The sequence below is a fragment of the Pseudomonas sp. J380 genome (genome assembly GCF_009827115.1).
Taxonomy (GTDB): Bacteria; Pseudomonadota; Gammaproteobacteria; order Pseudomonadales; family Pseudomonadaceae; genus Aquipseudomonas; species Aquipseudomonas paracarnis.
Genome location: NZ_CP043060.1, coordinates 4,575,291 through 4,685,902 on the forward strand (window position 1 = coordinate 4,575,291; position 110,612 = coordinate 4,685,902).

Sequence of the window (110,612 nt, forward strand, 5' to 3'; positions counted from 1 at the left end):
GCCGTCAATGTAGAGTTTTTGCAGGTCGAAACGGGCCATAAAGTCCTCGCAAGTGCATAAGTGGTTGGCGTTACCCGCCGAACAGTGGGCCATGGGGGTGTGGCAACACTGAGCGGCGGACGTTCAGGGGTTGAGCATTTATAAGGGCTCTAACTCACCTGCTTGGCCAATTGGAAATCCATGTATTCGTAAGCGATCCGTTGCGCCTGCTCCGTGTCGAAAGCGTCTCCCGACAGGGCGCCGCGCAACCACAAACCGTCGATCAAAGCCGCCAGCCCGCGGGCTGCGCTGCGTGCCTCGGGTAACGGCATCGCACGGCGGAACTGGCAACACAGGTTGGAATACAGACGGTGATCGTTGATCCGCTGCAACCTGTGCAATGACGGGTGGTGCATGCTGGTGGCCCAGAAGGCCAGCCAGGTTTTCATTGCCGGGCCGTTGACCTGGCTGGCGTCGAAGTTGCCTTCGATGATCACCTGAAGGTGCGCCCGTGGGCTGTCATCCTTCAAGGCACGCCTGCGCTCTTGCACGTTCTCGATCAGCGCATTCATCAGGTAGCGCATCGTCGCTGCGATCAGGCCGTTCTTGTCCTGAAAGTAGTGGCTGATGATGCCGTTCGAGACGCCGGCCAGACGGGCGATCAGCGCAATGCTGGCATCTCCCATCCCGACCCGATCGATGGCCGTCAACGTGGCTTCGATCAACTGCTGGCGGCGTATGGGTTGCATACCGACCTTGGGCATGTAGCACCTCTCCTTAGGCCTGCCGATGGGCGATCCACGTCCGTCGGCTTGAGGGCCAGTCTATTTTGTTTTGATTGAACGTTCAATCAACAAAGAATAAGATCTGCGACAAATGGTCGCTGCCTACAGATATTTCCTACCTGCGAGCTGCAACCTTCGACACCTGCAAAAACCCTTGAAACAGGCCACTTCAGAGCCTGATCACCGCTTAGGCGGGCTCAAGAATTTTGGGGTGTCTTTATAACACCCGTCCGTCGACTGCCGAAAAATCGATGTCCCGGGATAACCGTTGCCTTGTGTTTCTCTCTCGCACTGCCTGGAGCATCTGCGCCATGAGTTCTGCCTCTCTTATAAAGACCCCACCGGAAAAGGTCCGGGTCAACGGTTGGGTGTTCTACACCTCCACCGCGCTGATTTTATTGTTGACCGCCATTCTGATCGTCGCCCCGCAGGAGGCCGGGCGCCTGCTCGGTGTCGCACAGGCCTGGCTGTCGAAAAGCTTTGGCTGGTACTACATGGTGGTCATCGCTGCCTACCTGGTGTTTGTGGTCGGCCTGGCGTTTTCGTCCTATGGGAAACTTAAGCTGGGTGCGAAGGACGATACCCCAGACTTCAGCTACGGCGCCTGGGCCGGCATGTTGTTCTCGTCGGGTATCGGCATCTCGCTGTTGTATTTCGGTGCGTCCGAGCCGTTGGACCATTACTTCAACCCGCCCGAAGGCGCTGCCGCCAGCAATGGCGCGGCACGCCAGGCGCTGCAGCTGACCTTCCTGCACTGGGGCCTGCACGGCTGGGCGATCTATGCGCTGGTCGGCCTGGCCGTGGCGTACTTTGCGTACCGCCACAACCAACCGCTGGCCCTGCGTTCGGCGCTGTACCCGCTGGTGGGCGAGCGTTGGGTGAAGGGCGCGGCTGGCCATGCGGTAGACGGTTTCGGCATGTTCGTGACCCTGCTGGGCCTGGTGACCAACCTGGGGATCGGCTCGATGCAAGTGTCGTCGGGGCTGGAAAACCTGTTCGGCATGGAGCACAGCAATACCAATTTGCTGATCGTGATCATCGTGATGAGCACCGTGGCGACCATTGCCGCCGTGTCGGGTGTGGAAAACGGTATTCGTCGTCTGTCCAACCTCAACATCGTGCTGTTCAGCGGTTTGCTGATCTTCGTGCTGTTGTTCGGCCCCACCTTGCACCTGCTCAATGGCCTGGTGCAGAACACCGGTGATTACCTCAACGGTATCGTGCTGAAAACCTTCGACCTGTATGTGTACGAAGGCGACGGTGCCAAGACCGAACGCTGGATGGGCCTGTGGACTCTGTTCTACTGGGCCTGGTGGATTTCCTGGGCGCCATTTGTGGGCATGTTCATCGCGCGTATTTCCCGTGGTCGCACCGTGCGCGAACTGGTGGCTGGCGTATTGCTGATCCCGCTGGGCTTTACCCTGGCGTGGCTGTCGATCTTCGGCAACTCGGCCCTGGACCTGGTGTTGAACCATGGGGCGGTGGAGTTGGGCAAGACGGCGCTGGAGCAACCGTCCATGGCCATCTACCAGCTGCTTGAGCATTACCCAGCGTCGAAAGTGGTGATCGGCGTGTCGATCTTCGTGGGCTTCGTGCTGTTCCTGACGCCTGCGGATTCCGGCGCGGTGATGATGGCCAACCTTTCCTGCAAAGGCGGCAATGTGGATGAAGATGCGCCGCACTGGTTGCGTATCTTCTGGTCGGCGGTGATCACCCTGGTGACCATCGGCCTGCTGTTTGCCGGCAACTTCGAAGCCATGCAAACCATGGTGGTGCTGGCGGGGCTGCCGTTCTCTGTGGTGCTGGTGTTCTTTATGTTCGGTTTGCACAAGGCCATGCGCCAGGACGTGGCCACCGAACAGGAGCAAGCGCAATTGGCTGAACGCGGGCGTCGTGGTTTCAGCGAGCGCTTGACGGCGCTGGACCTGCAACCGAGCCAGGCCACCGTGCAGCGCTTTATGGACAAGCACGTAACGCCGGCGTTGGAAGAAGCCGCGAGTGCGTTGCGTGATCAGGGCCTGGAAGTGCAGACCCTGCTGGGCAAATCCAAGCGCTGCATCGGCGTGCGGATCGAGATGGACGAGGGCAACCCGTTTGTCTACGAAGTGAGCCTGGATGGCTACTCGGCGGCACCGGCTGACCTGCCTGAAGAAGAGCGCACCCGTTACTACCGTGCCGAGGTGTACCTGCACAACGGGCCGCAGGAGTATGACCTGATGGGCTTCACCCAGGAGCAGATCACCCGGGATGTGCTCGATCAGTTTGAAAGCCATCGGCAGCTCCTTGGCCGGGTCTATAGCTGATAATTGAAGCCTGGTGGTGTCTTCCCTGACATGATCGTTCCCACGCTCTGCGTGGGAACACCGCCATGGACGCTCCGCGTCCCGCTCTTGAAGTCGTGACGCGGAGCGTCACAGGGTGCATTCCCACGCAGAGCGTGGGAACGATCCACAGGGTTCTAGCCCAGGTTCTTGCCCAGCAGGGCGTGGTAGAGCTCACTGTCTCCCAAAATCCCTACCACCTTGTTGTTGTCATGCAGCACCAGCTTGTTGCCTGTCTGGTAGCGAATCTGCAACGCATCGCGCATGCCGATGTTCGAGTCCACCAACGTCGGTACGCGGCCCAAGCCTTCCACGGCTTGTCCTGGCGCCCAGTTCTGCAGGTTCATCGTCACGCCATTCTGGCGTGCGCCCTGGATGGTGTTGCCTTCAGCCAGGTCCAGCCAAGAGTCGCCACCCGGATCAAGGCACACCGAACCATTCACACGCGTGCAGTTATCCAGGGTGCGCATCAGGCTGCGCCCGCACAGCACGTTCAACGGGTTGGTATGGGCGACGAAGGTGCGCACATAGTCGTCCGCCGGGTTCAGCACGATCTCTTCCGGCACGCTGTACTGGATGATCTTGCCGTCTTTCATGATCGCGATACGGCTGCCGAGTTTGAGTGCTTCATCCAGGTCGTGGCTGACGAACACGATGGTCTTGCTCAATTTGCGTTGCAGTTCCAGCAGCTCATCTTGCAAGCCTTGGCGGATCAGCGGGTCGAGGGCAGAGAAGGGTTCGTCCATCAGCAGGATATCGGCGTCCATCGCCAGGGCGCGAGCCAGGCCGACGCGCTGCTGCATACCGCCGGACAACTCGTCGGGCTTCTTGTTGCGCCATTGGCTCAGGCCCACCAGTTCGAGTTTCTCGTCCACCAGTGTGCGTCGTTCTTTCTCTGGGCGGCCCTGCATCTCCAGGCCGAAGCTGATGTTCTCGCGCACCGTCAGCCAAGGCATCAGGGCGAACTTCTGGAACACCATGGCGATGCGTTTGGTGCGCATCATTTTCAGCTCGGCGGGGGTGCAGGAGGCGATGTCGATCTGACGCCCTTCATGCTCCACAAACAGCTGGCCACGGCTGACGGTATTGAGGCCGTTGATGCAGCGCAGCAAGCTGGATTTGCCTGAGCCCGAGAGGCCCATCAGCACACAGATCTCGCCTTTCTCGATATCCAGGCTGGCGTTCTCGACGCCGACGATCTGCCCGGTCTTCTTCAGGATTTCGTTACGGCTCATGCCCTGGTCCAGCAGCTTGAGCGCTTCGCGTGGGTCTTTGGAAAAGATCACGTCGACTTTGTCGAATCGGATAATGCTCATGCATCACCCCCTGCTTTAGCGTCGGGTTGTTTGCAGATACGGTCGAGCATGATGGCGAGCAACACAATGGCCAGGCCCGCTTCAAAGCCCAGCGCAATATCGGCAGTGTTGAGTGCGTTGACCACTGGCTTGCCGAGGCCGTCGGCGCCTACCAGGGCGGCGATCACCACCATCGACAGCGACAGCATGATGCATTGGGTAATGCCGGCGGCGATGCTCGGCATGGCGTGGGGCAGTTCAATGCGCGAGAGCAACTGGCGGCGCGAGCAGCCAAAGGCCTTGCCGGCGTCCATCAGCTCTTGCGGCACATCGCGGATACCCAGGTAGGTCAGGCGGATCGGCGCGGCAATCGCGAACACCACCGTGGAAATCAGCCCAGGCACCACACCCAGCCCGAAGAGGGTCAGGGTAGGGATGAGGTAGACGAAGGTCGGCACGGTCTGCATCAGATCGAGTACCGGCCGCATCATGGTGTAGAACATCGGCTTATGCGCGGCAACAATGCCCAGCGGCACACCGATGACCACGCAGACCAGGGTGGCGAACAGCACCTGCGCGAGGGTTTCCATGGTTTCCTGCCAGTACCCCAGATTGAGGATCAGCAGGAAGGAGGCGATGACAAAAACAGTCAGTCCCCATTTACGTTGAATAAAGTGAGCCAGCAGCGCAATCAGACCGATCAATGCCAGTGGATTGAACCAGGTCAGCGCAAACGTCACGCCGTGGATCATCGTTTCCAGTGTCGATGCGATTGCGTCGAAGTAGTTGGCACCGTGTTGGGTCAACCAGTCGACGAAGGCAGCGATGTACTGGCCTAGTGGGATTTTCTGTTCAGTCAGCATGGTAGTGAATGTCCACATGCGAAGGGGAAAACATCCCAGGCCAGCGCACCGGCCTGGGGTCAGCGGGTGCTATTTGGCGAGGTAAGCTTTAACGGCATCGAGCCCTGGTTTGCCATCAACGGTGGTGACACCGGCGAGCCAGGTGTCGAGCACTTGCGGGTTCTTCTGCAGCCAGGCCTTGGCGGCAGCATCGGCCTTCATCTTGTCGTCCAGGACGTTACCCATCAGGGTGCTTTCCATGTCGAGCGTGAACACCAGGTTTTTCAGCAACTGGCCAACGTTGCTGCATTCCTGGGTGTAGCCTTTGCGGGTGTTGGTGTAGATGGTGGCCTGGCCGTAGTTGGGGCCGAACGAGTCGTCACCACCGGTCAGGTACTTCATCTTGAAGCGGGTGTTCATCGGGTGTGGTTCCCAGCCGAGAAACACGATGGCCTGGTTGCGCTTGGAGGCGCGTTCGACCTGGGAGAGCATGCCGGCTTCGCTGGATTCGACCACCTTGAAACCGGCGGTTTTCAGGCCGAAGGCATCTTTGTCGATCAGCGTCTGGATGGTGCGGTTGCCATCGTTGCCCGGCTCGATGCCGTAGATCTTGCCGCCCAGCTCATCCTTGAATTTGGCGATGTCGGCGAAGTCTTTCAGGCCCTTCTCATACAGCGCCTCAGGGACCGCCAGGGTGTACTTGGCGTTCTCCAGGTTGGCGCGTACGGTTTCCACGGTGCCGGCATCACGGTACTGCTTGATGTCGTTTTCCATGGTCGGCATCCAGTTGCCGAGGAAGATATCCATGTTCTTGCCGTCGGCCAGGGACTTGTAAGTCACAGGTACCGAAATCATCGTGGTGCGCGGCTTGTAGCCCAGGCCCTTGAGGATCTCGCTGGTGGTCGCGGTGGTGACGGTGATGTCGGTCCAGCCGACATCGGAGAAGTTGACGGTCTTGCACTGTTCCGGTTCTGCGGCGTGTGCCACGACTGGCAGACTCAGCATGGCGGCCAACAACAACGAGGGTGAACCTTTCATGTGGGTAGACTCCTGTGTCTTTTCTGGCGGCATTCGCCGCGCTTTATAAGTGTTGCGGTTGGAGCGTGCGACAACAGCTCTGGCGCGGTGCCTTGCAAACGAGTCGAGACTGATCATGTACCAGTGAAAATCTGACGCCTACAGGGGGCGTCGTATCCAGTACAGGGAGGGTCGCATCCAGTACCGATGACGTCGCTTACAGGTTTTTCCGAAGGTAAAACTGCTGTTTTTACCCTTCTGCACCGCAAAAAACGGCCAAAACTGGCGTTCGCACGCGAGCGCCGCTGGTGAGCATGAGTGCGTCGGTGTGAGACGCCGTGATGACGAATAAAAGCTTGATGATGCCGCCATCTGGGCGATCTGAGCGTAGCACCTCGTTCAAGCCCGGCCCGTGCTTATCGAGGAGTTCCACGTTAATGGCTATCAGCGTTTTCGACCTGTTCAAGATCGGCATCGGGCCTTCGAGTTCCCACACCGTGGGGCCCATGCGCGCCGCGGCGTTGTTCGTTCAAGGGTTGCGTGAGCGTGGGTGGCTGGAACAGGTGCAGCGTGTCGAAGTGCAACTGTACGGCTCGTTGTCGGCCACCGGCATCGGCCACGGCAGCGACACCGCCACCATCATGGGCCTGATGGGCGAGTGGCCAGACGCAATCGACCCCACGCAAATCGGCGCCCGTATCCACACCCTGCGCGAAACCGACACGCTGCTGCTGGACGGGCGTTTGCCGGTGCCCTTTGTATGGGCGCGGGATATGCGCCTGCTCGATGAGAACCTGCCGTTCCATCCCAATGCCATGACCCTGGTGGTGTTTGGCGAAAACGGCGAGTTGCACCGCGACACCTATTACTCGGTGGGCGGCGGTTTTGTGGTGGATGAAGCCCAGGCCCAAAGCGGTGTGGCGGACATGGACCGCACCGAGCTGCCTTATGACTTTTCCAGTGCCGTGGAGCTGTTGCAGTTGTGCAAGACCCACAACCTGCGCGTTGCCGAACTGATGCTGGCGAATGAAAAAACCTGGCGCAGAGAAGAAGAAATCCGCAGCGGCCTGATGAAGCTCTGGCGCGCCATGCAAGATTGCGTGGAGCAGGGCCTCAAGCACGAAGGCATCCTGCCCGGCGGCTTGAACGTGCGCCGTCGCGCTGCCAAGTTGCACCGCAGCTTGCAGGAGCTGAACAAGCCCAATGTGATCGGCTCGACCTTGAGCGCCATGGAATGGGTCAACCTGTTCGCCCTGGCGGTCAACGAAGAAAACGCCGCCGGTGGGCGCATGGTCACGGCGCCCACCAACGGCGCGGCGGGAATCATCCCGGCGGTGTTGCACTACTTCATGAAGTTCAGTGAAGAAGTCACCGAAGCCAACGTGGTTGACTACCTGTTGGGCGCGGCGGCGGTGGGCATCCTGTGTAAAAAGAACGCCTCGATCTCCGGTGCCGAAGTCGGTTGCCAGGGCGAGGTCGGTTCCGCGTGTGCCATGGCCGCAGCCGGGCTGGCGGAGATCCTTGGTGCCACGCCGGAGCAACTGTGCAACGCTGCCGAAATCGGCTTGGAACACAACCTCGGCCTGACCTGCGACCCGGTGGGCGGCCTGGTGCAAGTGCCGTGTATCGAGCGCAATGCAATTGCGGCGGTGAAGGCGATCAACGCGGCGCAAATGGCGTTGCGGGGCGATGGCCAGCACTTCATCTCGTTGGACCGGGTGATCCGCACCATGCGTGATACCGGGGCCGATATGCATGACAAGTACAAAGAGACATCACGCGGTGGGTTGGCGGTGAGTGCGGTTGAATGTTGAGTCAGTGACATGATCGTTCCCGCGCTCCGCGTGGGAATGCCGCCCCGGACGCTCCGCCCATGGGTGACGCAGAGCGTGACAGGATGCATGCCCACGCAGAGCGTGGGAACGAGCTGAACAGAGGGGCATCATTGCTCACAAAGTGAACACCCCAGCCAAAATCGCCACCTTTTAGCGCGTCGCAAATAGATAAGTAGCTTCCGAACGAATTCCTACACGATCACACCCCTGATGTGCTTTGGGTGACAGACTCCTCCTACGCCCGCAAAGCGCCTTCCCACAAGTGCTACCGATCTGCTCACCCCCCTTGAACCCCGCCCGTTATGCGTCATATCCCGCACTTCACGCGTGGGCTCATATAGACGCATAAACAGGTCGTTTTCAGGAGTTCTTGAATAGCCATTCAATTTTAGGCATGGCATTTGCTCTATCAATTACAAAGCCTCTCCTTTCCAGGACGAGCGCAATAACAAGAGCCTCGCCTGAGGCCGCCACCCGCTTTGTGTGATGTGAGGAGATACCGCGATGACGTCGACCAACTCCGGGGCCCAACCCCAGAACCGTGCGCCTCAATCCATCGGCTTTTTGCTGCTGGACAATTTCACGCTGATTTCCCTGGCGTCAGCCGTGGAGCCACTGCGCATGGCCAACCAGCTGTCCGGCCGCGAGCTGTATCGCTGGACAACCCTGAGTGTCGACGGCAACCAGGTGTGGGCCAGCGATGGCCTGCAAATCACACCCGATGCCTCCATGCACAAAGCACCCGTGCTGGACACGGTCATCGTGTGCGGCGGCGTGGGTATCCAGCGCACCGTCACCCGTGAACATGTGTCGTGGCTGCAAAGCCAGGCACGCCAGTCTCGTCGCCTTGGCGCAGTGTGCACCGGCAGCTGGGCCCTGGCCTGCGCCGGCCTGCTCGACGGCTTTGATTGCAGCGTGCACTGGGAATGCCTGGCGTCGATGCAGGAAGCCTTCCCACGGGTGGCCATGAGCACGCGCCTGTTCACCCTTGATCGCAACCGCTTCACCAGCTCCGGTGGTACCGCGCCCCTGGACATGATGTTGCACCTGATCAGCCGCGACCACGGCCGTGAATTGTCGGCCGCCATCTCCGAGATGTTCGTGTACGAACGCATCCGCAACGAACAGGATCACCAGCGTGTGCCGCTCAAGCACATGCTTGGCACCAACCAGCCGAAGCTGCAGGAAATCGTCGCGCTGATGGAAGCCAACCTCGAAGAGCCAATCGACCTGGACGAACTGGCGGTGTATGTCGCCGTGTCGCGCCGGCAGTTGGAGCGGCTGTTCCAGAAATACCTGCACTGCTCGCCGTCGCGCTACTACCTCAAGCTGCGCCTGATTCGTGCGCGGCAACTGCTCAAGCAGACCCCCATGTCGATCATCGAGGTCGCGTCGGTGTGCGGGTTTGTGTCTACGCCGCACTTTTCCAAGTGCTACCGCGAATACTTCGGCATTCCGCCGCGGGATGAACGCGTAGGCTCCAACACCACCCAGCAAGTGGCGATGATGCCGATTCCGCCGGCACTGGTGTTGTCACCGTTGTCGGGGCCGATGTCGGCGTTGAGCCAGGCCAGGAACGAGTCGACGTTTGCCAGTGTAAGGCTCTAAACCGAGTCGTCTGCATCGCAGGCAAGCCAGCTGCCACCTTGGAATGCGTTCTCCTGTGGGAGCTGGCTTGCCTGCGATAGCGGTATTTTCAGGCGCCGGAGTTCTGTTTGAATTGCATCAGCGCCGGCAACAACTGCTTGTCGATCGCCTGGCGCACGGCCGGCAAAATGGTCGCCTTGCCGGTGTACATTTGCTCCACCATTCCCTTGAGCGCCTTGGCCCGCGCTTCGCTCAAACCGCGCACTGCACATTCACACGCCTGCTCGGCGCTGGCGCCGCTGGACACTTCAAAACCCAGTGAGCGCAGTTGGCTCAGCAGGTCATCCTGATCAATCAAATCCGCGTGCATCATGACGTTTATCCTGGTGTAGGGAACAGGGATTGACCTGGATTCTGGTAGGCCCTTGCTGGGTGGGCAAGAGCAGAATCGAGCGATGGCTTGGATGGCTATGAACAGGTCGTTTTCGGGTCACTTGGCAATACGGTTAATAGGCACACTGAACCCAGGCACGCAGCTTGACGGTTTGGTCACCCTCCAGATGCACAGCTCACACAAGGCCCCTCTGCCCCGATCCAGTCACGGCTGGCTCGGGGCTTTTTTTGCCGGTAAACCGATGACACGGCCAAGCAGGGCAGGCCTTGGCAGCTCGGCCTGGGCAGCGCCGATCGCGGCAAGCCGTTGCAGCGTGGCCTCGGTGAACAGCGTGGCCTGCGGCCCGGCCAGGTCGACGTGCAACAGCATCTGTTCATTGCCGGCCAGTTCCTTGTCGTCTCCCACCCGGTGCAGGCTGTGATAAAGGTGCAGGCGCTTGGCGTCATGGGCGATCAGTTGGGTATGCACCTCAACCTCGGCCCCGAGCTTGACCTCATGCAGGTAGTTCAGGTGCAGCTCCAGGGTGAACAGCGAGTGGCCACTGGCTTCGCGGTTTTCGCCGTCCAGCCCCAGGGTGTCCATCAGCGCATCGGTGGCGTAGCTGAAGATCAGCAGATAGAACGCGTCACGCAGATGGCCGTTGTAGTCGACCCAGTCGGGCAGGATTTTGGTGGTGTAGGTGGTCAGTGCGGGCATGGCATGAATCCAATTCAGTGTGCGGTCAAATGTGCTGGCCGGTCTGCGATAGCAATGGTGAGGCCAACACCGCCATCGCAGGCAAGCCAGCTCCCACAGGGTTATTCGGCGAAGTTCATGCCGTGCTTGGCCTTGGTTGTTTTTACGGCTTCCAGCACCGCCAGCAGGCAGTCATCACGATAGCGCTCCAGCGCCGAGATGCTGTGGTTACCCAACTGCTCAGCGGTGCCATCGACCACATCATCAATCAGCTTTTCAGTCAATTCAGGCGCCGGTAGATAAGTCCACGGCAGCTGCAACGCCGGGCCGAACTGTGCCATGAAGTGGCGCATGCCGGCGTCGCCGCCCGCCAGTGTGTAAGTGAGGAAAGTGCCCATGAACGACCAGCGCAACCCGGCACCAAAACGAATGGCGTCGTCGATTTCGCCGGTGGTCGCCACCCCGTCATTGACCAGGTGCAGCGCCTCACGCCACAGCGCTTCCAGTAGGCGGTCGGCAATGAACCCCGGCACTTCCTTGCGCACATGCAAAGGGCGCATGCCGAGGGATTCATACACCTTGATCGCTGCCTGGATCGCCTCTGGCGCGGTGTTTTTGCCGCCCACCACTTCTACCAGTGGCAACAGGTAGACGGGGTTGAAGGGGTGGCCGACCACGCACCGTTCCGGGTGGGTAGAGCTTTCATAGAATTCGCTGGGCAACAGCCCTGAGGTGCTGGAGCCGATCAATGCGTTCGGCTTGGCCGCGGCGCTGATCTGGCTGTGCAATTGCAGCTTCAGCTCCAGGCGTTCCGGGGCGCTTTCCTGGATGAAGTCGGCGTCTTTTACGCAGTCTTCGATGGTAGTGACAAAGCGCAGGCGGTCCTGGGAGGCACCTGCCGCCAGGCCCTGTTGTTCAAGGGCGGGCCAGGCGTTGGCGACGCGTTTGCGCAAGGCCGCCTCGGCACCGGGCGCGGGGTCCCAGGCCACCACATCCAGACCATGGGCAAGGGCACGGGACACCCAACCGCTGCCGATGACACCGCTGCCCAACGCGGCGAAGGTTTTGATTTCGGTGATAAAGCGCATGGCATATTCCTAAAGTGTTCGATGATCCTTTGTGGGAGCCGGGCTTGCCCGCGATGGCGGCATTGCAGGCTACAAAGATGTGGCAGATTTACTGGCCTCATCGCGGGCAAGCCCGGCTCCCACAGGAGTGGTGGTGTCTGTGTTAGCCGCGTTGGGTCAGGCCCATCTTGATGCGGCCTTCGGCTGGGGTCAGGACCCTCGCGCCTAACCGGCTGAGAATTTCACTGGCGCGCTCCACCAACTGCCCATTGGTGGCGAGCACGCCTTTGTCCAGCCACAGGTTGTCTTCCAGGCCCACCCGTACGTTGCCGCCCAGCAGCACCGCCTGCGCGGCCATTGGCATTTGCATGCGGCCAATGCCGAAGCCGGCCCACACCGCGTCGGCGGGCAGGTTATCGACCATGGCTTTCATGGTGGTGGTGTCGGCCGGTGCCCCCCAGGGAATGCCCAGGCACAGTTGGAACAGCGGGTTATCCAGCAGCCCTTCCTTGATCATCTGCTTGGCGAACCACAGGTGGCCGGTGTCGAAAATTTCCAGCTCGGCCTTTACGCCCAATTCCTGGATACGTTTGGCGCCGGCACGCAGTTGCGCCGGGGTGGACACGTAAATGGTGTCGCCATCGCCGAAGTTCAGCGTGCCGCAGTCCAGGGTGCAGATTTCCGGCAGCAGTTCTTCAACATGGGCCAGGCGGGTCAGCGGGCCCACCAGGTCGGTATTGGGCCCGAACTCCATGGGATTCTCGCCGCCACCGATCTCCAGGTCGCCACCCATGCCGGCGGTGAGGTTGACGATGATGTCGATGTCGGCCTCGCGGATGCGCTCCATCACTTCGCGGTACAGCGCGACGTCGCGACTGAACTTGCCGGTCTCGGGGTCGCGTACGTGGCAATGCACGACCGTGGCACCGGCCTTGGCGGCTTCCACGGCAGCGGCGGCGATTTGCTTGGGAGTGACCGGCACGTGGGGGCTTCTGGCGGTCGTGTCGCCAGCGCCGGTGAGTGCGCAGGTGATGATGACGTCGTGGTTCATGGGGCGGTTCCTTACAGGCGGGTGATTTCAAGGCGCAGGGCGCCGTTCGCAACCTTCAGGGGTTGCGAAGCGGTGATCTGGATGGGTTATTTCGTGGTCAATTGCAGGTTGGCGGCAGCCGGTTTGCCGTCGAAGGTGGTCACACCCTCCAGCCAGCGCGCCTGGTCTTGCGGGTGATCCTTGAGCCACTGCTTGGCGGATTCGATGGCATCCTTGTGGTCCAGCAGCGGTTGCATCATGCGGCTCTCGTCGGCGGCGGTGAACGTCAGGTTGGTCAGCAGCTTATGCACGTTGGGGCACTGCTCGGCGTAGGCCGGCGCGGTCACGGTCCACACGGTGGCCATGCCTTCGTTCGGGCCCAGGGCGCCTTCGCTGCCGGTGAGGTAAGTCATCGCCACATTGACGTTCATCGGGTGCGGTGCCCAACCAAAGAACACCACGGCTTCCTTGCGGCGCACGGCACGGTCTACGGCCGCCAACATGCCGGCTTCGCTGGACTCCACCAACTGGAACTTGCCCAGGCCGAACTGGTTTTTGGCGATCATCGCCTTGATCTGCGTATTGGCCCCCGAGCCCGGCTCGATGCCATAAATCTTGCCGCCCAGCTCTTTTTCGAACCTGGCGATGTCAGCAAAGGTTTTCAGGCCCTTGTCGGCCAGATAAGTCGGCACCGCCAGGGTGGCGCGGGCGTCTTCCAGGCTGGGTTTTTCGAGGACCTTGACTTGCTTGGCGTCGACGAACGGCGTGATGGTCTGGGTCATCAGCGGGTTCCAGTAACCCAGAAACAGGTCCAGGCGCTGGTCGCGGATGCCGGCAAAGATGATTTGCTGCGAGGCGCTGGTTTGTTTGGTCTTGTAGCCGAGGCCATCGAGCAGCACCTGGGCCATGGCGCTGGTGGCGATGACGTCGGTCCAGTTGACCACGCCCATGCGTACGTTCTGGCATGAAGCGGCATCCGCTGCCAGGGCGTTAGTGCTCAAAATGGCGCTGGCGCTGAGTGCAAGTACGCAGCGGCTGATCAGTCGGTTCATGGGTGGAGCCCTCGGCAGTCGTTATTGTGGGAGCCGGCGTCTTTGTGCGCCGTGGGATCACGTTACGCAGCTTGGCGCCCCGCAAAGCGCACGGCGGCGACCCACTCTTGCACTGCAGCGACCTGGGCTCTTGAATGGCCGGTTGAACTGGCGTATCACAGTGATCACGCTGCCCGTATGACGAGAGCGCCACCATGTCCCAGGATGTCTATTTCTTGCTGATGCCGGGGTTCTCGGCCCTCGGTTTTATCTCCGCGCTGGAACCGTTGCGCGTGGCCAATCGCTTTCGCGGCGAGCTGTACCGCTGGCACATCTTGAGTGCCGATGGCGGCGCGGTACTGGCGAGCAACGGCATGTCGGTCAACGCCGATGCCGCGCTGGAACCGTTGAAAAAAGGCGCGACCTTACTGGTGGTGGCCGGCTTCGAACCCCTGCAGTTCGCCACGCCCGCCCTGGAGCATTGGCTGCGCCGCCTCGACCATGAGGGTGTGACCGTCGGTGCCATCGACACCGGCGCCTGCGTGCTGGCCGAGGCGGGCCTGCTTGACGGCCACCGCCTGACCTTGCACTGGGAAGCCATCGACGCCTTCAAGGAGGCCTATCCGCACCTGAGCGTGACCCAGGAACTGTTCGAAATCGACCGGCGCCGCATCACCTGTGCCGGCGGCACCGCGTCCATCGACTTGATGCTCGATCTCATCGCTCAGGCCCACGGCCCGGAGCTGGCGATCCAGGTTTCCGAGCAATTCGTACTTGGCCGCATCCGCCCCCGCAAGGACCACCAGCGCATGCAGATCGCCACGCGCTACGGCATCAATAACAAGAAACTGGTGCACGTGATCGGCGAAATGGAACAGCACACCGAACCGCCCCTGAGCACCTTGGCCCTGGCCGAAACGATCAAGGTCACCCGACGCCAACTGGAGCGGCTGTTTCGCCTGCACCTGAACGATACGCCGAGCAATTTCTACCTGGGCCTGCGCCTGGAAAAAGCCCGCAAACTGCTGCGCCAGAGCGACATGAGCGTGCTGGAAGTGAGTATCGCGTGCGGGTTTGAGTCACCGTCGTATTTCACCAGGAGCTATCGCGCAAGGTTTGCCAAATGCCCGCGGGAGGATCGGCGGCGGGAGGTGGTTTGACGGACAATTATAGTCAATTATACTCTTCGCTATAATTTATAGTCCTTTCCATAATTGAGTATAAAACCATGTCCAAGCACAGCGGCTTTGTGTTTCGCCGCCCCACCCTGGCAAGCAGTATTGCCGATGGCCTGGTGGGGGCCGGTATTCAGGATTTCACCTCCGGCCTGTTTCTCGCGGCGCCCCGACGCACGGGCAAAAGCACTTTTTTGCGCGAAGACCTGATTCCGGAATGTCAGCTGCGGGGCTGGCTGGCGGTGTATGTCGACCTGTGGGCCGACAAGGAAAAAGACCCCGCCGAGCTGATCGCAGGTGCCATTGCGGGGGCGTTGGTGCCGTTTGAAAAGGGCATTCGCAAACTGGCAAAGAGCATTGGCATCGAGAAACTAAGCTTTCTGCGTACGCTTTCCTGGGACTTTACCAAGCCACGATTGCCTGTCGGTGCGACGCTGACCCAAGCGTTGGAATTGCTCCATAGGGCTGCAGAAAAACCCGTTGTACTGGTGATTGACGAAGCACAGCACGCATTAACCACCGAGTCAGGTATCAATGCGATGTTCGCGTTGAAGGCTGCCCGGGATCAGCTCAACCAAGGCCGGGACGAGGAGGGCAGCGGTTTGCGCCTGGTGTTTACCGGCTCCAATCGCGACAAACTCGCCCATTTGGTATTGGGTAAAAGCCAGCCATTCTTCGGTTCCAGCATCACGCCGTTTCCGCTGCTGGGCAAAGCGTTCACCCAGGCCTACACCGTGCACCTCAACGCGCACCTGGCCAAGAACAACCAATTCAACGAGGCTGACATTGATGAGGCGTTTGAGCTGGTAGGTCGGCGTCCCGAGATGTTGCGCACGATCATCGGTGAAGTCGCATTGGAGCTGGGCGAGGCGAGCAATCTTGGCCAACTGCTGCACAGTCGCGCAGAACTGCTGCGCGCGGGTGTATGGACCGAGTTCGAAAGCGCCTGGAACGCCTTGACCATCCCGCAGCGTGCGGTGTTGCAGGTGATGGTGGTGCGTTCGCAAAGCAATGAGCCATTTGCGCCGTTTACCGACAGCACGATTACCGCAGTCAGCAAGGCATTGGAGGTTATGCGCAGCGATGTGGTGCCCGGGACCCAGACCATTCAGGCCTGTATCGATGCCCTGCGCGACAAGGAATTGGTATGGAAGTCGAGCCGGGGAGGGTATGCCCTGGAAGACAAGTCGTTCGGGGATTGGCTGCTGCACAAAACCTGCATACCGACTAACGAGTGAAACCCGATGTAGCGCAGTTTATAAGGGAATCATGGAAGGTGTAGGAAGTTTCTTTTTTTCATCGCTAACGGAGACTTATAGCCAAGGACTGCTAACGTCCTATGGGTCTTAGAAGTGGCTCTTGACCAAATGCTTTTGAAATGAAGCACGCAGGCCAGGAAGTCACTACTTAACCAGAAGAGGTTGGCATGCTTAGAAAACTAGTTACTGTCATCGCGTTAGCGACCACCCCGGCGTGGGCAGCCCAGGCGTCTGCACCTTTCACCGGAGCCGACTACAGCGGACGCTATGAATGTACCGGCCAGGATAAACATATAGGCAGCTATAAGGGTGTTGTTGATATGGCACTCGACGCCAAGCAAAGTACTGGCAAGTACGCCGCCTACACCTTCACCTTGACCTTGGAAGACAAGTCCCGTTATGACGGAATGGCCGCCGGGACTTCGGACGCGCTGGGCGTTTATTTTGCTCACACCGACCCTGTCTTGAAAGACTTCGGCGTGGGGGTCGCACAAATGACGTCAACCCCGGAGGGCAAAGTGTCTTTCGTTAAGTACTACTACACGCCTGAATACGAAGGCGGTGGTCACGGCTTGGAACACTGCGTCAAAAGCTGAGGGGTAATTACTTTTTCATCAGGGTTGAGCAGGCTGTTTTATAAGCTTCATGCTGATACTTGTTCAACGTCGTCGGCAGATCAAAGCTGTGCTTCTTGTTTTGCGCATTGATGGTCTGCGGCGACAGCAGCGTCACCTCCACCCCATCCAGCAACTGAAACACCCCTTCGATCTTGAACGTCGTCGGGCCACCGGCGAACTCGCCTTTTTTACTGCGTTTCTTGATGGCAATGCGCGTGATGCCGTTGGCTTGAACGAACGCCTTCACCTGGGCGGCGAAAGCTTTTACGTTGGCCGCTTCGTCGTCATCGTCGAGGGCGATTTTCTTGGTGGCCAGGGCGACGTGGGTCAGCGTCTGGTTGTCCAGGGAGGCGACGGCGATGATGGCTTCGCTGCCTTTGATTTCGATGCCGCAGATGGTCATGAGCGGGTCCTTTGCGAGGGAGAGGCTTCAGGAAAGGGCTTATTGAAATGCAATTCAAAGAGCTGCTCTATTGTCTTGCTCATTGGTTGAAGTTGGGAAATTTCTATCTTAAGTTTCAATAAGCTTGCTTCTTTGATTTTAATATCTAGCTCATTCAGTACTTCGCCGGGCTTTTGTATTTTCTGAAACCAGCGGCTAAAACCTATCACCGTGCACAGTGACGTGAGCGTCGCGTACAGACCGATGAAAATATAAAACTCTTTTTCGTGGACGAGCAGATAGTCCATGAACGTGTCGAGGTTATCTTTCTCTCGTTCTTTGTATGTAGAAAGTTTTCTTTCTTGTATAGCGAGGCTGTTCTTCAGGAAGGTGACGTCGTTGTTGAATGACTCCGGCAGATCTGCGATTTTATGCAGCTCCGGTGTGCCTTTCTCAAGTGCTTCAATGCGTTTAGTGAAGTCGTTTACCATTTGCTCCGTTTGCGAATGGTGGCTTTCCTCGCGTGTTTCTTTTTGGAACCTGTAGTCCAGATAAGAAAAAATAGACACCAGTGTCAGCGCACCTGCAATTAGCCATAAACCAAATACAGCAAGCAACTTATAAATATTGTCGGTGGGTGGGGATGGAAGCCATTGCATGCCGAAAATTCCTTAAATCAGCGTCAGGTAGCGAAAAGCGACAGTGGGACGCTTCTATTGTAGGAATATAGTTACTATTCTTGGCCAATCGACTCCAGAAACTCCGACCGCTCATCACTCATGCGCGCCAGGCAGTCGTTGTGCGCAATCGCATAGGCCTTGGTGCCGGTCACTGCCGGGAAGGTGTCCACTGCACAATCGGCGTCGCGCAGTTTTTCCCACTTCTGCTGCGCATCCTTCAGACGGGCGGTAATGTCCGCCAGTTTGGTCTTGTCGCTGCCGTAGGTCGAACCCATGCGCTCCAGCAACCCCTGATAGTTATCTTTGAGCAATTGCTCGGCGGTGGTCTTGTTGTAGGTGGCGCATTCCAAGGTTTGCTGGTCGTTCTCGATACCGTCGCACGGCGTGCTGTCGGTGTCTTCGGCCGCGTGGGCGGTGGTTGCGATGAGTGCCAAAGCCAGGAAAATCGATTTCATTGCGCCGTCTCATATCACGTGATGCGCAATTCTGGCTCAAGCGTAAGACAAAGAACAGCCGACCGTGGGGCCTGTCTTCGCAGGCTTTGTCGCGGATTGACGCTTTCGGCAATTCCCCTGTCGTTTTTGCACCCGGCTCCGTCGGTCCCTGGGCATATGCTGGCCCCAAAGCGCCGGCAGACGATTCGGCGCATGAATCGCCAATAAGGGGACGCCTGATGAGCCCAGCCGAGTTGCACGCCGACAGCATCGTTATCGACGGTCTGATTATTGCCAAGTGGAACCGCGACCTGTTCGAAGACATGCGCAAAGGTGGCCTCACCGCCGCCAACTGCACGGTGTCGGTGTGGGAAGGCTTCCAGGCCACGATCAATAACATTGTCGCCAGCCAGACCCTGATCCGTGAGAACAGCGACCTGGTGATCCCGGTGAAAACCACCGCCGACATCCGCCGCGCCAAGGAGCAGGGCAAGACCGGCATCATCTTCGGCTTCCAGAATGCCCATGCCTTTGAGGACCAGCTCGGCTATGTCGAGATCTTCAAGCAGCTCGGCGTGGGGGTGGTGCAGATGTGCTACAACACCCAGAACCTGGTGGGCACCGGCTGCTACGAGCGTGATGGCGGCCTGTCGGGTTTCGGGCGTGAGATCGTCGCCGAGATGAACCGCGTCGGCATTATGTGCGACCTGTCCCACGTGGGCTCCAAGACCAGCGAAGAGGTCATCCTCGAATCGAAAAAGCCGGTGTGCTACTCCCACTGCCTGCCGTCCGGGCTTAAAGAGCACCCGCGCAACAAGTCCGATGAAGAGCTGAAGTTCATCGCCGACCATGGCGGTTTTGTCGGCGTGACTATGTTCGCGCCGTTCCTGGCCAAGGGCATCGACTCGACCATCGACGACTACGCCGAAGCCATCGAATACACCATGAACATCGTCGGCGAAGACGCCATCGGCATCGGCACCGACTTCACCCAGGGCCATGGTCAGGATTTCTTCGAAATGCTCACCCATGACAAGGGCTACGCCCGCCGCCTGACCAGCTTCGGCAAGATCATCAACCCGCTGGGCATCCGCACCGTGGGTGAGTTCCCCAACCTCACCGAGACCCTGCTCAAGCGCGGCCACAGCGAGCGCGTGGTGCGCAAGATCATGGGCGAGAACTGGGTCAACGTGCTCAAGGACGTCTGGGGCGAATAAGCCACTGCTCGCTTAATCCTTCACCCGCCGCCATCCGCGCGGCGGGCATCAAAACGAATTTTCTGGAGTTGAGTTTCCATGGCCAAGATCGCCCCGCAATTGCCAATTGAAGTCGACAGCGAAACCGGTGTCTGGACCTCCGACGCCCTGCCGATGCTGTACGTGCCGCGTCATTTCTTCGTCAACAACCACATGGGTATCGAAGAAGTACTGGGGGCCGACGCCTACGCCGAGATCCTCTACAAGGCCGGCTACAAATCCGCCTGGCACTGGTGTGAAAAAGAAGCTGAATGCCACGGCCTGGAAGGCGTCGCGGTGTTCGAGCACTACATGAAGCGCCTGTCGCAACGCGGCTGGGGCCTGTTCAAGATCCAGGACATCGACCTCGATAAAGGCACCGCCAGCGTCAAGCTTGAGCATTCAGCTTTTGTGTATGTCTACGGCAAGGTCGGACGCAAAGTGGACTACATGTTCACCGGCTGGTTTGCCGGCGCCATGGACCAGATCCTTCAAGCGCGTGGCAGCAAGATCCGCACTGTCGCCGAACAAGTCTACGGAGGCTCCGAAGAGGGCCACGATGATGGTTTGTTCACCGTCAAACCGTTGTAAGCCGAGGACCGTGCCATGGCTTTCGAAGCAATGTTCCAGCCGATCCAGATCGGCAAACTGACCATCCGCAACCGGGTGCTCAGCACTGCGCATGCCGAGGTGTATGCCACCGACGGCGGCATGACCACCGACCGCTATGTGAAGTACTACGAAGAGAAAGCCAAGGGCGGTATTGGCCTGGCGATCTGCGGTGGCTCCTCCGTGGTGGCCATCGACAGCCCGCAGGAATGGTGGGCGTCGGTGAACCTGTCCACCGACCGCATCATCCCGCACTTCCAGAATCTGGCCGATGCCATGCACAAGCATGGCGCCAAGATCATGATCCAGATTACCCACATGGGCCGGCGCTCGCGTTGGGACGGCTTCAACTGGCCGACCCTGATGTCGCCGTCCGGCGTGCGTGAGCCGGTGCACCGTGCCACCTGCAAGACCATCGAGCCAGAAGAAATCTGGCGTGTGATCGGCAACTACGCCCAGGCTGCGCGTCGGGCCAAGGCCGGTGGCCTGGACGGGGTGGAATTGTCGGCCGTGCACCAGCACATGATCGACCAGTTCTGGAGCCCGCGGGTCAACAAGCGTACCGACGAGTGGGGCGGCAGCTTCGAGGGCCGCATGAAGTTCGGCCTGGAAGTGTTGAAGGCCGTGCGTGCCGAAGTGGGGGATGACTTCTGTGTGGGCATGCGCCTGTGCGGTGACGAGTTCCACCCGGACGGCTTGTCCCACGAGGACATGAAGCAAATCGCCAAGTACTACGATGACACCGGCATGCTCGATTTCATCGGCGTGGTTGGCTCGGGTTGCGACACCCACAACACCCTGGCCAACGTCATCCCGAACATGAGCTACCCGCCGGAGCCGTTCCTGCACCTGGCGGCCGGCATCAAGGAAGTGGTCAAGGTTCCGGTGCTGCACGCGCAGAACATCAAGGACCCGAACCAGGCCACGCGTATTCTGGAAGGCGGCTATGTGGACATGGTCGGCATGACCCGTGCGCACATCGCCGACCCGCACCTGATCGCCAAGATAAAGATGGGCCAGATCGACCAGATCAAGCAGTGCGTGGGCGCCAACTACTGCATCGACCGCCAGTACCAGGGCCTGGATGTGCTGTGCATCCAGAACGCTGCGACCTCCCGTGAATACCTGGGGGTGCCGCACATCATCGAGAAGTCCACCGGGCCCAAGCGCAAGGTGGTTGTGGTGGGGGCCGGCCCGGCCGGGATGGAAGCCGCGCGCGTGGCGGCTGAACGTGGCCACGACGTGACGCTGTTCGAGAAAAAGGAGTTTATCGGCGGGCAAATCACCACGGCATCGAAAGCGCCGCAACGTGACCAGATCGCCGGTATCACCCGTTGGTATCAACTGGAGCTGGCGCGTTTGAAAGTCGACCTGCGCCTGGGTGTTGCAGCCGATGCCGAGACCATCCTGGACGTGCGTCCGGACGTGGTGGTGCTGGCGGTGGGCGGGCACCCGTTCATCGAGCAGAACGAACACTGGGGCGCTGCCGAAGGCTTGGTAGTGAGCAGTTGGGACGTGCTCGACGGCAAGGTTGCGCCGGGCAAGAACGTGCTGGTGTACGACACCATCTGTGAATTCACCGGGATGTCGGTAGCCGACTTCCTGGCCGACAAAGGCAGCCAGGTGGAGATCGTCACCGACGACATCAAGCCGGGCGTGGCAATCGGCGGTACGTCGTTCCCCACGTACTACCGCAGCATGTACCCCAAGGAAGTGATCATGACCGGCGACATGATGCTGGAAAAGGTCTACCGCGAGGGCGACAAGCTGGTGGCCGTGCTGGAGAACGAATACACCGGCGCCAAAGAGGAGCGGGTGGTCGACCAGGTCGTGGTGGAGAACGGCGTGCGTCCGGACGAGGCCATTTACTACGGGCTCAAGGAAGGTTCGCGCAACAAGGGCCAGATCGACGTTGAAGCGCTGTTTGCGATCAAGCCGCAGCCATGCCTGAGCGAGGCGGGCGAGGGGTACTTGCTGTTCCGCATTGGTGACTGTGTGGCCCAGCGCAATACCCACGCCGCCATCTATGACGCCCTGCGCTTGTGCAAGGATTTCTGACGCACCTGATCGTTCCCACGCTCTGCGTGGGAATGCCGCCCTGGACGCTCCGCGTCTGCTTTTAAGGTCGTGACGCAGAGCGTCACAGGATGCATGCCCACGCAGAGCGTGGGAACGATCTTAGTGGGAGCTTCACCATGCTGAATACCCTTCTTCCCATCCTGCTTTTTGCCGCCCTGGGCCTCGCCGTCCTCGGCGCCTTGCGCCGGGTGAACATGTGGCGCCGTGGCCGTGCGTCCAAAGTCGACCTGCTGGGTGGCCTCTTGGCCATGCCCAAGCGCTACATGGTCGACCTGCACCACGTGGTCGCCCGTGACAAATACATCGCCAACACCCACGTAGCGACGGCGCTGGGCTTTGTGCTGTCGGCGCTGCTGGCGATTGTGGTGCACGGTTTCGGCCTGCAGAGCCGCATTCTTGGTTATGCCCTGCTGCTGGCGTCGACATTGATGTTTGTCGGCGCGATCTTCATGTACCTGCGCCGCCGCAATCCGCCTGCCCGCCTGTCCAAAGGCCCGTGGATGCGCCTGCCGAAAAGCCTGATGGCCTTCTCGGTGAGCTTCTTCCTGGTGACCTTGCCGGTGGCCGGGATTCTGCCCGTCGACTTCGGCGGCTGGCTGCTTGCGGCATTGCTGAGCGTGGGCGTGTTGTGGGGCGTGTCCGAAATGTTCTTCGGCATGACTTGGGGCGGGCCGATGAAACACGCGTTTGCCGGAGCCCTGCACCTGGCCTGGCACCGTCGCGCCGAACGCTTTGGCGGCGGCCGCTCCACCGGTTTGAAACCCTTGGACCTGAGCGATAAAACCGCGCCACTGGGCGTGGAAAAACCCAAGGACTTCACCTGGAACCAACTGCTCGGCTTCGACGCCTGCGTGCAGTGCGGCAAGTGCGAAGCGGCGTGCCCGGCGTTTGCCGCGGGCCAGCCACTGAACCCGAAAAAACTCATTCAGGACATGGTGGTCGGTTTGGCCGGTGGCACCGATGCCAAGTTCGCCGGCAGCCCGTACCCCGGCAAACCGGTGGGCGAACACGGCGGCAACCCGCACCAGCCGATCGTCAACGGCCTGGTGGACGCCGAGACCCTGTGGTCGTGCACCACCTGCCGCGCTTGCGTGGAAGAGTGCCCGATGATGATCGAGCATGTGGACGCTATCGTCGACATGCGTCGCCACCTCACCCTGGAAAAAGGCGCCACGCCGAACAAGGGCGCTGAAGTCCTGGAAAACCTGATCGCTACCGACAACCCCGGCGGGTTTGCCCCCGGTGGGCGCCTGAACTGGGCGGCAGACCTGAACCTGCCGTTGCTCAGCGACAAAGGCAGTTGCGATGTGCTGTTCTGGGTCGGCGATGGCGCCTTCGACATGCGTAACCAGCGTACCCTGCGCGCTTTCGTCAAAGTGCTCAAGGCCGCCAAGGTCGATTTCGCCGTGCTCGGCCTGGAAGAACGCGACAGCGGTGACGTGGCGCGGCGCCTCGGTGACGAAGCGACATTCCAGTTGCTGGCCACGCGCAATATCCAGACCCTGGCCAAGTACAGCTTCAAGCGCATCGTCACCTGCGATCCGCACAGCTTCCATGTGCTGAAAAACGAATACGGCGCCTTCAACGGCAACTACCGCGTGCAGCACCACAGCACCTTCATGGCCGAGCTGATCGGCGAGGGCGCGCTGAATCTGGGCCAGCACAAAGGCAACAGCGTGACCTACCATGACCCTTGCTACCTGGGCCGCTACAACGGTGAATACGAGGCGCCGCGCCAAGTGCTAAAGGCGTTGGGTATCGAGGTCAAGGAAATGCAACGCTCGGGCTTCCGTTCACGCTGTTGCGGTGGCGGTGGCGGTGCGCCGATCACCGACATCCCCGGCAAGCAACGTATCCCCGATATGCGCATGGACGACATCCGCGAGACCGGCGCCGAACTGGTGGCCGTGGGTTGCCCGCAATGCACCGCGATGCTTGAAGGCGTGGTCGAACCGCGCCCGTTGATCAAGGACATCGCCGAACTGGTAGCCGACGCGTTGCTTGAAGACGCCGCGCCGGCCAAAGCCCCCGTCAAGCGTGAACCTGCGGAGGTGCACTGATGAGCGATATTATCCGCCGCGACCCCCGGGCCGAATGGATCGCCCGTAACCGCCTGCACCCGTTGCACGCGGCGATGCAGGCGGCGCAACACAGCTGGATGGGGCCCAACGGCATCATTCGCAAAAACGTGCATGGTGTCGGTTTTATCGGGCCCAACGGCATCAAGCGCATCGACCGCAGCGGTGCCCAGCAGGGCGGCGCGGCCAAGCGCACCGCGGCAGTGGAAGTGCAATTGCCGCTGCATCAAGTGCCGACCCCGGCGTTCTACATCAACGTGGTACCGGACATGGTCGGCGGCCGCCTGAGCAGTCACGACCGCGACCTGCTTGGTCTGGCGCGTCAACTGGCCGGCAGTGACGGCGCCGTGTTGGCGGTGGTATTCGGTGAACACAAGGAAAGCGCCTTTGCCACGGCGGGCGTCGACCGACTGCTGGTGCTGGAGGGGCATGAGTTCGAAGGTTATGCACCGGAGCAACGCGTGCAGGGCCTGCGTGCTGTGGATAACCAATTCAGCCCGCGCCACTGGTTGCTGCCAGACAGCCGCAGCGGTGGTGGTGAGCTGGGGCGACGCTTTGCCGCCAGCCTCAAGGAACGCCCGGCGACGCGGGTGTGGCAGATCAAGGGCGAGGAATGCATCGGCCGTGCCGGTGCCGGCCAGGAAGACCTGGCGCGGCCGTTGCCCCGTCTGATCCTCGCCGCCGCCGAATGTGCCGATCCGGTCAGCGAGACCCGCCACGAAGTCTTGCCCGTGGAGTTATCCACAAGCCTGGCGCGTAGTCTGCCGCGTATCGAAGACCTCGGCGCGGTGGCGGTCGACCCGGCAGCGATTCCGATGGCCGAGGCAGAGTTCATTTTCTCCGGTGGCAACGGCGTGAAGGATTGGGCGCTGTTCCACCAGACCGCCGCGGCCCTGGGCGCCACCGAAGGCGCCTCGCGGGTGGCAGTGGACGATGGCTTCATGGCGCGTGATCGCCAGGTCGGCGCCAGCGGTACCTGGGTCACTGCGCGGGTGTACGTGGCGGTGGGCATTTCCGGGGCGATCCAGCACCTGCAAGGCATCGGTGCCTGCGACAAGGTGGTGGCGATCAACCTCGACCCAGGGTGCGACATGATCAAGCGTGCCGACCTGTCGGTGATCGGCGAAAGCGCCGCGATACTGCACGCCTTGATCGCGGCGGTCGAGATCTACCGCAACGGCGCCAAGCGCGATGCAGCCTGAGGATATGACCATGACGAACACTGTATTCAGCCTGGTGTCCATCGGCGCTCACCCCACCTCCGGGCGTCCACGCCGTGCCGAGCAGGATGCGCGCGCGGTTGAGCTGGGGCTGCAACTGGCTGGGGATAAGTTGCAGGTGCTGCACGCCGGCAACATCGCCGAACCGACCCTGCGCAGCTACCTGGGCATGGGCCTGCCGCAACTGCAGGTACTGGAACAACCGGCCGGCTCGGATGCCTTGCCGGTGCTCTGTGAGTATCTGCGCGACGCCGGTGCTCAAGTGGTACTGACCGGGAGCCAGGCAGAAACCGGCGAAGGTTCGGGAATGCTGCCGTTCCTCTTGGCCGAGCAACTGGGCTGGCCGCTGATTGTGGGGCTGGCCCAGGTGGAGTCCATTGACGCCGGCGTAGCCCTGGTGCTGCAGGCGCTGCCTCGCGGCCAGCGGCGGCGCTTGAAGGTGCGCCTGCCGTTTCTCGCCACTGTGGATAACGCCGCGCCCAAGCCACGCCAGAGCGCCTACGGCCCGGCGCAACGGGGTGAACTGGCCGCCCATGACGTTGAGATTGAACACGACGAGTTATTCACAGGCGCACTGTTGCAACCGGCCAAGCCACGGCCAAAGCGCCTCAAGGTGATCAAGGCCAAGAGTGGTGCCGACCGTATGAAAGCCGCAACGGCCAAGGCCAGTGGCGGCGGTGGGCAGGTGCTCAAGGGCGTGAGCGCTGAAGAGGGCGCGCAAGCGATTCTCAAGCTTCTGGTAGAAGAGGGCGTCGTACGCTGAACCCTGACCACCACCAAACCTTGTGGGAGCTGGCTTGCCTGCGATAGCGGTGGGTCAGCAACCCATGCATCCGTTGACGTATTGCAATCGCGGGCAAGCCCGCTCCCGCACTTCCCTGCTTTATCTTGGGCTTACCCACAATGCCTGTTGATCCGCCTGTGGATAACCTGTTCGCGGGTGTCCACAAGCCCGGTGTATCAAGCTCTGCAGCCCTCTGTACGAAAAACAACCAACCTAACTTGCGGTTTTTACTCGGGTTTTCACCGGGTTGAGGCCTCGACTTGCCCCCAAAGTCTGTTGGCGCTTTTGTGGATAAGATGTTCGCTATCCGCTACAGGCCTTGTAAAGCGTGGTCTTCGAGGGATTGGTCAATAATTGATCAAATCTCGCTTAATCGCCGTTTAAACGGCTCGATATCCCCGATTCATGAGGGTTTCAAGGGCTTTTCCACAACCCGGAAAAAATTGCCCCCAAAGTCTGTTGGTGCATCTGTGGATAAGGTGTTCGCTTACCGCTGGAAGCCACGCTAATCAAGGCTATTGGAGGGTTGATCAATAAATGAGCAGCTCAAGATAAAACCTGCAAGTTTGAATAAGTCACGGATTTTCTTGATTTAATTTGCGTGCGCGGCGCACTTGCCCACAATTGCTGTGGGTGGTTTTGTGGATAAGTTGTTGGGGAAAGGCTGGAGGGCAGGGTGGTAAAGGGTTGCATCGGAGCTGATCGAATTTTGAACAGTTAACCTGTCCAAATGTGGGAGCTGGCTTGCCTGCGATAGCGGTCTGTCAGCCAATACAGGCTTTGACAGACACAATGCCATCGCGGGCAAGCCCGCTCCCACACAAGCGTTATTCGTGAGCAGCTACGCCTTTGAGATAAGGCGCTGGCGCCGCGCCCAGGTTGTTGAGCATCCGCTCGCTGTACCAATCCACAAAATTCACCACGCCAAACTCATAGGTCTTGGAGTAAGGGCCTGGCTGGTAGGCGGTGGAGTTGATGCCGCGCTGGTTCTCTTCGGCCAGGCGGCGATCCTGGTCGTTGGTGGCATCCCACACCTGGCGCATGCGCTCCACGTCGTAGTCCACGCCTTCCACGGCGTCCTTGTGCACGATCCACTTGGTGGTGACCATGGTTTCCTGGGCGCTGATCGGCCACACGGTGAACACAATGATGTGGTCGCCCATGCAGTGGTTCCAGGAGTGCGGCAGGTGCAGGATGCGCATCGAACCCAGGTCCGGGTTCTTGATGCGGCCCATGAGTTTGGCGCAGCCCTGCTTGCCGTCCAGGGTCATCGACACAGTGCCCTTGAGCAGTGGCATGCGCACGATGCGGTTACGCAGGCCGAAGCTGGCGTGGGCGTAAGGGATTTTTTCGGCATCCCAAGCGGCGGCGGACGCGGCTACGTGATCCTTGAACGCCTGGTCGGCGCGCGGGTCGGTAACGTCGTCCCATTCCAGCAGGGTTTTCAGCAGTTCCGGGTGCGAGGCGTTGCAGTGGTAGCACTCGCGGTTGTTTTCCAGCACCAGCTTCCAGTTGGCTTTTTCGAACAAGGTGGTCTGGATCGCCACCTTGGTGTTCTCCATGTCGTAGGGCTCCATGTAATGGCTGAGCGTCGACAGGAAGTCATCAATGGCCGGTGGGTTTTCGGCCAGGCTGATAAAGATGTAGCCGCCAGCAGTCTTCACGTTCACCGGCTTGAGGCCGTACTGCTTCATGTCGAAATCGGCGCCCATCTCGGTGCCGGCGAACAGCAGGCGGCCGTCCAGCTCGTAGGTCCACTGGTGGTAGTGGCACACCAATTTGGCGACCTTGCCCTTGTCGCTGGTGCACAAGCGCGAGCCACGGTGGCGGCAGACGTTGTGGAACGCATGCACCACGCCGTCGGCACCCCGGATCACGATGATTGGGTTCTTGCCCACTTGCAGGGTCAGGTAGTTGCCCTTGGTGGGGATTTCGCAGGTCATACCGGCGATCAACCACTCTTTCTGGAAGATCTCTTGCATGTCGATATCAAACAACCGCTCATCAGAGTAGAACGGCTGCGGCAGCGAAAAAGTGCGCTCGCGCTCTTGCAGCATTTGCGCGGTGGCCTTGCGTGCGGGTTCCAGCGGATCGCCCAAGCTTAAGGTTGCGGTGACGTCCATCGTGTGTGTCCTCATGGCCATTCTGTGTGGCCGGCGAATAGTGGCTACGGTTGGTGCTGTGCAAGGCGTAAAGAACGCGTCTTTGTTGGGAGCGAGTGTGGGCCCGGCGTAACGTCGAACCTTATCCATGGGCGACATGGCCCAATCTGATCCCGACGCGCAAGCCCCTGTCTTTGGGGGCTGGTCGCCGTAAGTATGTGAATGTCGCAGATAGGTAAATGGGTGGTTCTCGCGTTACGCAGAATCGCCACCATAAGGCCGACGTCGGCGGTGGAGAACAACATGTCCAATAATTTCCTGAATCCGGTAACCACCCAGACCTGGGCCAATGGTCGGCACATCGTCCGCTGCGTCAAAGTCATCCAGGAAACCTGGGATGTGCGCACCTTCTGCTTCATGGCCGATCAGCCGATCCTGTTCTTTTTCAAGCCAGGGCAATTCGTCACCCTGGAGCTGGAAATCGAAGGCCAGCCGATCATGCGTTCGTACACGATTTCCAGCTCACCGTCGGTGCCTTACAGTTTTTCGGTGACCATCAAGCGTGTGCCGGGCGGTCGGGTTTCCAATTGGCTGCACGACACTTTGCACGAAGGCCAGGAGCTGGCGGTGCACGGGCCGGTCGGGCTGTTCAATGCCATCGACTTCCCGAGCCCGAAAGTGCTTTACCTCAGCGGCGGCGTTGGGATCACGCCGGTGATGTCCATGGCGCGCTGGTTCTACGACACCAATGCGAACGTCGACATGACCTTTATCCACAGCGCCCGCTCGCCCAAGGACATCATCTATCACCGCGAGCTGGAGCACATGGCGTCGCGGATCGACAACTTCAGCCTGCACCTGATTTGCGAAAAACACGGCCTGGGCGAGCCTTGGGCCGGGTATCGCGGCTATCTGAACCACAAGATGCTGGAGCTGATGGTGCCGGACTTCCTGGAGCGCGAAGTGTTCTGCTGCGGCCCTACGCCGTACATGAACGCGGTGAAGCGTTTGCTGGAAGTTGCCGGTTTCGACATGACGCGTTATCACGAAGAATCCTTTGGCGCGACACCGCCCGAAGCCCGTGCCGATGCGGTGGAGCAGGCCGAGCAAGCGGCGGATGCGCCGGAGATCGACCTGGCAGACCTGCATCAAGTGGAATTTATCGCGTCCGGCAAGAGCATTCGCGTGGCGCCGGGGGAAACGGTGCATGCTGCGGCGGCCAAGCTCGGCCTGCTGATCCCCAAGGCCTGCGGCATGGGCATCTGCGGTACGTGCAAGGTCATGAAGCTGGGCGGCGAAGTAGAGATGGAGCACAACGGCGGGATTACCGAAGAGGACGAAGCCGAAGGCTATATCCTGTCGTGCTGCAGTGTGCCGAAGGGTGATGTACGCATCGAGTTCTGATCTGCTCGTTCCCACGCTCTGCGTGGTAACGCCTCCCAGGACGCTCCGCGTCCCGCCGCAGTTGAGGGGTGACGCGGAGCGTCACGGGCTGCATTCCCACGCAGAGCGCGGGAACGATCTTTCCGGCAGCAGGCACATGCTCGTTCCCACGCTCTGAGTGGTAGCGCCTCCCAGGACGCTCCGCGTCCCGTCGCAGTTGAGGGGTGACGCGGAGCGTCACGGGCTGCATTCCCACGCGGAGCGCGGGAACGATCTTTCCGGCAGAAGGCTGCATGCTCGTTCCCACGCTCTGCGTGGTAACGCCTTCCAGGACGCTCCGCGTCCCGTCGTAAGGGAAGGGGCACGCGGATCTTCAGAGCCAAGGTTGGATGTCGATCAGGCCTGGCATACCTGCATAGTTGCGCGCGCTGGAGTAGCGCCAGTGTTCAGCCAGGTCCACATAGCCCCGCTTTATGGGGTTGTGATGGATGTAATCAAGCTTCTGGCGCATGACTGCCTCGCTGTAAACCAACTCCGCATGTGAACCTTCCTGCCACAGTTGATAAACACGATCTGTCTTGTGTGCACGCTTGCAGAAACGCAGGCGCTGCAATACCCGCTCCGCGCCTTTGCTTTGCAGGTCGTCAATGATGGTGCGGGCGGTGAAGGATTTGAATTGGCTGACGCACTTTCCCAGATCGGGCGCTTGAGCAATAAAGTGCAAGTGATTTTCCAGGATGACGTAACCAAACAAGTTTAAAGCGTGGTTGCTTTGTTGATATCGCCAGCAATCCAGAAGATGGTCCACCAGGTAGTTGCGGGTGAAGAGGGGGAGCCATTCCATGACAGTGCAGGTGAGGAAGTGGGGTTTTTCGGGTTCGGTGATGACATAGCGGCTTCTGCCCACGTGTTCATCCTTGATTTCGGGTGGGCGCGGAGCGTCCGAGGAGGCATTCCCACGCGGAGCGCGGGAACGATCATGATTCAGCGTCGCGTCGCAGGTCGGGAATCTGCGACGCGAGCCTTAGGTGTTAACAGTTATTGGGCATAGATATGGACAACGAAGTGCTGGCCTGAGTTTGTCAATTCGTAGGCTTTGTCGTAGATGGTCAGCGTCCTTGATGGCTCCTGAATGGTGTCCCCGACCTTGGCGTGTTTCCTGAACTCATCCCAGTCAATGACCGTGGTGCTAGTGCTGCCGCCGCTTTGCAGTGTGTTGCTATTGCTTTGATATTCCATGATAAAGCTCTCCATTGATGTGCCTTTGCCGCCGATTATTCGGCTGGCGGTGAAACCCGAAAGGTGGCAGTTATCGCTGCGTTTTCCTTGCGGGTAACAAGAGGCTAGACAATGAATGCGAGCTACGTAGCTGTCAGAAATATCAAAAAACAGTCTCGGCAATCGGCCAGTAAGGACTGGCCGGGGCCCTGCTTTAAGCGTTCATCACTTCCCGAATATCGGCAGCCAATTCCCTTACACGCTCTTCCTCGGTATCCCACGCACACATGAAGCGCGCACCACCTTTGCCGATGAAGGTGTAGAAACGCCAGCCCTTGGCGGTCAGCGCTGCAATCGCGGGTTCGGAGAGTTGCAGGAACACGCCGTTGGCCTGTACCGGGAACATCAATTCCACACCGGGAATATCCGCCACCAGGCTGCTCAACAATTGCGCGCAATGGTTAGCGTGGCGCGCATGCTTGAGCCAGGCGTCATTTTCCAGCAGGCCCACCCATGGCGCAGAAAGGAAGCGCATTTTCGACGCCAACTGACCGGCCTGTTTGCAGCGGTAGTCGAAGTCTTCAGCCAGTTTGTGATTGAAGAACAGGATGGCTTCACCCACCGCCATGCCGTTTTTGGTACCACCAAAGCACAGCACGTCGACGCCGGCTTTCCAGGTCAGGTCGGCCGGTGAGCAACCCAGGAATGCACAGGCATTGGCGAAGCGGGCACCGTCCATGTGCAGGTTCAGTCCCAGTTCCTTGCAGGTGGCGCTGATGGCGCGGATTTCTTCCGGGGTGTACACGCTGCCCACTTCGGTGGCTTGGGTCAGGGTGACTACGCGGGGTTTGGGGTAGTGGATGTCCTGGCGCTTGAGGGCGATCTCACGGATCGACTCCGGGGTCAGCTTGCCGTTTTCGGTGCGGGCAACCAACAATTTGGAGCCGTTGGAGAAAAACTCCGGCGCGCCGCATTCGTCGGTCTCGACGTGGGCAGTTTCCGAGCAAATCACGCTATGGTAGCTCTGGCACAACGAGGACAGCGCCAGGGAGTTGGCAGCCGTACCGTTGAAGGCGAAGAACACCTCGCAGTCGGTCTCGAACAGATTGCGGAAACCGTCGGCGGCGCGGTGGGTCCATTCATCATCGCCGTAGGCACGCTGATGGCCCTGGTTGGCTTGTTCCATGGCGGCCCAGGCTTCCGGGCAGATGCCGGAATAGTTGTCGCTGGCAAATTGTTGGCTCTTGTCGGTCATGGCCCGTTCCTGTGGTCGATGTTGGTGCGCACTTTACCCAAGATTGCCGGGGGCACGCACGCACTGTAAATGCAAAGTCGTTGGGGAATTATGCACGGTACTGAAACCTTGCCTGTCGGACCTGTCCGAGATGGCGCTTTGGATCTGCTCAAGTGGCTGGCGCTGTTGAGTATGGTGCTCGATCATTTGCGCTATGTGGGGCTGAGCCTGGATGGGCTATACGTGCCGGGGCGCCTGGCGTTTCCATGGTTTTGCCTGGCGATTGCGGCCAATTTGCACCGTGTCCGTTACGCCCCAGTGACGGGCCATTGGCGCTACCTGGGTTGGTTGCTGCTGTTCAGCGTGATCAGCGAAGTGCCTTATCGGATGTTCATCGAAGATGCCGATACCTTGAACGTGTTGCCGACCCTGGCGCTGGGCATGCTGGTTGCCCGAGGTTGGCAGCAAAAGGCGTTGGTTGATCGAGGATTGGCGCTGATCGCCGTCACAATGGCGGCCGTGTTTTCACACCAGTTGATGTTCGGTTTCTTTGGTGTATTGCTGCCACTGGCGTTATTGCTGGTGTTTCGCCGGCCCTGGTATTTCAGCGTGCTGCCGGGTTTAGTCTGCGTCGCCGCCAATCAGTGGCAGATTCTGCTCAATAGCGGCACGCTTGTGGCGCTGTCGGGGTTGGCTGCATGTCTGATTGCGCCGCTGGCAGGATTGGTCTTATTGCGACATGGCAAAAACGCCGACCCCCCCGCCATGCGACGCTGGGCCTATGCCCTGTATCCCATGCATTTTCTTCTGTTGCTACTCGTTCGCAAGCTCATTGCCTAGCCCTTGTAGGAGCGAGCTTGCTCGCGAAAAACGTCAACAATAACGCGGGCTGCCTGATTGAACGCGGCGCCCTCAGGTTTTTCGCGAGCAAGCTCGCTCCTACAGTTTGTAGGCACCCAGTTAGCATTTGCTCAGGCCATGTCGTAAACGCACCTTTGCGTGGCGTGCGCAGGCATTTGGCCCGCACGCGCCAGCCCTACCATCGCATCAAAGGGCCCTGCGAGGGCCTCAACAATACGAAAGGCTGGGAGAGACGCGATGTTCAGCAAACAAGACCAGATCCAGGGATATGACGACGCACTGCTGGCGGCGATGAATGCCGAGGAGCAGCGCCAGGAAGATCATATCGAGCTGATCGCGTCGGAGAACTACACCAGCAAGCGCGTGATGGAAGCTCAAGGCAGTGGCCTTACCAACAAATACGCCGAAGGCTACCCGGGCAAGCGCTACTACGGCGGCTGCGAGCATGTGGACAAGGTCGAGGCCCTAGCCATCGAACGCGCCAAGCAGCTGTTCGGCGCCGATTACGCCAACGTGCAACCGCACTCCGGTTCCTCCGCCAACAGCGCCGTGTACCTGGCGCTGATCAATGCCGGCGACACCATTCTGGGCATGAGCCTGGCCCACGGCGGTCACCTGACTCACGGCGCCAAAGTGTCATCCTCGGGCAAGCTGTATAACGCGGTGCAGTACGGCATCAACACCGACACCGGCCTGATCGACTACGACGAAGTCGAGCGCCTGGCGGTCGAGCACAAGCCGAAGATGGTCGTGGCAGGTTTCTCGGCCTACTCCAAGACCCTGGATTTCCCACGCTTTCGTCAGATCGCCGACAAGGTAGGCGCGCTGCTGTTCGTCGACATGGCCCACGTCGCCGGCCTGGTCGCCGCTGGCCTTTACCCGAACCCGCTGCCTTACGCCGACGTGGTCACCACCACCACCCACAAGACCCTGCGCGGTCCACGGGGCGGTTTGATCCTGGCCAAGGCCAACGAAGAAATCGAAAAGAAACTCAACGCTGCGGTATTCCCCGGCGCCCAGGGCGGCCCGCTGATGCACGTGATCGCTGGCAAGGCCGTGTGCTTCAAGGAAGCGCTGGAGCCCGGCTTCAAGGCTTACCAGCAGCAAGTGATCGATAACGCCCAGGCCATGGCCGAAGTGTTCATCAAGCGTGGCTACGATGTGGTCTCCGGTGGCACCGACAACCACCTGTTCCTGGTCAGCCTGATTCGCCAGGGCCTCACCGGCAAAGAGGCGGATGCCGCCCTCGGTCGCGCCCACATCACCGTCAACAAGAACGCCGTGCCGAATGACCCGCAGTCGCCGTTCGTGACCTCGGGCCTGCGCATCGGTACCCCGGCGGTGACCACCCGTGGCTTCAAAGTGTCGCAGTGCGTCGAGCTGGCCGGCTGGATCTGCGACATCCTCGACAACCTCGGCGACGCCGACGTCGAGGCCAACGTGGCCAAGCACGTGTCTGCCCTGTGCGCTGATTTCCCGGTTTATCGCTGAGCGCGGTTTTGGAGTAATGACTATGCAACGCTACTCAGGCTTCGGCCTCTTCAAGCACTCCCTCAGCCATCACGAAAACTGGCAGAAGATGTGGCGCACGCCGACCCCTAAAAAGGTCTACGACGTGGTCATCGTCGGCGGCGGCGGGCATGGTCTGGCGACCGCTTACTACCTGGCCAAGGAACACGGCATCACCAACGTGGCGGTGGTCGAGAAAGGCTGGCTGGGCGGCGGTAACACCGCGCGCAACACCACCATCGTGCGTTCCAACTACCTGTGGGACGAGTCGGCGCACCTGTACGAACACGCTATGAAACTCTGGGAAGGTTTGTCCCAGGACCTGAACTACAACGTGATGTTCTCCCAGCGTGGCGTGTACAACCTGTGCCACACCCTGCAGGACATCCGTGACTCCGAACGCCGCGTGAGCGCCAACCGCCTCAACGGTGTGGACGGCGAGCTGCTGAATGCCCAGCAAGTGGCCGACGAAATCCCGTATCTGGATTGCTCCAAGAACACCCGTTACCCCGTACTCGGTGCCACCGTGCAACGTCGCGGCGGCGTGGCTCGTCACGATGCCGTGGCCTGGGGCTTTGCCCGCGCCGCCGACGCACTCGGCGTGGACCTGATCCAGCAGACCGAAGTGATCGGCTTCCGCAAGGAAAACGGCGTGTGCATCGGTGTGGAAACCAACAAGGGCTTTATCGGCGCCAAGCGCGTCGGTGTGGTCACTGCCGGTAACTCCGGGCACATGGCCTCGCTGGCGGGCTTTCGCCTGCCGATCGAATCCCACCCGCTGCAAGCGTTGGTTTCGGAGCCGATCAAGCCGATTATCGACAGCGTGATCATGTCCAACGCCGTGCATGGCTACATCAGCCAATCCGACAAGGGCGACCTGGTGATCGGCGCCGGTATCGACGGCTACAACGGCTACGGCCAGCGCGGTTCGTACCCGGTGATCGAGCACACCATCCAGGCCATCGTCGAGATGTTCCCGGTGCTGTCACGGGTGCGCATGAACCGCCAGTGGGGCGGCATCGTCGACACCACGCCGGATGCCTGCCCGATCATCTCCAAAACCCCGGTACCGAACATGTTCTTCAACTGCGGTTGGGGTACGGGCGGCTTCAAGGCCACCCCAGGCTCAGGCAACGTGTTTGCCGCCAGCCTGGCCAAGGGTGAAATGCACCCGCTGGCCGCACCTTTTTCCATCGACCGTTTCCACAACGGTGCGCTGATCGACGAACACGGCGCTGCGGCCGTCGCCCACTAACAGGAGAAATCCCCTATGTTGCATATCTTCTGTCCTCACTGTGGCGAACTGCGCTCCGAAGAGGAATTCCACGCGTCCGGCCAAGCGCACATCCCGCGCCCGCTGGACCCGAATGCCTGCACCGACGAGCAGTGGGGCGACTACATGTTCTTTCGCGATAACCCGCGCGGCCTGCACCACGAACTGTGGATCCATGCCGCCGGTTGCCGCCAGTATTTCAACGCCACCCGCGACACTGTGACCTACGAAATTCTTGAAACCTACAAGATCGGTGAGAAGCCTCAGTTCACCGCCAAGGCCTCTGGAGAGAAGGTATGAGCCAGATCAATCGCCTGTCCAACGGTGGCCGCATCGACCGTAATAAAGTCCTGACGTTTACGTTCAACGGTCAGAGCTACAAGGGTTTTGAAGGCGACACCCTGGCCGCAGCCCTGCTGGCCAACGGTGTCGACATCATTGGCCGCAGCTTCAAGTACTCGCGCCCAAGGGGCATCTTTGCCGCGGGCGCCGAAGAGCCGAACGCGGTGCTGCAGATCGGCGCCACCGAAGCCACGCAGATCCCCAACGTGCGCGCCACCCAACAGGCGCTGTACCAAGGCTTGGTTGCTACCAGCACCAACGGCTGGCCGAGCGTGAACAACGACATGATGGGGATTCTCGGCAAGGTCGGCGGCAAGCTGATGCCGCCGGGTTTCTACTACAAAACCTTCATGTACCCGCAATCGTTCTGGATGACCTACGAGAAGTACATCCGCAAGGCGGCAGGCCTTGGCCGGTCGCCCACCGAGAACGACCCGGACAGCTATGACAACTTCAACCGTCATTGCGACGTGCTGGTGGTGGGCGCAGGCCCTGCCGGCCTCGCCGCGGCATTGGCCGCTGCGCGCAGCGGTGCGCGGGTGATCATCGCCGACGAGCAGGAAGAGTTCGGTGGTTCGCTGCTCGATTCCCGCGAAAGCCTCGACGGCAAGCCGGCCACTGAATGGGTTGCCAGCGTCATTGCCGAATTGAAAGCGCTGCCGGACGTGGTGCTGCTGCCCCGCGCCACCGTCAACGGTTACCACGACCATAACTTCCTGACCATTCACGAGCGTCTCACCGACCATCTCGGTGATCGTGCGCCGATTGGCGTGGTGCGTCAGCGTATCCACCGTGTGCGTGCCAAGCGTGTGGTGCTGGCCACCGGTGCGTGCGAGCGTCCGCTGGTGTATGGCAACAACGATGTGCCGGGCAATATGCTCGCGGGTGCGGTGTCTACCTACGTGCGTCGCTACGGCGTGGCACCGGGTAAAAAGCTGCTGCTGTCGACCAACAACGATCATGCCTACCGCGTTGCGCTGGATTGGTTCGATGCGGGCCTCACCGTTGTTGCGGTGGCCGATGCGCGCCACAACCCACGCGGGGCTCTGGTTGAAGAAGCTCGCGCCAAAGGCATTCGCATCCTCACCGGCAGCGCCGTGATCGAGGCCCGTGGCAGTAAGCACGTGACCGGTGCCCGCGTGGCAGCCATCGACGTCAAGGCGCACAAAGTCACCAGCCCCGGCGAGTGGCTGGACTGCGACCTGGTCGCCAGCTCCGGCGGTTACAGCCCGGTGGTGCACCTGGCCTCGCACCTGGGCGGCAAGCCGACCTGGCGTGAAGATATTCTCGGGTTTGTACCCGGCGAAGCACCGCAAAAGCGCGTGTGCGTGGGTGGCATCAACGGTGTCTACGGCCTTGGCGACTCCCTCGCCGATGGCTTTGAAGGCGGCGTGCGTGCGGCCAGCGAAGCCGGTTTTGCCCCGGTTGAAGGCACGCTGCCAAAAGCCTTGAGTCGTCTTGAAGAACCCACCCTGGCGCTGTTCCAGGTACCCCACGAAAAAGCTACCGCACGGGCGCCAAAGCAATTTGTCGACCTGCAAAACGACGTGACCGCCGCCGCCATCGAACTGGCCACCCGCGAAGGTTTCGAGTCGGTGGAGCACGTCAAACGCTACACCGCGCTGGGCTTCGGCACTGACCAGGGCAAGCTGGGTAACGTCAACGGCCTGGCCATCGCCGCCCGTTCGTTGAACGTGACCATCCCGCAGATGGGCACCACCATGTTCCGTCCCAACTACACGCCGGTGACGTTCGGCGCCGTAGCGGGCCGTCACTGTGGGCATATCTTCGAGCCGGTACGCTACACCGCGCTGCAAGCCTGGCACGTTAAGAACGGCGCCGAGTTTGAGGACGTTGGCCAGTGGAAACGCCCCTGGTATTTTCCGCGTAACGGTGAAGACCTGCACGCCGCCGTGAAGCGTGAATGCCTGGCGGTGCGTGACAGCGTCGGCCTGCTGGATGCCTCCACCCTCGGCAAGATCGACATTCAAGGTCCGGATGCCCGTGAGTTCCTTAACCGCATCTACAGCAACGCCTGGACCAAGCTCGATGTGGGCAAGGCGCGCTACGGCCTGATGTGCAAGGAAGATGGCATGGTCTTCGACGACGGCGTGACGGCCTGTCTGGCCGATAACCACTTCCTGATGACCACCACCACCGGCGGCGCCGCCCGCGTGCTGCAGTGGCTGGAAATCTACCAGCAGACCGAATGGCCGGACCTCAAGGTGTACTTCACCTCGGTCACCGACCATTGGGCAACCATGACCCTGTCGGGCCCCAACAGCCGCAAGCTGCTCAGTGAAGTCACCGACATCGACCTGGACAAGGACGGCTTCCCGTTCATGACCTGGAAGGAAGGCCTGGTGGGCGGCGTGCCGGCGCGGGTGTTCCGTATCTCGTTTACCGGTGAGCTGTCGTACGAAGTCAACGTGCAGGCCGACTACGCCATGGGTGTGCTGGAAAAGATCGTCGAGGCCGGCAAAAAGTACAACCTGACCCCGTACGGCACCGAGACCATGCACGTCCTGCGCGCTGAGAAGGGCTTCATCATCGTCGGGCAAGACACCGACGGCTCGATGACCCCGGACGACCTGAACATGGGCTGGTGCGTTGGCCGTACCAAGCCGTTCTCGTGGATCGGCTGGCGCGGGATGAACCGTGAAGACTGCGTGCGTGAAGAGCGCAAGCAGTTGGTGGGGCTCAAGCCGATCGACCCGAACGTGTGGCTGCCGGAAGGCGCGCAGTTGGTGTTCGATCCGAAGCAGACGATTCCGATGAAGATGGTGGGTCACGTTACCTCAAGTTATGCGCATAACTCCCTGGGCTATTCGTTTGCCATGGGTGTGGTGAAGGGCGGCTTGAAGCGCATCGGTGAGCGGGTGTTCTCGCCGCAAGCGGATGGCAGCGTGATCGAAGCCGAGATTGTGTCTTCGGTGTTCTTTGACCCCAAAGGTGATCGGCAGAACGTCTGACACCTGATCGTTCCCACGCTCTGCGTGGGAATGCATTCCGGGGCGCTCTGCGCCCCAAGGGCGGACGCAGAGCGTCCATGGCGGCATTCCCACGCAGAGCGTGGGAACGATCAACAGAATTCAGAACAGGTGCTTTATGACAGCAGCCAATGTTTACCAACAACGCCCCACCACCGGCGCCAAGGCCGAGTCGTCGCTGCACCATGCCGACCTTGCCAGCCTGGTCGGCAAGGGCCGCAAGAACGCCGGCGTGACCGTGCGTGAAAAGAAACTCCTCGGCCACCTGACTATCCGTGGCGATGGCCACGACGCCGCCTTCGCCGCCGGCGTACACAAGGCCGTCGGTATCGAACTGCCCGGCCCGCTGAGCGTGGTCTTCAAAGGTGAAACCAGCCTTCAGTGGCTCGGCCCGGATGAGTGGCTGTTGATTGTGCCGAGCGGTGAAGAGTTTGCCGCCGAGCAAAACCTGCGCGCCGCCCTGGGCGACCTGCATATCCAGATCGTCAACGTCAGCGGCGGCCAGCAGATTCTTGAACTGAGCGGCCCGAATGTGCGCGATGTGCTGATGAAGTCCACCAGCTACGACGTACACCCCAACAACTTCCCGGTCGGCAAAGCCGTGGGTACGGTGTTCGCCAAGTCGCAACTGGTGATCCGTCATACGGCTGAAGACACCTGGGAACTGCTGATCCGTCGCAGCTTCTCGGATTACTGGTGGTTGTGGTTGCAGGATGCCTCGGCTGAGTTCGGCCTGAGCGTTGTCGCATGATGATCATTCCCACGCTCCGCGTGGGAATGCATACCGGGACGCTCTGCGTCCCAAAAGCGGACGCAGAGCGTCCATGGCGGCATTCCCACGCAAAGCGTGGGAACGATCAGCCTGAGGAGTGACCCATGAGCCGCGCACCCGATACATGGATTTTGACCGCCGACTGCCCCAGCGTGCTCGGCACGGTGGACGCGGTGACCCGCTACCTGTTTGAGCAAGGCTGCTACGTCACCGAGCACCATTCGTTTGATGACCGCCTCTCGGGTCGGTTTTTCATTCGTGTTGAGTTCCGTCAGCCTGACGGCTTTGACGAACAGGCGTTCCGCGATGGCTTGGCCACCCGTGGTGAAGCCTTTGGCATGATCTTCGAACTGACGGCGCCGAACTACCGGCCCAAAGTGGTGATCATGGTCTCCAAGGCCGATCACTGCCTCAACGACCTGCTGTATCGCCAGCGCATCGGCCAGCTGTCGATGGACGTAGTCGCGGTGGTGTCCAACCATCCCGATCTGAAGCCCTTGGCTGATTGGCACCAGATTCCCTACTACCATTTCCCCCTCGACCCCAACGACAAACCGTCCCAGGAGCGCCAGGTGTGGCAAGTGGTGGAAGACACCGGCGCCGAACTGGTGATCCTTGCGCGCTACATGCAAGTGCTGTCACCAGAGCTGTGCCGCAAGCTGGACGGCAAGGCCATCAACATTCACCACTCGTTGCTGCCGGGCTTCAAGGGCGCCAAGCCTTATCACCAGGCGTACAACAAGGGCGTGAAACTGGTGGGCGCCACGGCGCATTACATCAACAACGATCTGGATGAAGGGCCGATCATCGCCCAAGGCGTGGAAGTGGTGGATCACAGCCACTATCCCGAGGATTTGATTGCCAAGGGGCGGGATATCGAAGGGCTCACATTGGCGCGGGCGGTGGGGTATCACATCGAGCGGCGGGTGTTCTTGAACGCCAATCGCACCGTCGTTCTTTAGATCACTATCGCAGGCAAGCCAGCTCCCACATTCCTGGAGGTGTGAACCCGATCCACTGTGGAAGCTGGCTTGCCTGCGATGAGGCCCTTACAAGCAACACAAGAAACAGCATCTGTACCCGAGCACTTAACGCGCTGCCCCAAGGGCAACGCAGTTCCATAAAAACAACAGCGAGGTGAAAGCATGTCTGGTAATCGTGGTGTCGTGTATCTCGGCAACGGCAAGGTCGAAGTACAGAAAATCGACTATCCCAAAATGCAGGACCCCCGTGGCAGGAAGATTGAGCACGGCGTCATCCTGCGCGTGGTCTCCACCAACATCTGCGGCTCCGACCAACACATGGTGCGTGGGCGCACCACGGCCCAGACCGGCCTGGTGCTCGGTCATGAAATCACCGGTGAAGTCATCGAGAAGGGCAGCGACGTCGAGAACCTGAAAATCGGCGACCTGGTGTCCGTGCCGTTCAACGTCGCGTGCGGCCGCTGCCGTTCGTGCAAGGAACAACACACCGGCGTCTGCCTGACCGTCAATCCTGCCCGTGCCGGTGGCGCCTACGGCTACGTGGACATGGGCGACTGGACCGGCGGCCAGGCCGAGTACGTGCTGGTGCCGTATGCCGACTTCAACCTGCTGAAACTGCCGGACCGTGACAAGGCCATGGAGAAAATCCGTGACCTGACCTGCCTCTCCGACATCCTGCCCACTGGCTACCACGGCGCTGTTACTGCCGGCGTCGGCCCAGGCAGCACTGTCTACATCGCGGGTGCCGGCCCGGTGGGTCTGGCGGCTGCCGCCTCCGCTCGCTTGCTGGGTGCAGCAGTGGTGATAATCGGCGACGTCAACTCGATCCGCCTGGCCCACGCCAAGGCCCAGGGTTTTGAAGTGGTCGACCTGTCCACCGACACCCCGCTGCACGAACAAATCGCCGCGTTATTGGGCGAGCCCGAAGTGGACTGTGCCGTTGACTGCGTGGGCTTCGAAGCACGCGGCCACGGCCACGACGGCGTCAAGGCCGAAGCCCCGGCCACCGTGCTCAACTCGCTGATGGGCGTGGTACGTGTGGCAGGCAAGATCGGTATCCCAGGCCTGTATGTAACCGAAGATCCAGGTGCTGTCGATGCCGCCGCGAAAATGGGCAGCCTGAGCATTCGCTTTGGTCTGGGCTGGGCCAAATCCCACAGCTTCCACACCGGGCAGACGCCAGTGATGAAGTACAATCGCCAACTGATGCAGGCGATCATGTGGGACCGTATCAACATCGCTGAGATCGTCGGCGTGCAGGTGATCAGCCTGGATGATGCGCCACGTGGCTATGGCGAGTTCGATGCGGGTGTACCGAAGAAGTTTGTGATTGATCCGCACAAGCTGTTCAGTGCGGCGTAAAGGCAAAGCAAACAAAGGGCGACCCGCGGGTCGCCCTTTGTTTAACAAAGACGCGCATCATTCTCGCGATGAGCTGCCAAGGCTCACCTGTCCGGGTGCAAGACCAAAAACTTCTACGCCCTCGGCGTTGGCATGGCCCACCTCTACGATCCGGCGTTCAATCGGCTGGCCCTCGCCTTTACGGTAAATCACGACCATTTCACTGCCTTCCTGGCTTATCGCTTCGGGCGCCACGATGATGGCCTGTTCATTGTGGTAGGCCGTGATGTTCAGGCGTGCGCTCATACCGGGACGGATACGCTTGGCCTGTCCTGGCGTCAATGCCGCCACGCTCAGTGTGACGGGAAACAGTGCACTGTCACCGGGGTCATCGCTGGGCAAGGCCAGGTTGCCGACCGCTTGCACATGGCCAAGCAGCGGCTCGCCGAGAAATCCATCACCCAGGATTTCAACGCGCTGTCCCGGTTGCAGCTGGTTGATATCCAGCTCGGATGCCGTAGTGACGATCTTCAGTGTTTCGGTATTGGCCAAACCCAGCAGAGCCTGATTCTGACTGACCCTTGAGCCGGTCTGTACGAGAGGCGTTACTTCGGCCCCTTGTGCGGCATTTACAGGAACAATAACGCCGGTGAACGGTGCTACCACGACTTGTTTGGCAATCAACCGTTGCAGCTGTTCGTACCTCACCGTGGCATTGGTCAGCTCCATTTCGGCAATCTGCCGAGCCTGCCCTTTCCCTTCGTCTAATAACGCGTTCAGCTCGTTTTGAGCGCTGCTGCGTTCAAGTCGTTGCAACTTCGTTTGCTGCTCCAGTTCGTCAAGTTCGTTGCGCGCAATAATGCCGCGTTCGAACAGATGGCGGTTTTCTCGTAGCCTGCCTTCCAGGTTGCTCAGTGAGATGTCGGCGGTGCGTAACGCACGACGCGCTCGTGTGACTTGAGTGCCGTTTTCCCAATTGTTCAACTCGTGCACGGTTCGTTGGGCTTTGAGTTGCCCGGACAGGGCTTCGCGTAACTGCAGCTCGATCAGCGTAGGGTCCATGCTCAGAAGCGCTTGGCCTTTCTGTACCCACTGGCCCTGTTCGGCTTCGAGGGACTGGATAACGCCTTCGAATGGTGCGTTGAGCACGATGGTTTGGATAGGCTCGAATTTTCCGACCAGGCCGATATGTAGCGTCATTGGCTTGGTTTGCACGCTCACCCATTGCGGTGCGGGGGGCGGCGCAATCGCAACTTTTTTCACGATCAATGCAGCGCCAATCAACGCTATCAGCATCATCGAACCTATGCGCCAATAGTGCGAGTGACAGGCCTTTTCAGTGTGGGCCTTCAAGTGCAATCTCCCATTTTTCCAAGGTCATGCCGAGGGTTTCGTCCAATTGCGTCTGGGCGTTCAGATACGCGATGAGTGCGTTGATACGTGCATTTTCCGCATCGCGCAGATCGTTTTCGAAACTGATGATTTGAAAATTGCTGGAGCGCCCGACGCTGAGTTTTTCGCGCTCGATGTCCAGCTTGCGCGTGGACAGTTCGTTGGCACGCAGGGCGATTTCATATTGACGCCAGCGGGTGCCCAGTTCGCGCACTACGTTGCTGACGTTGCGTTCCAATTCTTGACGGGCGTCGGCGATTAGCAACTGCTGTTGTTCTACATTGATACGCGCACGTGTCTGCGCTTGGCGGGTGCTGATGTCGCCAATGGGGATTTCCAACTGAAGGCCGGTATAGCTTTCCCAGCGCCGAGCAGAGCCGGTGCCTGGGTGCTCACGCACCTGACTGGCACCCGCCACCAGAGAGAGGTCCCAGCGAGCGGCATCCTTGGCGAGGATCATGTCCAACGCGGCCTGCTGGCCATTGAGCAATGTGGAGAGGTACTGAGGTTGCTGAGCTTGCGCCAGGTGTATGGCTTGTGGCAGATCGACCTCCAGTGGAGTTGCCTGTACGGCCTCGGTGGCCTGAATGTTCGTGGACAAATCCAGTGCCAGCAGGCGCAGCAGGGCGAGGCGTTGAATATCCAGCTGGTTTTGCGCTTCTTCGACACTCAGTTCCTGGACGGCGATGTCAGCTTCGGTCTGCACGATTTCAAATTGAGCCATGCGCCCGGCGTTGATCAGTGCTTTGTTCACCGTCAACAAGGCCCGCGCCCTTTGAAGCGACGCCTGGACGATGCCCAGTTGCTCCTGAGCCCTGATCAGCTCCCGATAGGTTGTGATGATGGTGGAGACCGTTTGAGAAATATTCGCCTTGAGGTTCAGGCGGTTGGCTTGCTCTGACAGTCTTGCGAGCCGCAGGGGGGCGGTGGTGACATCCGGGCCGGATCCGCGCAATAACGGTTGGATTATTTCCAGGTTTATCCCGTCGCTGCGCAGGTGGCCCACCTGCTCGGAATGGTTGAGCTGCTGGGTCCATCCCACGTTCAAGCGCGTGCCGTACTGTCCGAGCAACGTAGCCGTGGGGGTAAGTGCTAGTTGACGAGCTTGGTCTTCGCTGCTTCTGATGTTTGTGTATTCACTCTTGAGCAAGAGTTTTGGCTTGAACGCGTCCTCAGCCACGCGCAGGTCGAATTTTTGGCCCTCCCTTTGCAAGTAAGCGCTGCGTATTTCACGGTTGTTGCGCAGGCCAAGGTAAAGGGCATCCGCCAGACTCATGCCGATAGTCTGCTCGCTTAACAGCGAGGAGGCTTTGGCATTCTGGACACACAAGAAAAACGCTGCGGTCAGCACCAGGTATCTACTCGTCTTCACGCAGCGCTTCCACAGGTTGTAGCCGCGAGGCGGAAAGGGCGGGGTAAAGCCCAAAAAACATACCGACTACTATCGCGCTGCCAATGCCCAACGGCACCGACATTGGCGACAGCGCGAAGCTCCATCCCGATACACGGGCATAAATGAGCGCCAAGCCGACGCCCAGGATGGCTCCGGTAAATGCTCCCAAGGTGGTCAAGGTCAGTGCTTCGATCATGAACAGGTTGCGGATATCGCGGGGACGAGCGCCCATGGCCATGCGCAAACCGATTTCTCGACGCCGTTGCGCGATGCTCATCAGCATGACGTTCATCACCCCGACACCACTGGTGATAAGCGAAATGCCAGCGAGGGCGGCTAGCAGATAGGTGAAGGTTCGATTCTGTTGGGACAGGCCGTCGATGATCTGCTGGGGGACCAGAACGTCGATGTCCTGGCCGGGAAATAGCTGTCTTAATCCGTGTTTGAAGTCGGACGCCACGCTACCCATAGGACGCGCGCCCGGAGCACGTGCGAAAACGTGGGTGACTGGCGCCCAAGCTTGTAGTCGGCTGACACCTTGCAGTGGAATAAACATGGAGGTGTTGGGGTCGAACGGAGCAATCGCCGACGCAAACCGTGGATGCAGAACGCCTATGACTTGGAACAGTGCATGTTGCACTCGTAGTGTGTCGCCTATGCGCACCGGCGTGCCAGCGCTGGAGAGTTCATCGGCGAGCTGGCGGCCTATCACTGCATGAGTGGCTTGGTCATCGAATTCGCTCAGAAAACGCCCTTCATGCACTTCCAAGCCCAACGCCTGTTTCAGTGGGGGCGTTGAGCCGATCAGTTGGATAGAAATGTCGCGCCCCTTGAACGTCACTGAGTTGCCCATCAGGGCAACGGGTGCAATGTTCACTAAATCAGGGACTTTATTGCGCAGTTGAGTAATGCCTGCGGGCAGCGGCGAGGTTTGCCTCGTATCTGCGGCATTTGAAACCTGTGCAACTAGTGTATCGACACCCATTCCCTGGAAGATTGCAGCGGCTTCTTCGGCGGCGTTGTGACCGATATTGATGAGGGCGACCACCGAGCAGCTCCCCATGACGACGCCGAGAAGGGAGAGCACTGCGCGTTTGCCCAAGGTCCGCAGGTTTGTTCTGACGTCATGTATCAGGTCGCGAAAAGTTTGGCTCCCGCCGCTCATCAGTTCTGACACGGTTCGTGCTCACGCAGGGTTCGGTCCTGAACGAAGATTTGTCTGTCCAGGCGCGCGGCGATGTCTAAATCATGGGTGACGACAATCAGCGTGACGCGGTGCTCACGATTGATTGCCAGCAACAATTGCAGAATGTCGTTTGCCGTGCGGCTGTCCAGATTGCCAGTGGGCTCGTCCGCGAGAATCAGGGAAGGCTCCCCCACGAGAGCTCGCGCAATTGCGACTCGCTGTCGTTGGCCGCCAGACAGATCGGCGGGGAGGTGATGTGCCCGGTGGCTGAGGCCGACCTGGTCGAGTCTGTGCATGGCACGCTGCAGGGCTACTCGCCGGCCAAGGCCACGGTAGGAGAGAGGCAAGGCGACGTTGTCCAGTGCGCTGAGGCGTGGCATCAGGTTGAAGTTCTGGTAGATGAAGCCTAGGTGTCGGTTGCGTAACACGGCCAGTTGATCCGGTGTCGCCTTGGATGTGTCGTGTCCGTAAAACTCATACCGCCCTTCATCAGCCCGGTCCAAGAGGCCGAGTATGTTAAGTAATGTGCTCTTACCTGAGCCCGAAGTGCCAAGCACGGCACAGTGGTCACCTGCGTTTATCTGCAAGTTTATGTTCTCAAGAATTGAGATGGGCTGTTTGGTAAGTTGATAATACTTGCATACGCCCTGCAGCGAGAGGGCGAGCGGGGGGGCAGGGATCACGAGCATTTGAAGTTCAGGATGTTCGATAAAAGAGGCGGGATGGCGACAATGTATTTGACTGTTCGCATGCAAACAAAAAACCGTGTGCGAGTTGTCTTTTCATTTGGCTAGGTGCCTGACGCCGGTGCTTTTGTAAATGCAAGAGCACCAGCGGCGAACAATCAGCGGCTTAGATCGAGATAAAGCATCTAGGGTCGGACCCGGACTTATCAAATATCATCTCAATTTCCGCACTTCGCAAACCGGGGTTATAGTTGGCCATTTTCAAATCATGCCATTGCCTGTCCTGCTTCATGGCATCTGCTGACTTTGTCACGCGGGTTCCATTTCGGCTGACGGTCTTGATATTGACATTGGCTTTGCTTCTGTCGGTGTGCCCGTCGGTTTTCACAATTCGGTACCTGTCTACGCGCACGTAATGTATGGTACTTCCGCTACCGGCAATAACGCCTTGAACGTAGCCGACAAACTTCCCAGTGCTGCATGAATGAGAAAATGCTGATTCAGTGACAGCTTGATTTGAGAAAGAGTTTCCAATCGGAACAGTGATGGTGCCGATAGCGCTCGCTAACCCGCTCGCACTTGCAACGGCCGGAAGGCCGAACAGCGCAATTGCAAGTAGTCCGGGTTTTAAGAAGGATTTAAACATGTCGTTCTCCGAAAAATTCATTGCTGTTTTCGGCACTTCGTGAGGGGCCTGGCCCGTGGCTTGGTTGTTGTTAGAACGGGTTGGCTGCAGTCTGATAGTTTTCTATTGTTAGTTAAGTAGGACTTGTCTGAGGTTTGCTATTTCCAGCAAACCCGCTTCTACAGGTTCTTTGGAAACTGCCAGTTGATGCGCAAGCAAACAAAGGGCGACCTGCGAGTCGCCCTTTGCATCACTTAAGCGCCGTCAACCGCAAATAGGGATCGGCCACCTCACCGTTTTTTATCAAACGTTTTCCACCGTAATCACAGTGCACCTTACCGTCGCGCACGTTGATGGCTTCTGCCTGCAGTGCGTATTCCGGGTCCAGAAAATCATCGTTGGTCCCGGCGGTTTGCCCCGTCCATGTTTTGCCTTGGGTTTGGGCTGAATACTGATAGCCCTCGCCATAGGGCGGCGGCAGGTCGGGGTCTGTGTAGGGTTTTGAATGGATGTCGCTGACGGCAGGGCATTGGCCCGTGTCGATGGCTGCGTTGCTGGCTGGCAGGTTGTAGGCGGTGACTAGGGAAAAGAGATTAGGTACCCATCCGATCATCGTTATAACTCCTTGTCCACGAGGTAGTCCTCCCTGCTCTGCGTTGGGAGGCCGATCTGGGTGGGGCGTTACACGGGTTAGGTTCCTTGGAAGCTGCTACAGCAGGTTACGGGACATGCAACGGGTCGGCCGGTGAGTCTGCAAATGAGACCATCTCTGGGAGCAGGCTCGCCCGCGAAGGCGATGTGTCAGTCACTGCATTATCGCTTTCGCAGGCAAGCCAGTTCCCACATTTGATCTTTGTTGCTTTGAACATTGCGTTCGCTTAACAGATCGGCATCAGGGCAAGCCCACTCCTACATTTAAACCGAGTGTCAGCCGGTGATTAGCGCGTGGCCAGGGCGCCTTGGTAGACCGTCGGCCCTGTCGGTTGCTTGCTCACCGAGCCACCCTTGGTTTCCGAACTCACCATCAGCTCCACCGGCTTGCTGATGCTTTCTTGCTGGCGCGGATTCAGGCCGATGATGCCTTTGCCATCCTCCGGCAGCAGGCCAAGGGATACCGGTGTGCCGTCTTTGGGAATCGCCCAGAGTTCAAGGCTTTGGTCCGGTGCTGGCGCCGTGGAGGCAATCGGCTGCACTTCCAGGTAATCCTTGTGGGCCATGATTTGTGCGGCTGGCTGCTGGGTCGTGGTCACCAATGTCGCCGCGGATTTGACGCTGTCCTGGGTGTAGAGCGCGCCGCCGATACCGGCAACCACCACCACGCAGGCGCCGATGAACAGGCGAGGGCGGCTCCAGAACGCAGGCTTGTGCTCAATCACTGGGGGTTGGATCGCAGTCATAAGTCTCTTCTCGACAAATTTTGTAGTCAGTTCATGGACCCGCTTATCCCCGATGGGTTCCTCAGGGGCTCCGGAACAACCGACGGGATACCCAGTCCAACGCCTGCGTTTACCCCTATACCCAGAGGTTGTTTCGATGAAGATTTCACGCGGTTTTGCCCTGTCCTGCCTGTTGACCGTGGCCGCCGGCCCGGTGTTCGCCGCAGGTTTCAGCCTTGGCGATGCAGCCAATGCCATTTCCGGCATGCAGGGTGGCAACAACAAGGCTGCCGCCGCCGCGCCCACCTCGGAGACGGCCGACCTGCTGACGGCCTTGACCTCGCAACTGAACATCACCCCCGAGCAAGCAGTGGGCGGCACGGGCGCCATGCTGGGCCTGGCCAAGAACAAACTCAGCGGCAACGACTTCTCGCAGTTGAGCAGCACTGTACCGGGCCTCGACAAGTTGTCAGGTAATAACGCATTGGGCAGCCTCGGAGCCCTGAGCGGGATGCTCGGCCAAACCGGTGGCAGCAAGACCAGCGGCCTGGACGGCCTGTTGGGCAACGTGAAAAGCACCAATGACTTGAACACCGCCTTCAGCGCATTGGGCATGGACAGCGGCATGGTCGGCCAGTTTGCCCCGGTGATCCTGAAATACCTGGGCGGCGAGGGGGCCAGCAGTTCCGTGCTGGGCAAATTGGCTCAGGCCTGGGGCACCGGCAGCTAAGGTTCTTGGCGCAGTTGTTCGATGCGCGCATCCTTTTCCATCCAGAGCTGGTTGACCCAGTTCTGGACGGTCTGGCGAAACGCCGGATCGTTCTCGTAATCCCCTTGCCACAACGCCGGGTCCAGTTCGCGGGTACGGATATCCACGATCACCTTCGGCACTGCGCCGCTGATCAAGTCCCAGAACCCCGGAATCTTTTGCTGCGGATACACCACGGTCACGTCGAGGATCGCGTCCAGTTGTTCGCCCATCGCCGCGAGCACAAATGCCACGCCGCCCGCCTTGGGCTTGAGCAATCGGGTAAACGGTGACGCCTGCTGCTTGCGCTTGGCCTCGTTGAACCGCGTGCCCTCCAGGTAATTGACCACCGTGACCGGCTGGCGCTTGAACAGCTCGCAGGCCTCTTTGGTGATCTTCAAATCCTGCCCCGCCAGCTCCGGGTGCTTGGCCAGGAACGCCTTGGTGTAGCGCTTCATGAAGGGGTAATCCAGCGCCCACCAGGCCAGGCCGAGGAAGGGCACCCAGATCAGTTCTTTTTTCAGGAAGAACTTGAAGAACGGCGTGCGCCGGTTCAATGCCTGGATCAGCGCGGGAATATCGACCCAGGATTGGTGGTTGCTGATCACCAGGTAAGAGGTATCGCCGCGCAGGTCTTCGCCACCGCGAATATCCCATTGGGTGGGGATGCACGCGGCGAAGATCAGCTTGTCGATCTCGGCCCAGGTTTCGGCGATCCACATCACCGCCCATGAGGCATAGTCACGCGAGCGCCCTGGCGCCACCAGCTTGAGCAGGGCGAAGACCATCAAGGGGCCGATCAGGATCAGCGTGTTGAATAACAGCAGCAGTGTAACCAGACAGCCGGTGAGCAGGCGGCGCATAAGCAACTCTTGGAATTCTGTGGGCGGGCCATGATAAGCAAGGTGAGTCTAGAGGCCAAATCGCAAATTGCCCGACGAATGTTTCACACTGTGCGCGATATGCTCGGTCATCCAACTAAGTGCTGTGTTTGCGGTCTAGACTCCGCCCACTTCTTTCGAGGAAATCCTGCCGTGAAATTGCTCCTTGCCGCGTTCGCCCTGGTTGCTGTGCCTGTCATGGCCGCCGAACCGACCCTCTACGGTCGCTACGAATACATCCAGTTGCCGGAGATCGGCCAGACGTTCAAGGCCAAGATGGACACCGGCGCGCTGACCGCCTCGCTGTCGGCGCGCGACATCGAAACCTTTCAGCGCGACGGCGATGACTGGGTGCGCTTCCGCCTCGGCGGTGAAGACGCGGGTAACAAGGTCTATGAGCACAAGGTGTCGCGCATCAGCAAGATCAAGAGCCGCGCCGACGAAGATGATGACAAGGACGAAGCCAGTGTGGCCAAGCGCCCGGTGATCGATCTGGAGATGTGCCTGGGCGACGTCAAGCGCACCGTCGAGGTCAACCTCACCGACCGCAGCAGCTTCAACTACCCGCTGCTGATCGGCGCCAAGGCCTTGCGTGAATTTGGCGCTGCGGTAAACCCGGCACGTCGCTACACTGCCGACAAACCGGACTGCTGATTGAACCCATGCCGCACATCCTGATTGTCGAAGACGAAGCGGCAATAGCCGACACGCTGATCTTTGCCCTGCAAGGCGAGGGCTTCACCACCACCTGGCTGACGCTCGGCCAGGCGGCGCTGGAACATCAGCGCCTGACCCCGGCCGACCTGATCATTCTCGACATCGGCCTGCCGGACATCACCGGCTTTGAAACCTGCAAGCAATTGCGCCGCTTCAGTGAAGTGCCGGTGATGTTCCTCAGCGCACGGGATGCTGAGATCGACCGGGTGGTAGGGCTGGAGATCGGTGCCGACGATTATGTGGTCAAGCCTTTCAGCCCGCGGGAAGTGGCGGCGAGGGTCAGGGTGATTCTCAAGCGGGTCGGCCCGGGTGTGGCGCCAACCCTGTTCCAAGTGGATCTGGAACGCATGCAGATTCTCTATCGCGGCCAACCCTTGAGTCTCACGCGTCATGAGTTCCGCCTGCTGCAAAGTCTGCTGGACCAACCCGAGCGCGTGTTCAGCCGCGAGCAACTGCTGGACGCGGTGGGCGTACCCTTTGATGCCGGTTACGAGCGCAATATCGATAGCCATATCAAGAGTGTGCGCAGCAAACTCAGGAGCGTGGCGGCGGATGCCGAGCCGATCCAGACCCATCGTGGCCTTGGCTATAGCTACAGCCCGAGACACAGCTGATGCGTCTTGGGCTGCGGATTTTCCTGGTGTATGCGCTGTTTATCGGCCTGACCGGCTACTTCGTGCTCAACACCGTGATGAAGGAAATCCGCCCCGGCGTGCGCCAGTCCACCGAAGAAACATTGGTGGACACCGCCAACCTGCTGGCTGAAATCCTGCGTGCAGACGTTAAAAACGGCACCCTCGGCCAGAGCCATTGGCCCGAGCTGCTCAAGGCCTATGGCAACCGTCAGCCGGGTGCGGTGATCTGGGGGCTGCCGAAAAACCAGGTCAACCATCGCATCTACGTGACCGACGCCAAGGGCAGGGTATTGCTCGACTCCAGCGGTGAAGCGGTGGGCCAGGACTATTCGAAATGGAACGACGTGTACCTGACCCTGCGTGGCGAATACGGTGCGCGCTCCACCCGCAGCGATGCAGACGACCCCACCTCATCGGTGATGCACGTGGGGGCGCCGATTCGCGATAACGGCCAGATCATCGGCGTGGTCACGGTGGCCAAGCCCAACAGCTCGTTGCAACCCTACGTGGATCGCACCGAGCGGCGCCTGCTGTGGTACGGCGCCGGGCTGGTCACCCTGGGGCTGCTGCTGGGCGCGCTATTGTCATGGTGGCTGACGGCGGCCCTCAGGCGCCTTACCGCCTATGCCGAAGCCGTGAGCGAGGGCCGCCGCGCCGAGTTGCCGCATTATCGCGGCGGCGAGCTCAAGCAGTTATCCACCGCCGTGGAACACATGCGCACGCAGCTGGAAGGCAAGGCTTACGTAGAGCGCTACGTGCATACGCTGACCCATGAACTGAAGAGCCCGTTGGCGGCGATTCGCGGTGCAGCAGAGCTGTTGCAGGGTGACATGAGCCGCGAGCAGCAGCAGCGGTTTGTCGGCAATATCGACAGCGAAAGTGCGCGCCTGCAACAGTTGATCGAACGCCTGTTGAACCTGGCCCAGGTGGAGCAGCGCCAGGGTCTGGAAGAGCAGTCGAGCATTCCTTTGGCTGCCCTGGTTGAGGATGTGCTCAAGGCTCAATGTGCGCGGACCGAAGGCGCTGGCTTGCACGTCGAGCAGGTCATCGCCGCCGATGTGCGGGTGTTTGGCGAACCCTTCCTGCTACGCCAGGCCCTGGGTAACCTGCTCGACAATGCTCTGGATTTCACCCCTCCCGGCGGCACGCTGCGGTTCAGCGCGCAGGTGCGGCATAACGAGGTGCAGGTCAGCCTGTTCAACCAGGCGGAGGCGATTCCCGATTACGCCTTGCCGCGCCTGAGCGAGCGCTTCTACTCGCTGCCGCGCCCGGCCAGCGGGCGCAAAAGTACGGGCCTGGGGCTCAACTTTGTCGAGGAGGTGATGAAGCTGCACGGCGGCTCGTTGCAGATCGGCAACGTACCGGGCGGCGTGCAAGCGGTGCTGCATCTCCACACAGTCTCCACATTGCCCACATAAATCTCCCATACCCACTGGGCAGACTCTCCCCATCAAAACAGGGAGAGACCCATGAACCGCAACCTGCTTTTCAAATTGGGCGCGATTGCGCTGCTGATCCTGCTGTTGCTGATTCCATTGTTGATGATCAACGGCATCATCAGCGACCGTCAGCAACTGCGCGACGGCGTACTGATGGACATTGCCCGCAGCTCAAGCTTTGCCCAGCGCCTCACCGGGCCGGTGATGGTGGTGCCGTATCGCAAGACCGTGCGCGAGTGGAAGCTCAATGAAAAGCTCAACAAGCGCTACGAAGAAACCCGTGAAGAACGCGGCCGTCTGTATTTCCTGCCGGACCGTTTTGAGCTCGACGGCAAGGTGCAAACCGAACTGCGCTCACGGGGCATCTATCAGGCGCGGTTGTTCCACGCCGACAACCGTATCAGCGGGCGTTTCGACTTGCCTGCGCAGTTGGGGATCACCGAAGACTTCGCCGACTACCGCTTTGAACCAGCGTTTTTGGCGGTGGGCATCAGTGATATTCGTGGTATTGAAAACGCGCTGAAACTGGAGCTGGGTGACCAGCGGCTGGAGTTCTCGCCAGGCTCCCAAGTCGACTGGCTGGGCGAGGGCGTGCATGTGACGCTGCCGGCGCAGGACGGCAAGAAACCCGCCGTGCTGGAGTTCGCCTTCGACCTGCGCCTGCAAGGCACCGAGCAACTGCAAGTGGTGCCGGTGGGCAAGACCAGCCAGGTAACACTGGCGTCCAACTGGCCGCACCCGAGCTTTGTCGGCAACTTCCTGCCGGCTCAACGTGAGGTGACCGACCAGGGCTTCAGCGCCAATTGGCAGACGACATTCTTCTCCACCAACCTCGAACAAGCCCTGCAGAACTGCCTGGACGGGCAAGGCTGTGAAGACTTCAGCAACCGCAGCTTTGGGGTGAACTTCATCGACCCGGTAGACCAGTACCTCAAGAGCGATCGGGCGATCAAATATGCGCTGTTGTTTATCGCCCTGACCTTTGCCGGCTTCTTTCTCTTCGAGGTGCTCAAGAGTCTGGCGGTGCACCCTATCCAGTACGCCCTGGTGGGCGTGGCGCTGGCGTTCTTCTACCTGCTGCTGTTGTCGTTGTCCGAGCATCTGGGCTTTGCCCTGGCCTACCTGATATCCGCCAGCGCCTGTGTGGTGTTGATCGGCTTCTACGTATGCCATGTGCTGCGTAGCGTCGCCCACGGTGTGGGGTTTTCGGCCGGGCTGGCGGCGTTGTATGGCTTGCTGTACGGCTTGCTCAGTGCCGAGGATTACGCGCTGTTGATGGGCTCGTTGTTGCTGTTTGGCCTGCTGGGCACGGTGATGGTGCTGACGCGCAAGCTGGATTGGTACGGGGTGGGTAAACGCAAGGTGGAGCAAGGGCAATGATCGGATTGCGCGAAGATCAGCAGATGAAAGCGAGGATGGTCGACTTCCTCACCAACGCCACCTTTCACTGTAGGAGCGAGCTTGTTGTGGCGAGCAAGCTTGCTTGCGCTGGGGTGCGAAGCGCCCCTGATAAAGCCGGCTCCAGCTGCGCTGTCGAGCGGGAGCAAGCTCCCTCGCCACAACAAGCTCGCTCCTACAGGGGGCTGGTCAAACCGGGGGTTGGGTCTGGTGCATCGAAGACCGCTGGCTGACTTCGGCGTACCAGGCGGCGAGCTTGGGGTTATCTATGCGCCATTGCAGATCCGGGTGGCGAAAGTCTATGTAGCCCAGGGCACAGGCCACGCTGATGGCGGCGATGTCGAAGTGGCTGGCCAGTTCGGCAATGGCGTCCCGCTCCAGTTCGGCGAGGGCGCGGCGGATCTTGTTGCGCTGTTCGTCCAACCATTGGTCCCAGTGTTTCTCCACCGGACGCATGGCGGTCTCGTAACGTACCAGCACGGCGGCATCCATGATGCCGTCAGCCATCGAGGCCAGGGTCAGGCGCCGCCAGCGGGCCGAGCCGGCGCGGGGGATCAGCGGGTTGCCGACATGCTGGTGGTCGAGGTAATCGAGAATCACCCGGCTGTCGTGCAATACCGAACCGTCGGCCAGGCGCAGGGCCGGGATCTTGCCCACGGGGTTGCCTTGCAGCACTTCGGCATCCGGGTTGACCGGCGTGGGCAGGCACGCGTGCAGGGCCACACGATCCTGCTGGCCGGTCTCGATCAGCAGCACGCGCACTTTACGCACGAAGGGCGAAGCGGGGTTGTGGAACAAGGTCATGCTGGGGGCGGACATGGGCATTCCTCTGTAGGAGCGAGCTTGCTCGCGAATAACGCCAACGATAACGCAGCTCGCCTGGTTTAACGCGGTGCTCTCAGGTTTTTCGCGAGCAAGCTCGCTCCTACAGTAGTTTGTAGACGGCAATGGCCGCGGGTATGCCCAGCCCGATCCAACTCAACGAATCCCACCACCCATCGCCCAGCAACGCCGCAAACAACCCGGCGGCACTGAGCAGGCCAATCCCCAGCGGTATGGCAAAGACCTTCCAGAAATTCGACTGCCGTGGCTTCATACCTTGGCCGCCTTGCGCCGTACGATCCATAAGTAAATGCCGCTCACCAGCACGATGATGGTCAGCACATCCAGCACCGCCCACAAAATCTTCATCGGCATGCCGCCGTAATCACCGAAATGCAGGGGTTGGGACATGCCCATGGCATCCATGTACCACGGCCGTTCGGCGATGGCGGTGACGGCCAGGGTGCTGGCGTCGATCAGCACCGGTGTCAGTAAATGGGAGGTCAGGTGGGTGCTGCCCTTCATGAACACGGCGTAGTGATGTTCGCTGGAAAAACGCGTGCCGGGGAAGGCGATAAAGTCCGGTTCCATACCCGGCGCGGCCTTGGCCGCAATGCTCAACAGCTCTGTGGCGGGCGCGCGCTGGGTCAGCGGCGGGGCGTTCTTGTAGGGTTCGATCATGGCGCTGAGGCTGTCCTCGCGCCACGCCGCGATGATCAAGTCGGCGCAGGCGCTGATCACGCCGGTTACCCCTACTACCAGCGCCCAGGTCAAAGTGACCACGCCGATCAGGTTGTGCAGGTCGAGCCAGCGCAAACGGGTGGACTTGTCCTGGCGCACCGTGGCGAACTTCAAGCGACGCATGAAGGGCAGGTACAACACCGTGCCCGAGATAATCGCCAGCACAAACAGGAGGCCCATGAACGCCAGCAACAACTTGCCCGGCAGGCCGGCAAACATATCCACATGCAGGCGCAGCAGGAACAGAGTGAAGCCCCCATTGGCAGACGGCATTTCGACGGTTTCGCCAGTGCGTGCATCGAGCATGAAGGTGTGCGACGAGTTCGGCTCAGTACCGGCTGTGGCCGCCATGATCGCGATCACGCCGTTATTGTCGTCTTCGTCCCAGGCAAGGTACTGCATGGCCTCGCCGGGGCGATGGGCCTGGGCTTTGGCCACAAGCTGCTCAAGGTTGAGCCGGGGCGTATCGGCAGGCATCTGCGCCAGTTCGGGCTCATTGCCCAGCAGGTGGTCGATCTCGTGGTGAAACACCAACGGCAGGCCGGTGAGGGCGAGCAGCAGCAGGAATACGGTGCAGATCAGGCTGGTCCAGGTGTGGATGAAGGACCAGCGGCGGATGGTTTTGCTTTTCATTGTCTAGCCTTCAGATGCACCAAAGCCGCCCTGTTGGGCGGCCTGGTGGTTAGCTCAGCTGATTACCACTGGTAGGTGGCGCTGGCGACGACGCTGCGTTGGTCGCCGAAGTAGCAATAGGAGCCATCACAGGTGGAAATGTAGTCTTTGTTGAACAGGTTGGTCGCGTTCACTTTCACCGACGCGCCCTTGAGGCTGTTGTCCAGGCGACCGAGGTCGTAATGCACGGAGCCGTCGAACACGGTGTAGGCGTTGGCCTTGCCGGCCCAAGTATTGGCTTGGTCGCCATAGGTATTGCCGGTGTAGCGTGCGCCGAAGCCGATACCGAAACCGTCGAGTGCGCCGGTGTGCCAGGTGTAGTCGGTCCACAAGGACGCTTGCTGATTAGGCATCAGTTGCAAGCGGTTGCCTTTGTACTGACCTTTTTGCACCTCGGACTTGGCCAGGGTGTAGGCCGCGATGACCTTGAGGTTTTCGGTCACATCAGACACGGCTTCCAGCTCCAGGCCCTTGACCTTTACTTCTCCGGTCTGGTCGGTCACGGAGGCGCCACCGGACTGGAAGCTGGTGACTTGCACGTTCTTCTGGGTCAGGTCGTAGACCGCCGCACTCAGCAGGGTGTTGGAGCCGGGTGGCTGGTATTTGATCCCCAACTCCCACTGCTTGCCTTCCGTCGGCTTGAACGACTGGAGGGGGTCGACGCTGGCGTTGCTCGCAGGCTGGAACGACTCGGCGTACGAGAGGTAGGGGACAAAGCCCGAGTCGAACACATAGCTCAGCGCCGCATTGCCACTGAAATTCTTGCTGCGGTCGGTATTGGTCGCGTCGTTCTTGTTGAAGTAGGTGGTGCCCTGGTGCACCCAGTCTTCACGACCACCAAGAGTCAGGCGCCAGTTGTCCAGGGCCATCTGGTCCTGCACGTAAAGGCCGGTCTGCACGGTTTTCTGGTTGTAATCGTAGAACGCGGTGGAGCGCGCCGGGCGCACGATCGGCTGGCCATAGACCGGGTTAAAGATGTTCGTGGTGCCACCGTCGCCGAAAATCGCCAGGTACGAGGTGTCGGTGCGTTGATGATCCAGGCCCAGCAGCACGGTGTGGGAGATGTCGCCAGTGGCGAAGTCAGCCTGGAAGTTGTTGTCCACTGCGAACTGGCTGATGTCCTCGTCCACATTGGTCGAAGAGCGGCTGATGTCGCCATTGGCGTCGGCGGGGGAGAAGGCAAACGAGCCTACCGTCAGTTGCTGGAACGCCAATTCGGATTTGGTGTAGCGCAGGTTCTGCTTGAATTGCCAGGTATCGTTGAAGCGGTGCTCGAACGCGTAGCCCAAGGCGTAGTAGGTGCGGTCGTAGAAGTCGTAGTCCGGGTCGCCGAGGTTCTTGTGGTGGGAAACCTCGCCTAGCGGTGATTTGATTTTGGTGCCCTGGATCGGCAGGAACTGGCTGGTGGTGCCGGTATCGTCACGGGTGAACTGTGACAGCAAGGTCAGCTTGGTATCGGTGTCGATATTCCAGGTCAAGCTCGGTGCGATGTTGTACCGCTTGTTGTCGATGTGATCGACCTGGGTACCGGCATCGCGCACCACGCCGCCAACTGTTTAGGACTGGGATAAATACTAGGGGGAGTGTGAGGTAAACCCGAGATACTCCGGGACATAGTGGTCCATAGTGAGCGGAGTTCTGAAATAGATTTGCAGCCAGTGCAATTTGAAAGCACCCCGATCAATCGTCGCTGACCGGGGGTTAGCATACCTCCGACGATGCTCCTTTGTCCTGCCTCTTACTCATTGTCCGATGAGTCTTCAGGTGGTTCAAACAGGTCCCGTTGGTTGCGAGCGATGATTGCCAGTCGCATACGCTTGACCACCTTGTAAACCAACTGGACAGAAACGCCATGCTTGGTCGCAACCTCGTGGTGATTGCGACCAGTCCAGTCGTCGAAGATCTTTTGGTGAAGTCTCGACGCTTGAATACTGACACCCTTGGGAACATAGACAACCTGACCACCCCAAAGGTGAGCAAACAGCGTGGTGATTTCTACGCTCGTCGCTTCGGCCAGCTCATTGCTCACTCCCAAGCTTTCTTGAATCACTTTCGCCATCGGTTCGATGGTTTCGCTTAGAAGGTCAGTTCCTCGAATTGTGCTCATGACTGGACTCTCCCCATCCATTGTTTCAGGTTCTCAATAACTCGGCTCGCCTGGGCAGTACTTAGCCATTGCAGTGCTGAGACGCGGGTCATGCCTTGTACAAACTTGGCCAGTGCAGCTTCAGATGGGTCACGCACCGCCCCAAGGTCGTGCAACTCTAACCATAGTGAGCGGATCTTCTTCGACTGCACGTCGTCAGCCAATGGTCGTTTCTGTTCTTTATTTGGACGAACCTTGAAGCCCCGCAGCTTGAGCTGTTCCAAAACTTTGATCAGGTTTGGAACGCTCAGGTTAGCGGTGGACGTAGCGCCGTCCAATTCCCTCATGCCAGCCAACAGGAGGCGATAGGTATCGTCATCCATGCGCAGGTCGCGCCGAGCAACGTGGATCAGCTTGATCAGGCGCAGGCGGTTCGGGTTGGACGGCGCGGCTTTCACTGATCACCTCCATTCATCGAACGTGCATCGCCGTTCTGCTGGTTACGAGCGGCATGAATCCGTTGCCGGATCTTGCTGCACTTAGCGTGATTGCCAGTGTTACGGGGCCGTTGGCATTGATCGCAGATCGCCAGGAACTCCAGTACACCGGCTGAAAGTTTCCCCGTGCTGGTCATGCCCATTTCTGACGTTCCATAAGTTCAATAGCAACCTGCTGCGGATCTTCAACGTCGCCGTAAGACAGCTCACGAATGAAGTCCTCCATTTCGAGCTTTTCGTCCAGGGCGTGGCCTGAAGACCACGCCGCCACACGCAGCTCACCAATGACCCGAGGCACTTCGTTATTCATACCTTCAACTACCAGGGTGTCGTACTTCGTTTCCATGGCGTTCATTTTTAAATCCCCATGGTCAAGCGTGCGCGAGGCTGGTGATTCACCGCCTGGTGCAGTTGGGCGGACTTGCCCGCTTCATAGCCCGCGTCACCGGCGCCTTCATTGCGCGCTTTGACCTTGCGCCGCTTGAGTTCAACGCTTTTTACGTCTGGATGATGTTTTTTCATGAAGGCGTCAATCGCTTCGGCGATGTTGTCTTCTACGCCCGCAAACGCTTGGATTTTGCTGTGAACTGCATCCAACCAACCATTGGCGAAGGCATCCCCTCGGGCGACCTTCGTAGAGCGCTTGCAACGTTTTTGTGTGTCCAAAAAGTCACGACGGGCCTTTTGTAGCTGACGAGCCAGCACTTGGTATGCGTAGCCGGACAGTTCCGGCGCGGCTGAGCAGCCAATAAAGATGAAGCGAGCAGCACTCCACTGAGGGTTGGAAATAAGGATCATGGTGCCGAACGCATCTGCACAGACTTGCGCAAGACGCACACGCCAGACAGGAGGCGAACCCTCCGAGCCCGCAAGGATCGTGTGTTCGCTCGCCATGCTGGCAAGTACGTCACCCACCTCTAGGTTGTACATTTCCATCAGCTTGTGCGCTTGGCGCAGCGCGGTTTCAGCTTCGTGCGGGTTGCTGGTTTTGGACTTGGCCATCTCCAGGCACTTTTTGATTTTTTCCAGAGTGCGGTTGTTGTCCATGTCACTCTTCCTCCGAATCTGTGTTGCGGCTGACGTTCTTCGTCACCGTCAGTGGAAACTTTCCAAAGAGATCAAGGGCTGTGGCGCAGCCCGCCTTGAAGCCTTTGCGTTCCTCGCCCACCAGCAGAATTTGCTGTCCATTTGCGCCGCGTAATACCAGCTCGGTATCCGCTGGCGCCTGCACAATCATCTGCAGCGTCTGGACATGGCCGGAATGCCACTGCTGGAGCAAGTTGATGATCTCTACGACTTCAGCGTCTTGAGTGTTTGCAGTCACTTGATCGGTCATGTCACACCACCGCCAGGTCGAGAGGGATTGCCTTATAGTTGTCGGAGTCGCCGATCCGCTCATACACGCGGATGTAAACGGCACTGCCCGAGACCATGATGGAGTCCTTCACGGCCTTCATAGCGGCCTTCCAGTTATCGTCATCAATCTCTAGCCGCAACAAATCCAACACATCGGAGGTTTTGATCTGCCCATTACGGTTGGGGCTGAACACCCGGTCGACGATAGCCATCAAATGAGTGTCTGCCCCCTTGCTCCAAGCACGGATGCAGTCGTAGACCAGTACCTTTGCCACTTCCATTTCTTCGGTGAACGTCAGCCGGTCGGCATATGAACGCTGCACCTTGTACTGGCCGTCATACGTGGCGATGGTCACGTTGCCCTTCTTGCCACCCATCTGAACGCCGTAACGTTCACCGGCAATGCTGATCAAGTCGGCCACATCACCGAGGGATTTTTTCTTGAAGTCTTTCAGTGCAAGGCTCAGCGCCTTGGCAGCATCTGCTAATTCGCGGGTCACCTGATCGCGCAGCTTGTCTTGGTCGCGCACCTGATCTTCAGGGACCAGGTGGCCCATGGCGTTACGCATATAGCCCTGAGGGATATTGGTATCAGACATGATCGCTCTCCTTTGTGAGGGCCTGCAGATGCAAGGTGGCCCATTGGCACGTTTCATCGGCGTTCACGCCTTGGGTCTGGACAACGACCCGCTCAGTCCCGCCAGTCTTGTCGTAAACGGTGACCATCCAGCCAACGACTCGGTTGCAGCCAATCTCCAGCCACAGGAATGGCTTCACCAACAGAGCGGCCTCATAGGCCACCAGCAGATCGGCCAGACGTATCACATGCTCACTGGCTTGGGCGTGCAGACAATTCAGCACCTGGTGCAAGTGCTGCATGGCATCAGGCAGGCGGCTCTCTGTAGTAGCTACCCGAGCAAAGTGGAGGGATTCCGTAGCGCTGGACGAGTTTTGAACGTGCTCCAGTAGCACCGAAACATGCTGCATGGCCTCGGTCCAAAACATCGTCGGGGAGTCATGTTCAACAGCATCACGCATGGCGGCGATTGCAGTAGTCAGGGACTGGCTCATTGATCTTGCTCCTTCACCTGGGTGTACCACGCCACATCCACACCGCGAATCGTCACGGTGTTACGGGTGACTCGACCTTCAGTGCTGTAGCGGATGCTGCGCAATTCGTGCCCAAACCGCCGAAGGAACAGTTCGATATCGTCGTGATCGATAAAGATTTTGTTGTCCAGCATCACCAGGTGCTTGATCCCAATACGAGCGTTGCGGATATCGCGGGTCAGTTCGTTGAATACCGATAACTTCACCGGAAACTCTTCAGCCAGAATGCTGAGGGGCGGTGGCATTTGCACACCTACCAAATACAGAGCAGCCATCTCACACCCCCTTCACAACATCAGCGTTGACGAGCGGCGCACCGATATCGGCTGCCATGTTGAGTGCGGCATTCACCAAGTTGCCGATGGCAAGCGGGTACAGCATCGACACCGTTTCTTCGCGACCACCACGGCGACTCGGCTGGGAAAGGCGCGCAGCAATTGCCTCAATGCCACTGTCATCGATCACGTCGGAGAGCTGCTTTCCCGCACGGCTGAAGCGAAAGGTCAGAAAGTCCTTGAGCAGGTTTGCACTGACAGGGCCCAGGCTGACACGCTCACAGCGTTGCACCACCTCACGCACATCGGCGTTACGCTCACTCAGCTTCACGTCAAGCTCTGGCTGGCCGATCATGATGATGCTGACCAGTTTGACGAAGCCGACCTCCAACTCCAGGATGCGCTTGAGATGCTTCAAGGTCGGAATCGGCAGGCTGTGTGCTTCTTCTATTAATAGGCAGTGCCGGTAGCCTGCTGCATGGGACTCCTTCAAGGCCTTGTGCAACTGTGCGAAACGGGCTTCAGGGCTGCTTTTGGGCTTCGCCAGTGGCGCGACTGCGGCCATCATTGATTCAGCGATGTGGGTGCTCTTCAGCGATTTACCCTTGGTGTCGTTGTCTTCGGACGCCAATACATACGGTTCGATGACAATCACAAGATCGTTGGCATCCATGATGCGGTTGATCAGATCCCGGCGCAGAGTGCTTTTGCCCGCACCCGATTCACCCACCACCGCCAAGAAACCACCATGGCGTGCTGTCTGATACATCGTCTCGCGAACGTAACGAATATCAGGACTGATCCACATGTCCTGGGCGCTCTGCAGCTCCTCAAAGGGATCACGGAACAAGCTGAAAACCTTACGGGTTGATGGCTGTAACGTTTGTTTTGGCAGTAACATAGATTCGTCCTCCCCGGACGGCTCATTCACTTGGGCCGGATCTGCCGTGCTCGAACACGGCAGATCCACTTCTTCAAAGGCGTTAGCGATATCGGCATCGTTAGCGCCAGCCTCGGTCAGGAACACACGAATGCGCCCCTGCAGTTCTTCGCAATCCAGGCTGCGCGGCCACTGACCGTGATTCAGCAACTGAGCTACAGCGGCGCTGCTGAGACTCAGTGACTCCGCCAGGGCTGATTGAGGTCGCCCTACGCCTTGCAATACATGCTTGAGCTTCAACATCAGTTACCTCCAGCCACAGCCACCAGGCTGAGTGGTTTGCGTACAACCTCAGCAGGTCGTTTCAACTCGGTCTCGATGGCGTCCAATTGCTCCTGGGCGATACCGTCCGGGTAGTGCTGCTGCAGCCAGCTAAAGGTGTCAGCCGACCAGATGTCAGGCATGCGTGGACGTAGCAGCTTTGCGGCCTCGACGTGCGTCAGCAGTGCGTGCTCGACAGTCGGCGCGTTGACGTTCAGCGATGTGCCGCGACGTGGCAGGTAGGCCGGGAGCAAGGTGTCGGTCACATGCTTGTGCGGATCGATCAAGCCACCGAACGGCACGGTTTTGGCCTTTCGTGCTGCTTCGGCGTCCGCCTGGTTTGTGGTGCCAGTAGCGAGCTGTTCCAGGACCTTGCGTGAAACCTGTGCAGGTGTTTCAGCGTGACGTTTGTACTCGTCGCCAATGATTGCTGAGGTTCCGGCAAAGCCGAACTCGCCCTTTTCAATGCGCTCAACAACGTGGTATTGCTCGCGTCCGTCATCACCCATCAACACCACGGTGGCGGAATCTTTGTCGCGCCAGCAGTTACGGGTGATCAACAGCTTTTCGCCGACCATCACACTCGGCACTGAACTGACATCAAACTGTGCGCCCCGGAAAGACACTTGCAGCAGGTTGCTGACCTTGCGCTCTTCCGGCGTGCTGATTGCCAGCTCACGGCAGATCTCAATAGCGGGTGCCAAACGCAGTTGTTCGGATGTGATCAACTGCCACACACCAAACCGGGTACGCCGAGTGCGGGTATGGATAGAGGTGGCGTTGTAGTAACGCATCCACTGACCTGCCCACGCATTGATCTGCTCCAGACTTTCGGCAGCCTGAAACTTCAACGCACTCTCAAACTCGCGCTCAACAATGTTGTGCGCCTGCTCAACTTGACCTTTAGCCCGTGCGTTACCGACCTTGTTAATGATCAGGTCAATGGACATGGCACGGCACAGGTTGCGAAAGATCCCACTGGTCATTGCAGCACCAGGGTCAGTCATCAGCATCCACGGCACGCCGTGGAATGGGTCGGACTCGTGGCGCTTCTGCATCGCATTGATCAAGACAGTGCACAGATTCTCAGCGGACTCTGCGCCCAATACATACTCCAGGTACACGGTGCCGCTGGTGTGATCGGTGATGACGTAACGCCACAGGCGTTGGCGCTCGATCTTCTTCAGATTGGCGGGCTTACCGTCATAGAACTCGGCCTTGTTCATCACCCGTGCACCGTCATCGGCGAGATAGAACTGTGTTGAAATTGACGCATCGACCTGCCACACATGATTCGGGTGTTTGCTGGCAAGCGACACTGCCGGGGCATCGTGCAGTAACTGCTCAGGGTGCAGCTTGTAGCTGCGCAAAGCGCGGCTGATCGCTCCATGGCTCAAAGGTTGAAACACGCCTGTGACTTCATCGACACGACCGGCGAGGATCATATTGTTGCTGCGCAGGCGCTCGACAGCCCGCTCAATAGTGGACAACTGCTTGCTGTTGGCACGGATCGATTCCAGCAGCACCGCTGAGATGAGTTGTGCTTCTTTCAGGGGTAAGGCACTGCAGCCTGCATCACTGCGACGTTTACGAGGCTTGGTCACTGAGACCTCCTTCAGCTTGCGCTGTAGGGTTTGGAGTGAAATGCCCAGCTCAGCAGCCCCGGCCTTATAGATGGCGGTACGCTGACCGTGCGGGGCACTGGCTGCCTGTTGGGCGATCTTAGCCAGGAGCTGAGCCTGAACCGGGTTCATGTTCAGGCCTCTTCCGTTTTCATCCAGACCGGAGCGCTATTAACCAGAGATGCGGGCAAATGGAACTCACTGCGCACTGTTGCCAGAGTGGTTTCCAGTTGGCGGATCAAGTCCGCTTGGAATTCACGATGATCCTGACCGGTTTCGCTGGCATGCTCTGCCATCTGCGTGAAGCCCTCACGTAGCGCCCCCATTACCTTCGATTCGATCTCAAAGCTCAGAGCCACCACTTCACTGCGTAGGTCTTTGATCACGTCGTCAGGTGTTGCGGACTGGATGCGTTTGCGAGCTTTCTCCAGTTCCATTTTGGTCTGGTCCAGTTCGCCGGAGCGCTTCGCCATAACCTCGCCCTGAGCTTCGTAGTCAGCATTAACTTCGTCGAGGCGCTGGGTCAGTTCCGTTTTTTCTTTGGCATGCCTGGAGATAATCTCTTCGGCCAAGTCAAGGAAAGCGTCCTTGTCACCGGCCTTGGCGACTTCGATTAGGGCAGCTTGCTCACCCTCAGGTAGGCGCCGGTATTTACGCAGATCACGATATCCGGCCCCAATCTGGGCAAGCTGTTGAAGAGCCTCTTCACCGAACACGTCGAGATTTTTTAGATCTTCATCGACCTTACTAGCGCTGGTGCCAAGTGCTCGGCAAAAACCATCAAAAGTCCCGACGTCGGCAATTTCATTACCCTCCCGGTCAAACCCTTTTTGCCCCGAAAGCGCCCGGTACATCTTGGTTTCCTTGATGTTCTTTAACTTTTGCAAACTCACGACGTCGGTAAATTTAGAGATTGCCCGACTCATCTGAATCTGACCGAGCATCTGATTCACCAGGTCCCGCTCTTCGCTGTGTGAGGACTGTATTGTCGCCATCACATTCTGATTGGCTGTCAGCATCTCGCCGTTTAACTCCGGTAGTTCAAAAGCTTCAGCCGCTGGAATTTTGGTACGTGCCATGGTGTTCTCCTTAGTTCATCGAGCCAGCGGCGATACGCTGATTGATTTCCTGCTTACGGTGGGTCAAGCGCGACATATGTTCGGCGTGGGCCTGTGCGATTTGCAGCAAGCCAATCGAGTGAGCAAAGCGCCCGTTGTCCAACTTCACGGCCATGCCTTCCTCAATCAGGGTCTGCATAGCGCGAGTGATGTTGCTCGGACTGTCCTGAGTGAGGTGGGCCAGCTCGGTGTTACTTAGGCCTGTGACGGTGTGGCCTTTCAGAGCCTTGAGCACTCGCAGTACTCGGGCGGCTGAGGAAATGGTTTGAGTCATGAGGAACTCCAGTTACGCGGCAGCAGCAGATTGGGTGTGTGCTGGGTCAGCCTTCAAACCCAAGGCAACTGCTGCGTGATGAGCCTCTCCACGCAGCCCCTTCAACCGCCCCCGTAACAGGTCAACGACGGTCATCCGGTCAAAGCCCTTAGCCTGTGCCCAGTGGGCTTTGCAAATGCCATGGCTGATAAACCAGGCATTGGCACTTGTGGGGGTTTGTGGATACGGCAGTGACGCCGAATCAAGTGACGTTGCGGGGCCGTTCATGGCGCCTCCCATGTGGTAAATTGCGGTTATTCGGTGAGCGGTTGTGATTGCGTTGTCAGTGCAGAGCTACGCTTTTTGTTGTGGTTAAGCGGGGTCATGTGTTGTTCTCTGTGGTGAATAATGGGGAACAAACGTTCCCATGTCAATTTATTTTGAGGAACAAACGTGCCTTTTTTTGGAGAGCGACTACGTGAGGAAAGGGAGCGCCTTGGGCTGAGCCAGCAGCAGTTGGCCGACCTCTGTGGCGTGACCATGCGCTCGCAGCGAAACTATGAGAAAAACGAACGCCAGCCGGATGCTTCCTATTTGGAGGCTTTTGCTCGGTCTGCGGGGGATGTGCTTTACATAATTACAGGTAAGTACTCAGCCACTGAATGTGGGCTGCGTAACTTGTCATCGGAGATTGATGTGCCAAGACTGACCCAAATCACCGATATGCTGGAAGGACTCATACAACAGACCAAGCGCCGATGGCCCGCTAGAGAGCTAGCTATCACTGCGGCAGAGGTCTACAACATTTTGGTGCCGGAACAAGAGCTTGATGAGGCTCAAGTCGGCAAGATTTTGAAGTTAGTGGTCAACCGCTAACGTAGTAGAAGGGAGTTTCTATGCGGGATGTGGACGAAAAACTTAATAAGATATCAACGAGACTTGCCGAGAATTTCAGTTCGTTTCCGCTGGCCCATGATGAGACACCTCCGTCCCATATAAAGGTCAAAGGGAATAATACGAATATTAATTTCGGTACACAGCTTAATTTTCCGAAAAAGCCCATCCCCAGAACCCTGCTAGCCGCGCAGAGAAAAGAACTTCATGAGTTGCGGGAGGCGTGCGAAGAGCTTGGCGATGATCCTCGTGAGGCTTGGCGAAGTGTGCATGTTCAGCTGTCGGTGAACTCTATTGATGAAATCTGTGCCGACGACTTTCACAAGGCACGGGACGTATTCAGTGCTCGTTTGGAGCAGCTACGAGAAGCCGCCGACAAGCGCCGCCTTATAGGTAAGATCTTACGAGCTGTGGCGGAGAAAGATGCAAAAAAGGAAATGAACAATTTCTGCGATGTGACTTTTGGACGAACCCAGTTAACGCACCTAAAGCGGGCTGAGCTTCAACAGGTCCTCGGTTTCATTCAAACATTTCAAATTCGTCCAATGCATCCTTCAACGATGGGTGAGCAATCTCGGGCTGCTTTGCCGTTCAAAGAGTTCCTGGTCACCTACAAGTGGAACTCTTTTGGGCTATTCGTATTTGGCATTTTAGTCGGGCGATTTTGGTTTTGATGTGATCAGCCGGGCCTTATGGCAAAGCTTGGGCGAGTAATGTGAGTCCTAAAAATACTGCATGATTTTTTTGATTTTTAAATATGGAGATAACGTTGAAAATCTTATTTTTTGTTCTGGCGTCAGTTTTTTCCACGGTGGCAAACGCCCAAACTACGGCAGAAAAACTCACCATTCTGAGCTTGGATAGAACCGTTAAGAGCAATTCTCCGGAGGTGGAGCGAACACAGGCAGCACTCACAAGAGGGCTGACCGTATGTGATGTCGAAAATGAAGAGAAACTCGCCAACATTGCATGGTTCATTACCAAGAAAATTCGTGCTGAAGGTCGCTATGCAGAGGCTACGGATGTAATCGAGGGCGTCAATGCCGTGCTTTTGGGAGCTAAGACTAAGCAAGATTGCTCTGAACTGCTGTCTTTGTATGCAGTGAATCGTATTCACGGAAGTACACACTCGGATGCTGTCGCGGGCGGTCGTGGGCTCTACCGTTCAACTGGCGTAGTCAACTAGATGCTTAGAACCGTTCGGTGAGGCACAAAGACAGCTACAAGAACGACCAACAATCTTAGAGACGAGACAAGCCCTATGATGAGTCCGGAAAAGACTATCCAGTTACTCACTGACGTGGAGATGCTTAAGTTAGAGGTTCGAGGGCTAAACCACGTAGTCGTTGCCTTGACGACACTGCTCTGCGGTCTGGGTCCAGAGTCAGCAGCACGGACTAAAAGGCTGTTAGAGAGTATGGTCCCCTATGCCAATCACATGGATTCTCCGCCCAGCGGCCCTGTTGTTGAGGATGTTTTACGATTCACTAAGGCACTCACGGAGTCTGGAGCGGACCCCGCTCTGGTACTTTCAGTGTTAGCTCTCCAAGGTGCAGACGCTGGACCAGATCGCCTGTCAGCATTAGCAGATTGGCACGCTCAAGCGACCGAAGACGAGCTAGCTCAAGACATCCAGCAAGCGATTGAGAAACTCGGATTTCCAATTGCTGCTCCTGACGGAGCTTCAAAAAAACAACAAGATTAGTTACGTCTGCGCGATTCATGCGGTATTACCTTTTCAGAAAGTTTTTTAAACAGCGAAGCATCACGTTAGATGAGTTTCAACCAACAACACAAGCCATCGTCAGATCTCTTTAAACTCGATTAAAAGTCCTCCAAACACACACCGCCGATGATGGCGGTGTGTGCTTTTTGGCGCCCTCAAAAGGGAGGCGCTGCTATTGGAGGCGTCCCATGCGACCCGAAACCCCTCGCGGTATCCGTAACTTCAACCCCGGCAATATCCGCCACGCCCAGGGCGTGCGCTGGCAAGGTATGGCTGCGGCCCAAACCGACAGTGCCTTTGTCCAATTCACTGCCCCGCGCTGGGGTATCCGCGCCATTGCCCGCGTACTGATCACCTACCAGGACAAGCGCCTGGCAAAAGATGGCAGCCGCATCGACACCGTCCGCGAGTTCGTTGAGCGCTGGGCACCACCCTCCGAAAACGATACCAATGCCTACGCCGCCAGCGTGGCACGTGCTCTGGGGCTTCACCCCGACCATGAGGGTGTCGACGTGTATGACTTCGACGTTATGCGCACCCTGGTCGCTGCCATCATCCGCCATGAAAACGGTCCTGGTCCGTTGCCAGACGGTCAATGGTATGGCGATGCAATCATGGCTGACGGGCTGGCTCTGGCAGGCATCGAACGCGGGGCGAAGCACGGTGTCGCGGCATGAAACCCATCTGTGATTGGCGTTGCTGCTATCGGCTCTATAGCGTCCAGATCACCATCCTGATCGCGCTGCTGGGGTTCGCCCAGTTGGAGCTGTTGCCAATGTGGCAAGCCCAGCTCTCACCACGTGCTTACGCGACTCTCAACAGTGGCCTGGCTCTGGTCCTGTTCCTCGCCCGTCTGGTCAAGCAAGGGCCACCGGATCAGGGGATCTCCCCATGAGACTGAACCTGTTCAGTAGAGCCTTTGCAGCCTTGATGGCGGGCTTCGCTGGGGCCTGTCGTTGGGCCGCACCGAGTACCGCTGCTGGAACTTGGATTAGGTCCGGCGCGGTACCTGTTTACCGTCAAGGCAAGACGGGCATAGCAGCCGCCAAGCGCCGTGCGCGCAAGTCACGTAACCGTTTGAGGCACCACCATGGACGCGCTTGAACGGCTCGTCTGGCCTCTGCCTGCGCGCCTGGCGGCTGTCGGGCTTGCCTGTGCCCTCAGTGCAGCAGCAGCGGGTTCTATCGCCTATGGCTTTGGTTTCCGCTACGCCGACTCACTGGGTAAAACCGAGTTGGCCACCCTCAAGGCCGAACACTCAGATCAGGCACGCGCCGCCGAATCCGCCAACCGTGTGCAGCTGCTGCAGCAAGTCACCCGTGCCAATGAAACCGAAGCCTTGTTGCTCGATGTCATGGCGCGTCACGCCGAAGAAAAACGCCAGCTCCAGGAGCGCATTCCCCATGTTACGACCCAATACCGTCCGACACCGGGCGCTGCTGCTCAGCCTATCCCTCGTTGCGTATTCACTGCTGGCTGGCTGCGCGACTTCAACACCGCCCTCGGTGTGCCTGCCCCAGGATCAGGCACCACTGCCACCAAGCCTGCGCAAGCGCCCTGGGCCGCCACCGGCACTGACGCCGAACTATTGGAAAGCGGCGTCACTCCCGCAGACATTCTTGCCTACGCCCAGGACTACGGCCTGTGGGTTCGTAACAACCTCGCCCAGCTCAACGGGTTGCTGGATCTCCAGAAAAAGGACTGATGCCATATGGATGTAGCTGATCACGCTACAGATGAAGACGACATCGAAGAGGCGATGCAACGCGTGCGCGCCAGCGGGCTACAGCGACGCTCAGGCCGTTCAGCCTATCGCTGCGAGGAATGCGGTGACGCCATTCCAGAAGATCGTCGCCAGGCCGAGCCTGGTACCGAACATTGTTTTGATTGTTTAGACGCCTTGGAACACATGGCATGTGGGGGTTTCGATGAACCTGAATGAACTCAACTTTGGTTTCCAAACTGTGCAGTGGTTGATCCTCACGGTTCTCGGCATCTACACCTGGATGACCAAACGACAAGCGGCTAGCGGCCAGGAACTCCTTGAGTTACGCACCCGCATCGTCGCCCTGGAAGAGCACGTCCGCCATCTTCCAGACCAGACCGCCGTCACCGATCTGCTGGGTGACATGAAGGCTGTGCGCGCCGAACTGTCGGGGGTCAAGGAGGCACTTGGCCCTTTGGCACGTTCGCTGGACCGGATCAATGATTACCTGTTGAGAGAGAAGACATGAAAACGCCCTACGCTGAATACCTGCGCCAGGACATTCGCTTGGTAATCCTGCGTCTGCTGGCCGAAATGACGGCCTATCGGGCCAACAGCTCAGTGCTGACGATGGCGCTGGATAACTATGGTCACACCCTCAGCCGTGACCAGGTTAAAACCGAGTTGCACTGGCTGCAGGAGCAAAGTGCATTGACCCTGGATGACGTCGGGCCAGTACTCGTGGCCACCCTGACTGAGCGTGGGCAGGACATTGCTGCAGGGCGTGCACGTGCTCCCGGAATCAAGCGGCCAGGAGCTTAACCATGGCGGGTAAGTCATCCATCAATCGTTTGTCCCCGGTGGTCAAGGCATACATCCAAAAGCTGTTGCGCGATGATTGCATGAGCCTGAATGACATGCTGGCCGACATTCAGGCGCGCTTCCCCAATGAGAAAGCCCCCAGTCGCAGTGCGCTGGGGCGCTTCAAGTTGGGTTTTGATCTGTTGACCGAAAAGGCTCGTCAGCATCGCGAGCAGGCCGAGGCCTTTGTGGGTGCGTTCGGTGAAGACACCTCTGACAAGACCGGCGCGTTGTTGGTGGAGGCGATCTCGACCCTGGCCTACCAGGCCGCTATGGGCGCCCACGAAAAGGACGATGTGACCACCAAGGAGGTCGCCGATCTGGCCCGTGCCGCTAAGAACACCATGCAGGCTCGCACCTTGAGCATGAAGGAACGCCTGGCCGCCGAGCAGGCCGGGCGTGATCGCCTGTTGCGTGAGCAATCGGCTGAGCTGGATAGCGCCGTTAAAGCCAAGGGCATGACTGAAGAGCAGGCGCTGTGGTGGCGTCAGAAGTTCCTGGGCGTGCGGCAATGAAGCCATCCTCCAGCACTGTTCGCGTCATTGAGTGGGACGAACTCCCGCCCAGCGTTCGGCAGATCCCCGAGGGTTACAACCCCATCGCCAACGGTCTCCTGATGGCGCACCAGGTGGACTGGTTGAACATCCGGGCTCAAATCAAACTCTGCGAAAAGGGCCGACGCACGGGCATCACATTTGCTGAGGCGCTGGACTCGGTCATCACTGCCGCCTCGCAGAAAGCTGCAGGCGGCATGGATTGCTTTTATATCGGCGACACCAAGGAAAAAGGCCTGGAGTTCATTGGCTACTGTGCCAAGTTCAGCCGGGTGATGGCTGAGGCTCAAGCCTCGGGCGTCAGCGAGATTGAAGAGTTTCTGTTTGAAGACCAGGACGAATCAGGCAACACGCGCCAGATCAACGCCTACCGCATCCGCTACGCCTCTGGCTTCAAGATCGTAGCGCTGTCGAGCAACCCCGCCAGCGTGCGCGGCCTGCAGGGCAAGGTGATCATCGACGAAGCCGCGTTTCACCGTGACGTATCTGCCGTGCTCGATGCCGCGACCGCTTTGCTGATCTGGGGCGGTCGTATCGTCATCATCAGTACGCACAATGGCAAGGCCAATCCCTTCAACCAGATGGTCAATGACATCCGGGACGAGCGCTACGGCGACAGCGCCGAGGTGTACAAGGCAACGTTTGATGATGCTGTTGCCAATGGCTTGTATGAGCGTGTGTGCTACATGGCAGGCGAGGAAGCTACCGCTGAGGGCAAGGAAGCCTGGTACAAGAAAATCCGTAATGCCTACGGCCCGCGCAAGGCACAGATGCGCGAAGAGCTGGATGCAATCCCCCGCGACGGCAACGGCGTCTGCATTCCTGGTGTATGGGTAGACGAGGCCATGCGCAAGGGCCGCACAGTGTTGCGTCTGGCGCTGGATGCGGACTTTGTGCATCAGTCTCAGGAACGCCGCGAAGCCTATGTCAGCGATTGGATTGAGCGCTACCTGGCGCCTTTGATCCCGACACTCAACCCGGAGCTGCGCCACTTCCTGGGCATGGACTATGCCCGTCACCGGGACTTTTCCATCATCTGCCCAATGTCAGTTGACCTGGCCAGGCACCGCGATGTGCCGTTTGTGATGGAGATGCACAAGGTACCAACCCGGCAACAGCAGCAGATTCTGTTCTACATCCTGCGCAACCTGCCACGCTTTGTGGGTGCTGCCCTGGACGCGTCTGGTAATGGTGAGACCCTCGCCGAAGACACCGCCGATGAGTTCGGCCATAACCGCATTCACCAGGTGAAGCTCAGCCGCACCTGGTACGGCGCCTGGATGCCCAAGTTTGTGCAGTTGTTCGAAGACGCTGCGATCTCCATGCCGCAGGACGACAACCTGCACCAGGACGTGCGCGCCATCGAAACCGTGGACGGTATTCCGATGATTATCAAAGGCCGTTCGCAGGATCTCAAAGACCCAGACCTCTATCGTCACGGCGACTTCGCGGGTGCCGGAGCGCTTGCCAACTTCGCGACCCTGGAAGTCAACGCAGGTCCGGTCAAGGTCAAATCACGCCGCCGACGCCAGGCGCAAAAACTTATTCAGGGATACGCATGAACAAGACAGGTGTGTGGGTCAGCCCCACGGAATTTGTGCACTTCGCCGAGCCCAAGGGCAGCAAGGGCCTGACCGATCATATCGCCAGCCGTAGCCGCAGCTTTGATGCCCAGGCCCTGGGCATGTACCTGCCTAACCCGGACCCGATCCTCAAGGCCCAGGGGCAGGACATCAAGGTCTATCGTGACCTGCGCAGCAGCGCGGTTGTCGGCGGCAACATCCGTCGCCGTAAAGCGTCCGTGCTGGCCCTGGAGCGTGGACTCAAGCGCAGTGATGCGCCGGTCAGAGTCGAACGTTTTGTCCTGGACTGGCTCAAGGACATTGACCTGGACAAGGTTATTCGCGAGCTGCTCGATGCGCCGCTGTTTGGCTACCAGCCGGTGGAACTGATGTGGCGCCCAGTCGGCATGTACCTGCTGCCGGAGGATCTGCTGGGTAAGCCTGCCGAGTGGTTCCTCTATGACCAGGACAACAACCTGCGTTTCCGCGCCCGTGATGCAGGCATGACCGGCGAGCTGTGCGATCCGCAACGCTTTGTCGTTGCCCGCCAAGACGCGACCTACATCAACCCTTATGGCTTTGCCGACCTGTCCATGTGCTTTTGGCCAGCAGTGTTTATGAAAGGTGGTTTGAAATTCTGGGTGCAGTTCACCGAGAAATACGGCAGTCCCTGGGTGATCGGCAAGCACCCGCGGGGGGCCACCGATGGCGAAACGAACCTGTTACTCGACAGCTTGGAGGCCATGGTCCAGGACGCCGTCGCGGCCATTCCCAACGATGCCAGCGTGGAGATCATCGAAGCCACAGGCAAGACCGGTAGCGCCGACGTCTACCGCCAGTTGCTGGAGTATTGCCGCAGCGAAATCAACGTGGCCATGCTTGGGCAAAACCAGACCACTGAAAAAGAGAGCAACCGAGCCAGCGCAGCAGCTGGGGCTGAAGTCACCAAGGATATTCGTGATGGTGACGCTGGGATTGTTGCAGCGGCCCTCAACGCCGTTATCCGGCGCATCGTTGACCTCAACTTTGGCGAGTCCGTCAACGCACCGATCTATGAGCTGTGGGAACAGGAAGAGATCGACAAGGTTCTGGCTGAGCGCGACAAGAGCCTCAGCGAGTCAGGGCTTCAGTTCACGGCGCAGTACTACAAACGCACCTATAACCTGCAGGATGGCGACATCGTCGAAGCACCAGCACCCGCTGTTGGCCCCGAGTTCGCCGAAGCGACGCTGACACCGATCCTCGACCAATTTGCACTGGACCAGGTCATTGAAAACCTGCCCGCCGAGATGCTCCAGGAACAAAGCGAACAGGCCGTTGCGCCGCTGGTTGATGCGCTGCTGCAGGCTCGCTCCGACAGCGAGGCCCTCGGTCTACTGGCAGAAGCCTTCCCGTCGATGGATGACCAGGCGCTCCAGCAAAAGCTTGCAAACCTGATGTTCATCGCCAACACCTGGGGCCGTCTGAACGCCGCTGCAGATCGGGAAGACTGACATGGCCATCCCCAAAACCCCGAACCCTGCGGACCTGAAAGCCATCTTCGGCCTTGAGCCTGAAGCTGCGATCACCTACCTCAAAAGCAAGGGTTACGCGATCACCTGGAACTGGCACGAGATGCGTGACGAGGCGCATGACCAGGCCTTCACCGTGGCTAAGGCCATGCGCCTGGATTTGCTGTCGGATATTCGCGGCGCAGTGGAAACTGCTTTGCAGGAGGGACAAACCCTGCAGCAGTTCATCAAAGAGCTGCAGCCGACGCTGGAATCTCAAGGCTGGTGGGGCCAACAAGTCATCGTCGACAGTCAGGGCGTTGGCGAGCTGGTGCAACTGGGCAGCCCGCGTCGTCTCAAGACCATCTACCAGACCAACCTGCAGAGCGCCTACATGGCCGGTCGCAAGGCCAGCATGGAAGAGTCCAGTGACACCCATCCGTATTGGCGTTACGTGGCCATCCTGGATGGCAAAACCCGTCCCAGCCATCGGGCGCTCAGCGGCACGGTGTACCGGCATGATGATCCAGTCTGGTCGGCGATCTACCCGCCGAACGGTTTCAACTGTCGTTGTCGGGTGACGGCGCTCTCCGAATCGGCAGTTAAGCGCCGTGGCCTGACCATCGTTTCCAGTCAAGGGCAGGTGTCCAGTGAAACGGTGGAAACAGGTGTCGACAAACGTACCGGCGAAATCAGGACGGCCCAGGTCACCTTGGTGCGTACCACCGACGCAGCGGGCAAACCGATCACGTTCCGCACTGACCCAGGTTTCAACCACGCACCCGGTACCGGGCTAGCGGACATGCTCAAACGTAAACAGGCGTCGGCAGCCTGACAGGAGTGTTGCAATGATTACCGTCGAACTGGATAGCTCACGTCTACAACAAACGCTGAACCGCATTGAGTGGGCCGTGGGCGACCTGACGCCATTGATGCGCGGTGTGGCTGCCGAGATGGCCAGTCAGACCGAGGAGAACTTCGAGGAAGAAGGTCGACCTGACTGGGCTGATCTGTCCGATGTCACCACGGAGCGGCGGGCGAAAAACGGTAACTGGCCTGGGCAGATGCTGCAGGTCAGTGCTGCCGGACTCGCGGCCTCGATCACCAGCTACTCCGACGACAGTTCCGCTTTAGTCGGCAGCAACAAACCTTATGCGGCCATGATGCACTTCGGTGGCGATCAGTCAGAGTTCCCTCACTTGTGGGGTGATATTCCGGCGCGGCCTTACCTGCCGATGGATGCTGAGGGTGTGCTGCAACCTGAAGCAGAAGACGCGATCCTGGAACTGGCGCTCAATCACCTGGAAAAAGCCGCTCTCGCGTAAGGCCCTCAGAGGCCCTGTGGATGCCGAGCAGCTCCGGTTCATCCACTGGCCTCACTGATCATCGCTGTAAACGCTTTATAAACCCCTCCCGCTGTATTCCAAACCCGCCACGCGGGTGTCACTTGCACCGTCTGCGGTGTTCTTCCCAATCAACACTCTTTAAACCCGATTAAAAGTCCTGGGCCGCTCAGCGGTTCAGGCTGTGCGTATCACTTCCAGTCAGCGTACAGCCCATGAAACCACTGCACATTTTCAAGCCGGGAACTCACACCGCCATGAACGGTGTTCGTTTCGATTTCAGCGAGGCTGATCTCGCGGCCACCGTGAAAGCCTACGACCCGGCATTGCATGAAGCGCCCCTGGTCATCGGCCACCCCAAGCACGATGCTCCTGCAGCCGGTTGGGTCAAATCCTTGACAGGCGATGCACAAGGTCTGACCGCCGAGCCACAACAAGTCGATCCTGCATTCGCTGAGCTGCTCGCCAAACACAGCTTCAAAAAAATCTCGGCGTCCTTCTATCACCCCGATGCCGCCAACAACCCAGTGCCAGGTGTGTACTACCTGCGCCATGTCGGGTTCCTTGGCGCCCAACCGCCATCGGTAAAGGGCCTGCGCCCCATCGAATTGGCGGATGGTGAAGAAGGTGTCCTGGAGTTTGGCGACTTCGGCGACAGCGTCTCCGCAAGTGTCTTTCGCCGTCTGCGCGAATGGTTGATCGCCCAATTCGGCCAAGAAACAGCTGACCAGGTTGTACCCGGCTACGACGTCGACAACCTGTTGGCGGAAGCCCGTAGCGAAGACCGTCGCCCAGCCTTTAGTGAATCCACCCAAACCCCACCCAAACCCGACGAGGAACAGCCTGTGACTGAGGCCGAGAAAACCGCCCTGGAGGCGGAGAACAAACGTCTCTCAACCCTGGTTGAGCAACATCAAACGAAGGAACGCAATGACGCTGCAGCGACTCGGCACACCGCTAATTTGGCGTTCGCCGAAGGCTTGGTCAGCGCGGGTCGTTTGCTGCCTAAGCACGCTGAGGCCTTGATCGCCGCCCTGGACTTCGCTGAGGCCGGTGACACCCCATTGGAATTTGGCGAGGGCGATCAGCGGGCGCCAGTTGTTGATGGGCTGAAAGCGATTTTCAACGATCTGCCCAAGCAAATTAACTTTGCTGAGCAGGCAAGCAAGGAGCGTAACGGCGACGGTAATCCTCCAATGGATCTGGAGTTCGCCGAGAAAAATACCGACCCTGGCCGCCTTGTTTTGCACAACCGTGCAACCGCTCTGGCTGCCGAGAAAAACATCCCCTACGAGTCGGCAGTTCGCCAGCTCGTCAAGTAACCAGGAGTCATCATGGCTGATCGTTTGAAGGCACTGCGGGTCGTTGACCCCGTTCTCACCAACTTGGCGCGTGGCTATCGCAACGCCCAGTTCATCGGTGAGTGGCTGTTTCCCATTGCGCTGATGGATAAGGAGGCGGGGATTATCCCGCTGTTTGGCAAGGAAGCCTTTGAGGTCTACGACACTGAGCGCGCCATCCGTGCCCAGTCAAACCTCATGACCCCGGATGACCTGGACGGACTGGACGTTGTCCTGCGTGAACATGATATCGCTTACCCCGTGGACTACCGCGAGCAGAACGAATCCATGTTCGATGCTGAGGCCCGTGCTTCGCGCCGTGTGGTGAACGTGATCGATCTGCGCCGTGAGGTGACCTGCGCCAAGCTGGCACAGAACCCTGGCACCTTCCCGGCGGGCAACAAGGTCACGCTGTCTGGCTCCAGCCAATGGAGCAACGGCGGTGGTGATCCTATTGCCGTGGTGGAGGCTGGCAAGGAGGTGGTGCGTGCTCGCATCGGTATCCGTCCGAACACCATAACCATGGGCGCTTCGGTGTACCAATCGTTGAAATTCCACCCCAAGCTCCAGGAAGCCCTGGGCTCTCAAGAGCGCAAGCTGATCACCCTTGAACACCTCAAGGCGCTGTTCGGCATCGAGAACATCTATATCGGTGAGGCCCTGGCCGGTGTCAGCAACACCTCCGACATCTGGGGCGACAACATGACCTTGGCCTACGTGGCCAAGCCAATGTCGGGTGCAAACGCTGACTACGAAGAGCCAAGCTTTGGCTACACCTTGCGTCGCAAAGGCATGCCAGAGATCGACACCTACGACACCGCTGGCGGCAAGGTGCGTTTCGTGCGTAACACCGACATCTATAAGCCGGTGGTAGTCGGTGCAGATGCCGGTTACCTGATCTCCGACACCAACGGTTGAGGTGAGCCATGGCGACTAAAACCCCCGCTAAGGACAAGGCCGCGCCCTCGGCGTCGGTCGATGACCAGGGTTCGGTCAATGACTCGCAGCAGGATGCTGCCTTGCCGGTTGATCCTGCAGTGTCGACGTCTGCAGTCGAGCCGACACTTCACCAGGCCGACAGCGTATTGCCGTCGACCGACGACCAGGGATTGGTAAACGAGCTGTTGCATGGCGATGTCGTGCCAGAAACCCCGGCAGCATCAGCACTCGCGCCGGACTCAACGCTCAATCAGGACGACAGTGCGTTGGCGTCCCTCCTGTCGCAAGAGCAGGGCCAAAACATAGCTCCAGGTGCACTGTTACAGCCGCCGTTGGAAGAGGTCGTTCAACTGTCGCGCTACAACGTGACGGATGTGTCGTCGGTACTGCACAACGGCAAGTGGTACCACGCAGGAGATGGCATCTCTTTGGGTGAAACAGAGGCAGTCCCTTTGTTGCAACGACTCATCATCGAACCGATTCAGGAGTTCAACCAATGAAGACACAACAACCTGTTTTAACGACCTCTATGGTCGCCGTGACTGACCTGCCGCGCTATCGCCTTGCGGGCTTTACCGGTGGTCTCTGCGGCGCCGGTCTCAAGGCCCTAGGTACCGTCGAAGCGGATACCCAAGCGGATAACGTGGCACCGATTAACGTATTGGGCATTTGCTTGGTCATCAGCGGGGGCGCCGTCGCTGCCGGTGTCCAGGTCGAGTCTGATGCTGACGGTCGTGCGGTGACACTGGCTGCAGGTATTTCCAACGGCGTGGCCATGGACGCGGCCACGGCTGCGGGTGATGTCATTCGTATCGTCCGGGGAATCTGAGGTCGCCATGCGCTACTGCACTCGCGCCGATATCGGCAACGCCATGCCCGAGCGGACATTGATCCAGCTCTCCAACGACGATCCAGCGGCCAAGGTACCAAATGAAGTCGTGATCGAGGACGGTGTACGCCAGGCTGAAGAGCTGGTCGATGGCTATCTGCGCGGTCGTTATGACTTGCCGCTCAACCCGGTACCGACGGTGTTGCGTGATGCAGTGGTTTATCTGGCACGGCACTGGCTGTATCAACGCCGTCCTGAAGGGGCGCTGCCGGACTCGGTAAAGGACAACCGCAAGGACACCATCAAGCTGCTGGAGAGCATCCGTGATGGTGTGGTGACGCTCGGTATGCCCAGTGGTGCGGCGGCGCCGGAGCCAGGTGAGATCCGCGTTCGCGCCCGGTCCCAGCAATTTGGTACCGACATGTGGGGGCGTTACAAATGACCACTCTCCCTGAACAGACCCAAACCGAGGCGTTGCTGAGTGCAATGTTGGAGCGATTGCAGACACAGTTCGGCGATGAGATGGCCGTTGAATTGTTCCCTGAAAATCCGATGCAGTACCGATTGAACCATCCGGTCGGTGCGATTTTGTTGGCCTATGGCAGATCGACCTTTGGTGGTTCTGAAGGCACCGATGCGGTGTTCCAGGCACGCAACATCGTCATCCGCCTGACCCTGGTGTTTCGAGAACTCAACGGCAAAGACGGCGTTGTCACCTACCTCGACCGTACTCGCACTTGCTTGACCGGTTGGTATGCACCGCACTGCGACATGGCATGTCGTCCCGTGTCCGAGCAGTTCATTGGTCATCGGGAAGGTATCTGGCAATACGCACAAGACTTTTCCACTCGCGCTACTCAGCTGCAGTCCATGGTCCCCGACCACGGTGCGCTGCTGAGCAATCTCACCTTTGAGGAAATCCCGTGAACTTAACCCGATACATTTATTTAGGGCCTCAAAGCGCAGCGTGTTTGCGTATTGAAGACTCCGCCGACCTGTTGGACGTGCAGCTGCTACACAACAAGCACGTCGAGCTGCCGGCTGAACACGAGTACACCCGTGTGTTGTTGGCACTCAAACACCTGGTGGAAGCACCGGTAGAACAAACCCCAGCGTCTGTTCAACCGGCAACGTCAGTCGTCACCGACAGCCCACCGTCTAGTGGGAAGAAAGGAGCAAAATCCGATGCCAGCTAACTATCTGCACGGTATTGAAACCACCGAAGTCGAACGCGGCCCTCGGGCCATCAGGGTGGTCAAGTCAGCGGTGATTGCCCTGGTCGGCACCGCACCGATGGGTCCAGTGAACACCCTGACGCTGTCGCTGAATGAGACCGACGGCGCCCAATTCGGCCCGGATCTGCCAGGGTTCGGTATTCCCGAAGCCCTGGACGGTATCTACGACTTCGGCGCCGGAACGGTGCTGGTGATCAACGTGCTCGATCCGACAGTTCACCGCACCAGCATCGTCGCAGAAGATCAAGCGTTCGGTGATAACGACCTGCTGCAGTTGGCACATGGTGCTTTGCAATCGCTGGTGCTCAAGCCCGAAGCCGGTGACACCTACGTGCTGGGCACTGACTATACGGTTGATATGTTGACCGGTCGGGTGAAACGACTCGTGACCGGTTTAATTCCTGCCAAAGGTGCGGTTAAAGCCGATTACACCTATTCCGATCCAAGTAAGGTCACCGCTGCTGACATCATTGGTACCGTAAACGCGGCAGGTTTACGCACCGGTTTGAAGGCCTTCCAGGACAGTTACAACCAGTTGGGCTTTTTCCCGAAGATCTTCATCGCGCCAGGCTTTAGCACGCTCAACGCGGTCAGCGTCGAACTCATCGCCGCAGCCACACAATTGAGTGCTGTGGCGTATATCGATGCGCCAATTGGTAGCACCGTGCAGCAGGTGATCGCCGGGCGCGGACCAGCGGGCACGCTCAACTTCAACACCAGCAGCGACCGCGTTCGCTTGTGCTATCCGCACGTCAAGGTGTACGACGCCCGGACCAACGGTGAGCGCCTACAACCACTGTCGATTAGGGCAGCGGGTTTGCGCGCCAAGGTGGATAACGATAAAGGCTATTGGTGGAGCAGCTCCAACCAGGAACTTCTGGGTGTGATCGGTCTGGAGCGTCCACTGACTGCACGAATCGACGATGCCAGCAGCGAGGTCAACCTCCTCAATGAAAACGGTATCACTACTGTGTTCAACTCGTTTGGCACCGGCTTGCGCCTTTGGGGTAACCGCACGGCGGCCTGGCCTACCGTGACTTACATGCGCAACTTCGAAAACGTACGGCGCACCAAGGACATCGTCGACGAATCGATCCGCTACAGCTCGTTGCAGTTCGTCGACCAACCGATCACTAACTCTTTGATCGACAGCATCAGCGAAAGCGTCAATCAGTTCCTGCGCAAGTTGATCGGCGATCAGGCGCTATTGGGCGGTGAGTGCTGGTATGACCCAGCGCGCAACCCACAGACCGAGCTGGAACTGGGGCACTTGCTGTTCAGTTACAAACTCACCGTACCGTTGCCATTTGAGCGCGGCACCTTCGAAACTGAAATTACCGGTGAATACCTGGTCAACTTGGGGGCCGCATAAATGGCTGGTTTTAGCGCACACCGCATCACCAACGCGGCGGTCTATCTGGACGGTGCCAGTTTCTTCGGTCGTTGCGAAGAGATCGATCTGGGGTCGGTCAAGACCGTGATGGGTGACTTTCAGGGGCTGGGTATGGTCGGCCTGATCGAACTGCCGGATGGGATCGATAAACTGGAGGGCAAGATTACCTGGAACAGTCTTTACATCGAATCGGCCAAGAAGATGGCCACGCCGTTCAAGACCGTACAGCTGCAATGCCGCTCCAACGTCCAGGTCTTTAACAGCGCGGGTCTGGTCGACGAAATTCCCCTGGTGACGTTGATGACTGTCATGTTCAAGGAATACGCCCTGGGCAGTTTCAAACCTCGCGACCCGAGCAAGTTTGAAGTGCCGTTCTCGGCAACCTATGTGCGCCAGATCCTGAATGGCGAAGAGGTGGTGCTGCTCGATTACTTGGCCAACATCTTCAAGGTGGGTGGTCAGGATCAGTTGGCCAAATACCGGCAGAACATCGGGCAGGCTTAACTCAGCCAGGTAGGCCGAGGTGACTGGTTGCAATCTTGACGCCGATGGACAGGGCCTGGCCTGCAATGTCACCCAGCAGGCTCTTGGCTCCGGTCTTGGATGCATCGACCAGTTGATCACCGAGGCTAGGGCCGGACTTGAGACTTTCAGGTAGGGCTTTCAAGACCTCAAGACCTTTGGAGGTCAGTACTACTTCGGTGTACCCCTGATTAGGGTAGAGAAACATAAAGCTAAGATAGCCCGCACGACTCAGCCAATCGACGCTGGCAACAAAAAACTTTTTGTCCTCAGCTGGGAAGTGTTCGAACTCCAAGTTGCGAGGCAAGGGAAAGCTTTCGTACAAGACACCGAAGAGCTGTCCAGTAAGTTCATCGAACCGTTTGATGTTGGAGGTGGCCATGTCTGTGACTCCTGAAGGAAATAAACAAAGTCCGCAAAGTAGTGAAGACGTACAACGCAGCATCGAAATGCAGATAAATCGAGACATTGACTCTATGCGGGCTCGACATTACTGGGGCAAGACGCTGGAGGAAACCCCCAAAGAGGTATTGGTCGAAGCCCTCAGCATGGCCCTGGCAAATGGACGCTATCAAAAAACACCACGCTGCCAGTGTTATTGCCATCACCGGCATTGATGTAACACCAGGACCAGCTCCAACGGACTGGAGCCGCCAGGACGGCAACCCGAAGCCCCGCCATCGTGCGGGGCTTCTTCTTTAAACTCGATTAAAAGCAAGCGCCACGGCCAGGCGCGACACTCAGGGCTCTCATAGAGCAATCCAACCTGGAGTTACAAACGTGGCCGACAAACTGACCTTCACCCTCAAGTTCCCCTTCAAAACGGCTGCTGGCGTACAGCTGAACTCTGTTCCTATCAAACGCCTCAAGCGCAAAGACATCAGCCAGGCCCAAGCATCGACCAAGGATGAAGGCGTCCTGGAAGACATGCTGATCGCCAAGATGTTTGGCATCACCCTGGAAGATCTGGGCGAGTTCGACATTGCTGACTCGAAGTCAGCCACCGAGGTGTTGCGGGAAATGTCCACTGGAGGAGACCTTGCTGCAGTCCTGGGACGAAGCGCTGCTGATGGTGCTAAAGATGCAGCCATCGGAGATAGCGCAGCTTGACATGGAGGATTACTGGCGCTGGGTTGAGTCGTGTGAGCGCGAGATCAATCGTCGGATCGAGCAGTTGAACAAGCAGTAACCCGATCACATTCCCCCCGCGCAGTGTCGTATCGCCCCGCACCGGGCGATACACCTTCCTCTCTTTATATAAATAGCTGGGCATGCCATGGCCAATGAAGTTCTTGTCGGGTTAAAAATCGGCGCCACGGTCGCTGGTAGTTTGAGCGCTGCGTTTGGTTCCGCCAAATCGACGGTCCAACAACTTGGTCGTGCGACGGACGGCCTGACAGCCAAACAAAAACTCATCGGCACCGAGCTGGCTGCATCCCTGGCGCGTGGCGGTACGGGCGTCGAGCGCCTGCGTCGGCAGTACGACCAGGTCGGGCGTGCCATCGATCAACTCAAGGTCAAACAGGAACGTCTCAACACCAGCCTGGCCCGTGGCGCACAGTTGAAAAACGAACGTGGCGAACTGCGCGGGCAGGCACTCGAAACCTTGGGCACTGCAGCGGTGGTCGGGGCTCCCATTGCCCAGTCGTTTCGCCAGGCGATTGACTTCCAGGACCGCACGCGTGACATCGCCATTACTGGCGATTTTGATGCGGGAGAAGAGAAACGCCTCAGCAACGTCATGCGTGAGTCCGCATTGCGCTGGAATCAAACCCAAACCGAAGTGGCCACAGGTACAGGGGGCTTGATTGCCGGTGGCATTTCCAGTTCGAAAGAGTTGGCTGCCTATGCTCCCGTAATGGCCAAGTCGGCAACGGCCACACGGGCCAGCATGGAACACCTCGGGTCGGTAGCTATTGCACTGAATGACAACCTGGGCATTGGCGCGGCAGGCTTTGAGCGATCAATGAACATCCTGGCCTACGCCGGTAAACGTGGGCAGTTCGAACTGGCAGACATGGCCAAGTGGTTGCCGCAATTAACGCCTCAGTTTGCGGCCCTCGGCATTACCGGCGAGCGGGCTGTGGCTGAGATCGGCGCCTCATTACAGATCGCCCGTAAAGGCGCAGGCAGCAACGATGAAGCAGCCAACAACTTCAAGAACTTCCTTTCCAAGATCACCGCGCCCGACACATTAAAAGCGTTTTCGGACGCAGGTATCGACCTGCAAGATACGATGAGAGGCCTGATCAGTCAGGGCCTTACACCGATGCAGGCCATGATGACGACCATCACCAAGTACACCAGCACCAAAGGGCCTGCAGCCGCCGCTGGTTTCCAGCGTGTCATGGCGCTGAAAGATGATCAGGAACGGCAGATTGCACTGGATCGTTTGAATGAGGCCTACAAACTGGGAGAACTCTTTCGCGACCAGCAAGTACTGTCCTTTGTACGCCCGGCCTTGGCCAACCAGGACGAACAGGCCAGCATCCAGAAAGGTGGGATGGACGCGGCTGATAAGGGCGTGCTGGATCAGGACTGGGAAAAGCGCATGGGCAGCCCCAAGGAGCAGCTCAAAGCACTAACCATAGGCTTGGCGGATGTCGGTATCGGACTGGGTGGGATTTTGCTCCCTGCGTTACTCGATATCACCAATGCAGCCATCCCATTGGTTCGCTCGTTTTCGGCCTGGGCTGAAGAAAACGCTGGTCTAGTCAGCGGTGTGGTCAAAACCCTCGCCGGAGTGGTTGCACTAAAACTAGGCTTTATTGCCTTGAAGTACGGCGTCAATCTTGGTGCTTCAGCGCTCAATAGTATGGGCACCACCATGGCGGTGTTGTCAGGCAAGACAACCCTACTTAACAGTGCTCTGATCTCCACTCGACTCGCTCCCTTTATCTCGGGTGTCACGGGACTCACGGCAGTTCTTCCTGGCTTGTCGGGAGCCATGGCCTTTTTTAATGCTGTACTGGTCGCGAATCCTATTGGACTGATCATCGGTGCAATTGCCGTAGGTGCACTTGTTATCGGTGCCGCAGGGTTGGCTATTTACAAGTATTGGGAACCACTTAAGGCTTGGATGATTGGCTTTTTCACCGGTCTGAAAGATGGACTTAAACCGATAGGTGATGCGTTCTCAGCAGCCTTTGCTCCAGTAGCCCCCTTGCTGGCGAAACTGGGGGAATACATCAAACCGGTGATCACCTGGGTCCGTGAACTGTTCAGTCCAGTGCAAGTTACGGGTGACGAATTGGGCCGCGCCACTTGGGCAGGTATCGAGTTCGGTCGGGCTGTTGGCGCTGTTCTGTCGGCACTGTTAACGCCTGTGCGCTGGCTTTTGGAAGGTATCAGCGATATCCCGAAAGCATTTGATGGTGGTCTGGCCGGTGTTGCCACACTGATCCTCAACTTCTCTCCCATGAGCCTGTTCTACAAAGCGTTCTCGGGGGTAATGAGTTACTTCGGTATTGAACTGCCAGGCAAGTTCACTGAGTTCGGCAGCATGATCATTGATGGCCTGGTCAATGGCATCAGGAACAAAGCGACAGTGATGAAGGACGCCGTGGTTGGCCTCGGGTCGTCAATTAAAAGCTGGTTTACCGGAGACCTGGATATCCACTCGCCGAGCCGGGTGTTCATGGGGTATGGCGCCAATATCAGTGAAGGCGCAGCCCTGGGTATCACCGGCCAGGCCGACCTGGTGCGAAAAGCAGCCCTAGGCATGGCATCTCAATCCAGGGTCAACATGGCACCACCGAATCCCGCCGACGTTTCGAGGGCCAGCATGATGGGCGGTGGAGTTGGCATCGGCGGAAAGATCGAGGTGAGTTTCTCGCCTCAAATCAATGTGCCAGGTGGACCAGGTGTAATGGAACAGGTGAATCAGGGACTGCAGGCGAGCTATGCCGAGTTCATACGGATGATGGAGCGCTTCGAGCACGAGAAAAACCGCCGTAGCTACGGCTCACCTAGTGGAGGGCGTGCCTGATGTTCGCTGTCCTGGGCACTATCGAGTTCACCGTGGCCGGTGGCATCAGCGGCATGGAGCAGACTGGCTCTGCAGACTGGGCGGAGCATGCACGTATCCAAGGCAAACCGTTGCTGGAGTGGATTGGCGAAGGGCTGGATGAAATCAACCTGACCATTGAACTGCACCCATTGCTGGGTGACCCGGCTGAGCGTTTGCGCTTACTTCGCGAGGCTAAGAGCCGACACGAGCCGTTGGCGTTGGTCATGGGCAGCGGTGAATACATTGGCCCGTATGTCGTCACCCGTGTCAGCAACACTATTCGCCGCGCCACGGCGGTCGGTCAGGTCGTTGCTTCGACTGTGCAAGTCGGCCTGCGTGAATACACTGGGGCCTTCACCCGTAAAGTCGTTCGCCAGGGGCTTCTTGATCCGGCGTTAGGCGGGGCTTCCGCGATAGGGTCACCAGGATTGCTCTCCAGCATGGTTCCAATACCCAGCGCCACCCAACTGGCTATCGGTCATGCCAAATCAGCTGGCAATGTACTGAGAGCGGGAAAGAGTCTTTACGAGGCGGTAAAGGGCGGTAACCCGTCAATGATTCTCGGGCAAGTTCCCCAGTTATTGGGGGTTACCGCACGTGCCATCGAGCCGCTGCAAGGTTTGTCGACTGTGGCTGGGCTGCTCGATGATGGCGCCGATCTGTCCCGCCTGGGGGATGACGTGCTGGGTAGCGTTATGGGGTCGCGCTCCAGCTTGGACCCCGTCGACCTAAGCAATATTGTCGACCGTTTTGCCGCCTCGCGTGAGTCCCTGGATAAGGCTGTCACTGTTATGGGCAGCGCTAGTAAACGCTTGGCAGGTTTGGCTGCAGAAGTCTTGACCCGGAGAGCTTGATGCTTATAACCCACGTGACAAGAGAGGGCGAGCGCTGGGACCAATTAGCCTGGCGCTATTACGGTGACGCTCATCGGTATTTTCCAATCGTTCATGCCAACCCGCATGTGCCTATCACCGCCGCATTACCAGCCGGATTGATCTTGGCTATTCCAATGCTGGAGCCGGTGGCCACCGCAGAGGATCTCCCACCATGGATGCGTTGATCCCAAAACTGGTACCCGAAGCACGCTTTGTGCTGACCTATCAACAGCGCAATATCACCCACAATATCAGTCTGGCCCTGCTCTCATTGACGTACATCGACTATCTGTCCGGCCAGGCTGATAGTCTGGAGGTCGAGCTGGAGGACACCGAAGGCAAGTGGCGAGATGCCTGGTATCCAGGGCACGGCGATGCACTGACCCTGGCCATCGGCTGGGAGGGTGCGCCGCTTCGGACGCTCGGGCGTTTTGAAATTGATGAGGTGGAGCTGCGGTGCCCACCGTCAACCGTGACCATCCACGGTTTGGCTGCCGGTATCAATTTGGCTTTGCGCACCACCGAACATCGCGCCTATGAAAACCTCACCCTGGACGCCGTGGCCAAGCAGGTCGCAACCCGACTGGGGCTGGAGCTGATCGGTAAAATCGAGCCCATCAAGCTCGACCGTCTGACCCAGCAGGACTCTGATCTGACCTTTTTGAGCAGCCTGGCCGACGAATATGGCTACGCCTTTAAGGTGACCGGCAACAAGTTGGTGTTCCACGCCATCAGCGAACTGGCGAAGGGTAAGCCTGTCGCCACTCAGCTATTGCAGGACCAGGCCAACGTGCACCTGCGTGACAAGATCAAGGACGTACCGAAGGCCGTGGAAGTCAAACACAAAGACCCGGTCAAGAAGCAGTTGATCAGTTATCGGATCGTCAATGGTGAGACGGTCGCGGTACCGAGCAGCGCCAGCAAGACCACCACCAGTGGCGATACCAAGAAAAGCCGCAAGCGCAGTACCAGTGCTGAAGAGTCGAAGGCCAAAGCCAAGGCTGAGCTGGCCAAGGCCAATCGCGAACGTACCACCGGCAGTTGGACAGCCATGGGACGTCCCAATCTGGTTAGCGGCAATGTGGTGAGCTTGGTTGCCGCAGGCAAACTGGGTGGCAACTATCTGATCCTTTCGTCACAACATCGAATGATCCGAACTGGCGGTTACACCGTCGACCAGGAGGTCTGCCGAGTGTCAGCCCCATCGATTGGTTTCACCATGGATAACTCCAAGCCTGACCTCGCGTTGTCCACCTACGGCATCGAGCACGAAGTGGTGGCTTAATAATGAAGGGCAAAACGAATGAGCATTGAACTGGAATACGGCGAGATCAGCGCCTTGGATTACCCGAGCTGCCGCGTGCGTGTACGCATGGATGAGCGTGACGGTGTTGAGAGTTACTGGCTCAACGTACCCCAGCGCAACACGCAGGGCACTCAGCGTCGACCACTTATGCCTGAGTTGGGCGAACAGGTCGCGGTGCTGCTCGATGCTGACGGCGTCGGTGGTGTGGTCCTGGGCGGGATTTACTCGACGGTGGAGCCGCCACCTGTCATAGACGAAAATACTGACTATGTCCGTTTTAAAGACGGCACCGTCTTCACGTATAACCAGGCAACCAGCGAGATGTCCCTGGACTGCGTTGGGGCGACGTTGCTCAAGTGTGCCAGAAATCTGACCGTTGAATCTGGCGAGCCTGTAATGGTCAAGGCTCCATCAGCAACGCTGGAAATCCCGGACGTAATCCTCAATGGGAACCTGCAGATCAATGGCAACCTCAACGTGGACGGCAACATAGATGCCACGGGTACCATCATGGATATTGGCGGCAACTCAAAAAACCATACCCACTAAGCCACTCGGGGTAAGGCTCTTTAAACTCGATTAAAAGCCACCGATCTCCGGTTTCCGCACCATGGGCGCATGACAACGCCCACTCCCTACACCAGCATCACCGCCACCCACTGGCAGCCTGCCCTCGGTACATCCGGAGAGGTGGTCGAGGGTCTGCGCGACATTGACCAGGCCATTCGCATCATCCTGACCACGCCCAAGGGTAGCGATGCCCATCGGCCAGAGTTCGGTAGCGACCTGCATCTATATATCGACTGGCCCACCAACCGGGTTACGCCGCACCTGGTGCGCGAAGCCGTTGATGCTATCCGCCGCTGGGAAACTCGCGTGTCAGTAGTTCAAGTGCAGGTGAGCATCGACGGTGCACGCATCACGGTACGAGTGCACTGGCGAGTTGCCGATGGCATCCCTCAACTGACCGAGGTGCCGTATGCGCGAGCTGCCTAAGCCCGAATTCGTCAAGATCGACCCAGCAGCCACTGAAGCCGAGATCATTGCCAGCTACGAAAAAGAGTCCGGCAAGTCGCTGTTTCCTGCACAGATTGAGCGCCTGTTCCTCAACCAGGTGGCTTATTCAGAAATGCGGATCAAGGCTGCAATCCAGAACGCTGGTGAGAAGCTCCTGGTGCGATATAGCAGCGGCCCGATCCTTGACTACCTGGGCGACCTGGTTGGTACGCCACGCTTGCTAGCCGTTGGTGCGGTTTGTACCGTCCAGTTCGATGTCGTCGAGGGGCAGTCGCAGGACCGTTTGATCCCTGCCAATACCCGCGTCACGACTCAAAATGGCGCCGTGGCGTTTCTTACCCGTCAAGAAGCGATCTTGAAAGCGGGGGCGCTTACGGTACAGATGCGGGCCGTCTGCGAGACACCCGGCGTTATCGGCAACGGCTGGGCTATCGGTCAGATCAACACATTGGTCGGGCAGCCGTTCGCAGGGCTGACTGCCAGCAACGTCAGCGTACCTGTCGACGGCGCTGAAGATGAGACGGACCTTCACTACTCAGAACGCATTATTCTTGCCCCTGAAGCCTACACAACCGCGGGCAGTGAAGGCGCCTATCGCTATCACGCGCTATCGGTCCACCAGTCCATTATTGATGTGGCGGTACGCGGCCCCGAGGACGGTTTGCCGGATGGCGAAGTGGCTATACACCCGCTCACTGAGACAGGTATGCCAACGGCGAACCTTCTGGAGCAGATCGAGCACTATCTGACTGGCGAGAAACTGCGCCCTCTGTGTGACACCGTGCGAGCGCAGATGCCAGAACATATCGACTGGCGTATCAAGTCGCACATCACGCTGTATGCCTGGGCCGAAAGAGAGCCCACCCTAGCCGCAGCACGCAAGGCCGCCGAGGACTATGCCCAGGAGCTGCGCGCCAAGCTAGGTCTCGATATCGTGCCCGAGCAGCTCAACGCCCGACTGCAGGTCTCGGGCGTCTATCGCTCTGTCCTGGAGCTACCGGCTGTTCCGTTGGCACTAGGCCGACATGGCTGGGCTGACTGCTCCGACATCGAGATTCTCTACGCGGGGGTCGCTGATGGCTGACCTAACCTTACCGCCCGCGCTGGCGGGTGATGAACGCTTTGCACTGCTGTGTAGGTTGCTTGAAGAGCGGCATACCGGTATCGATTTGACGCCGATGCTGGTCTACCTCCTCGACCTGGTGAAAGCGCCTCTACTGCCCGTGTTAGCCGACCAGTTCAGCTTGCTCGATGAGGCCGCGTGGTTGCTCGCCGAGTCCGAGGACACCCGCAGGAACCTGCTAAAAAACGCGGTAGAGCTGCACCGCTACAAGGGCACGCCCTGGGCGATTCGGGAAATCATCCGTCTGCTGGGTTTTGGCGAAGTCCAGCTGCAGGAGGGCCTCGGCGGACGAACCTATAACGGCAGCATCGCTTTCAACGGTCTCTATGTGTACGGAGACGCCCGCGCCTGGGCCGCCTATCGAGTGATTCTTAATGAGCCCATCACCAACGACCAGGCGGATCTGATCCGCCGCATGTTGTCTACCATCGCACCTAAAAGGTGCCGCCTTGCCTCGCTTGAATATCAAGCCGTGGCCATTCGCTACAACGGCGCCGCTCGTTATGACGGACTATATAACCATGGGAGCAGTATTTGATGGCCACCTTGCCTGAAACAGAAGACTACGCAGATGGGACTTACCAAATTGAAACTTCGGATAGGGTATTAGGTGGCCCTGGTGGCATAGCGAACAAACAAGCTGAGCAGTTGGGCAATCGAACTGCGTGGCTGAAAGCCGCTATCGCAAAGATTGTTAACGGTAAAACCGCCGTTGGTTTGGCTACTCAGCTGGCAACAGCTCGCTTGTTGAAGTTCAAGGGCGCGGCCAGTGGCAGCGGTAACTTCGACGGGAGTGCGGATACGGAGATAACGTTAACGCTCGCTGATTCAGGCGTTTCGGCGGGAAGCTACACAAAAGTCACATTAAACGCGAAGGGCGTGGCTACCGCAGGTGAAAATCCCCGGACCTTAGAGGGTTACGGGATCAGCGACGCTATCGCTATCGGTGATTACGGGCTCGGCGGGAAAGTATCTCCACAAGGGCCTATTGACTCCAAAAATCTGCTCGGCGGCTTTTACTCGTTTAAGGAGGGATATACCACTTTTGCCAACTACGTAGGTTTGGTCAACATTCCGTATGGGGAAGCGGGTTTCGCTGGGCAGTTAGGCTTTGAGCTAGGCGGTGCAGAGCCTGTAGTTTATATCAGGAGCGTGAGCAACTCAGGAGAGTGGACGCCCACCCGGAAACTTTGGCATACAGGTAGCTTCGACCCCTCAACCAAGGCACCACTTGCGAGCCCTGTCTTTACTGGAACGCCAGAGGTGCCGAACGTGGCCGCTGGAGACAATTCGAAGCGTGTCGCGAACACTGCGTTCGTTCGAGCAGCTGTTTCTGCATTGGTGGGTTCTTCGCCCGATGCGCTTGACACATTAAACGAGTTGGCCGCCGCGCTAGGAAACGATCCGAACTTCGCGTCCACAGTGACGAAAGCGCTGGCCGGTAAGGCTAACAAAGGCGTGAGCCTTGCGGATTACGGAATACTGGATGGGGTCAAAATTGGTCGCTTTGGTATCGGTGGCACGTCCACTGATGTAGCGCCCATCGAGACAATTGGTTTGCCCGGTGGTTTTTACGCGATGGATGGATCGCCAACAGCTTTCTTACAGTATTCATCCATCTTAAACCTTCCCTATTCCGACAAGTCGTGCGCTGGCCAGATTGCTGTAGGCCAGGGCCGTGATGATGTGATTATCTGTGTTCGCGGCGTGACGAACTCCGGTAAGTGGACGCCGAAACGGACCCTATGGCACGACGGAAATTTAGATGCAAATGCTCTTCTGCCGGTTGGGACTTCTATCGCTTTCGCGGGCGCCAGAGCGCCTGCTGGATTTCTGAAAGAAAATGGTGCTGCAGTTTCCAGAACCGTATACGCCAATCTCTTTGCAGTAATTGGTACGACCTACGGTGCGGGAGACGGGAGTACCACGTTCAACCTGCCCGAAAGTCGAGCAGAGTTCTTTCGGGGGCTTGATGACGGTCGCGGTGTTGATGTCGGTCGTAGTCTTGGAACTTATCAGGCCCCAATGCTTGAGGCTCACGATCACGCGCTGACCAGCGACGGCACTGGAGCCGCTGGAGCTGCTGGAGGGAATACGACAGCAGACTTTAAAGTTGACGGTAGCGTGAGCGTGGGGTCCACGGGTCGGACTGGTGGGGCCGAAACGCGCCCTCGAAACGTTGCACGACTGATGTGTATCAAATACTGAGGTGAACCATGACAGATTCCAATCCTCCGCGGATCTACTTAGCCCATCCGGTTACGGGGGAGTACATAGGTGAAGCATTTGCAGACCCCAACCCGCTTGACCCGGATAACTGGCTCATACCAGCCGGGGCCTTTGTCGAAGCGCCGCCGCCAAACAAAATAGGCTTTGCAGTAATCAATACTCCCGACAGCGATCGCACCTGGTCGTTGGTTCAGGACTGTCGAGGCATTGTCTATAGCAAAGTCGATGGGAAGGCTCGCCAGTGGCAAGAGCTTGGTCCGCTTCCGGATGATCTGACAGCTGAGGTCTGTCCTGGTCCGTTTTACGTATGGCGGAAAGATCGCTGGCAGTTAGACCAAGATGCTGAGCTGGAGGCGCTTTCCAGTCAGGCCCTAGCTGAGCGCGACCGATTGTTGGCGGCTGCAGCCACGCGAATAGCACCATTGCAAGATGCAGTGGATCTGGGCGACGCGTCGCCGGAAGAAGAGATAGAAATAGAGGAATGGAAGCGCTATCGCATAGGCTTGAACAGAATTCAGCGGCAGCCTGACTTTCCGAAAATTATTGATTGGCCAGCTTCACCCGCCAATCGCAATCAGCAATAAAAGAGGGCTGCCAGCTCAGATGTAGACGCATCTAAGCTGACCGCCAACCAGCAGAACTACCCTGCAAGCCAGCCAAGGCCCTCCCGCTCACGTGAGCGTTGGGAAAGGGAGTGATGCAAAGGAGGTGTTGATCTTCAGTTGGGACATTCAGGCCGAACCTGCCGGTCTGTTTTGATATTCTGTTGCGACAGCTGCAAAAAATTCTGAGGCCATTTATCTCAGATTAGAGCGCGAGTTTTTCGCGCTCGGCATCAGCCAACGCTGTAGAGAAACTGGCCCTCATCATCGATCTTGCCAGTGCTTTCGAAATTGATCTGGCGATAGTTGTCACTGCCGTATTGCATCTGGATGGCGTGGCTCGATTCAGCGCTGGGGCGGCGGCTGACCATATCCAGCAGGCCGCCCGGAGGGGTCTGGCCATAGACTGACGAGGCCGGACCGCGCAGCAGGGCGAGGCGGTCGAGGTTCCAGGTTTCGGCTTTCGGGTTGGCGTACACGCCACGGGGCAGTGGCAGGCCATCAAGGAATTGCGTCGGCTCGAAGCCGCGTACGCGCATCCAGTCGTAACGGGTGTCGCTGCCGTAGCTGGCAGACACGATACCGGGCATGTATTTGACCGCATCGTCGAGGTTCTGCACGTTACGGTCCTGCATTTGCTCGCGGGTGGCTACCGAGATCGAGCGTGGTGCCTCGACCAGCGCAGTATCGGTTTTGGTGCCGGCGGCGGTGCGCTTTGCAACATATCCCTCCACCGGCCCCCAAGCGCTTTCATAGCTGCCTTGGCCGGTGATGTTGGTGGTCGGCAAGGCAACGACGCCCTCCGGGACCGGCATCAGGGTGTAAGTGCCCGCACTGCTCTGCTCCAACTGCAACCCCGTCCCCCGCAAGGCTTCCCGCAACGCGCCCTGCGCATGGAACTGGCCTTTGACCGGTGCCGAGGTCTTGCCGGCGGCGAGTGCGGGGTTGAGGGTCAGCGCCAGGCCGGCCTGGCTGGCGATCTGGTTCAGGGTGGTGGCCAGGGGCGCAGCCGGCAGGTTATAGGCGCGCACGCTGGAGGCTTGTTCGGCGGCGATCAGCGGGGTGCTGGCCAGCGGGGCGCTGAGGGCGATCGCCATGGCTAACAGGCTGGGGCGCAACAAGGTGTCTAGCGTGCGGGACATACGGGCGGCTCCTGAATGGAAATATTTCTCAATTGCCTAGGTGCCGAGCGAGAATCGAAAAGTGATAGGGCCGGGTGAAAATATTTTTTGCGGTGTGCTGTGATCGTTCCCAAGCTCCGCGTGGGAACGCCTCGTGTGACGCTCTGCGTCACGGCCTGGGACGCAGAGCGTCCGGGCTGCATTACCACGCGGAGCGTGGGAACGATCAAGCCTAAGGCTTACCCTTGACGGTCACCCACCACGGCGTGTGCTGCTCGATCTGCACCGGCAAGGTCGGCAACAGCGCATTCAATGCCAACGTGGTGTCGCGCAGCGGGAAACTGCCGGTGATGCGCAGGTCGGCCACGTTCTTATCCACCCCCAGGTAGCCGGTGCGATAGCGCGCCAATTCCTCGATCACATCCCCCAGCCGAGCGTTGTCCACTACCAGCATGCCGCGGGTCCAGGCATCGGTGGCGGGGGTGACGGCCAACAGTGGCCCGAGCCCGTCGCCGCGCATCAGCACTTGCTGGCCCGCCTTGAACACTTGTTCCTGGTGCAGCGCCTCGGGCTGGGCGGCCACGGCAGACTGCAACACACTCAGGCGCGTAGCGTCGTCTTCGCGCTTGACGATAAACCGGGTACCCAGCGCCCGCAGGCTGCCGTCGCGGGTTTGCACGTAGAAAGGGCGCGAATCGTCGTGGCCGGTTTCGACGAGAATTTCGCCTGCCTGCAACACGATCAAGCGGCGTGTTTCGTCGAAGCGCACATCAATGGCGCTGTGGGTGTTGAGGTTTATTCGCGTGCCGTCCGCCAGCTTCAGCGTGCGCTGTTCACCGGTGGCGGTGCGCTGGTCGGCCAGCCAATAGTGAATAGGCACGTAACGCTCACCGGCAAACAGCGCCAGGCCGCACACCAGCACGATACTGGCCAGGCCCCGGCCCAGCTTGCGCACGCGCTGGCGAATGCCGTGGCGCGACTGCAGCAGCGCCGCCCGAGCCGGGCCCGAGGCCACACTGAAACGCTGGTCGAGCATGCCCAACTGGCGCCAGGCGCGAGCGTGTTCCTCATCGCTGGCCAGCCACTTGTTGAACTCTTCCTGTTCCACCGCGCTGCCGTCGCCCGAGTCGAGGGACAGTTGCCAGGCAATCGCGGCATCCAGCACGCGCGACGACACCGGTTTGGAGCCGATCGCGGTCACGACGGCTCGCCATACAGTGCGATGTAGCACTGGCGAATGCCCTGGGCCAGGTATTGGCGCACGCGCGGCACCGAAACCCCCAGGCGCTGGGCGATCTCGGCATGGCCCAGGCCGTCGAGGCGGTTATAGAGGAACGCGGCGCGGGCCTTGCTCGACAACTTGCCGAGCAGGCGGTCGATGGCCTTGAGGTCTTCGAGGATCAGTTGCTGGGCTTCCGGCGAAGGCTGTTCGTTTTCCGGGATCAGCATCAATTCGGTGAGGTAGGCCTGTTCCAGGGCCGCACGACGGAAATAGTCGAACAGCAAACCCTTGGCGATGGCCACCAGGAACGCCCGTGGTTCGCGGGGCTCGCGCAACTCATCACGGCCCAGCAGGCGCATGAAGGTGTCCTGGCTCAGGTCTTCGGCACGGCTTGGGCACGCCACATTACGTCGCAGCCACGCCAACAGCCAGCCACGGTGGTCGCGATACAACGCACCAACAAGCTCACTGCGTGGGGTATGGACCGACGACAAGGCATCACCGAATAAGGTTTAAACTAACGAGAATTATTCGCGATTGTGTCAGAGGCGTAGGGTGGGCGCAATTGGCGTCTGTCGGGTGATCGTTCCCGCGATATGCGTAGGAATGCATCCCGCGATGCTCCGCGTCGGGCGCGAAGCGTTAAAGGGAAGGGGACTGCTTGCGTCGTTTCCATTGGGCCAAACGCTCATACAGCGCCTGGGGCGTATCGATCTGTTGCTGCCGCGCCCGGCTGAACAGGATCAACATCAGCTCCGCCGTCGCCAGTGCATCGGCGCTGGCATGGTGGCGTTCGCCGGCCTGTAGCCTGAAGTGGTTGAGCCAGTCGTCCAGTCCGGCTTCGCGGATATGGGCCTCTGGGCATAACAGCGGGGCCAGGTCTGCTACATCCATGAACGGATGGGCCAGGCGATAACCCAGGCTGTCCTTGAGCGCCCGGCACAGCATGTGTTGATCAAACGGCGCATGGAAGGCCAGCAGCGGACTGTCGCCCACGAACGCCATGAAATCCAGCAACGCCTCGGTCGGGTCGCTGCCAGCGGCGATTGCACTGGGCCCCAGCCCGTGGATCAGCACACTAGGGCTGAGCTTGGTGTCGCTGCGCTGCAGGGTGCGTTCGAACAGTTGGGAGAAATCCACCGCACCGTCTTCGATGACCACGGCGCCGATGGACAGCACCTGGTCGCGGTGAAGGTTCAGGCCGCTGGTTTCCAGGTCCACCACTACCCAGCGCTGGCTGCGCAATGGGCCGTTGCCCACTTCGGCGGGCTTGGGTAACTGTTCCAGGCGCTGCTGTTGCGCAGCGTTGAGCCCAGGTTTTTTGGCACGCAGCCAGCCAAACAAACTCATAGCTGATACCGCAAGCTCAGGCTGCTTTGCAGGCGTTGGGCCTGGCGCAGGGACTCACGCAGGATGCGCCGGTCCAGGTGGTTGAGGCTGTCGGGGTCGACGCGGTTGGAATAGGGCAGGTTCTCGCGGGTCTGCAATTGGTGCTGCTGCATGCGGGTCTGCTGGATAAAGTGGTAGGCCTCTTCATAGGCGGCGCCATCCAGGGGTTCGATCACGGCCTTATCCACCAACTGGCGCAGGCGTTCCAGGGTATTGTTGGCGTGGATGCCATTGGCCAGGGCCAACAGGCGCGCGCCATCTACAAAAGGCGTAAGGCCCTGCACCTTGAGGTCGAGGGTGGCCTTTTCGCCATTTTTGCGGGTCAGCACGAACTCGCGAAAACGCCCTACCGGCGGGCGTCGCAATAGTGCATTTTCGGCCAGCATCCGTTGGAACAAGCGGTTATCCGCCACCTGATCGAGAATGCCCTGGCGCAGTTGCTCGCAACCGCGCTCTTCGCCCCACACCACGCGCAAGTCAAAATAGATGCTTGAGCCCAGCAGGTTTTCCGGCGTCGCTTCACGAATGAACGCGCCGAAGCGCCGCGCCCACTCCACGCGGGACAAGCACAGCTCGGGGTTGCCGGCCATGATATTGCCCTTGCACAGGCTGAAGCCGCACAGCGCCAGGCTTTGGTTGATGTGCTGCGCCAGCGGTAGCAAGCGCTCACGCCTTTCGGCGGCTTCGACGGCGTCCTTGGCCTCGAACAGGATGCCGTTGTCCTGGTCGGTGTACAGCGTTTGTTCGCGGCGGCCTTCACTGCCAAAGCACAGCCAACTGAAGGGCACGCCGGGGTCGCCTTTTTCCGCGAGGGTCAGCTCGATCACCCGGCACACGGTGTGGTCGTTGAGCAGCGTAATGATGTGGGTGATCTGGGTGGATGAGGCGCCATGGGCGAGCATGCGCTCCACCAACTGGCCGATTTCACCGCGAATCGCCACCAGGTTTTCCACCCGGGGCGCGTTGCGGATGGTGCGGGCCAAGTGCACCAGGTCCACACGCTGCAAGGAAAATAAGTCACGCTCGGAGACCACGCCACACAGGCGCTGGTCTTGCACCAGGCACACATGGGCGATATGCCGCTCGGTCATGGCGATGGCTGCGTCGAAAGCGCTGTGCTCCGGGCTCAAGTAAAACGGCGCCTGGGTCATGTGCCCGGCAATGCTCTGGCCGAAGTCGCTGGCGCCATCGGCGACCACCTGACGCAGATCGCGCAGAGTGAAGATGCCCAGGGGCGCCTTGTGTTCGTTGACGATCACAATGCTGCCGACCTGTTGTTCGTGCATCAAGGTCACCGCTTCGCGCAACGGTGTGTGCGGGCTGCAGGTGACCGGGTGGCGCATGGCCAATTCACCCAGGCGGGTATTCAAGGAGTATTGGGTGCCGAGGGTTTCCACGGCTTTTTGCTGTACCTGCTGGTTGACCTGGTCGAGCAGGCTGCTGACCCCGCGCAAGGCGAAATCACGAAACGGGCTGGACAGCGCGAACAGCTTGATAAAGGCCGGTTTGTTCAATTGCAGGCAGAAGGTGTCTTCAGCGGCTTTGTGTTCTGTACGGGTCGCGCGCTCACCCAGCAAGGCGGCGAGGGGGAAGCATTCGCCGGTGGCGATTTCAAAGGTGGTGTCCGCCGAGTCTGGACGCTCACCCACGACCCGGCCCTGCTTGACGATATAAAAGTGCTCGACCGGGCCGCCCGACGGTTTGAGGATGCTGTCGCCGGGGCCGTAGAAACGCAGTTGGCACTGCTCCACCAGGAAAGCCAGGTGCGCCTGTTCCATCTGGTTGAACGGCGGGAAGCGTTGCAGGAATTGCAGGGTGCCGTGGATGTTCTGCAACACAGCGGTTTTACCCGCCTGTGCGAATGCATCAGCTTTACTCATAACAGTGACCGCAGTGTTTTTGTCGTTATCGTGCTGCATGGTCGACTCCTGCGCAGTGGGTGCCCATTGGACGTAAGTCTAGGTCGAGGAGTACCGCGCAAAACTAGGGAAAAACCTTACATGACAATCGTCCAAAACCCGTAGAAAGCCCACTAGGCAAACTTTCCGACGAAGTGCACATTGTTCGCCCTTCCGCAGATGTCTGACGAGTGTGCTGGGAGATTGATGAGAACTGCTGAGAAACGTATGTCCGACCACGATATTTTGAGTGATGCCGAGCGCGAGGCGCTGAGCGCCGTGATGCTGGAGCCCGATTTACCCCCCCAACGCGTTTTGATCGTGGACGACGACAAGGACGCGCGTGAATTGCTGGCGGAAATCCTTGGGCTCGATGGTATTCGCTGCATGACTGCCGAAAGTGGCGAGGCTGCGTGGGATTTGTTGAAGACGAGCAGTTCCATCGGTTTGCTGATCACCGACCTGCGTATGGCGCCCAGCAATGGCCTGGAATTGATCCGCCAGGTGCGTGAGTCCACCCGTGCGGCGTTGCCGATCATCATCATGTCTGGAGACGCGGAAGCGCCGGATGTGATTGATGCGATGCATTTGAGCGTGGTGGATTTCTTGCTCAAGCCGATTGATAGCGTGAAGTTGGCGAAGTTGGTGAAGCGGGAGTTGGGGATGGTGCCCTGAGTGTGGGGTGACTGGCCTGGCCTCTTCGCGGGCAAGCCCGGCTCCCACATTTGAAATGCACTCCCTGTGGGAGCTGGCTTGCCTGCGATTCAGGCAACGCGGTCTAACTGACACTGATAAAAAAGCCCCGATCTTTCGATCAGGGCTTTTTCCATTACAGGCCGTTCTTGGCCTTGAACTCCCGACGCCTGCGGTGCAACACCGGCTCGGTATAGCCATTAGGCTGCTTGGTCCCTTCAATCACCAACTCCACCGCTGCCTGGAATGCGATGTTGCTGTCGAAGTCCGGAGCCAGTGGGCGGTACAACGCATCCCCGGCATTCTGGCGGTCTACCACGGGCGCCATGCGCTTGAGGCTTTCCATCACCTGGTCTTCGTTGACAATGCCGTGGCGCAGCCAGTTGGCGATGTGCTGGCTGGAAATACGCAGGGTGGCGCGGTCTTCCATCAGGCCGACATCGTTGATGTCCGGCACCTTGGAGCAGCCCACACCCTGGTCGATCCAACGCACCACATAGCCGAGGATGCCCTGGGCGTTGTTGTCCAGCTCGTTGCGGATCTCTTCCTCGGACCAATCGGTGTTGCTGGCCAGAGGAATGGTGAGGATATCGTCCACCGAAGCGCGCTCGCGTTTGGCCAGCTCGGCCTGACGGGCGAACACATCAACCTTGTGGTAGTGCAACGCATGCAGGGCTGCGGCGGTCGGCGACGGTACCCAGGCGGTGTTGGCACCGGCCAACGGGTGGGCGATTTTCTGCTCGAGCATCGCCGCCATCAGGTCGGGCATGGCCCACATGCCTTTACCGATCTGTGCACGACCTTGCAGGCCGGTGCTCAGGCCGATATCGACGTTCCAGTTCTCATAGGCGCCGATCCACTTTTCTGCCTTCATGGCCGCCTTGCGCACCATCGCGCCGGCTTCCATGGAGGTGTGGATTTCATCGCCAGTGCGGTCGAGGAAACCGGTGTTGATAAACACCACGCGCTCACTGGCCGCCTTGATGCAGGCCTTGAGGTTGACCGTGGTGCGGCGCTCCTCGTCCATGATCCCGACCTTGAGGGTGTTGCGCGCCAGGTTCAGCACCTCTTCGATGCGACCGAACAGTTCGTTGGTGAACGCGGCTTCTTCCGGGCCGTGCATCTTCGGTTTCACGATGTATACGGAACCGGTGCGGCTGTTCTTGCGGGTGTTGTTGCCGTTGAGGCTGTGGATCGCCGCCAGGCTGGTGATCAGGCCGTCGAGGATGCCTTCGGGTACTTCGTTGCCGTCTTTATCGAGGATCGCGTCGATGGTCATCAAGTGGCCAACGTTGCGCACGAACAACAGCGAACGGCCGTGCAGGGTCACGTCGCTGCCATCCACGCCGGTGTAGACGCGGTCAGGGTTCATGGTGCGGGTGAAGGTCTGGCCGCCCTTGGCCACTTCTTCGGCCAGGTCGCCCTTCATCAGGCCGAGCCAGTTGCGGTAGATCACCACTTTGTCATCGGCATCCACGGCGGCGACGGAGTCTTCGCAGTCCATGATGGTGGTCAGCGCAGCTTCCATCAGCACGTCTTTGACGCCGGCAGCGTCGGTCTGGCCGACTGGGGTGCTGGCGTCGATCTGGATTTCGAAGTGCAGGCCATTGTGCTTGAGCAGGATCGCAATCGGCTCGGCCGCAGGGCCCTGGAAACCGATCAACTGGGCATCGTCACGCAGGCCGCTGTTGCTACCGCCTTTGAGGCTGACGATCAGCTTGCCATCGACGATTTTGTAGCCGGTGGAATCAACATGGCTGCCGGCGCTGAGCGGTGCGGCTTCGTCGAGGAAGGCGCGGGCGAAAGCAATGACCTTGTCACCACGCACTTTGTTATAGCCCTTGCCCTTCTCGGCGCCGTTGGCTTCGCTGATGGCGTCGGTGCCATACAGCGCGTCGTACAGCGAGCCCCAGCGCGCATTCGAGGCATTGAGGGCGAAGCGGGCGTTCATCACCGGCACGACCAGCTGTGGGCCGGCCATGCGTGCGATCTCATCATCGACGTTTTGGGTCGAGGCCTCAAAGTCTGCGGCTTCTGGCAACAGGTAGCCGATGTCTTGCAGGAAGGCTTTGTAGGCCACCGGGTCATGGGCCTGGCCGGCGTGGGTCTGGTGCCAGGTATCGATCCGCGCCTGGAAGTCGTCGCGTTTGGCGAGTAGGGCTTTGTTCTTCGGGGCCAGGTCATGGATGACCTTGTCGGCACCGGCCCAGAACTGGTCGGCAGTGATGCCGGTACCGGGAATGGCTTCGTTGTTCACGAAGTCGAACAGGACTTTGGCGACCTGCAGGCCACCGACTTGAACGTGTTCAGTCATTGCTTGCCTCACTCTGCGGAGCTTATGCGCTTTATCAGATTTTCATTATGTAGTGCACGGTTGGGCATACTACATGATGACTTGCGGTTGTGAAAATTAGACTAAATACGTCGTTTAGCGACCCACTTTGGTCGTACGGTCACAGCGGAGAACCGGATGTTCTCAAAAAACTATTGGATTGTTCCAGATAAATATAAAAATGGTACACGATTTGTCTGGGGAGATGGCTTGCCTGCGATGGACGTTAACGATCACGCGTCCCTTCTGGATAAACGCGGCATGTCTATAATCGAGGATCAACCAACCGAGGGACTGCGCCATGGACCATCTTGTACTCACTATTATCGCCGCCGACAAACCCGGCCTGGTTGAACGCATCGCGCAGAACATTGCCAGTCATGGTGGTAACTGGCTGGAAAGCCGCATGGCGCACATGGCCGGGCAGTTTGCCGGGATCCTGCGGGTGAGCGTGCCGAGCGAGCAGCGCCAGGCATTGGTGGGGGCATTGGAGGATTTATCCACCCATGGCATTCGCGTGTTGGTGGGTGAGGGCAGCAGCGGGCAGGCATCGGCGTCCAAGCCGATCCTGATGACCCTGGTGGGCAATGACCGCTCGGGCATCGTGCGTGAGATCACCGCGCTGCTGAGCCAGCAGGGCGTCAACCTGGAACGCCTGAGCACCGATGTGCGCCCGGCGCCCATGAGCGGTGATCCGCTGTTCAATGCCGAGGCGTTGTTGCAAGTGCCGGCTACGCTGTCGCTGGAAACCCTGCAAGAGGCTTTGGAAACCTTGGCCGATGACTTGATGGTGGAGTTGCGTCAGGAGGAATAACGATCCACAAGGTTATGCAGGGAAATCTTGCATGGGCCTGTGGATAACCTGTAGAGACCCGACGCCAGGCCACGTCCGCCGGCCTTCTGCGCAAGTTGAGCAAAAAACGAGCAGTTTCAAGGGCTTGTGCACAAATGGCGGGGATCAGGTTGTGGATAACCTTTGGGTGGAACGCTGCAAGCCACGAAAGCCGTGGCTTGCAGAGGTTTGTACGTTATTTGATCAGCGTTTGCGCACGGTCAGCCAGGCATCCAGGCTGTACACCACCAACCCGGCCCAGATAAAGGCGAAGGCGACCAAGGTGCTCGGCGCCAGGTGTTCACCGAACAACAGCACGGCTTCGAGCAACACCAGCGTCGGCGCCACATACTGCAAAAAGCCCAGGGCGGTGTAGGGCAAGTGCCGTGCAGCGGCGTTGAAGCACACCAGGGGAATCAGCGTCACCGGTCCTGCGGCCACCAGCCACCAGGCCTCGGAGGTGCTCCAGAACGCCAGTTGCGCGCTGTGGGCGGTCGGGTTGAACAGCAACCAGGCGACGGCAATGGGTACCAGCATCCAGGTTTCCACCACCAGGCCTGGCAGCGCTTTGACCGGCGCCTGCTTGCGGATCAAACCGTAGAAGCCGAACGTCAGCGCCAGCGCCAGCGACACCCACGGCAGGCTACCGACTTGCCACACCTGCTGCGCCACACCTACCGCTGCCAACCCCACCGCCACCCATTGCAAACGACGCAGTCGCTCGCCGAGGATCAGCATGCCCAGCAGCACATTCACCAGCGGATTGATGTAGTAACCCAGGCTCGCTTCGAGCATGCGCCCGGTGTTCACCGACCACACATAGGTCAGCCAGTTAGCGGCGATCAACGAACCGCTGAGGGCCAGGATCGCCAGGCGCTTGGGGTTGTCGCGCAGTTCGCGAAACCAGCCGGGATGTTTCCACACCATCAGCAACAGCCCACCGAACAGTGCCGACCACAATACGCGGTGAACAATGATCTCGGCGGCGGGCACGCTGGCGATGGCTTTGAAGTAGAGCGGGAATAGACCCCAGATGACATAGGCGCTCAGGCCCAGGATGTACCCCTTGCGGGGGTTGGCGGCTTGCATTGCAGAATCCTTGCTCAGGCAGCTAACAAAGCGCAATTGTAAGGATATTTGTCAAACAACGCTCGTTCCCACGCTCCGCGTGGTAACGCCGCCTTGGACGCTCTGCGTCTGCTCTTAAATCGTGACGCGGAGCGTCACAGGATGCGCGCCCACGCAGAGCGTGGGCGCGATGATGGAACGCGTTCAGAAGAGTTTTAGCGGTTCTTCATTGAGCGCCGACAGTTGCTCGCGCAACGCCAGCACCTGGTCGCCCCAATACCGCTCGCTGCCAAACCACGGAAAACTATGGGGAAACGCCGGGTCGTCCCAGCGTCGTGCGAGCCAGGCACTGTAGTGCATCAGGCGCAGGGCGCGCAGCGGCTCGATCAGCGCCAGTTCGCGCGGGTCGAAGTCGTGGAACTCCTGATAACCGTCCATCAGTTCCGAGAGCTGGCCGAGGCATTCCTGGCGGTCGCCAGCCAGCATCATCCACAGGTCTTGCACCGCCGGGCCCATGCGGCAGTCATCCAGGTCGACGATATGGAACATCTCGTCGCGGCACATCATGTTGCCGGGGTGGCAGTCACCGTGCATGCGGATGTTCTTGTGCGGCGTGGCCTTGTAAACCTCTTCCACACGCTTGAGCAGGTCGCGGGCCACGGACTCGTAGGCCGGCAACAGGCTTTTGGGAATGAAGTTGCCTTCAAGCAAGGTGGTGAGGGAGTCGTGACCGAAATTCTTCACCCCCAGGGCTTCGCGGTGTTCGAACGGGCGGGTGGAGCCCACCGCGTGCAAACGCCCCAGCAGTTGCCCGAGCCGGTAAAGCTGATCGAGGTTGCCCGGCTCCGGCGCGCGGCCGCCACGGCGCGGAAACAGGGTGAAGCGGAAACCTGCGTGTTCGAACAGGCTCTCGCCGTTGTGGATCAACGGGGCGACCACCGGTACATCGCACTCGGCCAGTTCGAAGGTGAAGCGGTGTTCTTCCAGGATCGCCTCGTTGGTCCAGCGCTGGGGGCGATAGAACTTGGCGATCAGTGGTTCGGCGTCTTCGATGCCCACTTGGTACACGCGGTTTTCGTAGCTGTTGAGCGCCAGAACCCGCGCGTCGCTGAGGAAACCGATGCTTTCGACGGCGTCGAGCACCAGGTCTGGGGTGAGTGTTTCAAACGGGTGGGCCATGCGAACTCCTGCGCGCAGCAGGGCGCCGCGTCCGGCCGGGTATGGTAACAGCATAGATAGGCGGTGGCTGTGCGGACGCCTTCGCAGGCAAGCCAGCTCCCACACTGGCATGTATTTACACATCGAGATGTGGGAGCTGGCTTGCCTGCGATAGCGGTCTATCAGGCGCCTACGATCCCGCCATCATCCCGCCGAATCGCCATCACCGACGACCGCGGTTTGCCATTGGGCAGGTGTTCCGGCCAGGTCGAGCCACCGGTTTCCCCTGGGTGCTGAATGCCCACGAACAATGTTTTCTGGTCCGGCGAAAAGCTGATCCCCGTCACTTCACACGCCACCGGCCCCACCATGAAGCGACGGATTTCTCCAGTGCTCGGGTCGGCGCACAGCATCTGGTTATTGCCCATGCCCGCAAAGTCGCCGGCGTTGCTGTAGTCGCCATCGGTCAGGATCCACAGGCGCCCGGCTTTGTCGAAGCCCAGGCCGTCGGGGCTGTTGAACATGTTTTGCGGGTTGATGTTGGACGAGCCGCCCTTGGGGTTGCCGGCATGCACGCCGGGGTTGCCGGCCACCACGAACAGGTCCCAGGTGAAGTCCGTGGCACCGTGGTTATCGGCGTCGGCTTTCCAGCGCAGGATCTGGCCGTAGACGTTCTTCTCCCGTGGGTTGGGGCCGCCTACCGGCTGGCCCTCTTCGCCGCGCTTGGCGTTGTTGGTCAGGGTGCAATAGACCTGGCCGTCGGTGGGGCTGACCACGATCCATTCCGGGCGGTCCATGCGTGTGGCTTTCACCACGCTGGCGGCCAGGCGCGCATGAATCAGCACCTCGGCCTGGTTGGCGAAACCGCTGCTGGCGTCGATGCCGTTTTTGCCATGGGTGAGTTCAACCCACTGGCCTTTGCCCTTGGGGTGGTCGGCATCACCGTCGCCTGCGTCGAAGATCGCCACGTACAAGGTGCCGTGGTCGAGCAGGTCTTTGTTGGCCTTAGGGTTGTTGTGGTTGATCTGATCGCGGCTGATGAACTTGTAGATGAATTCACCGCGTTCATCGTCGCCCATGTACACCACGGCGCGACCGTCACGGGTTTCGGCGAGGGCCGCGTTTTCGTGTTTGAAGCGCCCCAGGGCCGTGCGTTTGACTGGGGTGGATTGCGGATCGAACGGGTCGATTTCCACCACCCAACCATGGCGATTGAGTTCGTTGGGGTTCTTAGCCATGTCAAAGCGCGGGTCGTGCTGATGCCAGTTGATGTCTTTGCTGGCGGCCACCACGCCGTAGCGCTTCTGCCCTGCGTCGAAGGTTTGCTGCGGGTTGCTGCTGCCGAAGCAGTCGGTGAAGTTTTCTTCGCAGGTCAGGTAGGTGCCCCACGGCGTCTTGCCGTTGGCGCAGTTCTGGAACGTGCCGAGGACTTTTTTGCCGCTCTTGTCGGCGCCGGTTTTCAGCCAGTCATGGCCGGCGGCAGGGCCACTCAAACGAATCGGTGAATTGCCGTGGATGCGCCGGTTGTAGCGCGAATCCTGGACGAACTGCCAGGTGCCGCCCTTGCGGCGTACTTCGATCACCGACACGCCTTCGCTGGCCAGGGCCTTGCGCACGTCTTCGGCCGATTGAGGCGCGCCGCCGTGGGCGTAGAGGTAGCGATAGTTGGTGTATTCGTTGTTGATCGCCATCAGCGCGCGGTTGTCGTCACCGGGGAATGGAAACAGGCTCATGCCGTCGTTGTTGTCGCCGAACTGTTGTTCCTGAGCCTTGGCGGTGCCATGGCCGGACGGGTCGAAAGCCGGGGCGTTGTTGTGCAGGGGCTGGCCCCAACTGATCAACACCGAAGCACTGTAGCCCGGTGGCAGGGTGATGGTGTCGCTGGTGGCGGCGGCAATGCTGGTGAACCCCAGCAACGGGCTGGCGGTAGCGGCATTCACGGCCAGGGCGCTGCGACTCAGCAGGTTGCCGCCGAGAAACATCGCGGCGCCGCACAGGGCGCCTGCGCCGATAAAGCGACGGCGGGTCAGGCCCACCATCTGTTCAAGGTCGGTGGCTTGGTTTTCTTCTAATAGGCTCATCACAGGCTCCTTAAGGTTTTTGCAGACACCTTAAGCAGCGCTTGTGACCGAATTGTTGCAGCTTGAAGACGCGCGCCCGTTACACCGGGGTGCCAAGCAATACATGGCTGGGTGCAAACTGCACGCGGATCGGCTGGCCCTGCGCCGCATCAATGGCCTTGAGTGCGACGGGCGGCGCCAGCGCGCACAACACTTGGCCGTTGGGCAGGGCAATACGCACCTCGCTGGGGCCGTCGTCGGCGGCGAGAATGGTCTCGATCCTGCCTTCCAGGCAATTGTGTCCAAGTGTTTCAGCTTGTCCGTCCGCCAGTAATTCAAGCCACCCGGCCTTGATCAGGGCCACTACTTCCACACCGGTCTGCAGCTCCAGGCGCAGGGTGCTGTCGTGGGTGATCTGTGCGTCGAGGTGCAGGCCGCCGGCCAATTGCAGGCGGATCATGTCGTTGTGGCCATGGCTCTCTATGGTGCTGACCTGGCCGTGCAATTGGTTGCGCGCGCTGGTGCGCAGCATCAAACGGCCCAGCAGGTTGAAGTCGCTGGCCGCTTCGTCCGAGCCAAGGATCTCGGCCTGAAGCAGTTGCAGGCGCTGATAAAGGCGCAGCACCCGTTCGCCTTCCTGCGTCAGTTTGGCGCCGCCACCGCCCTTGCCACCGACGCTGCGTTGCACCAGCGGTTTTTGCGCCAGATTGTTCAGCTCATCAATGGCGTCCCAGGCGGCCTTGTAACTCAACCCGGCACTCTTGGCCGCACGGGTGATGGAGCCCTGCTCGGCGATATGCCCCAGCAAGGCAATACGCTGGGGGCGGCGGATGATGTGTTGGCTGAGAGGGCTGGGCACAGACATGGCAGATACGCTTGGGTGAGATGCGCCGACGTTGCCGCGCTGGCGCAGGGGAGTCAAGTCAGCTGCCGGGTTTGGGCGTACGGGCCAGGCAATACACATCCACCTGGCGCGCGCCGGCGTTTATCAACAAGCGCGCCAGGCTGTGGGCCGTGGCGCCGGTAGTGAGGACGTCGTCTACCAGCGCCAGATGTTGCCCGGCAACCTGAATGCCGGGGGCCAGTGCGAAGGCGTTGAGCAGGTTGCGTTTGCGGGTCTTGGCATCGAGGTCTTGCTGCGCCACGGTTTCATGGGGGCGTAAGAGCGCGTGTTCATTAAAGGGAATGTCGAGGGCGTGATTGAGCCAGCGGGCCAGCATCAACGCTTGATTAAAGCCGCGTTCGCGCAGGCGTTTGCGCGCCATGGGCACCGGTAGCAGGCAGTCGGGGCGCTCCAGTTCGGCGTTATCGAAGCGATGCTGCAAGTGCTGCCCCAGCAGACGCGCCAGCAAGTGCCCCAGCGGCCAACGCGCCTGATGCTTGAAGCGGCTGATCAGGGTGTCCACGGGAAAACTGTAGGTCCATGGCGCGACCACCTGGTGAAAGGCCGGTGGCTGTTTTTGGCACTGGCCGCAGAGCAGTCCGTCCATGGGTAAGGGCAGTGCGCAGCGTTCGCACTGTTCCATCAGCCATGGCAATTCTGTTTCGCAGGCGCTGCACAGGGGCTCGTCTGATTCGATGCACTCATCGCAGATCAAACAAGGCTGTATGCTTTTTAACCAGATGTAAACTTCGTGTTTGTGCTCAGGTTGACAGTGCATGAATCTTCCTTAAATATGCCGAGCATCCGTGTCGTGCCTGTGGGTATTGCCTTTCCCGCAGCGCTTGCCAAAGCATAATCAAGGAATCGCCCATGAGCGCCAGCACCTCTGCCACCCTGCGTCACGATTGGTCTTTAGCTGAAGTCAAAGCCCTGTTCGTGCAGCCCTTCAACGACCTGTTGTTCCAGGCGCAGACCGTGCACCGCGCGCATTTCGACGCCAACCGCGTGCAAGTGTCGACGCTGCTGTCGATCAAGACCGGCGCCTGCCCGGAAGATTGCAAATATTGTCCGCAGTCGGGCCACTACAACACTGGCCTGGAAAAAGAGAAGCTGATGGAGGTGCAGAAGGTCCTCGAAGAGGCCGCACGTGCCAAGGCCATCGGCTCGACGCGTTTCTGCATGGGCGCGGCATGGAAACATCCGTCGGCCAAAGACATGCCCTATGTGCTGGAAATGGTCAAAGGCGTGAAGGCCATGGGCCTGGAAACCTGCATGACTCTCGGTCGCCTTGACCAGGACCAGACCGAAGCCCTGGCCCAGGCCGGCCTGGACTACTACAACCACAACCTCGACACCTCGCCGGAGTTCTACGGCTCGATCATCACCACCCGCACCTACAGCGAGCGCCTGCAAACCCTGGCGTACGTGCGTGACTCGGGGATGAAGATCTGTTCGGGCGGCATCCTTGGCATGGGCGAGTCTCTCGACGACCGCGCCAACTTGCTAATCCAGTTGGCCAACCTGCCGGAGCATCCGGAGTCGGTGCCGATCAACATGCTGGTGAAAGTGGCGGGCACGCCGTTGGAAAACGCCGATGACATCGACCCCTTCGATTTCATCCGCATGCTGGCGGTGGCGCGCATCCTGATGCCGCAGTCCCACGTGCGCCTGTCGGCTGGCCGCGAAGCCATGAATGAGCAGATGCAGGCCCTGGCCTTTTTTGCCGGCGCCAACTCGATCTTCTACGGCGACAAA

117 protein-coding genes and 2 pseudogenes (2 of these 119 cut by a window edge) are annotated in these 110,612 nt (G+C 59.1%); 64 read left to right on the forward strand and 55 right to left on the reverse strand.

Annotated features, from left to right (window positions below):
- Both betB and betI read right to left on the reverse strand, forming a co-directional pair.
- Nucleotides 1-39: the 5' end (the start) of a betaine-aldehyde dehydrogenase gene (gene betB / locus FXO12_RS20640; protein WP_054922365.1), read on the reverse strand. The gene continues 1,434 nt to the left of window position 1, outside the view; 39 of the gene's 1,473 nt are visible here — the first part of the coding sequence; it begins with the start codon at nt 37-39; the stop codon falls past the left edge of the window.
- Between the two features lie 110 nt (nt 40-149).
- The gene (betI, locus tag FXO12_RS20645; RefSeq protein WP_054898188.1) at nt 150-743 is read right to left on the reverse strand and encodes a transcriptional regulator BetI; all 594 of its coding nucleotides are present in this window, start codon (nt 741-743) and stop codon (nt 150-152) included.
- A gap of 389 nt (nt 744-1,132) precedes the next feature.
- Between betI and FXO12_RS20650 the strand changes: the two genes are divergently transcribed.
- Nucleotides 1,133-3,067, forward strand: coding sequence for a BCCT family transporter (locus FXO12_RS20650; RefSeq protein WP_229999343.1), 1,935 nt, complete (start codon nt 1,133-1,135; stop codon nt 3,065-3,067).
- 155 nt (nt 3,068-3,222) lie between these two features.
- Here FXO12_RS20650 and choV read toward each other — a convergent pair whose 3' ends face one another.
- From choV to FXO12_RS20665, 3 genes are all read right to left on the reverse strand, one after another.
- On the reverse strand, nt 3,223-4,401 hold the full coding sequence (choV, locus tag FXO12_RS20655; RefSeq protein ID WP_054922367.1) for a choline ABC transporter ATP-binding protein: 1,179 nt from the start codon (nt 4,399-4,401) through the stop codon (nt 3,223-3,225).
- Nucleotides 4,398-5,243 (reverse strand): choline ABC transporter permease subunit, encoded by an 846-nt coding sequence (gene choW / locus FXO12_RS20660; RefSeq protein WP_124425260.1) that lies wholly within the window; start codon nt 5,241-5,243, stop codon nt 4,398-4,400. The genes choV and choW overlap by 4 nt, the downstream gene beginning before the upstream one ends.
- Nucleotides 5,244-5,312: 69 nt before the next feature.
- Nucleotides 5,313-6,260 (reverse strand): choline ABC transporter substrate-binding protein, encoded by a 948-nt coding sequence (locus FXO12_RS20665; protein ID WP_034128893.1) that lies wholly within the window; start codon nt 6,258-6,260, stop codon nt 5,313-5,315.
- Nucleotides 6,261-6,676: 416 nt separating this feature from the next.
- On the opposite strand from FXO12_RS20665, the gene FXO12_RS20670 reads away from it, so the two are divergent.
- On the forward strand, nt 6,677-8,053 hold the full coding sequence (locus tag FXO12_RS20670; RefSeq protein ID WP_057976518.1) for an L-serine ammonia-lyase: 1,377 nt from the start codon (nt 6,677-6,679) through the stop codon (nt 8,051-8,053).
- A gap of 525 nt (nt 8,054-8,578) precedes the next feature.
- The gene (locus FXO12_RS20675) at nt 8,579-9,682 is read left to right on the forward strand and encodes a GlxA family transcriptional regulator (protein WP_003194907.1); all 1,104 of its coding nucleotides are present in this window, start codon (nt 8,579-8,581) and stop codon (nt 9,680-9,682) included.
- Between the two features lie 88 nt (nt 9,683-9,770).
- Here FXO12_RS20675 and FXO12_RS20680 read toward each other — a convergent pair whose 3' ends face one another.
- The 5 genes from FXO12_RS20680 to FXO12_RS20700 all read right to left on the reverse strand — a co-directional run bounded on the left by FXO12_RS20680 (nt 9,771) and on the right by FXO12_RS20700 (nt 13,879).
- Nucleotides 9,771-10,034: a hypothetical protein gene (locus FXO12_RS20680; protein ID WP_034128891.1), complete on the reverse strand. Its 264-nt coding sequence runs from the start codon at nt 10,032-10,034 to the stop codon at nt 9,771-9,773.
- Nucleotides 10,035-10,259: 225 nt separating this feature from the next.
- Nucleotides 10,260-10,751 (reverse strand): thioesterase family protein, encoded by a 492-nt coding sequence (locus FXO12_RS20685; protein WP_057976520.1) that lies wholly within the window; start codon nt 10,749-10,751, stop codon nt 10,260-10,262.
- 101 nt (nt 10,752-10,852) lie between these two features.
- Complete coding sequence (locus FXO12_RS20690; protein WP_057976522.1) at nt 10,853-11,818, reverse strand: L-carnitine dehydrogenase; 966 nt, start codon at nt 11,816-11,818, stop codon at nt 10,853-10,855.
- A 142-nt stretch (nt 11,819-11,960) separates the two neighbouring features.
- Entirely contained in the window at nt 11,961-12,848 is an 888-nt protein-coding gene (locus FXO12_RS20695) for a 3-keto-5-aminohexanoate cleavage protein (RefSeq protein WP_034128888.1), read from the reverse strand.
- Nucleotides 12,849-12,934: 86 nt separating this feature from the next.
- Entirely contained in the window at nt 12,935-13,879 is a 945-nt protein-coding gene (locus FXO12_RS20700; protein WP_057976525.1) for a choline ABC transporter substrate-binding protein, read from the reverse strand.
- 194 nt (nt 13,880-14,073) lie between these two features.
- On the opposite strand from FXO12_RS20700, the gene FXO12_RS20705 reads away from it, so the two are divergent.
- The 3 genes from FXO12_RS20705 (at nt 14,074) to FXO12_RS20715 (ending at nt 16,888) form a co-directional block, all read left to right on the forward strand.
- Nucleotides 14,074-15,018, forward strand: coding sequence for a GlxA family transcriptional regulator (locus tag FXO12_RS20705; RefSeq protein ID WP_057976527.1), 945 nt, complete (start codon nt 14,074-14,076; stop codon nt 15,016-15,018).
- A gap of 68 nt (nt 15,019-15,086) precedes the next feature.
- Nucleotides 15,087-16,271: an AAA family ATPase gene (locus FXO12_RS20710; protein ID WP_057976529.1), complete on the forward strand. Its 1,185-nt coding sequence runs from the start codon at nt 15,087-15,089 to the stop codon at nt 16,269-16,271.
- 188 nt (nt 16,272-16,459) lie between these two features.
- A complete protein-coding gene (locus FXO12_RS20715) occupies nt 16,460-16,888 on the forward strand; it encodes a hypothetical protein (protein ID WP_054898196.1) in 429 nt (142 codons plus the stop codon).
- A gap of 7 nt (nt 16,889-16,895) precedes the next feature.
- Here FXO12_RS20715 and FXO12_RS20720 read toward each other — a convergent pair whose 3' ends face one another.
- The 3 genes from FXO12_RS20720 to FXO12_RS20730 form a co-directional block, all read right to left on the reverse strand.
- Nucleotides 16,896-17,312 (reverse strand): DUF3010 family protein, encoded by a 417-nt coding sequence (locus FXO12_RS20720; protein ID WP_054898197.1) that lies wholly within the window; start codon nt 17,310-17,312, stop codon nt 16,896-16,898.
- A complete protein-coding gene (locus FXO12_RS20725; RefSeq protein ID WP_054898198.1) occupies nt 17,309-17,950 on the reverse strand; it encodes a hypothetical protein in 642 nt (213 codons plus the stop codon). The genes FXO12_RS20720 and FXO12_RS20725 overlap by 4 nt, the downstream gene beginning before the upstream one ends.
- Nucleotides 17,951-18,024: 74 nt before the next feature.
- Nucleotides 18,025-18,426, reverse strand: a complete 402-nt coding sequence (locus FXO12_RS20730) for a lysozyme inhibitor LprI family protein (protein ID WP_014720247.1) — start codon at nt 18,424-18,426, stop codon at nt 18,025-18,027.
- 218 nt (nt 18,427-18,644) lie between these two features.
- On the opposite strand from FXO12_RS20730, the gene FXO12_RS20735 reads away from it, so the two are divergent.
- The 6 genes from FXO12_RS20735 (at nt 18,645) to FXO12_RS20760 (ending at nt 26,389) form a co-directional block, all read left to right on the forward strand.
- Nucleotides 18,645-19,622: a dipeptidase gene (locus tag FXO12_RS20735; protein ID WP_032879065.1), complete on the forward strand. Its 978-nt coding sequence runs from the start codon at nt 18,645-18,647 to the stop codon at nt 19,620-19,622.
- 78 nt (nt 19,623-19,700) lie between these two features.
- Nucleotides 19,701-20,231 (forward strand): DUF5943 domain-containing protein, encoded by a 531-nt coding sequence (locus FXO12_RS20740; protein ID WP_008033249.1) that lies wholly within the window; start codon nt 19,701-19,703, stop codon nt 20,229-20,231.
- A 15-nt stretch (nt 20,232-20,246) separates the two neighbouring features.
- Nucleotides 20,247-22,307 (forward strand): dimethylglycine demethylation protein DgcA, encoded by a 2,061-nt coding sequence (gene dgcA, locus FXO12_RS20745; protein ID WP_057976531.1) that lies wholly within the window; start codon nt 20,247-20,249, stop codon nt 22,305-22,307.
- A 137-nt stretch (nt 22,308-22,444) separates the two neighbouring features.
- Nucleotides 22,445-24,388, forward strand: coding sequence for a dimethylglycine demethylation protein DgcB (dgcB, locus tag FXO12_RS20750; RefSeq protein WP_057976533.1), 1,944 nt, complete (start codon nt 22,445-22,447; stop codon nt 24,386-24,388).
- Entirely contained in the window at nt 24,388-25,608 is a 1,221-nt protein-coding gene (locus FXO12_RS20755; RefSeq protein ID WP_160049738.1) for an electron transfer flavoprotein subunit alpha/FixB family protein, read from the forward strand. Before dgcB ends, FXO12_RS20755 begins: the two co-directional genes overlap by 1 nt.
- Nucleotides 25,609-25,618: 10 nt before the next feature.
- The gene (locus tag FXO12_RS20760; RefSeq protein WP_057976578.1) at nt 25,619-26,389 is read left to right on the forward strand and encodes an electron transfer flavoprotein subunit beta; all 771 of its coding nucleotides are present in this window, start codon (nt 25,619-25,621) and stop codon (nt 26,387-26,389) included.
- Between the two features lie 848 nt (nt 26,390-27,237).
- Here the strand turns inward: FXO12_RS20760 and gbcA are convergent.
- The gene (gene gbcA / locus FXO12_RS20765; protein ID WP_057702201.1) at nt 27,238-28,533 is read right to left on the reverse strand and encodes a glycine-betaine demethylase subunit GbcA; all 1,296 of its coding nucleotides are present in this window, start codon (nt 28,531-28,533) and stop codon (nt 27,238-27,240) included.
- A gap of 282 nt (nt 28,534-28,815) precedes the next feature.
- On the opposite strand from gbcA, the gene gbcB reads away from it, so the two are divergent.
- Entirely contained in the window at nt 28,816-29,916 is a 1,101-nt protein-coding gene (gbcB, locus tag FXO12_RS20770; protein WP_014720237.1) for a glycine-betaine demethylase subunit GbcB, read from the forward strand.
- Between the two features lie 352 nt (nt 29,917-30,268).
- Here the strand turns inward: gbcB and FXO12_RS20775 are convergent, their stop codons facing one another.
- The 3 genes from FXO12_RS20775 to FXO12_RS20785 form a co-directional block, all read right to left on the reverse strand.
- Nucleotides 30,269-30,802, reverse strand: a complete 534-nt coding sequence (locus tag FXO12_RS20775) for a hypothetical protein (RefSeq protein ID WP_003194866.1) — start codon at nt 30,800-30,802, stop codon at nt 30,269-30,271.
- Between the two features lie 131 nt (nt 30,803-30,933).
- Entirely contained in the window at nt 30,934-31,134 is a 201-nt protein-coding gene (locus tag FXO12_RS20780; protein WP_057976580.1) for a hypothetical protein, read from the reverse strand.
- A 193-nt stretch (nt 31,135-31,327) separates the two neighbouring features.
- The gene (locus FXO12_RS20785) at nt 31,328-32,368 is read right to left on the reverse strand and encodes a low specificity L-threonine aldolase (RefSeq protein WP_003194862.1); all 1,041 of its coding nucleotides are present in this window, start codon (nt 32,366-32,368) and stop codon (nt 31,328-31,330) included.
- 90 nt (nt 32,369-32,458) lie between these two features.
- Between FXO12_RS20785 and FXO12_RS20790 the strand changes: the two genes are divergently transcribed.
- The 8 genes from FXO12_RS20790 to fdhA all read left to right on the forward strand — a co-directional run bounded on the left by FXO12_RS20790 (nt 32,459) and on the right by fdhA (nt 42,439).
- On the forward strand, nt 32,459-33,187 hold the full coding sequence (locus tag FXO12_RS20790; protein ID WP_057976537.1) for a TraX family protein: 729 nt from the start codon (nt 32,459-32,461) through the stop codon (nt 33,185-33,187).
- A 258-nt stretch (nt 33,188-33,445) separates the two neighbouring features.
- Entirely contained in the window at nt 33,446-34,699 is a 1,254-nt protein-coding gene (gene glyA / locus FXO12_RS20795) for a serine hydroxymethyltransferase (RefSeq protein WP_020302144.1), read from the forward strand.
- 22 nt (nt 34,700-34,721) lie between these two features.
- Nucleotides 34,722-35,972, forward strand: a complete 1,251-nt coding sequence (locus tag FXO12_RS20800; protein ID WP_003176546.1) for a sarcosine oxidase subunit beta — start codon at nt 34,722-34,724, stop codon at nt 35,970-35,972.
- Nucleotides 35,973-35,987: 15 nt separating this feature from the next.
- Nucleotides 35,988-36,290: a sarcosine oxidase subunit delta gene (locus FXO12_RS20805; protein ID WP_003194855.1), complete on the forward strand. Its 303-nt coding sequence runs from the start codon at nt 35,988-35,990 to the stop codon at nt 36,288-36,290.
- Complete coding sequence (locus tag FXO12_RS20810; protein WP_057976539.1) at nt 36,287-39,304, forward strand: sarcosine oxidase subunit alpha; 3,018 nt, start codon at nt 36,287-36,289, stop codon at nt 39,302-39,304. The genes FXO12_RS20805 and FXO12_RS20810 overlap by 4 nt, the downstream gene beginning before the upstream one ends.
- A gap of 136 nt (nt 39,305-39,440) precedes the next feature.
- Nucleotides 39,441-40,073, forward strand: a complete 633-nt coding sequence (locus FXO12_RS20815; protein ID WP_014720232.1) for a sarcosine oxidase subunit gamma — start codon at nt 39,441-39,443, stop codon at nt 40,071-40,073.
- Nucleotides 40,074-40,198: 125 nt separating this feature from the next.
- Complete coding sequence (gene purU, locus FXO12_RS20820) at nt 40,199-41,056, forward strand: formyltetrahydrofolate deformylase (RefSeq protein WP_005792124.1); 858 nt, start codon at nt 40,199-40,201, stop codon at nt 41,054-41,056.
- Between the two features lie 183 nt (nt 41,057-41,239).
- The gene (gene fdhA / locus FXO12_RS20825) at nt 41,240-42,439 is read left to right on the forward strand and encodes a formaldehyde dehydrogenase, glutathione-independent (protein ID WP_014720230.1); all 1,200 of its coding nucleotides are present in this window, start codon (nt 41,240-41,242) and stop codon (nt 42,437-42,439) included.
- 57 nt (nt 42,440-42,496) lie between these two features.
- Here fdhA and FXO12_RS20830 read toward each other — a convergent pair whose 3' ends face one another.
- The 7 genes from FXO12_RS20830 to FXO12_RS20860 form a co-directional block, all read right to left on the reverse strand.
- Nucleotides 42,497-43,681 carry an efflux RND transporter periplasmic adaptor subunit gene (locus FXO12_RS20830; RefSeq protein ID WP_372241999.1) on the reverse strand — a complete coding sequence of 395 codons (1,185 nt, stop codon included), beginning with the start codon at nt 43,679-43,681 and terminating at the stop codon, nt 42,497-42,499.
- A gap of 73 nt (nt 43,682-43,754) precedes the next feature.
- Complete coding sequence (locus FXO12_RS20835) at nt 43,755-45,164, reverse strand: TolC family protein (protein WP_232458739.1); 1,410 nt, start codon at nt 45,162-45,164, stop codon at nt 43,755-43,757.
- Between the two features lie 4 nt (nt 45,165-45,168).
- The gene (locus FXO12_RS20840) at nt 45,169-46,251 is read right to left on the reverse strand and encodes an ABC transporter permease (protein WP_372241955.1); all 1,083 of its coding nucleotides are present in this window, start codon (nt 46,249-46,251) and stop codon (nt 45,169-45,171) included.
- 116 nt (nt 46,252-46,367) lie between these two features.
- Nucleotides 46,368-47,078 carry an ABC transporter ATP-binding protein gene (locus tag FXO12_RS20845; protein WP_057976543.1) on the reverse strand — a complete coding sequence of 237 codons (711 nt, stop codon included), beginning with the start codon at nt 47,076-47,078 and terminating at the stop codon, nt 46,368-46,370.
- A gap of 163 nt (nt 47,079-47,241) precedes the next feature.
- A complete protein-coding gene (locus tag FXO12_RS20850; RefSeq protein WP_054896760.1) occupies nt 47,242-47,721 on the reverse strand; it encodes a hypothetical protein in 480 nt (159 codons plus the stop codon).
- A 229-nt stretch (nt 47,722-47,950) separates the two neighbouring features.
- Entirely contained in the window at nt 47,951-48,313 is a 363-nt protein-coding gene (locus FXO12_RS20855; RefSeq protein WP_057976545.1) for a hypothetical protein, read from the reverse strand.
- 325 nt (nt 48,314-48,638) lie between these two features.
- The gene (locus tag FXO12_RS20860) at nt 48,639-49,097 is read right to left on the reverse strand and encodes an anti-sigma factor domain-containing protein (RefSeq protein ID WP_034128870.1); all 459 of its coding nucleotides are present in this window, start codon (nt 49,095-49,097) and stop codon (nt 48,639-48,641) included.
- Nucleotides 49,098-49,233: 136 nt separating this feature from the next.
- Between FXO12_RS20860 and FXO12_RS20865 the strand changes: the two genes are divergently transcribed.
- Nucleotides 49,234-49,806: a DUF2780 domain-containing protein gene (locus FXO12_RS20865; protein WP_034128869.1), complete on the forward strand. Its 573-nt coding sequence runs from the start codon at nt 49,234-49,236 to the stop codon at nt 49,804-49,806.
- Here the strand turns inward: FXO12_RS20865 and FXO12_RS20870 are convergent.
- Nucleotides 49,803-50,687, reverse strand: a complete 885-nt coding sequence (locus FXO12_RS20870; protein WP_034128868.1) for an acyltransferase — start codon at nt 50,685-50,687, stop codon at nt 49,803-49,805. The two genes, FXO12_RS20865 and FXO12_RS20870, sit on opposite strands and share 4 nt — an antisense overlap.
- A gap of 171 nt (nt 50,688-50,858) precedes the next feature.
- Between FXO12_RS20870 and FXO12_RS20875 the strand changes: the two genes are divergently transcribed.
- The 4 genes from FXO12_RS20875 to creD are packed head-to-tail and all read left to right on the forward strand — an operon-like array spanning nt 50,859 to nt 54,876.
- Nucleotides 50,859-51,359, forward strand: coding sequence for an ATP-dependent zinc protease (locus FXO12_RS20875; RefSeq protein ID WP_014720226.1), 501 nt, complete (start codon nt 50,859-50,861; stop codon nt 51,357-51,359).
- 8 nt (nt 51,360-51,367) lie between these two features.
- The gene (gene creB / locus FXO12_RS20880) at nt 51,368-52,036 is read left to right on the forward strand and encodes a two-component system response regulator CreB (protein WP_054896765.1); all 669 of its coding nucleotides are present in this window, start codon (nt 51,368-51,370) and stop codon (nt 52,034-52,036) included.
- On the forward strand, nt 52,036-53,475 hold the full coding sequence (gene creC, locus FXO12_RS20885) for a two-component system sensor histidine kinase CreC (protein WP_057976547.1): 1,440 nt from the start codon (nt 52,036-52,038) through the stop codon (nt 53,473-53,475). Before creB ends, creC begins: the two co-directional genes overlap by 1 nt.
- Nucleotides 53,476-53,526: 51 nt before the next feature.
- Nucleotides 53,527-54,876, forward strand: a complete 1,350-nt coding sequence (gene creD / locus FXO12_RS20890; protein ID WP_057976549.1) for a cell envelope integrity protein CreD — start codon at nt 53,527-53,529, stop codon at nt 54,874-54,876.
- 207 nt (nt 54,877-55,083) lie between these two features.
- Here creD and FXO12_RS20895 read toward each other — a convergent pair whose 3' ends face one another.
- The 17 genes and pseudogenes from FXO12_RS20895 to FXO12_RS20970 all read right to left on the reverse strand — a co-directional run bounded on the left by FXO12_RS20895 (nt 55,084) and on the right by FXO12_RS20970 (nt 66,947).
- Entirely contained in the window at nt 55,084-55,713 is a 630-nt protein-coding gene (locus tag FXO12_RS20895) for a glutathione S-transferase (RefSeq protein WP_054920749.1), read from the reverse strand.
- Between the two features lie 106 nt (nt 55,714-55,819).
- Complete coding sequence (locus FXO12_RS28800) at nt 55,820-55,990, reverse strand: hypothetical protein (RefSeq protein ID WP_087149549.1); 171 nt, start codon at nt 55,988-55,990, stop codon at nt 55,820-55,822.
- Nucleotides 55,987-57,090, reverse strand: coding sequence for a PepSY domain-containing protein (locus FXO12_RS20900; protein ID WP_034128863.1), 1,104 nt, complete (start codon nt 57,088-57,090; stop codon nt 55,987-55,989). The genes FXO12_RS28800 and FXO12_RS20900 overlap by 4 nt, the downstream gene beginning before the upstream one ends.
- Before the next feature lie 62 nt (nt 57,091-57,152).
- Nucleotides 57,153-58,682, reverse strand: a pseudogene (locus FXO12_RS20905) (TonB-dependent siderophore receptor); the annotation flags it as partial.
- Nucleotides 58,683-58,867: 185 nt separating this feature from the next.
- A complete protein-coding gene (locus FXO12_RS20910; RefSeq protein ID WP_060765863.1) occupies nt 58,868-59,236 on the reverse strand; it encodes a Mor transcription activator family protein in 369 nt (122 codons plus the stop codon).
- Nucleotides 59,233-59,673 (reverse strand): gp16 family protein, encoded by a 441-nt coding sequence (locus FXO12_RS20915; RefSeq protein ID WP_060765864.1) that lies wholly within the window; start codon nt 59,671-59,673, stop codon nt 59,233-59,235. Before FXO12_RS20915 ends, FXO12_RS20910 begins: the two co-directional genes overlap by 4 nt.
- A gap of 172 nt (nt 59,674-59,845) precedes the next feature.
- Nucleotides 59,846-60,067, reverse strand: coding sequence for a hypothetical protein (locus FXO12_RS20920; RefSeq protein WP_060765866.1), 222 nt, complete (start codon nt 60,065-60,067; stop codon nt 59,846-59,848).
- 2 nt (nt 60,068-60,069) lie between these two features.
- Complete coding sequence (locus FXO12_RS20925; RefSeq protein WP_060765867.1) at nt 60,070-60,759, reverse strand: DUF2786 domain-containing protein; 690 nt, start codon at nt 60,757-60,759, stop codon at nt 60,070-60,072.
- A gap of 1 nt (nt 60,760) precedes the next feature.
- Nucleotides 60,761-61,048: a hypothetical protein gene (locus FXO12_RS20930; protein WP_060765868.1), complete on the reverse strand. Its 288-nt coding sequence runs from the start codon at nt 61,046-61,048 to the stop codon at nt 60,761-60,763.
- 1 nt (nt 61,049) lies between these two features.
- Nucleotides 61,050-61,667 (reverse strand): DUF3164 family protein, encoded by a 618-nt coding sequence (locus FXO12_RS20935; protein ID WP_060765869.1) that lies wholly within the window; start codon nt 61,665-61,667, stop codon nt 61,050-61,052.
- Entirely contained in the window at nt 61,660-62,139 is a 480-nt protein-coding gene (locus tag FXO12_RS20940; RefSeq protein ID WP_060765870.1) for a hypothetical protein, read from the reverse strand. The genes FXO12_RS20935 and FXO12_RS20940 overlap by 8 nt, the downstream gene beginning before the upstream one ends.
- Entirely contained in the window at nt 62,136-62,453 is a 318-nt protein-coding gene (locus FXO12_RS20945; protein ID WP_060765871.1) for a hypothetical protein, read from the reverse strand. Before FXO12_RS20945 ends, FXO12_RS20940 begins: the two co-directional genes overlap by 4 nt.
- A 1-nt stretch (nt 62,454) precedes the next feature.
- Nucleotides 62,455-63,636 carry an ExeA family protein gene (locus FXO12_RS20950; RefSeq protein WP_060765872.1) on the reverse strand — a complete coding sequence of 394 codons (1,182 nt, stop codon included), beginning with the start codon at nt 63,634-63,636 and terminating at the stop codon, nt 62,455-62,457.
- A complete protein-coding gene (locus tag FXO12_RS20955; protein ID WP_372241956.1) occupies nt 63,636-65,258 on the reverse strand; it encodes an integrase in 1,623 nt (540 codons plus the stop codon). Before FXO12_RS20955 ends, FXO12_RS20950 begins: the two co-directional genes overlap by 1 nt.
- A 152-nt stretch (nt 65,259-65,410) precedes the next feature.
- Complete coding sequence (locus FXO12_RS20960; protein ID WP_060765874.1) at nt 65,411-66,355, reverse strand: hypothetical protein; 945 nt, start codon at nt 66,353-66,355, stop codon at nt 65,411-65,413.
- A 10-nt stretch (nt 66,356-66,365) separates the two neighbouring features.
- Complete coding sequence (locus tag FXO12_RS20965) at nt 66,366-66,668, reverse strand: helix-turn-helix domain-containing protein (RefSeq protein ID WP_160049739.1); 303 nt, start codon at nt 66,666-66,668, stop codon at nt 66,366-66,368.
- 12 nt (nt 66,669-66,680) lie between these two features.
- Nucleotides 66,681-66,947, reverse strand: coding sequence for a DNA-binding protein (locus FXO12_RS20970; protein WP_306109886.1), 267 nt, complete (start codon nt 66,945-66,947; stop codon nt 66,681-66,683).
- 153 nt (nt 66,948-67,100) lie between these two features.
- Here FXO12_RS20970 and FXO12_RS20975 point away from each other — a divergent pair, with 153 nt between their 5' ends.
- From FXO12_RS20975 to FXO12_RS21040, 14 genes are all read left to right on the forward strand, one after another.
- Nucleotides 67,101-67,523, forward strand: coding sequence for a helix-turn-helix domain-containing protein (locus FXO12_RS20975; protein WP_060765876.1), 423 nt, complete (start codon nt 67,101-67,103; stop codon nt 67,521-67,523).
- Between the two features lie 20 nt (nt 67,524-67,543).
- Nucleotides 67,544-68,215 (forward strand): hypothetical protein, encoded by a 672-nt coding sequence (locus FXO12_RS20980; protein ID WP_060765877.1) that lies wholly within the window; start codon nt 67,544-67,546, stop codon nt 68,213-68,215.
- Nucleotides 68,216-68,310: 95 nt separating this feature from the next.
- The gene (locus FXO12_RS20985) at nt 68,311-68,727 is read left to right on the forward strand and encodes a hypothetical protein (RefSeq protein ID WP_155717252.1); all 417 of its coding nucleotides are present in this window, start codon (nt 68,311-68,313) and stop codon (nt 68,725-68,727) included.
- A gap of 728 nt (nt 68,728-69,455) precedes the next feature.
- The gene (locus tag FXO12_RS20990) at nt 69,456-69,944 is read left to right on the forward strand and encodes a hypothetical protein (RefSeq protein WP_060765880.1); all 489 of its coding nucleotides are present in this window, start codon (nt 69,456-69,458) and stop codon (nt 69,942-69,944) included.
- Entirely contained in the window at nt 69,941-70,162 is a 222-nt protein-coding gene (locus tag FXO12_RS20995; protein WP_060765881.1) for a hypothetical protein, read from the forward strand. The genes FXO12_RS20990 and FXO12_RS20995 overlap by 4 nt, the downstream gene beginning before the upstream one ends.
- A gap of 195 nt (nt 70,163-70,357) precedes the next feature.
- Nucleotides 70,358-70,972: a hypothetical protein gene (locus tag FXO12_RS21000; RefSeq protein ID WP_060765882.1), complete on the forward strand. Its 615-nt coding sequence runs from the start codon at nt 70,358-70,360 to the stop codon at nt 70,970-70,972.
- A gap of 6 nt (nt 70,973-70,978) precedes the next feature.
- Nucleotides 70,979-71,209 (forward strand): TraR/DksA C4-type zinc finger protein, encoded by a 231-nt coding sequence (locus FXO12_RS21005; RefSeq protein WP_081089353.1) that lies wholly within the window; start codon nt 70,979-70,981, stop codon nt 71,207-71,209.
- The gene (locus FXO12_RS21010; protein WP_060765883.1) at nt 71,196-71,501 is read left to right on the forward strand and encodes a hypothetical protein; all 306 of its coding nucleotides are present in this window, start codon (nt 71,196-71,198) and stop codon (nt 71,499-71,501) included. Before FXO12_RS21005 ends, FXO12_RS21010 begins: the two co-directional genes overlap by 14 nt.
- The gene (locus FXO12_RS21015) at nt 71,498-71,794 is read left to right on the forward strand and encodes a hypothetical protein (protein ID WP_060765884.1); all 297 of its coding nucleotides are present in this window, start codon (nt 71,498-71,500) and stop codon (nt 71,792-71,794) included. Before FXO12_RS21010 ends, FXO12_RS21015 begins: the two co-directional genes overlap by 4 nt.
- Nucleotides 71,795-71,796: 2 nt before the next feature.
- Nucleotides 71,797-72,348 (forward strand): phage protein Gp27 family protein, encoded by a 552-nt coding sequence (locus FXO12_RS21020; RefSeq protein ID WP_060765885.1) that lies wholly within the window; start codon nt 71,797-71,799, stop codon nt 72,346-72,348.
- The gene (locus tag FXO12_RS21025; RefSeq protein ID WP_060765886.1) at nt 72,345-73,949 is read left to right on the forward strand and encodes a hypothetical protein; all 1,605 of its coding nucleotides are present in this window, start codon (nt 72,345-72,347) and stop codon (nt 73,947-73,949) included. Before FXO12_RS21020 ends, FXO12_RS21025 begins: the two co-directional genes overlap by 4 nt.
- Nucleotides 73,946-75,442, forward strand: coding sequence for a DUF935 family protein (locus tag FXO12_RS21030; protein WP_060765887.1), 1,497 nt, complete (start codon nt 73,946-73,948; stop codon nt 75,440-75,442). The genes FXO12_RS21025 and FXO12_RS21030 overlap by 4 nt, the downstream gene beginning before the upstream one ends.
- A gap of 1 nt (nt 75,443) precedes the next feature.
- A complete protein-coding gene (locus FXO12_RS21035; protein WP_060765888.1) occupies nt 75,444-76,274 on the forward strand; it encodes a phage minor head protein in 831 nt (276 codons plus the stop codon).
- 13 nt (nt 76,275-76,287) lie between these two features.
- Nucleotides 76,288-76,764, forward strand: a complete 477-nt coding sequence (locus FXO12_RS21040; protein WP_060765889.1) for a phage virion morphogenesis protein — start codon at nt 76,288-76,290, stop codon at nt 76,762-76,764.
- A 209-nt stretch (nt 76,765-76,973) separates the two neighbouring features.
- Here FXO12_RS21040 and FXO12_RS29105 read toward each other — a convergent pair whose 3' ends face one another.
- A complete protein-coding gene (locus tag FXO12_RS29105) occupies nt 76,974-77,336 on the reverse strand; it encodes a hypothetical protein (protein WP_230962015.1) in 363 nt (120 codons plus the stop codon).
- Here FXO12_RS29105 and FXO12_RS21045 point away from each other — a divergent pair.
- The 9 genes from FXO12_RS21045 to FXO12_RS21085 are packed head-to-tail and all read left to right on the forward strand — an operon-like array spanning nt 77,319 to nt 83,022.
- Complete coding sequence (locus tag FXO12_RS21045) at nt 77,319-78,104, forward strand: peptidase (RefSeq protein ID WP_230962016.1); 786 nt, start codon at nt 77,319-77,321, stop codon at nt 78,102-78,104. The genes FXO12_RS29105 and FXO12_RS21045 overlap by 18 nt on opposite strands.
- Nucleotides 78,105-78,116: 12 nt before the next feature.
- Nucleotides 78,117-79,040 carry a hypothetical protein gene (locus FXO12_RS21050; protein WP_060765891.1) on the forward strand — a complete coding sequence of 308 codons (924 nt, stop codon included), beginning with the start codon at nt 78,117-78,119 and terminating at the stop codon, nt 79,038-79,040.
- An 8-nt stretch (nt 79,041-79,048) separates the two neighbouring features.
- Entirely contained in the window at nt 79,049-79,561 is a 513-nt protein-coding gene (locus FXO12_RS21055) for a hypothetical protein (protein WP_060765892.1), read from the forward strand.
- A gap of 29 nt (nt 79,562-79,590) precedes the next feature.
- Nucleotides 79,591-79,890, forward strand: a complete 300-nt coding sequence (locus tag FXO12_RS21060; RefSeq protein ID WP_256678905.1) for a capsid cement protein — start codon at nt 79,591-79,593, stop codon at nt 79,888-79,890.
- Between the two features lie 7 nt (nt 79,891-79,897).
- Nucleotides 79,898-80,332 (forward strand): gp436 family protein, encoded by a 435-nt coding sequence (locus tag FXO12_RS21065; RefSeq protein WP_060765894.1) that lies wholly within the window; start codon nt 79,898-79,900, stop codon nt 80,330-80,332.
- Nucleotides 80,329-80,817 (forward strand): Gp37 family protein, encoded by a 489-nt coding sequence (locus FXO12_RS21070; protein ID WP_060765895.1) that lies wholly within the window; start codon nt 80,329-80,331, stop codon nt 80,815-80,817. The genes FXO12_RS21065 and FXO12_RS21070 overlap by 4 nt, the downstream gene beginning before the upstream one ends.
- Nucleotides 80,818-80,861: 44 nt before the next feature.
- Nucleotides 80,862-81,086, forward strand: coding sequence for a hypothetical protein (locus tag FXO12_RS21075; RefSeq protein ID WP_219857863.1), 225 nt, complete (start codon nt 80,862-80,864; stop codon nt 81,084-81,086).
- Entirely contained in the window at nt 81,076-82,497 is a 1,422-nt protein-coding gene (locus FXO12_RS21080; RefSeq protein WP_060765897.1) for a phage tail sheath subtilisin-like domain-containing protein, read from the forward strand. Before FXO12_RS21075 ends, FXO12_RS21080 begins: the two co-directional genes overlap by 11 nt.
- Nucleotides 82,498-83,022, forward strand: a complete 525-nt coding sequence (locus tag FXO12_RS21085; protein WP_060765898.1) for a phage major tail tube protein — start codon at nt 82,498-82,500, stop codon at nt 83,020-83,022.
- Between the two features lies 1 nt (nt 83,023).
- On the opposite strand, the gene FXO12_RS21090 is transcribed toward FXO12_RS21085, so the two are convergent.
- Entirely contained in the window at nt 83,024-83,422 is a 399-nt protein-coding gene (locus tag FXO12_RS21090) for a hypothetical protein (protein ID WP_060765899.1), read from the reverse strand.
- Here FXO12_RS21090 and FXO12_RS21095 point away from each other — a divergent pair.
- The 12 genes from FXO12_RS21095 to FXO12_RS21150 all read left to right on the forward strand — a co-directional run bounded on the left by FXO12_RS21095 (nt 83,421) and on the right by FXO12_RS21150 (nt 94,183).
- Nucleotides 83,421-83,657 (forward strand): hypothetical protein, encoded by a 237-nt coding sequence (locus tag FXO12_RS21095; RefSeq protein WP_155717253.1) that lies wholly within the window; start codon nt 83,421-83,423, stop codon nt 83,655-83,657. The genes FXO12_RS21090 and FXO12_RS21095 overlap by 2 nt on opposite strands.
- A gap of 163 nt (nt 83,658-83,820) precedes the next feature.
- Nucleotides 83,821-84,150, forward strand: a complete 330-nt coding sequence (locus FXO12_RS21100; protein WP_060765900.1) for a phage tail assembly protein — start codon at nt 83,821-83,823, stop codon at nt 84,148-84,150.
- Nucleotides 84,151-84,316: 166 nt separating this feature from the next.
- Nucleotides 84,317-87,028, forward strand: coding sequence for a phage tail tape measure protein (locus FXO12_RS21105; protein ID WP_060765901.1), 2,712 nt, complete (start codon nt 84,317-84,319; stop codon nt 87,026-87,028).
- Nucleotides 87,028-87,903 (forward strand): phage tail protein, encoded by an 876-nt coding sequence (locus FXO12_RS21110; RefSeq protein WP_060765902.1) that lies wholly within the window; start codon nt 87,028-87,030, stop codon nt 87,901-87,903. The genes FXO12_RS21105 and FXO12_RS21110 overlap by 1 nt, the downstream gene beginning before the upstream one ends.
- Nucleotides 87,903-88,109, forward strand: coding sequence for a tail protein X (locus FXO12_RS21115; RefSeq protein ID WP_155717254.1), 207 nt, complete (start codon nt 87,903-87,905; stop codon nt 88,107-88,109). The genes FXO12_RS21110 and FXO12_RS21115 overlap by 1 nt, the downstream gene beginning before the upstream one ends.
- Nucleotides 88,097-89,209 carry a phage late control D family protein gene (locus FXO12_RS21120; protein ID WP_060765904.1) on the forward strand — a complete coding sequence of 371 codons (1,113 nt, stop codon included), beginning with the start codon at nt 88,097-88,099 and terminating at the stop codon, nt 89,207-89,209. The genes FXO12_RS21115 and FXO12_RS21120 overlap by 13 nt, the downstream gene beginning before the upstream one ends.
- Before the next feature lie 18 nt (nt 89,210-89,227).
- Entirely contained in the window at nt 89,228-89,779 is a 552-nt protein-coding gene (locus tag FXO12_RS21125; RefSeq protein ID WP_060765905.1) for a phage baseplate assembly protein V, read from the forward strand.
- 69 nt (nt 89,780-89,848) lie between these two features.
- Complete coding sequence (locus FXO12_RS21130) at nt 89,849-90,226, forward strand: GPW/gp25 family protein (protein ID WP_060765906.1); 378 nt, start codon at nt 89,849-89,851, stop codon at nt 90,224-90,226.
- A complete protein-coding gene (locus FXO12_RS21135; protein WP_060765907.1) occupies nt 90,210-91,331 on the forward strand; it encodes a baseplate J/gp47 family protein in 1,122 nt (373 codons plus the stop codon). Before FXO12_RS21130 ends, FXO12_RS21135 begins: the two co-directional genes overlap by 17 nt.
- Nucleotides 91,324-91,908 (forward strand): phage tail protein, encoded by a 585-nt coding sequence (locus FXO12_RS21140; protein WP_060765908.1) that lies wholly within the window; start codon nt 91,324-91,326, stop codon nt 91,906-91,908. Before FXO12_RS21135 ends, FXO12_RS21140 begins: the two co-directional genes overlap by 8 nt.
- The gene (locus tag FXO12_RS29110; protein WP_160049567.1) at nt 91,908-93,578 is read left to right on the forward strand and encodes a phage tail protein; all 1,671 of its coding nucleotides are present in this window, start codon (nt 91,908-91,910) and stop codon (nt 93,576-93,578) included. The genes FXO12_RS21140 and FXO12_RS29110 overlap by 1 nt, the downstream gene beginning before the upstream one ends.
- Nucleotides 93,579-93,586: 8 nt before the next feature.
- Complete coding sequence (locus FXO12_RS21150; protein ID WP_060765910.1) at nt 93,587-94,183, forward strand: tail fiber assembly protein; 597 nt, start codon at nt 93,587-93,589, stop codon at nt 94,181-94,183.
- Nucleotides 94,184-94,440: 257 nt separating this feature from the next.
- Here FXO12_RS21150 and FXO12_RS21155 read toward each other — a convergent pair.
- The 5 genes and pseudogenes from FXO12_RS21155 to FXO12_RS21175 all read right to left on the reverse strand — a co-directional run.
- Nucleotides 94,441-95,343, reverse strand: a pseudogene (locus tag FXO12_RS21155) (TonB-dependent siderophore receptor); the annotation flags it as partial.
- A 211-nt stretch (nt 95,344-95,554) separates the two neighbouring features.
- On the reverse strand, nt 95,555-96,523 hold the full coding sequence (locus FXO12_RS21160; protein ID WP_034128861.1) for a FecR domain-containing protein: 969 nt from the start codon (nt 96,521-96,523) through the stop codon (nt 95,555-95,557).
- Nucleotides 96,520-97,038 (reverse strand): RNA polymerase sigma factor, encoded by a 519-nt coding sequence (locus FXO12_RS21165; protein ID WP_034128860.1) that lies wholly within the window; start codon nt 97,036-97,038, stop codon nt 96,520-96,522. The genes FXO12_RS21160 and FXO12_RS21165 overlap by 4 nt, the downstream gene beginning before the upstream one ends.
- A gap of 148 nt (nt 97,039-97,186) precedes the next feature.
- Nucleotides 97,187-97,894, reverse strand: a complete 708-nt coding sequence (locus FXO12_RS21170) for a PolC-type DNA polymerase III (RefSeq protein ID WP_057976551.1) — start codon at nt 97,892-97,894, stop codon at nt 97,187-97,189.
- The gene (locus tag FXO12_RS21175) at nt 97,891-99,813 is read right to left on the reverse strand and encodes a putative nucleotidyltransferase substrate binding domain-containing protein (RefSeq protein WP_054896814.1); all 1,923 of its coding nucleotides are present in this window, start codon (nt 99,811-99,813) and stop codon (nt 97,891-97,893) included. Before FXO12_RS21175 ends, FXO12_RS21170 begins: the two co-directional genes overlap by 4 nt.
- A gap of 246 nt (nt 99,814-100,059) precedes the next feature.
- Here FXO12_RS21175 and FXO12_RS21180 point away from each other — a divergent pair, with 246 nt between their 5' ends.
- Nucleotides 100,060-100,506, forward strand: a complete 447-nt coding sequence (locus FXO12_RS21180) for a response regulator (protein ID WP_019817416.1) — start codon at nt 100,060-100,062, stop codon at nt 100,504-100,506.
- A 154-nt stretch (nt 100,507-100,660) separates the two neighbouring features.
- Here the strand turns inward: FXO12_RS21180 and FXO12_RS21185 are convergent, their stop codons facing one another.
- Nucleotides 100,661-102,838 carry a malate synthase G gene (locus tag FXO12_RS21185; protein WP_054896773.1) on the reverse strand — a complete coding sequence of 726 codons (2,178 nt, stop codon included), beginning with the start codon at nt 102,836-102,838 and terminating at the stop codon, nt 100,661-100,663.
- A gap of 319 nt (nt 102,839-103,157) precedes the next feature.
- Here FXO12_RS21185 and FXO12_RS21190 point away from each other — a divergent pair, with 319 nt between their 5' ends.
- Nucleotides 103,158-103,670, forward strand: coding sequence for a glycine cleavage system protein R (locus FXO12_RS21190; protein ID WP_003194815.1), 513 nt, complete (start codon nt 103,158-103,160; stop codon nt 103,668-103,670).
- 222 nt (nt 103,671-103,892) lie between these two features.
- Here the strand turns inward: FXO12_RS21190 and rarD are convergent, their stop codons facing one another.
- From rarD to FXO12_RS21215, 5 genes are all read right to left on the reverse strand, one after another.
- Nucleotides 103,893-104,777, reverse strand: coding sequence for an EamA family transporter RarD (gene rarD / locus FXO12_RS21195; RefSeq protein WP_057976553.1), 885 nt, complete (start codon nt 104,775-104,777; stop codon nt 103,893-103,895).
- Nucleotides 104,778-104,960: 183 nt separating this feature from the next.
- Nucleotides 104,961-105,935: a serine/threonine protein kinase gene (locus tag FXO12_RS21200; RefSeq protein ID WP_034128855.1), complete on the reverse strand. Its 975-nt coding sequence runs from the start codon at nt 105,933-105,935 to the stop codon at nt 104,961-104,963.
- A 161-nt stretch (nt 105,936-106,096) separates the two neighbouring features.
- Nucleotides 106,097-107,995: a PhoX family phosphatase gene (locus FXO12_RS21205; RefSeq protein WP_057976555.1), complete on the reverse strand. Its 1,899-nt coding sequence runs from the start codon at nt 107,993-107,995 to the stop codon at nt 106,097-106,099.
- A 79-nt stretch (nt 107,996-108,074) separates the two neighbouring features.
- A complete protein-coding gene (locus FXO12_RS21210) occupies nt 108,075-108,839 on the reverse strand; it encodes a TOBE domain-containing protein (protein WP_054896775.1) in 765 nt (254 codons plus the stop codon).
- 58 nt (nt 108,840-108,897) lie between these two features.
- A complete protein-coding gene (locus tag FXO12_RS21215; protein ID WP_057976557.1) occupies nt 108,898-109,635 on the reverse strand; it encodes a ComF family protein in 738 nt (245 codons plus the stop codon).
- A gap of 92 nt (nt 109,636-109,727) precedes the next feature.
- Between FXO12_RS21215 and bioB the strand changes: the two genes are divergently transcribed.
- Nucleotides 109,728-110,612, forward strand: the 5' portion of a protein-coding gene (gene bioB / locus FXO12_RS21220) for a biotin synthase BioB (RefSeq protein ID WP_014720209.1). It continues 171 nt past the right edge of the window; 885 of the gene's 1,056 nt are visible here — the first part of the coding sequence; its start codon is at nt 109,728-109,730; its stop codon lies off the right edge, out of view.

What these genes read in the sequence shown, in the direction of transcription:
- FXO12_RS20720 (WP_054898197.1), bottom strand. Translation starts at nt 17,312, where the DNA reads ATGACCATCTGCGGCATCGAAATCAAAGGCAGCGAAGCCATCATCGCC.
- FXO12_RS21050 (WP_060765891.1), top strand. Translation starts at nt 78,117, where the DNA reads ATGGCTGATCGTTTGAAGGCACTGCGGGTCGTTGACCCCGTTCTCACC.
- FXO12_RS21135 (WP_060765907.1), top strand. Translation starts at nt 90,210, where the DNA reads ATGCGCGAGCTGCCTAAGCCCGAATTCGTCAAGATCGACCCAGCAGCC.
- FXO12_RS21080 (WP_060765897.1), top strand. Translation starts at nt 81,076, where the DNA reads ATGCCAGCTAACTATCTGCACGGTATTGAAACCACCGAAGTCGAACGC.
- FXO12_RS20965 (WP_160049739.1), bottom strand. Translation starts at nt 66,668, where the DNA reads ATGACTCAAACCATTTCCTCAGCCGCCCGAGTACTGCGAGTGCTCAAG.
- FXO12_RS21170 (WP_057976551.1), bottom strand. Translation starts at nt 97,894, where the DNA reads ATGAGTTTGTTTGGCTGGCTGCGTGCCAAAAAACCTGGGCTCAACGCT.
- FXO12_RS20755 (WP_160049738.1), top strand. Translation starts at nt 24,388, where the DNA reads ATGAGCGATATTATCCGCCGCGACCCCCGGGCCGAATGGATCGCCCGT.
- FXO12_RS21150 (WP_060765910.1), top strand. Translation starts at nt 93,587, where the DNA reads ATGACAGATTCCAATCCTCCGCGGATCTACTTAGCCCATCCGGTTACG.
- FXO12_RS21030 (WP_060765887.1), top strand. Translation starts at nt 73,946, where the DNA reads ATGAACAAGACAGGTGTGTGGGTCAGCCCCACGGAATTTGTGCACTTC.
- FXO12_RS21090 (WP_060765899.1), bottom strand. Translation starts at nt 83,422, where the DNA reads ATGGCCACCTCCAACATCAAACGGTTCGATGAACTTACTGGACAGCTC.
- FXO12_RS20815 (WP_014720232.1), top strand. Translation starts at nt 39,441, where the DNA reads ATGACAGCAGCCAATGTTTACCAACAACGCCCCACCACCGGCGCCAAG.
- FXO12_RS20865 (WP_034128869.1), top strand. Translation starts at nt 49,234, where the DNA reads ATGAAGATTTCACGCGGTTTTGCCCTGTCCTGCCTGTTGACCGTGGCC.
- FXO12_RS20870 (WP_034128868.1), bottom strand. Translation starts at nt 50,687, where the DNA reads ATGCGCCGCCTGCTCACCGGCTGTCTGGTTACACTGCTGCTGTTATTC.
- FXO12_RS21115 (WP_155717254.1), top strand. Translation starts at nt 87,903, where the DNA reads ATGCTTATAACCCACGTGACAAGAGAGGGCGAGCGCTGGGACCAATTA.
- FXO12_RS21040 (WP_060765889.1), top strand. Translation starts at nt 76,288, where the DNA reads ATGATTACCGTCGAACTGGATAGCTCACGTCTACAACAAACGCTGAAC.
- gbcA (WP_057702201.1), bottom strand. Translation starts at nt 28,533, where the DNA reads ATGGACGTCACCGCAACCTTAAGCTTGGGCGATCCGCTGGAACCCGCA.
- FXO12_RS21000 (WP_060765882.1), top strand. Translation starts at nt 70,358, where the DNA reads ATGGACGCGCTTGAACGGCTCGTCTGGCCTCTGCCTGCGCGCCTGGCG.
- FXO12_RS20900 (WP_034128863.1), bottom strand. Translation starts at nt 57,090, where the DNA reads ATGAAAAGCAAAACCATCCGCCGCTGGTCCTTCATCCACACCTGGACC.
- FXO12_RS29110 (WP_160049567.1), top strand. Translation starts at nt 91,908, where the DNA reads ATGGCCACCTTGCCTGAAACAGAAGACTACGCAGATGGGACTTACCAA.
- FXO12_RS21025 (WP_060765886.1), top strand. Translation starts at nt 72,345, where the DNA reads ATGAAGCCATCCTCCAGCACTGTTCGCGTCATTGAGTGGGACGAACTC.
- creD (WP_057976549.1), top strand. Translation starts at nt 53,527, where the DNA reads ATGAACCGCAACCTGCTTTTCAAATTGGGCGCGATTGCGCTGCTGATC.
- FXO12_RS20950 (WP_060765872.1), bottom strand. Translation starts at nt 63,636, where the DNA reads ATGTTGAAGCTCAAGCATGTATTGCAAGGCGTAGGGCGACCTCAATCA.
- FXO12_RS20730 (WP_014720247.1), bottom strand. Translation starts at nt 18,426, where the DNA reads ATGAAATCGATTTTCCTGGCTTTGGCACTCATCGCAACCACCGCCCAC.
- FXO12_RS21120 (WP_060765904.1), top strand. Translation starts at nt 88,097, where the DNA reads ATGGATGCGTTGATCCCAAAACTGGTACCCGAAGCACGCTTTGTGCTG.
- FXO12_RS21010 (WP_060765883.1), top strand. Translation starts at nt 71,196, where the DNA reads ATGAACCTGAATGAACTCAACTTTGGTTTCCAAACTGTGCAGTGGTTG.
- FXO12_RS20780 (WP_057976580.1), bottom strand. Translation starts at nt 31,134, where the DNA reads ATGGAATATCAAAGCAATAGCAACACACTGCAAAGCGGCGGCAGCACT.
- FXO12_RS21005 (WP_081089353.1), top strand. Translation starts at nt 70,979, where the DNA reads ATGGATGTAGCTGATCACGCTACAGATGAAGACGACATCGAAGAGGCG.
- FXO12_RS20945 (WP_060765871.1), bottom strand. Translation starts at nt 62,453, where the DNA reads ATGGCTGCTCTGTATTTGGTAGGTGTGCAAATGCCACCGCCCCTCAGC.
- FXO12_RS20685 (WP_057976520.1), bottom strand. Translation starts at nt 10,751, where the DNA reads ATGCCCGCACTGACCACCTACACCACCAAAATCCTGCCCGACTGGGTC.
- FXO12_RS20860 (WP_034128870.1), bottom strand. Translation starts at nt 49,097, where the DNA reads ATGACTGCGATCCAACCCCCAGTGATTGAGCACAAGCCTGCGTTCTGG.
- FXO12_RS21055 (WP_060765892.1), top strand. Translation starts at nt 79,049, where the DNA reads ATGGCGACTAAAACCCCCGCTAAGGACAAGGCCGCGCCCTCGGCGTCG.
- FXO12_RS20700 (WP_057976525.1), bottom strand. Translation starts at nt 13,879, where the DNA reads ATGAACCGACTGATCAGCCGCTGCGTACTTGCACTCAGCGCCAGCGCC.
- FXO12_RS20980 (WP_060765877.1), top strand. Translation starts at nt 67,544, where the DNA reads ATGCGGGATGTGGACGAAAAACTTAATAAGATATCAACGAGACTTGCC.
- dgcB (WP_057976533.1), top strand. Translation starts at nt 22,445, where the DNA reads ATGCTGAATACCCTTCTTCCCATCCTGCTTTTTGCCGCCCTGGGCCTC.
- FXO12_RS20705 (WP_057976527.1), top strand. Translation starts at nt 14,074, where the DNA reads ATGTCCCAGGATGTCTATTTCTTGCTGATGCCGGGGTTCTCGGCCCTC.
- FXO12_RS20690 (WP_057976522.1), bottom strand. Translation starts at nt 11,818, where the DNA reads ATGCGCTTTATCACCGAAATCAAAACCTTCGCCGCGTTGGGCAGCGGT.
- FXO12_RS20990 (WP_060765880.1), top strand. Translation starts at nt 69,456, where the DNA reads ATGCGACCCGAAACCCCTCGCGGTATCCGTAACTTCAACCCCGGCAAT.
- glyA (WP_020302144.1), top strand. Translation starts at nt 33,446, where the DNA reads ATGTTCAGCAAACAAGACCAGATCCAGGGATATGACGACGCACTGCTG.
- FXO12_RS21060 (WP_256678905.1), top strand. Translation starts at nt 79,591, where the DNA reads ATGGTCGCCGTGACTGACCTGCCGCGCTATCGCCTTGCGGGCTTTACC.
- FXO12_RS20665 (WP_034128893.1), bottom strand. Translation starts at nt 6,260, where the DNA reads ATGAAAGGTTCACCCTCGTTGTTGTTGGCCGCCATGCTGAGTCTGCCA.
- FXO12_RS20895 (WP_054920749.1), bottom strand. Translation starts at nt 55,713, where the DNA reads ATGTCCGCCCCCAGCATGACCTTGTTCCACAACCCCGCTTCGCCCTTC.
- FXO12_RS20785 (WP_003194862.1), bottom strand. Translation starts at nt 32,368, where the DNA reads ATGACCGACAAGAGCCAACAATTTGCCAGCGACAACTATTCCGGCATC.
- rarD (WP_057976553.1), bottom strand. Translation starts at nt 104,777, where the DNA reads ATGCAAGCCGCCAACCCCCGCAAGGGGTACATCCTGGGCCTGAGCGCC.
- FXO12_RS21140 (WP_060765908.1), top strand. Translation starts at nt 91,324, where the DNA reads ATGGCTGACCTAACCTTACCGCCCGCGCTGGCGGGTGATGAACGCTTT.
- betI (WP_054898188.1), bottom strand. Translation starts at nt 743, where the DNA reads ATGCCCAAGGTCGGTATGCAACCCATACGCCGCCAGCAGTTGATCGAA.
- FXO12_RS20675 (WP_003194907.1), top strand. Translation starts at nt 8,579, where the DNA reads ATGACGTCGACCAACTCCGGGGCCCAACCCCAGAACCGTGCGCCTCAA.
- FXO12_RS28800 (WP_087149549.1), bottom strand. Translation starts at nt 55,990, where the DNA reads ATGAAGCCACGGCAGTCGAATTTCTGGAAGGTCTTTGCCATACCGCTG.
- FXO12_RS20680 (WP_034128891.1), bottom strand. Translation starts at nt 10,034, where the DNA reads ATGATGCACGCGGATTTGATTGATCAGGATGACCTGCTGAGCCAACTG.
- choW (WP_124425260.1), bottom strand. Translation starts at nt 5,243, where the DNA reads ATGCTGACTGAACAGAAAATCCCACTAGGCCAGTACATCGCTGCCTTC.
- FXO12_RS20845 (WP_057976543.1), bottom strand. Translation starts at nt 47,078, where the DNA reads ATGCTCGTGATCCCTGCCCCCCCGCTCGCCCTCTCGCTGCAGGGCGTA.
- FXO12_RS21015 (WP_060765884.1), top strand. Translation starts at nt 71,498, where the DNA reads ATGAAAACGCCCTACGCTGAATACCTGCGCCAGGACATTCGCTTGGTA.
- FXO12_RS20805 (WP_003194855.1), top strand. Translation starts at nt 35,988, where the DNA reads ATGTTGCATATCTTCTGTCCTCACTGTGGCGAACTGCGCTCCGAAGAG.
- FXO12_RS21130 (WP_060765906.1), top strand. Translation starts at nt 89,849, where the DNA reads ATGACAACGCCCACTCCCTACACCAGCATCACCGCCACCCACTGGCAG.
- FXO12_RS21020 (WP_060765885.1), top strand. Translation starts at nt 71,797, where the DNA reads ATGGCGGGTAAGTCATCCATCAATCGTTTGTCCCCGGTGGTCAAGGCA.
- FXO12_RS21215 (WP_057976557.1), bottom strand. Translation starts at nt 109,635, where the DNA reads ATGCACTGTCAACCTGAGCACAAACACGAAGTTTACATCTGGTTAAAA.
- FXO12_RS21070 (WP_060765895.1), top strand. Translation starts at nt 80,329, where the DNA reads ATGACCACTCTCCCTGAACAGACCCAAACCGAGGCGTTGCTGAGTGCA.
- FXO12_RS20715 (WP_054898196.1), top strand. Translation starts at nt 16,460, where the DNA reads ATGCTTAGAAAACTAGTTACTGTCATCGCGTTAGCGACCACCCCGGCG.
- fdhA (WP_014720230.1), top strand. Translation starts at nt 41,240, where the DNA reads ATGTCTGGTAATCGTGGTGTCGTGTATCTCGGCAACGGCAAGGTCGAA.
- FXO12_RS21210 (WP_054896775.1), bottom strand. Translation starts at nt 108,839, where the DNA reads ATGTCTGTGCCCAGCCCTCTCAGCCAACACATCATCCGCCGCCCCCAG.
- FXO12_RS20725 (WP_054898198.1), bottom strand. Translation starts at nt 17,950, where the DNA reads ATGCAATGGCTTCCATCCCCACCCACCGACAATATTTATAAGTTGCTT.
- FXO12_RS21065 (WP_060765894.1), top strand. Translation starts at nt 79,898, where the DNA reads ATGCGCTACTGCACTCGCGCCGATATCGGCAACGCCATGCCCGAGCGG.
- FXO12_RS20855 (WP_057976545.1), bottom strand. Translation starts at nt 48,313, where the DNA reads ATGATCGGATGGGTACCTAATCTCTTTTCCCTAGTCACCGCCTACAAC.
- FXO12_RS20930 (WP_060765868.1), bottom strand. Translation starts at nt 61,048, where the DNA reads ATGACCGATCAAGTGACTGCAAACACTCAAGACGCTGAAGTCGTAGAG.
- FXO12_RS20850 (WP_054896760.1), bottom strand. Translation starts at nt 47,721, where the DNA reads ATGTTTAAATCCTTCTTAAAACCCGGACTACTTGCAATTGCGCTGTTC.
- FXO12_RS21110 (WP_060765902.1), top strand. Translation starts at nt 87,028, where the DNA reads ATGTTCGCTGTCCTGGGCACTATCGAGTTCACCGTGGCCGGTGGCATC.
- dgcA (WP_057976531.1), top strand. Translation starts at nt 20,247, where the DNA reads ATGGCTTTCGAAGCAATGTTCCAGCCGATCCAGATCGGCAAACTGACC.
- FXO12_RS20940 (WP_060765870.1), bottom strand. Translation starts at nt 62,139, where the DNA reads ATGAGCCAGTCCCTGACTACTGCAATCGCCGCCATGCGTGATGCTGTT.
- FXO12_RS21205 (WP_057976555.1), bottom strand. Translation starts at nt 107,995, where the DNA reads ATGAGCCTATTAGAAGAAAACCAAGCCACCGACCTTGAACAGATGGTG.
- FXO12_RS20800 (WP_003176546.1), top strand. Translation starts at nt 34,722, where the DNA reads ATGCAACGCTACTCAGGCTTCGGCCTCTTCAAGCACTCCCTCAGCCAT.
- FXO12_RS20995 (WP_060765881.1), top strand. Translation starts at nt 69,941, where the DNA reads ATGAAACCCATCTGTGATTGGCGTTGCTGCTATCGGCTCTATAGCGTC.
- creC (WP_057976547.1), top strand. Translation starts at nt 52,036, where the DNA reads ATGCGTCTTGGGCTGCGGATTTTCCTGGTGTATGCGCTGTTTATCGGC.
- FXO12_RS20925 (WP_060765867.1), bottom strand. Translation starts at nt 60,759, where the DNA reads ATGGACAACAACCGCACTCTGGAAAAAATCAAAAAGTGCCTGGAGATG.
- FXO12_RS20970 (WP_306109886.1), bottom strand. Translation starts at nt 66,947, where the DNA reads ATGGGAGGCGCCATGAACGGCCCCGCAACGTCACTTGATTCGGCGTCA.
- FXO12_RS21035 (WP_060765888.1), top strand. Translation starts at nt 75,444, where the DNA reads ATGGCCATCCCCAAAACCCCGAACCCTGCGGACCTGAAAGCCATCTTC.
- FXO12_RS20935 (WP_060765869.1), bottom strand. Translation starts at nt 61,667, where the DNA reads ATGTCTGATACCAATATCCCTCAGGGCTATATGCGTAACGCCATGGGC.
- FXO12_RS21180 (WP_019817416.1), top strand. Translation starts at nt 100,060, where the DNA reads ATGTCCGACCACGATATTTTGAGTGATGCCGAGCGCGAGGCGCTGAGC.
- FXO12_RS20910 (WP_060765863.1), bottom strand. Translation starts at nt 59,236, where the DNA reads ATGAGCACAATTCGAGGAACTGACCTTCTAAGCGAAACCATCGAACCG.
- FXO12_RS20810 (WP_057976539.1), top strand. Translation starts at nt 36,287, where the DNA reads ATGAGCCAGATCAATCGCCTGTCCAACGGTGGCCGCATCGACCGTAAT.
- FXO12_RS21185 (WP_054896773.1), bottom strand. Translation starts at nt 102,838, where the DNA reads ATGACTGAACACGTTCAAGTCGGTGGCCTGCAGGTCGCCAAAGTCCTG.
- FXO12_RS21085 (WP_060765898.1), top strand. Translation starts at nt 82,498, where the DNA reads ATGGCTGGTTTTAGCGCACACCGCATCACCAACGCGGCGGTCTATCTG.
- FXO12_RS20695 (WP_034128888.1), bottom strand. Translation starts at nt 12,848, where the DNA reads ATGAACCACGACGTCATCATCACCTGCGCACTCACCGGCGCTGGCGAC.
- FXO12_RS21190 (WP_003194815.1), top strand. Translation starts at nt 103,158, where the DNA reads ATGGACCATCTTGTACTCACTATTATCGCCGCCGACAAACCCGGCCTG.
- FXO12_RS20760 (WP_057976578.1), top strand. Translation starts at nt 25,619, where the DNA reads ATGACGAACACTGTATTCAGCCTGGTGTCCATCGGCGCTCACCCCACC.
- creB (WP_054896765.1), top strand. Translation starts at nt 51,368, where the DNA reads ATGCCGCACATCCTGATTGTCGAAGACGAAGCGGCAATAGCCGACACG.
- FXO12_RS21105 (WP_060765901.1), top strand. Translation starts at nt 84,317, where the DNA reads ATGGCCAATGAAGTTCTTGTCGGGTTAAAAATCGGCGCCACGGTCGCT.
- FXO12_RS21095 (WP_155717253.1), top strand. Translation starts at nt 83,421, where the DNA reads ATGTCTGTGACTCCTGAAGGAAATAAACAAAGTCCGCAAAGTAGTGAA.
- gbcB (WP_014720237.1), top strand. Translation starts at nt 28,816, where the DNA reads ATGTCCAATAATTTCCTGAATCCGGTAACCACCCAGACCTGGGCCAAT.
- FXO12_RS20740 (WP_008033249.1), top strand. Translation starts at nt 19,701, where the DNA reads ATGGCCAAGATCGCCCCGCAATTGCCAATTGAAGTCGACAGCGAAACC.
- FXO12_RS20735 (WP_032879065.1), top strand. Translation starts at nt 18,645, where the DNA reads ATGAGCCCAGCCGAGTTGCACGCCGACAGCATCGTTATCGACGGTCTG.
- FXO12_RS20790 (WP_057976537.1), top strand. Translation starts at nt 32,459, where the DNA reads ATGCACGGTACTGAAACCTTGCCTGTCGGACCTGTCCGAGATGGCGCT.
- purU (WP_005792124.1), top strand. Translation starts at nt 40,199, where the DNA reads ATGAGCCGCGCACCCGATACATGGATTTTGACCGCCGACTGCCCCAGC.
- FXO12_RS20960 (WP_060765874.1), bottom strand. Translation starts at nt 66,355, where the DNA reads ATGGCACGTACCAAAATTCCAGCGGCTGAAGCTTTTGAACTACCGGAG.
- FXO12_RS21175 (WP_054896814.1), bottom strand. Translation starts at nt 99,813, where the DNA reads ATGAGTAAAGCTGATGCATTCGCACAGGCGGGTAAAACCGCTGTGTTG.
- choV (WP_054922367.1), bottom strand. Translation starts at nt 4,401, where the DNA reads ATGAGCATTATCCGATTCGACAAAGTCGACGTGATCTTTTCCAAAGAC.
- FXO12_RS20710 (WP_057976529.1), top strand. Translation starts at nt 15,087, where the DNA reads ATGTCCAAGCACAGCGGCTTTGTGTTTCGCCGCCCCACCCTGGCAAGC.
- FXO12_RS20920 (WP_060765866.1), bottom strand. Translation starts at nt 60,067, where the DNA reads ATGAACGCCATGGAAACGAAGTACGACACCCTGGTAGTTGAAGGTATG.
- FXO12_RS29105 (WP_230962015.1), bottom strand. Translation starts at nt 77,336, where the DNA reads ATGGCGCAGGTAGTACACACCTGGCACTGGGTTGTTGGCGGCATCGGG.
- FXO12_RS21200 (WP_034128855.1), bottom strand. Translation starts at nt 105,935, where the DNA reads ATGGCCCACCCGTTTGAAACACTCACCCCAGACCTGGTGCTCGACGCC.
- FXO12_RS20670 (WP_057976518.1), top strand. Translation starts at nt 6,677, where the DNA reads ATGGCTATCAGCGTTTTCGACCTGTTCAAGATCGGCATCGGGCCTTCG.
- FXO12_RS21125 (WP_060765905.1), top strand. Translation starts at nt 89,228, where the DNA reads ATGAGCATTGAACTGGAATACGGCGAGATCAGCGCCTTGGATTACCCG.